The organism is Amycolatopsis rubida (assembly GCF_900115345.1).
Lineage (GTDB): Bacteria > Actinomycetota > Actinomycetes > Mycobacteriales > Pseudonocardiaceae > Amycolatopsis > Amycolatopsis rubida.
In genome coordinates this window covers 1525953-1640321 of record NZ_FOWC01000001.1, presented here as the reverse complement: position 1 = coordinate 1640321, position 114369 = coordinate 1525953, and the positions used below count along the sequence as shown (strand labels likewise).

At 69.3% G+C, this 114369-nt stretch carries 105 protein-coding genes, 1 tRNA gene, 1 pseudogene and 1 riboswitch (2 of these 108 running past the window's edge); of the genes and pseudogenes, 49 read left to right on the top strand and 58 right to left on the bottom strand.

The window, feature by feature from the left end; all coding sequences use genetic code 11:
* The 3 genes in view from BM362_RS08040 to BM362_RS08030 are tightly spaced (at most 11 nt apart) and all read right to left on the bottom strand, a layout consistent with a single transcriptional unit that may run on beyond the window.
* Positions 1-1656 carry the 5' portion of a xanthine dehydrogenase family protein molybdopterin-binding subunit gene (locus BM362_RS08040; protein ID WP_093572591.1) on the bottom strand. It extends 684 nt beyond the left edge of the window, so only the first 1656 of its 2340 coding nucleotides appear in the window; its start codon is at positions 1654-1656; its stop codon lies beyond the left edge, outside the window.
* Positions 1653-2180, bottom strand: a complete 528-nt coding sequence (locus BM362_RS08035; RefSeq protein ID WP_067576778.1) for a (2Fe-2S)-binding protein — start codon at positions 2178-2180, stop codon at positions 1653-1655. Before BM362_RS08035 ends, BM362_RS08040 begins: the two co-directional genes overlap by 4 nt.
* A gap of 11 nt (positions 2181-2191) precedes the next feature.
* The gene (locus tag BM362_RS08030) at positions 2192-3043 is read right to left on the bottom strand and encodes an FAD binding domain-containing protein (RefSeq protein WP_093572590.1); all 852 of its coding nucleotides are present in this window, start codon (positions 3041-3043) and stop codon (positions 2192-2194) included.
* Positions 3044-3257: 214 nt separating this feature from the next.
* Between BM362_RS08030 and BM362_RS08025 the strand changes: the two genes are divergently transcribed.
* Positions 3258-4370 (top strand): TetR/AcrR family transcriptional regulator, encoded by a 1113-nt coding sequence (locus BM362_RS08025; protein ID WP_167545223.1) that lies wholly within the window; start codon positions 3258-3260, stop codon positions 4368-4370.
* Positions 4371-4430: 60 nt separating this feature from the next.
* On the opposite strand, the gene BM362_RS08020 is transcribed toward BM362_RS08025, so the two are convergent.
* Positions 4431-4503 (bottom strand) — tRNA-Thr (locus BM362_RS08020).
* Positions 4504-4712: 209 nt separating this feature from the next.
* Between BM362_RS08020 and BM362_RS08015 the strand changes: the two genes are divergently transcribed.
* From BM362_RS08015 to BM362_RS07990, 6 genes are all read left to right on the top strand, one after another.
* Entirely contained in the window at positions 4713-6218 is a 1506-nt protein-coding gene (locus BM362_RS08015) for a threonine/serine exporter family protein (protein ID WP_067576783.1), read from the top strand.
* Positions 6219-6302: 84 nt separating this feature from the next.
* Positions 6303-7754, top strand: coding sequence for an alpha,alpha-trehalose-phosphate synthase (UDP-forming) (locus tag BM362_RS08010; protein ID WP_067576785.1), 1452 nt, complete (start codon positions 6303-6305; stop codon positions 7752-7754).
* A gap of 41 nt (positions 7755-7795) precedes the next feature.
* On the top strand, positions 7796-10330 hold the full coding sequence (gene otsB / locus BM362_RS08005) for a trehalose-phosphatase (RefSeq protein WP_161269807.1): 2535 nt from the start codon (positions 7796-7798) through the stop codon (positions 10328-10330).
* Positions 10331-10460: 130 nt separating this feature from the next.
* Positions 10461-10994, top strand: a complete 534-nt coding sequence (locus BM362_RS08000; RefSeq protein WP_093572587.1) for a hypothetical protein — start codon at positions 10461-10463, stop codon at positions 10992-10994.
* Positions 10995-11033: 39 nt separating this feature from the next.
* Entirely contained in the window at positions 11034-11639 is a 606-nt protein-coding gene (locus BM362_RS07995) for an RNA polymerase sigma factor (RefSeq protein ID WP_067576789.1), read from the top strand.
* A complete protein-coding gene (locus BM362_RS07990) occupies positions 11636-12754 on the top strand; it encodes a hypothetical protein (protein WP_093572586.1) in 1119 nt (372 codons plus the stop codon). The genes BM362_RS07995 and BM362_RS07990 overlap by 4 nt, the downstream gene beginning before the upstream one ends.
* Here the strand turns inward: BM362_RS07990 and radA are convergent, their stop codons facing one another.
* Together radA and BM362_RS07980 are read right to left on the bottom strand one after the other, a co-directional pair.
* Positions 12755-14116: a DNA repair protein RadA gene (gene radA, locus BM362_RS07985; protein WP_067576795.1), complete on the bottom strand. Its 1362-nt coding sequence runs from the start codon at positions 14114-14116 to the stop codon at positions 12755-12757.
* Between the two features lie 46 nt (positions 14117-14162).
* Positions 14163-14831 carry a copper chaperone PCu(A)C gene (locus BM362_RS07980; protein WP_093572783.1) on the bottom strand — a complete coding sequence of 223 codons (669 nt, stop codon included), beginning with the start codon at positions 14829-14831 and terminating at the stop codon, positions 14163-14165.
* Between the two features lie 274 nt (positions 14832-15105).
* Here BM362_RS07980 and BM362_RS07975 point away from each other — a divergent pair, with 274 nt between their 5' ends.
* The 11 genes from BM362_RS07975 to BM362_RS07925 all read left to right on the top strand — a co-directional run bounded on the left by BM362_RS07975 (position 15106) and on the right by BM362_RS07925 (position 27391).
* The gene (locus BM362_RS07975) at positions 15106-15597 is read left to right on the top strand and encodes a CarD family transcriptional regulator (RefSeq protein WP_009084200.1); all 492 of its coding nucleotides are present in this window, start codon (positions 15106-15108) and stop codon (positions 15595-15597) included.
* A gap of 67 nt (positions 15598-15664) precedes the next feature.
* On the top strand, positions 15665-16309 hold the full coding sequence (locus BM362_RS07970; RefSeq protein WP_067578019.1) for an IspD/TarI family cytidylyltransferase: 645 nt from the start codon (positions 15665-15667) through the stop codon (positions 16307-16309).
* Between the two features lie 5 nt (positions 16310-16314).
* Entirely contained in the window at positions 16315-16779 is a 465-nt protein-coding gene (gene ispF, locus BM362_RS07965; protein ID WP_093572782.1) for a 2-C-methyl-D-erythritol 2,4-cyclodiphosphate synthase, read from the top strand.
* Positions 16780-16980: 201 nt separating this feature from the next.
* The gene (locus BM362_RS07960; protein ID WP_067576796.1) at positions 16981-18978 is read left to right on the top strand and encodes a hypothetical protein; all 1998 of its coding nucleotides are present in this window, start codon (positions 16981-16983) and stop codon (positions 18976-18978) included.
* Positions 18975-20447, top strand: coding sequence for a type 1 periplasmic-binding domain-containing protein (locus BM362_RS07955; RefSeq protein ID WP_093572584.1), 1473 nt, complete (start codon positions 18975-18977; stop codon positions 20445-20447). The genes BM362_RS07960 and BM362_RS07955 overlap by 4 nt, the downstream gene beginning before the upstream one ends.
* A 55-nt stretch (positions 20448-20502) precedes the next feature.
* Positions 20503-21189 carry an HAD family hydrolase gene (locus BM362_RS07950; protein WP_067576798.1) on the top strand — a complete coding sequence of 229 codons (687 nt, stop codon included), beginning with the start codon at positions 20503-20505 and terminating at the stop codon, positions 21187-21189.
* A gap of 44 nt (positions 21190-21233) precedes the next feature.
* Positions 21234-22619 carry a cysteine--tRNA ligase gene (gene cysS, locus BM362_RS07945; RefSeq protein ID WP_067576800.1) on the top strand — a complete coding sequence of 462 codons (1386 nt, stop codon included), beginning with the start codon at positions 21234-21236 and terminating at the stop codon, positions 22617-22619.
* A 30-nt stretch (positions 22620-22649) separates the two neighbouring features.
* On the top strand, positions 22650-23606 hold the full coding sequence (gene rlmB, locus BM362_RS07940; RefSeq protein ID WP_067576802.1) for a 23S rRNA (guanosine(2251)-2'-O)-methyltransferase RlmB: 957 nt from the start codon (positions 22650-22652) through the stop codon (positions 23604-23606).
* Between the two features lie 36 nt (positions 23607-23642).
* Positions 23643-24314: a TetR/AcrR family transcriptional regulator gene (locus tag BM362_RS07935; RefSeq protein ID WP_093572583.1), complete on the top strand. Its 672-nt coding sequence runs from the start codon at positions 23643-23645 to the stop codon at positions 24312-24314.
* 647 nt (positions 24315-24961) lie between these two features.
* A complete protein-coding gene (locus BM362_RS07930; protein WP_093572582.1) occupies positions 24962-26395 on the top strand; it encodes an MBOAT family O-acyltransferase in 1434 nt (477 codons plus the stop codon).
* Between the two features lie 630 nt (positions 26396-27025).
* The gene (locus tag BM362_RS07925) at positions 27026-27391 is read left to right on the top strand and encodes a hypothetical protein (protein ID WP_067576808.1); all 366 of its coding nucleotides are present in this window, start codon (positions 27026-27028) and stop codon (positions 27389-27391) included.
* 781 nt (positions 27392-28172) lie between these two features.
* Here the strand turns inward: BM362_RS07925 and BM362_RS07920 are convergent.
* From BM362_RS07920 to BM362_RS07895, 6 genes are read right to left on the bottom strand one after another with little or no spacing between them, the layout of a single operon-like run.
* Positions 28173-28823 carry a class II aldolase/adducin family protein gene (locus BM362_RS07920; RefSeq protein WP_093572581.1) on the bottom strand — a complete coding sequence of 217 codons (651 nt, stop codon included), beginning with the start codon at positions 28821-28823 and terminating at the stop codon, positions 28173-28175.
* A complete protein-coding gene (locus tag BM362_RS07915; protein ID WP_093572580.1) occupies positions 28824-30272 on the bottom strand; it encodes an FGGY-family carbohydrate kinase in 1449 nt (482 codons plus the stop codon). It lies immediately after the preceding gene.
* Positions 30269-31309 carry a 2-hydroxyacid dehydrogenase gene (locus BM362_RS07910; RefSeq protein WP_067576813.1) on the bottom strand — a complete coding sequence of 347 codons (1041 nt, stop codon included), beginning with the start codon at positions 31307-31309 and terminating at the stop codon, positions 30269-30271. The genes BM362_RS07915 and BM362_RS07910 overlap by 4 nt, the downstream gene beginning before the upstream one ends.
* Positions 31310-31362: 53 nt before the next feature.
* Positions 31363-31818, bottom strand: coding sequence for a ribose-5-phosphate isomerase (locus BM362_RS07905; RefSeq protein ID WP_067576815.1), 456 nt, complete (start codon positions 31816-31818; stop codon positions 31363-31365).
* Positions 31818-33503, bottom strand: a complete 1686-nt coding sequence (locus BM362_RS07900) for a dihydroxyacetone kinase family protein (RefSeq protein WP_093572579.1) — start codon at positions 33501-33503, stop codon at positions 31818-31820. Before BM362_RS07900 ends, BM362_RS07905 begins: the two co-directional genes overlap by 1 nt.
* A gap of 3 nt (positions 33504-33506) precedes the next feature.
* On the bottom strand, positions 33507-34190 hold the full coding sequence (locus tag BM362_RS07895; RefSeq protein ID WP_067576817.1) for an HAD family hydrolase: 684 nt from the start codon (positions 34188-34190) through the stop codon (positions 33507-33509).
* 101 nt (positions 34191-34291) lie between these two features.
* On the opposite strand from BM362_RS07895, the gene BM362_RS07890 reads away from it, so the two are divergent.
* The 4 genes from BM362_RS07890 to BM362_RS07875 all read left to right on the top strand — a co-directional run bounded on the left by BM362_RS07890 (position 34292) and on the right by BM362_RS07875 (position 38549).
* Positions 34292-34903: a histidine phosphatase family protein gene (locus BM362_RS07890; RefSeq protein ID WP_093572578.1), complete on the top strand. Its 612-nt coding sequence runs from the start codon at positions 34292-34294 to the stop codon at positions 34901-34903.
* A gap of 7 nt (positions 34904-34910) precedes the next feature.
* On the top strand, positions 34911-35705 hold the full coding sequence (locus tag BM362_RS07885; protein ID WP_067576820.1) for a DeoR/GlpR family DNA-binding transcription regulator: 795 nt from the start codon (positions 34911-34913) through the stop codon (positions 35703-35705).
* A 76-nt stretch (positions 35706-35781) separates the two neighbouring features.
* Positions 35782-37113: an MFS transporter gene (locus tag BM362_RS07880; protein ID WP_167545222.1), complete on the top strand. Its 1332-nt coding sequence runs from the start codon at positions 35782-35784 to the stop codon at positions 37111-37113.
* The gene (locus BM362_RS07875; RefSeq protein ID WP_093572577.1) at positions 37110-38549 is read left to right on the top strand and encodes an FGGY-family carbohydrate kinase; all 1440 of its coding nucleotides are present in this window, start codon (positions 37110-37112) and stop codon (positions 38547-38549) included. Before BM362_RS07880 ends, BM362_RS07875 begins: the two co-directional genes overlap by 4 nt.
* 421 nt (positions 38550-38970) lie before the next feature.
* Here the strand turns inward: BM362_RS07875 and BM362_RS07870 are convergent, their stop codons facing one another.
* Positions 38971-40776 (bottom strand): coiled-coil domain-containing protein, encoded by a 1806-nt coding sequence (locus tag BM362_RS07870; protein WP_093572576.1) that lies wholly within the window; start codon positions 40774-40776, stop codon positions 38971-38973.
* Between the two features lie 130 nt (positions 40777-40906).
* Between BM362_RS07870 and BM362_RS07865 the strand changes: the two genes are divergently transcribed.
* The 4 genes from BM362_RS07865 (at position 40907) to BM362_RS07850 (ending at position 46087) form a co-directional block, all read left to right on the top strand.
* Entirely contained in the window at positions 40907-42136 is a 1230-nt protein-coding gene (locus tag BM362_RS07865; protein WP_067576828.1) for a DUF445 family protein, read from the top strand.
* A 134-nt stretch (positions 42137-42270) separates the two neighbouring features.
* A complete protein-coding gene (locus BM362_RS07860; RefSeq protein ID WP_093572780.1) occupies positions 42271-43446 on the top strand; it encodes a DUF445 family protein in 1176 nt (391 codons plus the stop codon).
* Positions 43447-43493: 47 nt separating this feature from the next.
* Entirely contained in the window at positions 43494-44717 is a 1224-nt protein-coding gene (locus BM362_RS07855; protein WP_067576830.1) for a DUF445 domain-containing protein, read from the top strand.
* A 53-nt stretch (positions 44718-44770) separates the two neighbouring features.
* On the top strand, positions 44771-46087 hold the full coding sequence (locus tag BM362_RS07850; protein WP_093572575.1) for an alginate O-acetyltransferase AlgX-related protein: 1317 nt from the start codon (positions 44771-44773) through the stop codon (positions 46085-46087).
* Here BM362_RS07850 and BM362_RS48125 read toward each other — a convergent pair.
* The 4 genes from BM362_RS48125 to BM362_RS07830 all read right to left on the bottom strand — a co-directional run bounded on the left by BM362_RS48125 (position 46041) and on the right by BM362_RS07830 (position 49654).
* Positions 46041-46844 carry a winged helix-turn-helix transcriptional regulator gene (locus BM362_RS48125; RefSeq protein WP_208865112.1) on the bottom strand — a complete coding sequence of 268 codons (804 nt, stop codon included), beginning with the start codon at positions 46842-46844 and terminating at the stop codon, positions 46041-46043. The genes BM362_RS07850 and BM362_RS48125 overlap by 47 nt on opposite strands.
* 171 nt (positions 46845-47015) lie before the next feature.
* Complete coding sequence (locus tag BM362_RS07840; RefSeq protein WP_093572574.1) at positions 47016-47900, bottom strand: metal ABC transporter permease; 885 nt, start codon at positions 47898-47900, stop codon at positions 47016-47018.
* A 3-nt stretch (positions 47901-47903) separates the two neighbouring features.
* Positions 47904-48740: a metal ABC transporter ATP-binding protein gene (locus tag BM362_RS07835; RefSeq protein WP_067576838.1), complete on the bottom strand. Its 837-nt coding sequence runs from the start codon at positions 48738-48740 to the stop codon at positions 47904-47906.
* A complete protein-coding gene (locus BM362_RS07830) occupies positions 48740-49654 on the bottom strand; it encodes a metal ABC transporter solute-binding protein, Zn/Mn family (RefSeq protein ID WP_093572573.1) in 915 nt (304 codons plus the stop codon). Before BM362_RS07830 ends, BM362_RS07835 begins: the two co-directional genes overlap by 1 nt.
* Positions 49655-49832: 178 nt before the next feature.
* On the opposite strand from BM362_RS07830, the gene BM362_RS07825 reads away from it, so the two are divergent.
* The 4 genes from BM362_RS07825 (at position 49833) to BM362_RS07810 (ending at position 53490) form a co-directional block, all read left to right on the top strand.
* Complete coding sequence (locus BM362_RS07825) at positions 49833-50933, top strand: LacI family DNA-binding transcriptional regulator (protein WP_067578025.1); 1101 nt, start codon at positions 49833-49835, stop codon at positions 50931-50933.
* Positions 50934-51052: 119 nt separating this feature from the next.
* Entirely contained in the window at positions 51053-51544 is a 492-nt protein-coding gene (locus BM362_RS07820) for a beta-class carbonic anhydrase (protein ID WP_067576842.1), read from the top strand.
* 23 nt (positions 51545-51567) lie between these two features.
* Positions 51568-52443: an HhH-GPD family protein gene (locus tag BM362_RS07815; protein WP_093572572.1), complete on the top strand. Its 876-nt coding sequence runs from the start codon at positions 51568-51570 to the stop codon at positions 52441-52443.
* Between the two features lie 90 nt (positions 52444-52533).
* Positions 52534-53490, top strand: coding sequence for a peptidoglycan recognition protein family protein (locus tag BM362_RS07810; RefSeq protein WP_093572571.1), 957 nt, complete (start codon positions 52534-52536; stop codon positions 53488-53490).
* An 83-nt stretch (positions 53491-53573) separates the two neighbouring features.
* On the opposite strand, the gene BM362_RS07805 is transcribed toward BM362_RS07810, so the two are convergent.
* Complete coding sequence (locus tag BM362_RS07805) at positions 53574-54323, bottom strand: alpha/beta fold hydrolase (protein WP_198545176.1); 750 nt, start codon at positions 54321-54323, stop codon at positions 53574-53576.
* Between the two features lie 57 nt (positions 54324-54380).
* Between BM362_RS07805 and BM362_RS07800 the strand changes: the two genes are divergently transcribed.
* On the top strand, positions 54381-55802 hold the full coding sequence (locus tag BM362_RS07800) for a M1 family metallopeptidase (RefSeq protein WP_093572570.1): 1422 nt from the start codon (positions 54381-54383) through the stop codon (positions 55800-55802).
* Positions 55803-56192: 390 nt separating this feature from the next.
* On the opposite strand, the gene BM362_RS48120 is transcribed toward BM362_RS07800, so the two are convergent.
* Positions 56193-56471, bottom strand: a complete 279-nt coding sequence (locus BM362_RS48120) for a P-loop NTPase family protein (protein ID WP_093572569.1) — start codon at positions 56469-56471, stop codon at positions 56193-56195.
* 215 nt (positions 56472-56686) lie between these two features.
* Here BM362_RS48120 and BM362_RS07785 point away from each other — a divergent pair, with 215 nt between their 5' ends.
* Both BM362_RS07785 and BM362_RS07780 read left to right on the top strand, forming a co-directional pair.
* On the top strand, positions 56687-56995 hold the full coding sequence (locus BM362_RS07785; protein WP_067576852.1) for an antibiotic biosynthesis monooxygenase family protein: 309 nt from the start codon (positions 56687-56689) through the stop codon (positions 56993-56995).
* Positions 56988-57791, top strand: a complete 804-nt coding sequence (locus tag BM362_RS07780) for an SIR2 family NAD-dependent protein deacylase (protein WP_067576854.1) — start codon at positions 56988-56990, stop codon at positions 57789-57791. Before BM362_RS07785 ends, BM362_RS07780 begins: the two co-directional genes overlap by 8 nt.
* On the opposite strand, the gene BM362_RS07775 is transcribed toward BM362_RS07780, so the two are convergent.
* Both BM362_RS07775 and BM362_RS07770 read right to left on the bottom strand, forming a co-directional pair.
* Positions 57778-58212 (bottom strand): GNAT family N-acetyltransferase, encoded by a 435-nt coding sequence (locus BM362_RS07775; RefSeq protein WP_093572568.1) that lies wholly within the window; start codon positions 58210-58212, stop codon positions 57778-57780. The two genes, BM362_RS07780 and BM362_RS07775, sit on opposite strands and share 14 nt — an antisense overlap.
* A complete protein-coding gene (locus BM362_RS07770; RefSeq protein WP_067576858.1) occupies positions 58209-59162 on the bottom strand; it encodes an endonuclease/exonuclease/phosphatase family protein in 954 nt (317 codons plus the stop codon). The genes BM362_RS07775 and BM362_RS07770 overlap by 4 nt, the downstream gene beginning before the upstream one ends.
* Positions 59163-59270: 108 nt before the next feature.
* Between BM362_RS07770 and BM362_RS07765 the strand changes: the two genes are divergently transcribed.
* Both BM362_RS07765 and BM362_RS07760 read left to right on the top strand, forming a co-directional pair.
* Positions 59271-60248 (top strand): ATP-binding cassette domain-containing protein, encoded by a 978-nt coding sequence (locus BM362_RS07765; RefSeq protein ID WP_067576860.1) that lies wholly within the window; start codon positions 59271-59273, stop codon positions 60246-60248.
* Positions 60245-61051, top strand: a complete 807-nt coding sequence (locus BM362_RS07760; RefSeq protein ID WP_067576862.1) for an ABC transporter permease — start codon at positions 60245-60247, stop codon at positions 61049-61051. The genes BM362_RS07765 and BM362_RS07760 overlap by 4 nt, the downstream gene beginning before the upstream one ends.
* 233 nt (positions 61052-61284) lie before the next feature.
* Here BM362_RS07760 and BM362_RS07755 read toward each other — a convergent pair whose 3' ends face one another.
* A complete protein-coding gene (locus BM362_RS07755; protein ID WP_244287063.1) occupies positions 61285-61932 on the bottom strand; it encodes a helix-turn-helix domain-containing protein in 648 nt (215 codons plus the stop codon).
* A 259-nt stretch (positions 61933-62191) separates the two neighbouring features.
* Between BM362_RS07755 and BM362_RS48745 the strand changes: the two genes are divergently transcribed.
* Positions 62192-62413: an SRPBCC family protein gene (locus tag BM362_RS48745; protein ID WP_244287062.1), complete on the top strand. Its 222-nt coding sequence runs from the start codon at positions 62192-62194 to the stop codon at positions 62411-62413.
* On the opposite strand, the gene BM362_RS07745 is transcribed toward BM362_RS48745, so the two are convergent.
* Positions 62402-63421 (bottom strand): amidohydrolase family protein, encoded by a 1020-nt coding sequence (locus tag BM362_RS07745; RefSeq protein WP_067576866.1) that lies wholly within the window; start codon positions 63419-63421, stop codon positions 62402-62404. The two genes, BM362_RS48745 and BM362_RS07745, sit on opposite strands and share 12 nt — an antisense overlap.
* A 164-nt stretch (positions 63422-63585) precedes the next feature.
* Positions 63586-66756, bottom strand: coding sequence for an AfsR/SARP family transcriptional regulator (locus BM362_RS07740; RefSeq protein ID WP_093572567.1), 3171 nt, complete (start codon positions 66754-66756; stop codon positions 63586-63588).
* A gap of 146 nt (positions 66757-66902) precedes the next feature.
* Between BM362_RS07740 and BM362_RS07735 the strand changes: the two genes are divergently transcribed.
* Entirely contained in the window at positions 66903-68351 is a 1449-nt protein-coding gene (locus tag BM362_RS07735; RefSeq protein ID WP_093572566.1) for a M1 family metallopeptidase, read from the top strand.
* The gene (gene pcp / locus BM362_RS07730) at positions 68348-68953 is read left to right on the top strand and encodes a pyroglutamyl-peptidase I (protein WP_067576872.1); all 606 of its coding nucleotides are present in this window, start codon (positions 68348-68350) and stop codon (positions 68951-68953) included. The genes BM362_RS07735 and pcp overlap by 4 nt, the downstream gene beginning before the upstream one ends.
* A 3-nt stretch (positions 68954-68956) precedes the next feature.
* Here the strand turns inward: pcp and BM362_RS07725 are convergent, their stop codons facing one another.
* The 3 genes from BM362_RS07725 to BM362_RS07715 all read right to left on the bottom strand — a co-directional run bounded on the left by BM362_RS07725 (position 68957) and on the right by BM362_RS07715 (position 74616).
* Positions 68957-70729 (bottom strand): Hsp70 family protein, encoded by a 1773-nt coding sequence (locus tag BM362_RS07725; RefSeq protein WP_093572565.1) that lies wholly within the window; start codon positions 70727-70729, stop codon positions 68957-68959.
* Between the two features lie 287 nt (positions 70730-71016).
* Positions 71017-71904: a protein kinase family protein gene (locus tag BM362_RS07720; RefSeq protein WP_244287061.1), complete on the bottom strand. Its 888-nt coding sequence runs from the start codon at positions 71902-71904 to the stop codon at positions 71017-71019.
* 162 nt (positions 71905-72066) lie between these two features.
* Positions 72067-74616, bottom strand: coding sequence for an ATP-dependent Clp protease ATP-binding subunit (locus BM362_RS07715; protein ID WP_067576878.1), 2550 nt, complete (start codon positions 74614-74616; stop codon positions 72067-72069).
* A 365-nt stretch (positions 74617-74981) separates the two neighbouring features.
* Here BM362_RS07715 and BM362_RS07710 point away from each other — a divergent pair, with 365 nt between their 5' ends.
* Positions 74982-75797, top strand: coding sequence for a (2Fe-2S)-binding protein (locus BM362_RS07710; protein WP_067576881.1), 816 nt, complete (start codon positions 74982-74984; stop codon positions 75795-75797).
* Positions 75798-75815: 18 nt separating this feature from the next.
* On the opposite strand, the gene BM362_RS07705 is transcribed toward BM362_RS07710, so the two are convergent.
* Positions 75816-76385, bottom strand: coding sequence for a TIGR03086 family metal-binding protein (locus BM362_RS07705; protein ID WP_093572563.1), 570 nt, complete (start codon positions 76383-76385; stop codon positions 75816-75818).
* Between the two features lie 67 nt (positions 76386-76452).
* Between BM362_RS07705 and BM362_RS07700 the strand changes: the two genes are divergently transcribed.
* Positions 76453-77280, top strand: coding sequence for a helix-turn-helix domain-containing protein (locus BM362_RS07700; RefSeq protein ID WP_067576883.1), 828 nt, complete (start codon positions 76453-76455; stop codon positions 77278-77280).
* A gap of 139 nt (positions 77281-77419) precedes the next feature.
* On the opposite strand, the gene BM362_RS07695 is transcribed toward BM362_RS07700, so the two are convergent.
* Together BM362_RS07695 and lysS are read right to left on the bottom strand one after the other, a co-directional pair.
* Positions 77420-77773, bottom strand: coding sequence for a histone-like nucleoid-structuring protein Lsr2 (locus tag BM362_RS07695; RefSeq protein WP_009084272.1), 354 nt, complete (start codon positions 77771-77773; stop codon positions 77420-77422).
* Positions 77774-77935: 162 nt separating this feature from the next.
* On the bottom strand, positions 77936-79444 hold the full coding sequence (lysS, locus tag BM362_RS07690) for a lysine--tRNA ligase (RefSeq protein ID WP_093572561.1): 1509 nt from the start codon (positions 79442-79444) through the stop codon (positions 77936-77938).
* An 82-nt stretch (positions 79445-79526) separates the two neighbouring features.
* On the opposite strand from lysS, the gene BM362_RS07685 reads away from it, so the two are divergent.
* Positions 79527-80291 carry a class I SAM-dependent methyltransferase gene (locus tag BM362_RS07685; RefSeq protein WP_067576885.1) on the top strand — a complete coding sequence of 255 codons (765 nt, stop codon included), beginning with the start codon at positions 79527-79529 and terminating at the stop codon, positions 80289-80291.
* A 49-nt stretch (positions 80292-80340) separates the two neighbouring features.
* Positions 80341-80403: riboswitch (guanidine-III (ykkC-III) riboswitch) on the top strand.
* A gap of 33 nt (positions 80404-80436) precedes the next feature.
* Positions 80437-80751: a DMT family transporter gene (locus BM362_RS07680; protein WP_067576886.1), complete on the top strand. Its 315-nt coding sequence runs from the start codon at positions 80437-80439 to the stop codon at positions 80749-80751.
* Between the two features lie 3 nt (positions 80752-80754).
* Here the strand turns inward: BM362_RS07680 and BM362_RS07675 are convergent, their stop codons facing one another.
* A complete protein-coding gene (locus tag BM362_RS07675) occupies positions 80755-81609 on the bottom strand; it encodes a sigma-70 family RNA polymerase sigma factor (RefSeq protein WP_093572560.1) in 855 nt (284 codons plus the stop codon).
* A gap of 130 nt (positions 81610-81739) precedes the next feature.
* Between BM362_RS07675 and BM362_RS07670 the strand changes: the two genes are divergently transcribed.
* Positions 81740-82474, top strand: a complete 735-nt coding sequence (locus tag BM362_RS07670) for an SDR family oxidoreductase (RefSeq protein ID WP_093572559.1) — start codon at positions 81740-81742, stop codon at positions 82472-82474.
* Here the strand turns inward: BM362_RS07670 and BM362_RS07665 are convergent.
* From BM362_RS07665 to BM362_RS07635, 7 genes and pseudogenes are all read right to left on the bottom strand, one after another.
* Complete coding sequence (locus BM362_RS07665) at positions 82471-83244, bottom strand: type III pantothenate kinase (protein WP_093572558.1); 774 nt, start codon at positions 83242-83244, stop codon at positions 82471-82473. The two genes, BM362_RS07670 and BM362_RS07665, sit on opposite strands and share 4 nt — an antisense overlap.
* 43 nt (positions 83245-83287) lie before the next feature.
* Positions 83288-83782 carry an aspartate 1-decarboxylase gene (gene panD, locus BM362_RS07660; protein WP_067576895.1) on the bottom strand — a complete coding sequence of 165 codons (495 nt, stop codon included), beginning with the start codon at positions 83780-83782 and terminating at the stop codon, positions 83288-83290.
* A gap of 12 nt (positions 83783-83794) precedes the next feature.
* A complete protein-coding gene (gene panC, locus BM362_RS07655; protein WP_093572557.1) occupies positions 83795-84703 on the bottom strand; it encodes a pantoate--beta-alanine ligase in 909 nt (302 codons plus the stop codon).
* Positions 84700-85608: pseudogene (locus BM362_RS07650) on the bottom strand (Rossmann-like and DUF2520 domain-containing protein); the annotation flags it as partial. The gene panC and the pseudogene BM362_RS07650, both read right to left, overlap by 4 nt.
* A gap of 253 nt (positions 85609-85861) precedes the next feature.
* Positions 85862-86968, bottom strand: coding sequence for a PrsW family intramembrane metalloprotease (locus tag BM362_RS07645; RefSeq protein WP_067578033.1), 1107 nt, complete (start codon positions 86966-86968; stop codon positions 85862-85864).
* Positions 86969-87428: 460 nt separating this feature from the next.
* The gene (locus BM362_RS07640) at positions 87429-89321 is read right to left on the bottom strand and encodes a DUF6779 domain-containing protein (protein WP_067576901.1); all 1893 of its coding nucleotides are present in this window, start codon (positions 89319-89321) and stop codon (positions 87429-87431) included.
* Positions 89322-89390: 69 nt separating this feature from the next.
* Positions 89391-89843: a DUF3180 domain-containing protein gene (locus BM362_RS07635; RefSeq protein WP_067576903.1), complete on the bottom strand. Its 453-nt coding sequence runs from the start codon at positions 89841-89843 to the stop codon at positions 89391-89393.
* 70 nt (positions 89844-89913) lie between these two features.
* Between BM362_RS07635 and BM362_RS07630 the strand changes: the two genes are divergently transcribed.
* The gene (locus tag BM362_RS07630; RefSeq protein WP_167545221.1) at positions 89914-90852 is read left to right on the top strand and encodes a helix-turn-helix domain-containing protein; all 939 of its coding nucleotides are present in this window, start codon (positions 89914-89916) and stop codon (positions 90850-90852) included.
* 32 nt (positions 90853-90884) lie between these two features.
* Here the strand turns inward: BM362_RS07630 and folK are convergent, their stop codons facing one another.
* The 13 genes from folK to dacB all read right to left on the bottom strand — a co-directional run bounded on the left by folK (position 90885) and on the right by dacB (position 105445).
* Complete coding sequence (gene folK, locus BM362_RS07625; protein WP_093572555.1) at positions 90885-91379, bottom strand: 2-amino-4-hydroxy-6-hydroxymethyldihydropteridine diphosphokinase; 495 nt, start codon at positions 91377-91379, stop codon at positions 90885-90887.
* Positions 91376-91735 carry a dihydroneopterin aldolase gene (folB, locus tag BM362_RS07620; RefSeq protein ID WP_067576910.1) on the bottom strand — a complete coding sequence of 120 codons (360 nt, stop codon included), beginning with the start codon at positions 91733-91735 and terminating at the stop codon, positions 91376-91378. The genes folK and folB overlap by 4 nt, the downstream gene beginning before the upstream one ends.
* Positions 91728-92564 carry a dihydropteroate synthase gene (gene folP / locus BM362_RS07615; protein ID WP_067576912.1) on the bottom strand — a complete coding sequence of 279 codons (837 nt, stop codon included), beginning with the start codon at positions 92562-92564 and terminating at the stop codon, positions 91728-91730. The genes folB and folP overlap by 8 nt, the downstream gene beginning before the upstream one ends.
* A complete protein-coding gene (gene folE, locus BM362_RS07610) occupies positions 92561-93175 on the bottom strand; it encodes a GTP cyclohydrolase I FolE (protein WP_067576914.1) in 615 nt (204 codons plus the stop codon). Before folE ends, folP begins: the two co-directional genes overlap by 4 nt.
* Positions 93147-95549, bottom strand: a complete 2403-nt coding sequence (gene ftsH / locus BM362_RS07605) for an ATP-dependent zinc metalloprotease FtsH (RefSeq protein WP_067576916.1) — start codon at positions 95547-95549, stop codon at positions 93147-93149. Before ftsH ends, folE begins: the two co-directional genes overlap by 29 nt.
* 206 nt (positions 95550-95755) lie before the next feature.
* Positions 95756-96577 carry an ESX secretion-associated protein EspG gene (locus tag BM362_RS07600; protein ID WP_067576918.1) on the bottom strand — a complete coding sequence of 274 codons (822 nt, stop codon included), beginning with the start codon at positions 96575-96577 and terminating at the stop codon, positions 95756-95758.
* Between the two features lie 462 nt (positions 96578-97039).
* Complete coding sequence (locus BM362_RS07595; protein ID WP_067576920.1) at positions 97040-97843, bottom strand: ESX secretion-associated protein EspG; 804 nt, start codon at positions 97841-97843, stop codon at positions 97040-97042.
* 79 nt (positions 97844-97922) lie between these two features.
* Positions 97923-99224, bottom strand: a complete 1302-nt coding sequence (locus BM362_RS07590) for a hypothetical protein (protein ID WP_167545251.1) — start codon at positions 99222-99224, stop codon at positions 97923-97925.
* A 137-nt stretch (positions 99225-99361) separates the two neighbouring features.
* Complete coding sequence (locus BM362_RS07585; protein ID WP_067576922.1) at positions 99362-99730, bottom strand: hypothetical protein; 369 nt, start codon at positions 99728-99730, stop codon at positions 99362-99364.
* Between the two features lie 171 nt (positions 99731-99901).
* Positions 99902-100456 (bottom strand): hypoxanthine phosphoribosyltransferase, encoded by a 555-nt coding sequence (hpt, locus tag BM362_RS07580; RefSeq protein WP_037369179.1) that lies wholly within the window; start codon positions 100454-100456, stop codon positions 99902-99904.
* Positions 100457-100459: 3 nt separating this feature from the next.
* Positions 100460-101431 (bottom strand): tRNA lysidine(34) synthetase TilS, encoded by a 972-nt coding sequence (gene tilS / locus BM362_RS07575; RefSeq protein ID WP_067576924.1) that lies wholly within the window; start codon positions 101429-101431, stop codon positions 100460-100462.
* Positions 101428-102444, bottom strand: a complete 1017-nt coding sequence (locus BM362_RS07570) for a zinc-dependent metalloprotease (protein ID WP_067576926.1) — start codon at positions 102442-102444, stop codon at positions 101428-101430. The genes tilS and BM362_RS07570 overlap by 4 nt, the downstream gene beginning before the upstream one ends.
* 109 nt (positions 102445-102553) lie before the next feature.
* A complete protein-coding gene (gene dacB / locus BM362_RS48115; RefSeq protein WP_244287060.1) occupies positions 102554-105445 on the bottom strand; it encodes a D-alanyl-D-alanine carboxypeptidase/D-alanyl-D-alanine endopeptidase in 2892 nt (963 codons plus the stop codon).
* A 172-nt stretch (positions 105446-105617) separates the two neighbouring features.
* Here dacB and BM362_RS07560 point away from each other — a divergent pair, with 172 nt between their 5' ends.
* On the top strand, positions 105618-106136 hold the full coding sequence (locus tag BM362_RS07560; protein ID WP_067576928.1) for an inorganic diphosphatase: 519 nt from the start codon (positions 105618-105620) through the stop codon (positions 106134-106136).
* 57 nt (positions 106137-106193) lie between these two features.
* Here the strand turns inward: BM362_RS07560 and BM362_RS07555 are convergent, their stop codons facing one another.
* Positions 106194-107843 (bottom strand): MDR family MFS transporter, encoded by a 1650-nt coding sequence (locus BM362_RS07555; protein ID WP_067576930.1) that lies wholly within the window; start codon positions 107841-107843, stop codon positions 106194-106196.
* Positions 107844-108047: 204 nt separating this feature from the next.
* Here BM362_RS07555 and BM362_RS07550 point away from each other — a divergent pair, with 204 nt between their 5' ends.
* Positions 108048-108455, top strand: a complete 408-nt coding sequence (locus BM362_RS07550) for a YciI family protein (RefSeq protein WP_067576932.1) — start codon at positions 108048-108050, stop codon at positions 108453-108455.
* Positions 108452-109588, top strand: coding sequence for an RNA polymerase sigma factor (locus BM362_RS07545; protein ID WP_093572553.1), 1137 nt, complete (start codon positions 108452-108454; stop codon positions 109586-109588). Before BM362_RS07550 ends, BM362_RS07545 begins: the two co-directional genes overlap by 4 nt.
* 40 nt (positions 109589-109628) lie before the next feature.
* Here BM362_RS07545 and BM362_RS07540 read toward each other — a convergent pair whose 3' ends face one another.
* The 3 genes from BM362_RS07540 to BM362_RS07530 all read right to left on the bottom strand — a co-directional run bounded on the left by BM362_RS07540 (position 109629) and on the right by BM362_RS07530 (position 112181).
* On the bottom strand, positions 109629-110897 hold the full coding sequence (locus BM362_RS07540; protein WP_093572552.1) for a serine hydroxymethyltransferase: 1269 nt from the start codon (positions 110895-110897) through the stop codon (positions 109629-109631).
* Positions 110898-111055: 158 nt separating this feature from the next.
* Positions 111056-111574 (bottom strand): gamma carbonic anhydrase family protein, encoded by a 519-nt coding sequence (locus BM362_RS07535; protein WP_067576938.1) that lies wholly within the window; start codon positions 111572-111574, stop codon positions 111056-111058.
* Between the two features lie 19 nt (positions 111575-111593).
* A complete protein-coding gene (locus tag BM362_RS07530; protein WP_067576940.1) occupies positions 111594-112181 on the bottom strand; it encodes a TetR/AcrR family transcriptional regulator in 588 nt (195 codons plus the stop codon).
* 122 nt (positions 112182-112303) lie between these two features.
* Here BM362_RS07530 and BM362_RS07525 point away from each other — a divergent pair, with 122 nt between their 5' ends.
* On the top strand, positions 112304-112762 hold the full coding sequence (locus BM362_RS07525) for a GreA/GreB family elongation factor (RefSeq protein WP_037808306.1): 459 nt from the start codon (positions 112304-112306) through the stop codon (positions 112760-112762).
* Positions 112763-112809: 47 nt separating this feature from the next.
* Here the strand turns inward: BM362_RS07525 and BM362_RS07520 are convergent, their stop codons facing one another.
* The 3 genes from BM362_RS07520 to BM362_RS07510 all read right to left on the bottom strand — a co-directional run bounded on the left by BM362_RS07520 (position 112810) and on the right by BM362_RS07510 (position 114115).
* Positions 112810-113256, bottom strand: a complete 447-nt coding sequence (locus BM362_RS07520) for a hypothetical protein (RefSeq protein ID WP_067576942.1) — start codon at positions 113254-113256, stop codon at positions 112810-112812.
* Between the two features lie 102 nt (positions 113257-113358).
* Positions 113359-113694 carry an ArsR/SmtB family transcription factor gene (locus BM362_RS07515; RefSeq protein ID WP_093572551.1) on the bottom strand — a complete coding sequence of 112 codons (336 nt, stop codon included), beginning with the start codon at positions 113692-113694 and terminating at the stop codon, positions 113359-113361.
* Positions 113684-114115, bottom strand: a complete 432-nt coding sequence (locus tag BM362_RS07510) for an SRPBCC domain-containing protein (protein WP_093572550.1) — start codon at positions 114113-114115, stop codon at positions 113684-113686. Before BM362_RS07510 ends, BM362_RS07515 begins: the two co-directional genes overlap by 11 nt.
* An 85-nt stretch (positions 114116-114200) precedes the next feature.
* On the opposite strand from BM362_RS07510, the gene BM362_RS50455 reads away from it, so the two are divergent.
* On the top strand, positions 114201-114369 hold the 5' portion of the coding sequence (locus BM362_RS50455; RefSeq protein ID WP_420867552.1) for a hypothetical protein. It continues 11 nt past the right edge of the window; the window shows 169 of its 180 coding nt (coding positions 1-169); its start codon is at positions 114201-114203; its stop codon lies off the right edge, out of view.

The window sequence follows — 114369 nt, the reverse complement described above, 5'->3', positions numbered from 1 at the left end:
GTTGCCCGCGTTCACCAGCGCACGGCTGGCGATGGTGCCGACCCCGAAGGGCGTCGCTGACGTGTCGCCGCCGACAACGTCGATCACCTGCGGCGACACCCCGATCGCGTCCGCGGCGATCTGCGCCATGCTCGTGCGATGGCCCTGTCCTTGCGAGGGAGTGCCGATCGCCAGCTTGACCCGGCCGCTCGGCGCGACGTCGATCCGCGCGGTCTCGAACGGGCCGAGACCGGTGGCCTCGATATAGAGCGCGAACCCGACGCCGACGCGTTTGCCCTCCGCCGGGCCCGCCTTCTGCCGGGCCCGGACCGCGGGCGGATCGATCCGGGCCACCGCGCGCCGGAGCAGTTCCGGAAAGTCCCCTGAGTCGTAGACCTGCGGCTGCCCGGAGCGGTCGACCAGTCCGGTCCGGTAGGGCATTTCGCCGGGCTGCACCAGATTCCGCGCGCGCAGCTCTTCGGGTTCGATGCCGAGCGCGGCAGCGAGCCGGTCCATCGCCCGTTCCATCGCGAACACCGCTTCCGGACGGCCCGCTCCGCGGTACGGAGTCGTGAACGTGGTGTTCGTGAGCACCCCGGTCACCTCGATCTCGACGTTCGGCACGCGATACGGTCCGATCAGGTGACACAGCGAGTTGTACGGAACCACCAGGCCCGCCATGTTGTACGCGCCGAGGTTGACGGTGATCCGGTCACGTAGTCCGAGGAGCCGCCCGTCCGGGCCGGCCGCCAGCTCGATGCGATGGATCTGCTCGCGAGCGTGCGACGACGCGGTGAGATTCTCGGCGCGGTCCTCGCGCCAGCGCACTGGCCGGCCGAGGCACCGCGCCGCGTGCGGCACGATCAGCTCCTCGACGTACAGGATCCCCTTCTGCCCGAACCCGCCGCCGACATCGACGGCGAGCACCCGCACGGCTTCGGTGCCGAGTCCGAGGGTGCGCGCGATCGAGTCCCGGAGCCGGTGCGGCGTCTGGGTTCCCGACCAAACCGTCAGCTCACCGTGAAACGGATCCACGCGCGCGGCGACGGCACGAGTCTCGATCGGAGAGGCGACGTACCGGTGCGCGCGGAATTCCTCGCTGATCACCTGGCAGGCGTCGCGAAAGGCGGCGTCCGGTTCGCCGACGCGGGTCGCCACGGCGATCGCCGTGTTGTCCGGAAGGTCCTCGTGGACCAACGGCGCACCCGGCTCTCGCGCCTCGTCGGGATCGACCACGACCGGCAGCGAGGCGTACCGCACGTCGATCAACTCGAGCGCGTCCTCGGCCAGGTACCGGTTCTCGGCGAAGACAACGGCGATCGGCTGGCCCACGTAGGCGACTTTTTCGCGGGCGAGCAACGGAGCCGGCGTTATCCGCACCGTCGGATCGACTGTCTCGGCCAGCCCCGGCGGGATGCGCAGTTCTTCACGGTTGAGCAAGGGAGCGAGTTCCGCCAGATCCTCGCCGGTCCAGACCGCGGCCACGCCGGGTGCCGCCAACGCCGCCGAGGCATCGACGGAAACCAGGCGTGCGTGGGCCTCGGGGCTGCGGAGGAAGGCCGCTTCCAACGCGTGCGGCAGGTCGAGGTCGTCGACGTACCTGCCGTGCCCGCGCAGCAGCCGGTCGTCCTCGACCCGCGGAACCGGACGGCCGATCCAGCCGGGTTTTCCCGTCATCGCGCGGGCTCCTCTCCGAACTGTGCGTCGAGCGACCGCTCGACGGCGCGCCGGATGTTGCGGTATCCGGTGCATCGGCACAGATGTCCGCTGAGCGCGTCGGCGACCTCGGCCTCCGTGGGCCTGCATTCGCCCGACGCGAGCGCGGTCGTAGTCATGAGAAGCCCAGGAGTGCAGTAGCCGCACTGCATTCCGTGGCATTCGTGGTAAGCCCGCTGGACGGCCGAGAGCGGCGCGTCTCCCGGCGCGAGGCTTTCCACTGTCCGGATTTCCGCGCCTTCGCACTGCACGGCGAACGTCAAGCACGAACGCACCGGCGCTCCGTCGACGAGCACGGTGCACGATCCGCAGACACCGTGCTCGCACCCGGCGTGCGTGCCGGTCAGGCCCAGTCGGCCGCGGAGGAAATCGGAGAGCAGGAGCCGGGATTCCACCTGGGCAGCAACGCTTTCGCCGTTCACGGTCAGGCCGACGGCGTGCCAGGCGGACGGTTCGGGCAGCGGCGGGGTCACTGGGGTGTTCATCGGCTTCGCTCTCAGGCGGCGGTCACGGTGCGGGTCAGCAAGTGCGCGGCGGCCTCGCGGCGATACTCGGCGCTCGCGTGCACGTCGCCCGGCGGTTCAAGCTCCGCACGGACGACACGGGCGGCCTCGGCCAAGGTGTCGGCGTCGAGCGTCGCGCCAGTCAAAGCAGCTTCGGCCGCTGGCAACCGAACAGGGACCGGACCGGCACCGCAAAACACCACGCGCGCCGCAGCGGCGGCGTCGCCAATACGGTCGAGCAGGACGCAGACGCCAACGGTCGCGAAGTCGCCGTGCCGGCGCGCCAGCTCGTCGAACGCCCAGCCCCGGCCAGCTGGCTGAGCGGGGAAAACGACTTCGGTGAGCAGTTCGTCCTCGGCCAGCGCGGTCTGAAAGGTGGCCACGAAGAACTCGGCAGCGGGCACCGTGCGGGTTCCGGACGGGCCGGCGAGCACGAACCGCGCGTCCAGCGCAACGGCCGCGGCCGGAAGCTCCGCGGCGGGATCGTGGTGGGCCAGGCTGCCGCACACGGTGCCGCGATGGCGGATCTGCGGATGCCCGATGCGGTCGATCGCGGCGGCGAGCAACGGCCACCCGGCGCGCACCGCCGGGTCGGCCGCGACCGCCGCCTGCCGGACCGCGGCACCGATCCGCAATTCCCCCGCGTCGCCGGATACGCAGCGACCGAGGCCAGGGATCCGGGTGATGTCCACCAGCACGTCGGGCCGGGCCAGCCGCATCGACAACATGGGCACGAGCGATTGGCCGCCGGCGAGCACCTTGGCCTCGTGCTCCGCGTCGCCCAGCAGCGCGACGGCCTCGGCGACGGTGGCGGGGGCGGCGTAGTCGAAGGGGCTCGGTTTCATCCCTGTGCTCTCTTCGTCGAATTAGTTTAGCCCTGAGATAGTTACATCAAAGCTTTATGATCGCAAGGACTACCGGAGGCAGATCGTGATCAACTAGCCGCAACCAATCCCGTACAGCTTCCCATACAGGCCACCAAGCTGGGCTTATACTGAGTCCCGGCACTCTCGCCAAAGATGAACGATCGTTCAAACTCAGCTCGTTAGGATGGCGGGCATGAGCGCCGAGGACACACCGCCCGCGGGCCGCCGCAGCCGCACCCAGGCTCCGGAACGCAACCGGCGCGCCGTGCTGGCCGCCGCGAGCCGGCTGTTCGCCGCGCACGGCTACGAGGCGACCTCAATCCGGGAAATCGCCGCCGAAGCAGGTGTGACCGCAGGCTCGGTGATGGCGTACTTCGGCTCCAAGGACGGGTTGTTCCGAGAGATCATCGGGGCCAGCACGGGCATCACCGTCGGCGTCGACATCGCCGCGGCAGCCGCGGACGGCCCGGTGCACCTGTCGCACACGCTGGCCAGTGCATATCTGGAGCGCTGGGACCGCACCCCGGCCGAACACCCATGGGCAGCGTTGATCCGCTCCGCCGTCGCCCACGAAGCGAGCGCTGAGCAACTGCGCGCCATCCTCGACGAACAGGTCACCGCACCACTCGTCGAGTTGCTCGCCGAGACTCCGGATGCCCCGGAGCGGATCGCGCTCGTGCGCAGCGTGCTGTTCGGAGTGGTCATGGAGCGGTATCTGTTCGCGCACGAACCGGCGAGGTCGGTGCCGAGCGAAGCGTTCGCCCCGTACTTCGCCGAAGCGCTGTCCTCGGCACTGGACCGCGCGCACACCCCGGCAGCCGACTCCGCACCGGACGCGTGGCACACCGAACCCTCCGGGCCGGACGTGTCCGCCTTCGCCGTTTTCCGCCGGCTGCACCGGTGTTCCGCCCTGTACCGGGCCGCAGTGAGCCGGACTGTCGAAGAACAAGGCATCACACTGGCGGCCTTCGACGTGCTGACCGAGTTGTGGCGAGCGGGCCCTCCGCACCGCCGCGCCGTTGGCGAGATCGCGGAATCGGTACCGCTCAGCCCCAGCAGCGTCACCCTGCGCGCGGACCAGCTGGAGGAGGCCGGTTTGGTGACCCGCGAACGAGACGGCCTGGACCGCCGGGTCGTCCACCTTCGCCTGACCGAAGCCGGCCAGGACCTCGTCGACCGGGTGTCCCGCGGACCGTTCGCCGGGGACGAGGAATTTCTCCGCATCATGGGCCCCGCGGAACGCGCCGCGTTGGCGAGGTTGCTGGGCCTGCTGGAAACGGCCCTCTCCGCGGCCGATCCGGCCTGACTGGCCGGAGGAATGCCAGCCTGGCGACCACCGCTCGGCCGAAGGGCAACCACCGCACGGAGCCGGCAAGGGGGTTCGAACCCCTGACCTTCTGTTTACAAGACAGATGCTCTACCAACTGAGCTATACCGGCACGCACCCGGCGACGGGCGCGCCGAAAGTATATCGGGCCGCTCCCAGCGCACCCGGACAACCCGCCCTAACCCCCAGGTCAGCACCAAAAACCGGCGCGATCCGACGCCATGCGGCACGATCATGAACGGGTGTGTCGGACACCACTGCAACAGCTGGGGCGGTACGGCCGATGGTCCCCGGGAACGAACGAGGAGGTGGGGATCGATCATGAAGATCAACGAGCGTGCCGGCCAGGGGGCAGCGCGCAGACGGTGGCCGGTTCTCGAACCTCCGCACCCGCGGTCGAATCAGCGCCATCGGCCGAACATGCTGCGCCGTCGCGCTTGGCACATTCTTGAGGCTCCGACGGCGGAACAGCCCGCGGTCGAGTCCGAGGAGGCGATCGGGCCCAAGCCGCCGGACGACGCGACCGTCAACTTCGTCCTGGATCTCACTCTGCGGATCGGCGAAGTACAGATGTCCAGCGGTGCCGGGGCTTCCGACGTCACCGCGACGATTCTCGCGCTCACCTCCGCGCTCGGGCTGCCGCACTGCGAGGTCGACGTCATTTTCACGTCGATCACCGTCACCTGTCACCGCGGCACTGACCTCGCGCCGGTGACCGCGTTGCGAGTGGTCCGTTCGCGCAGTCTCGACTACACCCGGCTGACCGAGACCGAGGCGCTCGTGCGCCGGATCGTCCGCGGGCACACCGGGGCCGAAGAAGCGGTCACCGAGCTGAACCGGATCACCTCCGCGCCGCACCCGTACGCGCGCTGGACCGCGACCGCCGCCTGGGGCGGGCTGGCCGGGTTCATCACGCTGCTGCTCGGCGGTGGCCTCGACATCGCGCTCGTCGCGATGGTCATCTCCGCCGCGGTCGACCGGATCGGCAGGCTGCTCAACAAGGTCAACCTGCCGTTCTTCTTCCAGCAGGTGGTCGGCGGGCTGTTCGCGACGCTGTCGGCGATGGTCATAGTCAGCAGCAACATCCTGACCACCGACCGGCCGACGCTGGTGGTCGCCGCGGCGGTCACCGTGCTGCTGTCGGGGCTGTCCACGGTTTCCGCGGTGCAGGACGGGATCACCGGGTACTACGTCACCGCGTCCGGCCGCACCATGGAAACCGCGTTGATGAGTGCCGGGCTGATCGCGGGCGTCGTGCTCGCGCTGCGACTCGCGGTGATGCTCGAACTGCCGCGCACCCCATTGCCGGATGTTCCCGCGTCGACCGCGCAGCACCTGCCGATCATCGTCGTCGGCGGGGCCGGGGCGGCCGCCTGCTTCGCGCTCGCCTCGTACTCGAAGCTGCGCGCGATGCTCGTCGCCGCCGCGGCAGGCGGGATCGGTGCGCTCGTGTACGGCGCGTTGCTCGTCGCGACGCTCGATGCGGTGAGCGCTTCGGCGATCGCGGCGACGCTCGTCGGGTTCTGCGGCGGCGTGATGGCCCGGCGGCTGAAAGTTACTCCGCTCGTGGTCGCCGTGTCCGGGATCACTCCGCTGCTCCCCGGTCTCTCCACCTATCGTGGTCTATACCAATTAGCGGTTTCGCCAGGCGGGAACATCTCGACCCTGATGACCGCGGTCGCCATCGGGCTGGCCCTCGCGGCGGGCGTTGTACTGGGCGAATACCTCGCCCAGCCGGTCCGCACCGGGCTCGGCAGGCTGGAGCGGAAGCTCTCCGGGCCCCGGCTCGCCGGGCCGATGGAACCGACCGAACGGCGTTTGGAGTAACCAGTTGGTCACCGGCCGGTCACTCCGCGCGCGCTAGGGTTTCTCTTGGGGCCGCGACCCGCCGATGACGAGGGAGCAGCTGGAGTGACTGACGCGATCGCCGAGGAGAACAGCGCACCGTCCGCGGATTTCGTCGTGGTGGCCAACCGGCTGCCCGTCGACCTCGAACGGACCGCGGGCGGGGAACAACGCTGGACCGCCAGTCCCGGCGGACTGGTCTCGGCACTCGAACCGTTCCTCAGGTCCCGCAAGGGCGCGTGGGTCGGCTGGCCGGGCGTGCCGGATGTCGACGTGGACGAGTTCGACGACGACGGGCTCGTCCTGCACCCGGTGACGCTCACCTCGGCCGAGGTGAGCGACTACTACGAGGGCTTCTCCAACGCCACGCTCTGGCCGCTGTATCACGACGTCGTCGCCCGGCCGGTCTTCGACCGGTCGTGGTGGGACAGCTACGTGAAGGTCAACCGCCGCTTCGCCGAGGCCAGCGCCACCGTCGCCGCGCACGGGGCGACCGTGTGGATCCAGGACTACCAGCTGCAGCTGGTGCCCCGGATGCTCCGCGAGCTGCGGCCCGACCTGCGCATCGGCTTCTTCCTGCACATTCCGTTCCCGCCGGTCGAGCTGTTCATGCAGCTCCCGTGGCGCGCGGAGATCGTGCGCGGCCTGATCGGCGCGGACCTGATCGGCTTCCACCGGCCCGGCGGCGCGCAGAACTTCCTGTGGCTGGCCCGGCAGCTGGTCGGCCTCGAACCCACCCGCGGCGCGGTCGGCGTCCGGTCCCGGCCGGGCATGGTGCAGGTCGGCGACCGCACCGTGCGCGTCGGCGCGTTCCCGATCTCGATCGACGCGGCCGGTCTCGACACGCTCGCCCGCAGCAAGGGCGTCGCCGAGCGCGCCAAGCAGATCCGCCGCGACCTCGGCAACCCGAAAGCGGTGCTGCTCGGCGTCGACCGGCTCGACTACACCAAGGGCATCGACCTGCGGCTGCAGGCTCTGCACGAGTTGCTGCACGAGGGCCGCCTCGAACCCGGCGACGTCACCTTCGTACAGCTGGCCACGCCAAGCCGAGAACGCGTCGAGCACTACCAGCGGATGCGCGGCGAGATCGAGCAGATGGTCGGCCGGATCAACGGCGAGTTCGCCCGCGTCGGCCACCCGGTCGTGCACTATTTGCACCAATCCGTGAACCGCACCGAGCTCGCCGCCTTCTTCTCCGCGGCCGACGTCATGGTGGTGACGCCGCTGCGCGACGGGATGAATCTCGTCTGCAAGGAGTACGTCGCGTGCCGCCCCGACCTCGGCGGTGCGCTGGTGCTCAGCGAGTTCGCCGGCGCGGCGGCGGAACTGACCAGCGCTTTCCTCGTCAACCCGCACGATCTGGACGGGGTGAAGAACGCGTTGGAGGCTGCCATTACGCTCGACCCCGCCGAGGGCCGACGCAGGATGCGCGCCATGCGTCGCCAGGTCCTCACCCACGACGTCGACCGGTGGGCGCGCTCGTTCCTCCAGGCGCTGGGTGCCGAACCGGCCGACTGACCCCCTCCCCCGTACCGCGCTGGACCTCCTGAGGAGGAGTGTTGACCGCCGAGGCGTTGCCCGCGGAGCTACGGCGCGCGATCGTGCAGATCGCCCGTACCCCGCGCCTGCTGGTCGCCTGCGACTACGACGGCACGTTGGCCCCCATCACCGCGAACCCGGACGAGGCGCGGCCGCTGCCCGAGTCGGTGGGCGCGTTGAGATCTCTCGCCGGCCTGCACGAAACGACCACCGCCGTGATTTCCGGCCGGGCCCTGCGCGACCTCGCGACGCTGTCGCGGCTGCCTGCCGAGGTGAACCTGGTCGGCAGCCACGGATCCGAGTTCGACATCGGCTTCATCCACGCCCTCGACGAGGACGCGAAGGCGCTGCACCGGCGGCTCGAACACGAGCTGGAACAGCTGGTGCTCGACGTGCCCGGGGTGTCGCTGGAGGTCAAGCCGGCGAGCATCGCGGTGCACGTGCGCCGCGCCGAGCACAACGCGGGCCGGCGCGTCCTCGCGGACGTGCACGAGGGCCCGGCGGAGTGGGAAGGCGTCACGACCACCGACGGCAAGGAAGTCGTCGAGCTGGCGGTCGTGAAGACCGACAAGGGCAACGCGCTGGACACCCTGCGTCACCAGGTCGGGGCCACCGCGGCGGTGTTCCTCGGCGACGACGTCACCGACGAGAAGGCGTTCGCCCGGCTGGCCGGTCCGGACCTCGGCATCAAGGTCGGCGACAGCGAATCGCTCGCCGAATACCACGTGCCCGACACCGTCGACGTCGCGATGGTGCTCGCGTTCCTCCTGGAAGAGCGGCGCAACTGGCTCTACGGCGAGTCCGCTCCGCCGATCGAGCGGCTGTCGCTGCTGGCCAACGAGCGCTCGGTCGCGCTGGTGACGCCGGACGCGAAGCTGACCTGGCTGTGCCACCCCGGTCCAGACGCCCCCGCGGTGTTCGCCGACCTGCTCGGCGGGCCCGGGGCCGGGCATTTCTCGATCAAACCGCACCGCAACGGGCTCCCGCTCGGCCAGCGGTACCTGCCGAACACGATGACGGTCGAAACGCGCTGGTCGCGGCTGCTCGTCACGGACTATCTCGAACCGGAAAGCCCCGGGCACCGCACCGACCTCGTGCGCGTGATCTCCGGTGAAGCGGTGGCGCAGGTCGTGTTCGCGCCGCGGCCGGAATTCGGCGGCGTACCGGTGAAACTGGTCGCCGAGGCCGAGGGCCTGCGCGTGCTGGGCACGTCGGAGCCGTTCGTGCTGCGCTCGCCCGGCGTCGAATGGTCGATCACCTCCGACGGGCTGCAGGACACCGCGACCGCGCTCGTCCAGCCGACGCCGGAGCAGCCGGTGGTGCTCGAATTGCGGTGCGGCACGACGGATCTCTCCGTCCATGAACTGTCCGAAGTGGACCGCCGGGACCGGGCGGGCCGGTACTGGAGCGACTGGGCGGCGAAGCTCAAGCTGCCTGCCGTGCAGACCGAACTGGTGCGCCGTTCCGCACTGACCCTGCGCGGGCTGGTCAACACCGACACCGGCGGCGTGCTGGCCGCCGCGACGTCGTCGCTGCCGGAGGAGATCGGCGGGGTCCGCAACTGGGACTACCGCTACTGCTGGATCCGCGACGCCGCGATGACCGTGCGCGAACTGGTGCACCTCGGTTCGCACGAGGAGGCCGAGGGCTACCTCAAGTGGCTGCACGGCGTACTCGCCACGCTGGCCGGTCCGGAGCGGCTGCACCCGCTGTACACGCTGGCCGGAAGCGTCATCGGCGCGGAGGCGGTCATCGAATCGCTGCCCGGGTACGCCGGTTCGCGGCCAGTGCGCGTCGGCAACCTCGCCAACCACCAGGTGCAGCTCGACGTGTTCGGCCCGGTCGTGGAACTGGTCGCCACGCTGGCGCAGGTCCGCGGCGAACTGCGCGACGAGGACTGGCAGATGGTGCGCGCGATGGCCGAGGCCGTCACGCGGCGCTGGAACGAGCCGGACCACGGCATCTGGGAAGAGCGGCACGTGCCGCGGCACCGGGTGTACTCGCGGGTGATGTGCTGGGTGACCATCGACCGCGCGGTGCGGCTCGGCGACGAGTACGGCCGCGACGTCCCTGGCGCCTGGCCCCAGCTGCGCGACCGGATCAAGGCCGACGTGCTCGAACACGGCTGGAACGAAGAGGTGCAGGCGTTCACCACCGCCTACGACGGCACCGACCTCGACGCGGCGTCGCTGTTCGTGGGCCTGACCGGCCTCATCGACCCGGCGGACGAGCGGTTCCAGAAGACCGTGACGGCGATCGAAGCCGAACTGCGCAGCGGTTCCACGGTGTACCGCTACCGGCGCGACGACGGCCTTCCCGGCGGCGAGGGCGGCTTCCACATCTGCGCGGCCTGGCTGATCGAGGCGTACCTGTGCACCGGGCGGCGCAACGAGGCCGAGGAACTGTTCGCGCAGATCGTCGACGCGGCGGGCCCGACCGGGCTGCTGCCGGAGCAGTTCGACCCGGTCGCGGAGCGCTCGCTCGGCAACCACCCGCAGGCGTACTCGCACATCGGTCTCATCCGGTGCGCGAATCTCCTCGCCGAGAAGGCTTGATCAGGCAAGCCCGTTAGCACGCCTCGGTGACAAGTGCCGTGAAGGCCACCTTGCCGGAATCGCATTCCGTTAAGGTGGCCTTCACGAGCATTTGCACGTTCGTTCGGGTTGCCGACGCGGAGGTGATGCGGTGAAGCAGTACTACGGGCAGCAGTCCGCGGGGTACGCCCCGCTGCCGCCGTTGTTCGCCGCCCGGGTGCGCGTCGCTTCCGTGGTCATCGGGGTTTCGCTGGCGATCGGCACGCTGCTCGTTTTCGGGATCACCGCGCTGGTGAACCGTCCGCTGCACGGGCACAGCCTGCCGCGCGGCCTGCTCGGTCTCACTGCGCTCCTGCTGCCGATGCTGTCCGTGCTCGCCACTGCGGCGATGGTGCTGTCCGCCCGCCGCTGCCTGCAAGGCGATTACCTGGTGATCGCCAGGGCCCGCGGCACGCGCGCGGCGCTGACCGCCTGTTTCACCGTGCTGTCGGTCAGCTGCCTGATCGCGCTCGGAGTGTCCGCGCTGGTGGATCTCTGGGGCAACCACGGCAAGCTCGGCTTGACCGAACTGCTCGCGACCTTCGCGAACTTCGCCATCGGCCTGATCGGCTACAGCGCCGGGCTCTGGTTCGTGCGGCCGTCGGTGAGCACGCTGGAGAAGTTCAGCGACCATCCCATCTGGTGAGGCCGTGAACGCTCGCCCGCGCTGCGGGCAACAGTGGGTATGCAGGTGACCCATGACGGTCCCGAGCCGGTGTCGATCGGCCCGCAGGACCGCCCCGAGCTGGGCGGACCCGATCCCGCCCCGGCCTTCGGGCGGCTGTTCGACGCGCACGCGGCGACCATGCACCGCTACCTCGCGCGCCGCGTCGGCCCGGATACCGCGCACGATCTCGTCGCCGAGACGTTCCTCGTCGCGCTGCGCCGCCGGGAGTCCTACCAACCGGAACTGGGCACCGCGCGCTCGTGGCTGTACGGGATCGCGACGAACCTGCTGCGCCACCACGTCCGCAGCGAGACCCGGGCGCTGCGAGCCACCGCGCGGCTCGCGAATTCAGCCGACCGCGGCTACGGCGGGCACGACACCCGGGTCGCCGAACAGGTGGACGCACAGGCCCGCGCGGCACAGCTGGCAGGCGCGCTCGCGAAGCTGAGCGTCCCCGACCGCGACACGTTGCTGCTGGTCTCGTGGGCCGGGTTGGAACCGGTCGAAGTCGCCGAGGCGCTCGGCATCCCGCCGGGCACCGTGCGTTCGAGACTGCACCGGATCCGCCGATGGCTGCGCACCAACGCAGGCGCATCGACCCGCGAGGAGGCGAAGGACCAGTGAACGACGACACCGTGCGGCAGCTGTGGTCCGATGCCGAACTCGACGGGGCCCTCGCCGCGCTGCACCCGCACGAGACGGCCACCGACCGCACCGAACTCGACCGGGCCCGCGCGAGCATGATGCGGGCCGCCGCGGCAGTGCGCGAGTCAGACGAACCTGAGTTCCCGCAACGGAAAAAACGCTCTGGCGCGTGGCGGTGGCTCGCGGTGGCCGCGGCGGTCGCACTGCTGACCGGCGGCGTGGTCGTGGCAAGGGAACTCGCCAGCGCACCGTCGACGCTGGCACCCGCGGGCCCGGCGAGCACCCCGGAAACGGCCCCGGCTCCCTCGACCCAGCCGGCGATCGGCATGCTGTTCACCCACGTCGTGAACAACTACAGCGGGATCGCGTGGGTGAACGAGCGCAGTGCGTTCATCGTCCGGGAACAAGTGGACTTCTGGATCCCCACCGATCCGTCCGGGACCTGGATCCGCCGCTGGAGCCGGTCCGAGCCGCCGAAGCTGTTCACCGGACCGGCCGCGGACGTCAGCCTGCTTCCCGGAGCGGCGAACGGCGAGGACTACGGGCCGGGCGGGGCTTTCACCGACGACTTCCCGCATCCTGGAGGCTCGGCCGGCGGAGCGCAGCCGGGCTGGTTCCACCCCACCCCGGGCTTCCTCAAGAGCCTGCCGACCGATCCGGCGCTGCTGACCTCGCGCCTTCTCAAGGACCGCGATCTCCCGCAGCCGCCCTCCGGCGAGTACGGACCGGTACCGCAGCTGAAGTACTACGGCCAGGGGAAACGGACCGCCACCAGCATCACCTATCCGTCCGTGACCGGAATGGTCTTGAGCGTCCTCACCTCCGGGCTGGCGCCCACTCAGCTGCGGATCGCCTTGACGGAGGTGCTGGACAACCCGGTGATCGGATTCCACCTGAGAGCGGCCGACCGTGACACCAAGGTGTACGCCGTCTCCGATGGCACGTACGAGACGCTCGTCACCGTCGACCAGCGGGTGCTTCAGGTGAAAAGCGTCCGGGTCATCGTCAAGAACCCCGCCACGGGCTTCTCTCCCGGCACCACAGTCGGCTCGGCCCAGTACACCTACGAGCTCAGCCACCAAGCGGGGAACTGATCATTTCGCGTGGTTCGCCGCGTTGAGCGCGCTCGCCACGTCGGGCACCTCCAGCACCCGGATGCCGTCCGGGAGCTTGCCGGAATCCGGCGGCACCAACGCGTGCGTGAAGCCAAGCCGCGCCGCCTCGGCCAGCCGCCGCCCGACGTTCGGCACCCGCCGGATCTCGCCCGCCAGCCCGACCTCGCCCACCGCGACCAGCCGCGGCGACAGGGCCACGTCGTGCAGCGACGAGGTCAGCGCGAGCACCAGCGCCAGGTCGATGGCGGGCTCGGTGATCTTCATGCCGCCGACCGTCGCGACGTAGACGTCCTTGTCGCCCAGCTTCATCCGGCCGCGTTTCTCCATCACGGCGAGCACCATGGCGACCCGCGCCGAATCGAGGCCGCTCACCGCGCGCCGTGGCTGCGGCATGCCGCTGCTCGACACCAGCGCCTGCACCTCGCCCAGCAGCGGCCGTTTCCCTTCGACCGTGACCGTGACCGCGGTGCCCGGCACCGGCTCCGCCGTCCGGCTCAGGAACAGGCCGGACGGGTCGGGCACGCCGACGATGCCTTCCTCGGTGAGCTCGAAACAGCCGATCTCGTCCGCCGCGCCGAACCGGTTCTTGATGCCGCGCACCATCCGCAGCGTGGAATGTTTATCGCCCTCGAACTGCAGCACCACGTCCACCAGGTGCTCCAGCACGCGCGGACCGGCGACCGAACCGTCCTTCGTGACATGTCCCACGAGCAGGACCGGCAGCCCGCGTTCCTTGGCGAGCGCGACGAGCCCGGCGGTGACCGCGCGAACCTGTGTCACCCCGCCCGGCGAACCTTCGACCTGCGGCGATGCCATGGTCTGGACCGAATCGACGATCAGCACGCCCGGCTTCACCGCGTCGACGTGCCCGAGGATCGCGGACAGATCGCTCTCCGCCGCGAGGAACATCTCGCCGTGCACGTTCCCGGTGCGCTCGGCGCGCAGCCGGACCTGTCCCGCCGATTCCTCGCCGGTGACGTACAGCGAACGCCCTGCCGTGACCGCCCATTGATAGGCGACTTCGAGCAGCAGCGTGGATTTGCCGACCCCGGGTTCACCGGCCAGCAGCGCGACCGCGCCGGGCACAAGCCCGCCGCCGAGCACCCGGTCCAGCTCCGGCACGCCGGTGGCCTTCGCCCTGGCAGCCTCGACGTCGACCTCGGCGATCGGCCGGGCGGGCGCGCTCGGCGCTCCGGCGGCCACCCGCGCGATCGCCGGCTTCGCGGAGCCGCGCTCCTCAAGCGTGCCCCACGCCTGGCATTCCGGGCAGCGACCGACCCACTTCGCCGTTTCGTACCCGCATTCCGCGCACCGGTGGACGGTGCTGGTCTTCTTCACCACCCCGCGAGGCTATCGGCGGACACCGACAGAAATCGCGGCGACGCGGTCAGGAGCCCGCGTGCGCGGGCGCGGCGACCGGCAGCTCGACCACGATCGGGCCGGCGTTCTGGAAGGTGAAGGTGACCTTGATCGTCGCGCCCGGCCACAGCGGCTGCTTGAGGCCCGGCAGCACGACCTTGCCGGTGCCGAGCTGGCTCGCCGCGCCGCCGTTCTCGCCCGCCTGCGGCGCGTTCGACGCCGAGCCGGGGGCCGAGTTCGCCGAGCTGGCCGGGGCGGAGCTGGGCGCTTGGTCCGTCTCGGAGGCGGGCGTGCTGTTCGCCGACTCCGCCTGCGGCGGGGCGCCCTGCTCGACCGCGTCGGCCGGGCCGATCACGAGCGAGTGCCCGGCGACGATGGCCGAGTCCCCGGAGATCTGCGCGGGACCGGAAGCGCCCTCGGAGGTCACCGAGACGAGCTTGTCGTCCTTCTGGCCCTGGTTGATCACGGTGAGCGTGAGCGGGGCGGACGAACCGGCCGCGTAGCCGGGGCCCTGCGCCGGGTACTGCACCGCGGCGTCGCGCAGCACAATCGTCTTCACCTGGGCGTAGGTGCCGTTGACGGCGGGCTGCTGGGTGTCGGTCTGAGTGATCTGACCGGCTCCGCAACCGGCGAGCACGAGTGCGGCGCCGAGCGCCGACACGCCTGCGCCGAGCACGCGGCGATTCTGCAGCCTCACGTCAGAGTCCTTCCCTTTCACGGCCTCGTCCTTCCCGAAGACTAGCCGGGCGGTTCCGTCCGCCCGGAACCGGTGTGCGTTCCCGGCCGATCGACCGTCCACAAAGGATTCCGCAGTACCGGTCGAGGCGCTGTCGGCTCACCTGCATGAGCACGGCGAAAACCGGTTTGTCAAGCCCCGCCCAAGCCGCTGACCTGCGACGACGATCCCGGGCCGCTAGGTGGCCGCCGAACAGCCGTGATAGGATGGAGTCAGCGAAAGGGGCAGAGGACACATGGTTTTCAAGGTCGGAGAGACCGTCGTCTACCCGCACCACGGTGCCGCACTCATCGAAGCCATCGAGACCCGCGTGATCAAGGGCGAGGAAAAGAAGTACCTCGTCCTCAAAGTCGCGCAAGGGGATCTTACGGTTCGCGTGCCCGCCGACAACGCCGAGATCGTCGGCGTACGCGATGTCGTCGGGCAAGAAGGACTGGACAAGGTCTTCGATGTTCTGCGTGCTCCGCACACCGAAGAGCCCACGAACTGGTCTCGTCGGTACAAGGCCAACCTGGAGAAACTCGCCTCCGGCGATGTGAACAAGGTGGCCGAAGTGGTGCGCGACCTCTGGCGGCGAGAAAAGGACCGCGGACTTTCAGCCGGCGAGAAACGCATGCTGGCGAAAGCACGGCAAATCCTGGTCAGCGAGCTCGCGCTCGCGGAGGGCACCGACGAGGGCAAGGCGGAAACGCTCCTTGACGAGGTGCTAGAGACCGCGACGGTCTGACCCCGGGTGCTCCGGTTCGCCGCCGCGGCAACCGGTTCCCTACGATCACGACCTGATGAACCCCCAGGTGCACAGCGTCGCGTTCGTGACTGTCGCGCACCGTCCGGCCGATCCTGAGCTCGCGCTCGCGGCGGTCGGCGGTGCAGCACTACTCACGCACACCGTGCGGGGGCTGCTCGGCACACCGGAGATCGATCTGGTGGTCGCCGCAGCCCCCGAGCGGTGTGCGAAGTCGTTCTCCGAGGCATTGCGCGACCTCGAATGCCGGGTCGTTCCCGGCTCCTCGCTCCGGCAGGTCTTCACCGCCGTCGAGCCGCTTCTTTCCCCGGACGCCGTCGTGCTGGTGCACGACGCGCTGCGGGCGTTCACTCCACAACGGACGGTTCGCCAGGTGCTGACCGCGGTCCGCGACGGCGCGCCCGTCGCGGTGCCGGTGCTGCCGATGTCCGACACGGTGAAAACCACCGACGAATCCGGAATTGTCACCGCCACGGTGGATCGCGACGGTCTTCGCAGTGCGCAAACCCCGGTTGGTTTTTCCCTTTCCGCTTTCCGTTCCGCACTCGCCGATTCCGCTGACCCCGGCCTCGCCGACACCGCGGGCGCGGCCACCGTCCCCGGCGATCCGGACGCGATGCGCGTCGCGAGCGCCTTCGAACTCACCCTCGCCGAAGCGCTCGTCGCCGGCGGGGACCGAGAGGATCCCCTGTGACCGATCTGCGGGTAGGCAATGGCGTCGACGTCCATCCGGTCGAACCGGGTCGCGAATGCTGGCTGGCCGGTCTGCAGTGGCCGGGGGTCGACGGCTGTGCGGGCCACTCGGACGGCGACGTCGCGGCACACGCGCTGTGCGACGCCCTGCTGTCCGCCGCGGGCCTCGGCGATCTCGGCGCGGTCTTCGGGACCGGCGACCCGCGCATGGACGGCGCGCACGGCACCGACATGCTCGTCGAGGTGCGTGCGCTGCTGCGGGCCGCAGGCTGGCAGGTAGCCAACGCGACCGTGCAGGTCATCGGCAACCACCCGAGGATCGGGAAACGGCGCGACGAGGCGCAGCGGGTGCTGAGCGACGCCGTCGGCGGACCCGTGAGCGTTTCCGGGACGACGTCGGACGGGCTCGGGCTCACCGGCCGCGGCGAGGGCGTCGCGGCGGTCGCGACCGCGCTGCTCGTGCGCGGCTGAGCTCAATTCACGCGAGGTGAATCGTAATATTCCATTTCCTCCGATACCTGACCAGCGAGAACAACGCGCACCGAGGAAAATGATCTATGCCGAACGGGCACAGATCTGCGCTAACTTCTGCGCGGGTACCCGCGGCTCATTATAGTTATTCCGCGACGTTTGCGGCGGCAGGGAGCGGGGCCGCCCGGCCAAAGGGGGACGATGCCCGTCGATGCGCATCGATTGTCCGGAGTACGTTCGATCACGGGGAGGCTGGTCGAGGAACTGCTGTCCCGTCCGGGAGGACAGAGCAGACCGCTGCCGATCGCGATCGCGCTCGGCGTGCGCGGCGCGGGGAAGTCGGCGCTGCTGGAGGAATTGCGCACCCGGTGCGAGGACATCCCGCACGCGCTCGTCGATTTCGAGCGGCGCGACTGGGAGCAGATTCAGCCGAGGGAACTGCTGGGCCACTTGGCTTTTGATCTCGGCAGGCAATGGCGGCAATTCGGCCGGATCGCGTTTCCCCGGTTGTGGCTGTGCATGCTGGTGCTCAGCGCGCCGGTGGAACTCGGCGACCGGCGGGCCGCGCTGCGCAAACTCCGGGATCTGATCGCGAAAAACCAGCCGCTGGAACGCAATCGCGACGCGATCGTGGACGTCGTCAAGCTCGTCGGCGGCGTCACGTCGGGCAACAGCCTTCCCGGCTGGAACGAGGCGACCGAACTGCTGCTGCGCGGGCTCAGCTGGTACGACCGGCGGCGGCTGATGGGCAAGGTCAAAGCCATGCCGACCGGGCACGGCAATCACCAGGACTTCCTGATCGAAATCGCCAAGCACGCACACGGCGACGACGAGGACCGGGCCGCGGTCGACGCGATCATCTGCGACGCCTTCCTCGCCGACCTGCGCCGCGCCTACTCCGGCATCTCCGGCACCCGCCGGACGATGAACTGCCTGGTATTGCTGGACAACGCGCACACCAAGGGCGGGCAGGACTTCCTGCGCGCGCTCGCCGAGGCACGCAGGCACACGCCGGACGAGGCCGATCCGCTGGTGGTGATCGCGACGAGCCGGACGTGGAACCCGGACTGGGGCGAAAGCTGGTCGATGGTCACCGCGCATCCGGGCAGCGACCGGGAGGTCCGCCGGAACCCGGAGCACCGGACCAGCGGGCTCGACTGGCCGGTGCCGCGGCTGCCCGCGCACGTGGAAACCGACTGGATCCCCGGCCAGCCGGACAACCGCTGGTCCCCGTGGTACCTGTTGGAACTCGGCACGCTTTCCAGCGGCGACGTCGTCGATGTCGCCGCCGCGCACGACGTGCACCCGACGTCGCGGCTGCCGCGGTTCCTGTCCCGGCTCACCGACGGACACCCCGGCGCGGTGCGGGAGGTGCTGCAGACGCTCGCCGCGCGGTACGAACCGGCCAATCCGAACACGTTGCGGGAAGCCTTGTACACCAAGGTAGTCCTGGACGACGGCAGCGAGTCCACTTTGCTCGCGCAGATGTGCGACTACCTGCTGCAGGACTTTTCCACCGCGAGCCGCCAGGAACTCGTCACCGCGAGCGCCGCGGTCGACGTGGAGATGCTGTTCCACAAGGAAATTCTCGATCTGCGCAATCCGATGGGCGAGGGACCGCTGTTCAAGCAGCTCGCCGATCAGCTGTGGCTGCGCGCGGATCCGGACGACCCGTCGCGCTACGTCCTGCACCCGTGGCTGCGCCGGTTGCTGCTGCGGAAACTGGCGACGCGCGCCGACGATCACCCGTTGAGCTGGGAGAAGGTGCACACCCGCTGCCGCGATTTCTACGAGAAGAACGGCCGGGTCGCCGCCGCCCGCTACCACGACCTGGCGCTGGAGAACGTCGACGCGGTGGTGACGCATCTGTGCAAGCCGCTCAGCGCGCCGCACGCCGAGTTCGACGTGCCGACCGCGGAAGCGTGGCTGGCCGAACTGGACACGATCACCGCCGCGCCCAACCGCCTGGTGGAGAACTCGGATCCCTACACCCAGGTGCAGCAGCGCGTCGGCGAATGGGAAGGCGACCTGGAGACCACCGTGGCGTGGCTGGTCGTTTCGCTGTGGCTGGCGCGCGATCCGCTCGGTGACCCGGGCGGCACCCTCAACGCCACTATCGAGAGCGGATTCCACCATCTGGCCCAAGGGCGGGGACGAGGATCAATGCTGCTGCACGAGCGAGCGGAGCGCTACCGATGACGCAACGGATCAAACCGCCGCGGCCGTCCTGGGCGAAGTGGCTGTGGGGCGGCGGTGCGGTGCTGCTGGTCGTGGTCATCGTCGTCGCCGCGTTCGTCGTCGTCCCGGCGATCAGCGAGGCGAACCGCACGTGTGGTACCGGCGTCGAGAAGCGCGGTGAGAATTCCGAATGTGTCGGCACGACTGACGGCGAATTCGTGTTCTCTCCCGACCTCGCGGATGTGGAAAACAGAATTCATCAGGAAAATACTGAAACCGTCAGCTCCGGGAAGCCGTACGTGACCGTCGCGGTGCTCCTGCCGATGACGCTCACCGACCACGACATTCTCTCCCACGAATGGGTGCGCCATCAGCTCGAAGGGGCGTACATCGCGCAGCACCGGGCCAACAAAACGCAGTCGTGGGGCGACGTGCCGCTGATCCGGCTGCTGCTCGCCAACCCCGGCAGCCAGCTCAAACAGTGGGAGCCGGTGGTCGACGACCTGATCGGCCGGACCGGAGCCGACCGGATCGTGGGCGTCACCGGGATCGGGCTCAGCCTCGACACCGCGCACAGCGCCATCCAGAAGCTGTCCGATCACCGCATTCCGGTCGTCGCCTCGCATCTGGCCGCCGACGAGTTCTCGCAGATCCCCGGGTTCCTGCGGGTGTCCCCGACCAGCTCGACCTACGGCAGCTCGATGGCGGGCTACATGAAGCCGACCGCGCACACCGCGACCGTCGTGCAGGACCAGAACCCCGGCGACCTGTACCCGAAGACCCTGGCCACGGCGTTCACCAAGACCTTCGTCGACGCCACGCACCGGATCGCCGGGCGCACCGAGCCTTACGACTCCAGCCTGCCCTCGATGGTGAGCACGTTCCTGCAGATGATGCCCGACATCTGCGGCGACAACCCGGACGTGGTGTACTTCGCCGGTCGCGAGGATCATCTGCAGTCGTTCGTCGCGCAGCTCGCCCAGCGGCCCTGCGTCGACAAGCACCTGACCGTGCTGACCGGCGACCTCGCGCAGGTCGGCCCGCCCAGCCCGGAGGTGCGCCGCGGCCTCCAGTCGAACGTCACCGTGCTCGCGCCCGGTCTCGCGCACCCGCAGGCCTGGCGCGACCATCCCGGGTCGTTCAACAAAGGGGCCGTCGCGAGCTTCGAAGAGCCGGCGTGCGATGGCTGCTTCACCGCGGTCTTCCCCCGGGAACGCCTGGACGACGGCGTCGCGATCCTGGCGCACGACGCGGTGCTGACGGTGATCTGGGCCGTGCGGCACATCCCGGGAGTGTCGCCGGAGCAGCTCACCGCGCAGGACGTGCTGCAGGCGAAGAACCGGCTGCACGGACAGTCCGCCGTGCCGGGAGCGAGCGGCATGATCTCCTTCGACGACCGCGGCGACCCGGTGAACAAGGCGGTGCCGATCCTGAAGCTCCGGCTGGAGGCGACACCGGAGTTCGTGGAGCTGTACGTCCCGGCTGGCTGAGCCAGGCGCCACAAACGGGCGGCAGCGCACCCGGATTGCCCGATAGGGTTGGCGCGTGGCCATCAACGCGGTGTTGTTCGATTTCTCCGGCACTCTTTTCCGGCTTGAGCAGCAGGACGGCTGGCTCGACGACGTCCGCGACGACGACGGCGAGACGCTCGACGTCGAAGCGCAGACCGAGCTGATGCGGCGGATGACCGCGCCGGTCGAGCAGTCCGTCGAACTCGACGAGGAGCACCTGTACGCCTGGCACAACCGCGACCGCGACCCGGCGCTGCACCGGAAGGTGTACCTGGAGGTGCTGCGGCTGTCCGGCGTGCCCCGGCGCGACCAGGCCGAGGCGCTGTACGCCCAGCTCATCGCCCCGGAGCAGTGGACGCCGTACCCGGACACCGAGGCCGCGCTCAAGGCGGTCGCGAGCAGCGGACGCAAGGCGGGCGTGCTGAGCAACATCGCGTTCGACATCCGGCCCGCGTTCGGCCAGCGCGGCTGGGACGCGCACGTCGCCGAGTTCACCCTGTCCTTCGAGATCGGAGCGGTGAAGCCGGAGCCGGAGATCTTCCAGTCGGCGATCGAGCGGCTCGGTGTGCGCGCCGAGGAGACCCTGATGGTCGGCGACAGCGAGGAGGCCGACGGCGGCGCCCGTGCGCTGGGCTGCCAGTTCGCCCTGGTCGACCCGCTGCCCACGACGCAGCGGCCGGACGCGCTGCTGGGCGCGCTGCGGGAGCACGGCGTGCTCTGACGTCCTGCGACGTCTCCCACAGTGCTCCCGGTACCCTTTACCTCGTGGCTTTGCACCTGTACGACACCGCGACCCGTACCCCTCGGGAGTTCAGTCCCGTCCGCAGCGGAACGGCGTCGATCTACGTGTGCGGTGCCACCGTGCAGGGAGTGCCGCATATCGGGCACGTCCGCGGCATGCTGAATTACGACGTGCTCCGCCGCTGGCTGCTCCACAGTGGACTGGACGTGCTGCTGGTCCGCAACGTCACCGACATCGACGACAAGATCCTCACCAAAGCCGCCGACGCTGGCCGGCCGTGGTGGGAATGGGCGGCGACGCACGAGCGGGCGTTCGAGAAGGCCTACGAGGATCTCGGCTGCCTTCCGCCCTCGGTCACGCCGCGCGCGACCGGGCACGTCACGCAGATGGTCCAGCTGATGGAGCGGCTGATCGAAGCCGGGCACGCGTACGCCGTCGACGGCGACGTGTACTTCTCGGTGAAGTCGTTCCCGGAGTACGGCTCGCTGTCCGGACAGCAGCTCGACGAGGTCCAGCAGGGCGAGACGCCGACCCGCGGCAAGCGGGATTCGCGTGACTTCACCCTGTGGAAGAGCGCGAAGCCGGGCGAGCCGTCGTGGCCGACACCGTGGGGCGACGGGCGACCCGGCTGGCACCTGGAGTGCTCGGCGATGGCGACCAACTACCTCGGCGCCGAGTTCGACATCCACGGCGGCGGCGTCGACCTGGTGTTCCCGCACCACGAGAACGAACGCGCGCAGTCGAACGCGGCAGGCGACGGGTTCGCCCGCTACTGGCTGCACAACGCGTGGGTGACTATGTCCGGCGAGAAGATGTCGAAATCGCTGGGCAACACGGTCTCGATCCCGGCGATGCTGGAGCGCTACCGCGCGCCTGAGCTGCGCTACTACCTGGTGCAGCCGCACTACCGGTCCACTGTCGAGTACTCCGACGGCGCGGTTTCCGAAGCCGCTCAGGGCTACCGGCGGATCGAGTCGTTCCTGCGCCGGGCGGAGTCGGCAGGCGCGGTGGACCTCGGCCCGGTCTCCGCGGAATTCGCCGCGGCGATGGACGACGACCTGGCGACCCCGGCCGCGTTCGCCGTGGTGCACAACACGGTCCGCGACGGTAACGCCGCCCTCGACGGGGGCGACACCACCAAGGCGCTCGAATTGGCAGGCACGGTCCGCGGGATGACCGGCGTGCTCGGTCTCGACCCGCTGTCGCCGGACTGGGCGGACGGCGGTTCGGACACTCCCGTCCGCGACGCGCTGGGCACGCTCGTGGAAGCCCTGCTGGCCGAACGCCAGGAGGCCCGTGCGGCGAAGGACTTCGCCCGCGCGGACGCCGCCCGCGACCGTCTCGTGGCGGCGGGGATCGCGGTGGAAGACACCCCGAACGGTCCGCAATGGACGGTCAGGAACTCCTGACCTCCCCGCGGCAGCAGAGATTGAGGATTCATGGCAGGCAACTCACAGCGCAAAGGTGCCATCCGCAAGACCGGCACCAAGAAGGGCGCCGTCGTCGGTTCGGGCGGGCAGCGGCGCAAGGCGCTCGAGGGCAAGGGCCCGACGCCGAGGGCCGAGGACCGGCCAGGGCACAAGGCGTACCGCGCTGCCAATGCCGCCACTAAGCGGGACCAGGCCCGGCAGAAGAAGGCCGACCGGCCGGAACTGATCGCCGGCCGCAACCCGGTCGTCGAGGCGCTGCGTGCGGACGTGCCGGGCACCGCGCTGTACGTCGCGCTCAACATCGACATCGACGACCGGGTCAACGAGGCCGTCCGGCTGGCGGGCGACAAGGGCATCTCGATCCTGGAGATCCCGCGCGAGGAACTGGACCGCAAGACCAACCGGGCCATGCACCAGGGCCTCGGTCTGCAAGTGCCGCCGTTCGAGTACGCGCACCCGGACGACCTGATGCAGGCCGCGCGCGACTCGGGCAACACCCCGCTGTTCGTCGCGCTCGACGGCGTCACCGACCCGCGCAACCTGGGCGCGGTGATCCGGTCCGCCGCCGCGTTCGGCGCGCAGGGCGTGCTGCTGCCGGAACGCCGCAGCGCCGGAATGACCGCGGTCGCCTGGCGCACGAGCGCCGGTACCGCGGCGAAGCTGCCGATCGCGGTCGCCACGAACCTCACGCGCCAGCTGCGCGCATGGGCTTCGGACGGCCTGATGATCGTCGGTCTCGACGCGGACGGCACGGTCGACATCGACGCACTCGACCTGGCCGCGGACCCGCTGGTCATCGTCCTCGGCTCGGAAGGCCGCGGCCTTTCCCGGCTCGTCCGCGAGACCTGCGACGCGACTGTGTCGATCCCGATGGCGGCAGGCGTGGAATCGCTGAACGCCTCGGTCGCCGCCGGGGTGCTGCTGGCCGAGGTCGCCCGCCGCCGCCGGATCGCCGGACGCGTCTGATTTCGCTGGAATCACCGGACTGTTATCGTCGATAACATGCCCGAGGACACCCGCGCCCGCATCATCACGGCCGCACTGGACCTGCTGGCCAGCGGCGGTCCGGACGCGGTGTCAACCCGTGCGGTGAGTTCGGCGGCAGGCGTCCAGCCGCCGACGATCTACCGGCTGTTCGGAGACAAGGACGGCCTGCTCGACGCCATCACCGTCCAGGGCTACGCGGATTACCTGGAGGCGAAAACGGCCCAGCCTCCCGCCGAGGACCCGTTGGAGGACCTGCGGCGGGGCTGGGACCAGCACCTGGAGTTCGGCCTGGCCAACCCCGCGCTGTACCTGCTGATGACCACCCGGCCCGGCCCTTCGCCCGCGCTGGAGAAGTCCCTGGAGATCCTCGCGACGCGAGTCAGCCGCGTCGCGTCGGCCGGACGGCTACGGGTGCCCGAGCCCCTAGCCGCGGCTCTGATCCACGCCGCCGGTTCGGGGGCGACATTGAGCTTGATCTCGACGCCGCCGGATTCCCGCGACCGTGCGGTGTCGGTCGCGGCCCGGGAAGCGGTGATCGCGGCGATCAGCACGGACCGACCGGTGTCCCGGACACCCGGCCCAGCCGCAGCGGCGACGGCTCTGCGAGCGGTGTTGCCGCAGGTCTCGGGGTTGAGCGAGGCGGAGAAGGCGTTGATGGGCGAGTGGCTGGACCGGATCACCGACTGAGCCGGGGATCACTTCTCTTCTGGCTCGCCCCCACCCCCGCTGTCGTATCGCGCGGCTGCCGCTCGTGCATTTAGCCGACCCGGCCGCGGGCGGGGGTCAGCCCGGCTACGCTCTTCCCGCTCAACCACAACCCCTCCCCTCGCCGCACACGCCCGGCCACCGCTCTCCCCGCTCAACCACAACCCCTCCCCTCGCCGCACACGCCCGGCCACCCGCGGCCGCATTTGCCCGGCCGCGGCCCTTCCGCGGCCCTCGCTTGCCCAGCCACTGCTCTCCCACCGAGCTACCTCAGCCACCGCCGTACTTGCCCGGCCTCCCGCTCAGCCGCCCCGAGCCTCCGCCGCATCGCACGGTCAACGCCTTTCCCCCTCAGCCACGACTCCCCTCGCCGAGGCTGCCGTCCTCCCTCGCAACAGCCCCATCGCACGCCCAGCCCGCACTCTCAGCGGCACCCCGCACCCACGAGATTTCCTCGGCTCCCGGCGGCGGCACAGCTTCACCGCCCGCCCCGCTTCCCCGTCGCGAAGGGCGAAATCCTCCCAAATCCGTCACCCTCGGTGATTCGTGCTGTGATCCGTCGGGCATCGCCCCGCGAAGCCACCCGCTCGGGCTAAGGTCTCCTCCGGAACCGAGGGGGTCCGTCACCGATGTCGTTCGTTTCGCCGCTGTTCTTGTGGTACTTCATGCCCGCGGTGCTGATCGCGGTTCTGGTGTGCCCGCGCAGCTGGCGCAACGGCATCGTCGCGGTCGCGAGCCTGCTGTTCTACACGATCGGTGCCGGTCCATACCTGTTCCTGCTGCTGCTCTGCATGGCGGTGAACTTTCTGGCCGGACCGGCGCTGGAGCCGAGTCCGTGGGACGTCCGCGGCACGCGCCGGAAGCGGATCCTGATCGGCGTCATCACGCTCGACGTCCTCGTGCTCGTCATCTGGAAGTACGCCGGTTTCGCGACGCAGCAGATCGCCGCCGTCGCGCACTGGTTCGGCGGCGACCTTGGCGTCGCGAACATCGTGGTGCCGATCGGCATTTCCTTCTACACCTTCCACCACATCTCGTACGTGGTGGACATCTACCGCGGCGAGCGGCACGCGCTGCGCAACCCGGTGTCGTTCGCCGCGTACATCGCGATGTTCCCGCAGCTGGTGGCGGGTCCCATCGTGCGCTACCGGGAGATCGCCGACCAGTTGCCGCAGCGGCGGTCGCACCGGCTGGACGACATCGCCGCGGGCTTCCCGAGGTTCGCGCTGGGCCTGTGCAAGAAGTCGATCATCGCCGACTCGCTCAGCCCGATGGTCGAAGCCTGCTTCTCGACCCCGGCCAACCAGATGACGTTCACGACGGCCTGGCTCGGCGCGATCGGCTACACCCTGCAGTTATTCTTCGACTTCTCCGGCTACTCGGACATGGCGATCGGCCTCGGCCGCATGCTCGGCTTCCGGCTGCCGGAGAACTTCGCCCGCCCGTACTCGTCGGTGACGATCACGGAGTTCTGGCGCCGCTGGCACATGTCGCTGTCCCGCTGGTTCCGCGACTACGTCTACATCCCGCTGGGCGGCAACCGTTCAGGCGCCGGAAAGACATACCGGAACCTGTCGATCGTCTTCGTGCTGACGGGTTTCTGGCACGGCGCGCAATGGACGTTCCTGATCTGGGGCTGCTACCACGGCGCACTTCTGGTCATCGAACGCCGCTTCCACCTCGGCGACGCTCCTGCCAGCCCAATCGCCCGCATCGGCCGCCGAGTGCTGACCCTGATCCTCGTGGTGTTCGGCTGGGTCTTCTTCCGTTCCGCTGATCTTGGCCACGCGTTGTCGATGATCGGCCACATGCTGATCCCGGATTTCGGCGGCCTCGGCGACGTCGTGGAAAGCGCGTTGACGAACCAGCGGCTGGTGATCCTGCTGCTGGCGCTGATCGTGTTCGTCCTCCCGGCACATCCGGTGACCGGCCCGCTGCTGGAGTCGTCGCGGAGCCGCAGAGCGACCGCGCTGCGCATCGGGGTCATGACAGTGGGATTGGTTTATGCGGCGATCCTGGTGGCTACGGGGACGTTCAGCCCGTTCTTGTACTACCAGTTCTGATCGCGGAACAGCTTCATTCTGGTTGACGTCTCGGACAGGAGAACGTCAGGATTCCCGGATGGGATTGGCGGCCAGTCGCGACGGCGGGAGAGCGGTTTCGCGACCAGCAGCTGTGGGCATGGGATTTCGCCGCTGATGAGGTGCTGGTTCGTTGCCCTCGTTGCGAGCGCTGCGCGAAAGTCGGCGTCGTACCAGGCACGCCGCCGACGGAGAAAATCCTGTTCGCCCCGAGGCGGCTAGTGTGCGGTCGTTACGGCCACGCGCAGGATGCGCGAAACCGCGTTCAACTCGGGCCAACTCCGCCGGGGACCGCGTGTGACCCTTTCCTGCGGCACCCGTTGTGGCTGCAAGCCGACTTCGACGAGCATGTGCTGTGGGCCTACAACAAACGACACCTGGACCACCTCGAAGCCTACGTCGTTGCTCGACTTCGGGAGCAGCAACTTCCTGTTCAGCAACCCCGCATGACTATGCTCGCCAGGCTTCCGGCCTGGCTGAAGGCCACGAAGAACCGCGAACGGATCTTGCGCCGCATCGGCCGGATGCGCGCGACTCTCCGGTCTTCGGCACCCGACGACCGATCCGTCGAGGGTAAGCTTCGCTCATCGCCCTGACGGAAGGCCCGGACCGATGACTGACCCGACCGAGCCACCAGATCTGGCTTCCACCCCGAATGTCATCCCGTACGTCGACCCGCACGACGGTCCTCGGCGATTGCTCACGATCGACATTTCCACGTACGTTTTCCACGCTGGCGCATACATCCCGTTCGCGGGAATCGACGGTCGGCAGTACGTCGTTTCCTGGGGTGCGGTGTCGTTCGAGATTCCCGCTGACCGCAACGTCCACGTCAGCGTGCACCTGCAGAGCAACGGCGGGGCCGGGTACACGCCGTCGCCGTTCGCATCGATTATTTTGTACCCGAATCCGTTGCCGCAACGCCTGGCGACCCAGTTCGCGCGAGGGGGCGTGGGAGCGCTCGTCCCGCTGCCATAAGCCCCCGACGGGCCTGGTCCTGTTATCCCGGCATGCCCGGATCTGCCGAACAACCGCGGGTCCATGCGCCGGTGCTCGCGGGAGTGGTCCAGCTCAGCGAGATCACCGTGCCGCGAACCGAGGCCGCGACCGAGTTACGTGCATGCGCTGCTGACCGTGCCAAGTACGGCAGTGCTGTCCGGCGCAGCACCGCTCGCGACACGCGGTCTCCGCCCTGCCCGCTTCCTCGTGGTGCCTGCGGTTGTGCAAGCGGTAGTGGCGATTGCTTCGTTGTCGCGTTTGCTTTCGCGGCACGTGCTTGCCGTCGTGCAACTCCGGCGGGGATTGCCGCGATCATCGCGGGGCTGCCGACGATCGTGATGCTGCTGCCCCGCTCGCCAAGCCTCTTCCGAGCGCACAACCTGTCGACGGGGGCTACGGTCCAGCGACCTGGGCAGCCCTGGCGCGCCATTCACGCCGCCGGGATACGCCGGGCAAGTTCCGCAAGCGGGTGTGCGACACAGCCTGGCGCGGCATACCTGGGACAGTCCGGGTTTTCGCCGCAGCCCGGTGTTTCCGCGCAGCCCGGGTATCCGCCGCAGCCGGGCGCTCCCGGGCATCCACCGCAACCCTGGTCTTCGACCCAGCCTGGGCACCCGGCGCAATCCGGGACGGTGAATCCCGCGCCGCAGAACGGCTACCGCCTCAAGCGTCCCCACCGCAGCCTAGATACCCGCCACAGCGCGGGTATCCGCCAGGCCAGGGCGGCCAGCAAGGCGAGCCGCCACTCTCCCTGATCAGGTCATCGCTGGCCGTATCCCTTCAGCTTCTCCACTACCAGCTCGATTTCCGCTGGCGGCAACAGAGCCGGAAGACCAGCGGAGCGAGCCAGCAGCCACACCTGGCAGACCCATTCCAATTGCTGAGCCCGGCTGAACGCACTCGCCAACGAGTCGCCATAGGTGATCGTGCCGTGGTTGGCCAGGAGGCAGCCTCGGCGATCGTCCAGGGCTTGCAGCATCGCGTCGGCAAGCTCGGTGGTGCCGTAGGTCGCGTACGGGGCTACTCGCGCCGTGGGACCGATTGCCGCGAGCATGTAGTGGATCGGCGGGACTTCGGTGACCAAAGTGGACACTGCGGTGGCGTGCACCGAATGCGTGTGCACGACCGCGTTCACCGGGGCGGATTCGGGGTCACTGGCCCTGGTGTACACGGCCAGGTGCATCGGGAGTTCACTCGTCGGCTTCAACGCGCCGTCGGCGGTCTTGCCGTCGAGGTCCACCACGGGGATGTCGGCGGGAGTGAGGGCTGCGTAGTCAACACCGGTCGGGGTTACCGCGACCAAGTCGCCAGCCCGCGCCGACACGTTGCCTGACGTGCCGACGACCAAACCGTCCGCGGTCAGGCGGCGGGCGTACTCGCATACTGCGGCACGCTCGTTCTCCAGGATCATTCACAGCCTCCACAGTCCGCGCGCGGCAGACAGGGAAGCCTGGTAGTCGGCGTAACCGCGCTCGTAGTCAGCCACATTCTCGGGCCGGGCCTCGACCATTCGCGAGTTCGCTGCCCAGCGATCCCGATCGTAGGGCGTTCCCAGCGCGTCCGCGGCGGTGAGCACGGCACCGCGCGCGCCGACGCCGGGATCGCTCGGGATCACGACCGGACGGCCGAGCACATCGGCGAAAATCTGTAGCCATTCGGGCGAACGGACTCCTCCGCCGCAGGCGTAGAGCTGTCCCGACAGACCGGCTGCGTCAAAGCAATGCCGTGCGGCGTAAGCGATCGACTCGCACAGCGCCCGGACCAGGTCGGCCCGGCCGGTTTCCAGGCTCAGCCCGGAGAACTGTGCGCGCGCTCCGGCGTCGACGAACGGCGCGCGTTCGCCCGATACTGACAGGAACGGCAATGCGCGCACCCCGCGCGCGCCCGGCCTGCTGCTCGCCAGCAGCGGGTCGATTTCCTCGACGCTGATGCCCAGCAACTCGCAGGCCCAATCGATCCCTGCCGTGCCGACCATCGCGGGCATCGCGTGCAGGTACTCGTGCTCGTCGGGCGTGCACAGGAACATGCCCGCGGGTTCCGCTTCTGGATCGAACGCCGGGTCGGCGGTGAGCACCTGGCAGGCGAGCGTGGTCCCGGCGGTGAGGATGCCGTCGCCCGGTTTCCGTACGCCAGCGCCGATGGCACTGGCCGGCAGGTCGAACGGTCCTGCGGTGACGGGCAATCCGACCGGCAATCCGAGCAATTCGGCACCGCGCCGATCGAGCCGGAACACGGACTTCGCCGGAGCTGGTTTTGCGAACAGCGACCGGCGGTGCCCCAGCCCGCAGGCCTCGATCGCACCGTCGTCGTAGCTGCGCGTGGCCGGGTTCAGGAACGGCAGCGACGCGTCCGAAACATCGACCGTGATCTCGCCGGTGAGCCGTTGCAACACCGCATCGACGCAGTATCCGGCCACCGCGGCACGGTCGAGCACCTCGGGTTCATGAGTGTCCAAATAGGACATTACGGCCGCGGTGCAGCCGGGGAACATGCCGGAACCGGTACGGCGGAAGACTTCCGCCGCCACGCCGTCGACCTGCCATTTCGCGAGCACCGTGTTCGCCCGGCCGTCGAGCCACGAGATGGCCGGGTGCACCGCGGTGCCCGCTTCGTCGCGGAGCCAGAGCCCGTCGCCCTGTCCGGTCAACGCCAACGCGGACACCGGTTCGGGCAGCGCGGCCGCGACCTCGCGCACCACCGTCGCGACAGTGCCGACGACCTGGTCGAGATCCTGCTCGACCCGTCCGCCGGGCAGGTGGTGCACTTCGGACGGCGTGCACGCGCTCGCAATGGAGCTGCCGTCCTCGTCGAACACCACGGCCTTGGTGAGCGACGTCCCGATGTCGACCCCGACAATCACGGCCGTCGCTCCAGCACCTCGGGATTCGCGAGGTTGGCCAGCTGCTCGCCGCGGGCGTACCGGCCGACTTCCGCGGCGACGATCGCGGCCGCTCGCTCGGCGGTCTGCCTGCTCGCGCCGGCGAGATGCGGAGTCGCGATCACGTTGGGCGCGTCGCGCAGCGCCCAGTCCGCCGGCGGCGGTTCGACGTCGTAAACGTCGAGGGCGAGCGCACCGAGCCGACCCGACCGCAGGGCGTCGGGAAGCGGCGCGTAGTCGAGCAGGCCACCGCGAGCGGTGTTCACGAGGACCGCGCCCTCCGGCAGCAGGTCGAGTTTGCTCGCGTTGATGAGGTGCCGGGTCTCCTCGGTGAGCCGCGCGTGCAGGCTCACGACGCGGCTCTGCCGGAGCAGCTCGTCAAGCTCGACAAGCTGTGCGCCATCGGCCGCTACCGCGGCCCGGTCCGCGTAGGGGTCAGCCACCAGGACGTTCGCCCCGAAGGCGACGAGCACCTTGGTGACCCGGGACCCGATCGCGCCGTACCCGACGAGCCCGACCGTGGTGCCGCCCAGCTCCAGTCCGGCCTGGTCGTAGGCGTAGTAGTCACCGCGCCAGGTGCCGGCGAGCAGTTCGGCCGAGGAGGTCGAGATCCGCCGCATCGCGGCGAGGATCATGCCGACCGCGAACTCGGCCGCCGCGCCCGCGTTGCGTCCCGGCGCGTACGTGACGGCGACTCCAGCCTCGGTGGCGGCGGCGAGGTCGACATTCACCGGCCCGCCGCGGCACACCGACACGAGCTTGAGCGCCGGCGCGGCAGCGAAGACCTTCTTGGTGAACGGGGCCATCTGCGTGACCACAGCCTCGGCACCGGCGAGTGCCTCGATCACCTGGTCTTCGGTACCGCTGGCCTCCAGCACGTTGCCGACCGGCCCGAACGGCTCGACCGGCCACGGCAGCGTCAGCTCGGCGACCTCATGGCCGCCGCCGAGTTCCGCGCGAACGGCTCCGGCCAGCAGGCCGGGGCTGACGAAGTGGTCTCCCGCAGCGAGAATGTGCAACTCTGCTCCCTCACTCGCTCTGTGCCGATTGTGCGTCACGACGGACGCCTTGGTCAGTGGGCGTTCTCGTATTCGGTGATGTGCGCGACCTTGGTCGCGCTGGCCGACGCCGGATCGAAGCGGTACCCGACCCATTCGGCCACGATCTTCTTCGCCACTTCAGGGCCGATCGCCCGCGCTCCGAAGGTGATCACCTGGCAGTCGTTCGATTTGATCGACCGCTCGGCGGAGTACGAATCGTGCGCCACCGTCGCCCGCACGCCAGGCACCTTGTTCGCCGAGATCGCCATGCCGATGCCGGTGCCGCACACCAGGACGCCGCGGTCTGCCTCACCGCGAGCGATGGCTTCCGCGGCGGCAAGTCCCAGCAACGGGTACGCCCGATCGTCCGCCGCGTCCGGCACGCCGAGGTCGGTCACCTCGGTGACTCGTTCGTCGGCCTGCAGCAGGTCGCGCAGCTGATTCTTCAGTTCGACCCCGGCGTTGTCCGCCGCCACCACGATGCGCATCAGTCCGCGCTCCTTTCCAGCTCCTCGCCGACAGCCGTGACCAGCAGCGAGAACGACACCGCACCCGGGTCCGAATGACCCTCGCTCCGTTGCACGAGCCGCGCCGCGCGTCCCTTCGCCGGACGCAAGTGCGCGGTCTCCCGCGCGCCTACGACCGCGGCTCCAGCGGCTTTCCGCCAGGCTTGCACTACTTCCGAACCCGCCTGCTCCCGCAGCGTGGCCCGGAACGGCTCGATCGCGTCGAGCATTGTCTTCTCGCCCAGTTCGGCCTTGCCCAGCTCACAGAACGCGCGAACCGCACCGTCGACGGCGTCGGCGAGCATCGCCGTGGTGATGTCCCCGGCTTCGGCACCGGTCAGACCGGCACCGGTCTCCGCCAGCAGCACGCCGTACAACGCACCCGAGGCACCGCCAGCCGCATCGGCGAACGCCGTACCGGCGGCCAGCAGCGCACCGGAAACCGTGTCCGGTTCGCGCCGCGCGGCAGCGACGGCGGCGCGCATCCCGCGGGTCATGCCGAGCCCGTGGTCTCCGTCCGCGGCCACCGCGTCAAGCCTGCCCAGCTCCGCTTCGTTTTCTTCGATGCTGCGCAAAGCCGCAGTGAGAACCCGGTCGACCACGCTGGTCCCCGGAGCCTCCGCGGTCAGCAGTTCGTCCACTGTGGACTCAAGGTCGACCGTGCCCAGCTCGGCGCCGCTGGTGCGGTAGCCCGGGGTGTCGCACGGCGCGGTGTACAGCTCGGCCAATTCGTCGTCCAGCACCAGGATCGACAGCGAAACCCCGGCCATGTCGAGCGAGGTGACGAACTCGCCGACCTCGGAATGCACCGGGCTGAGCCCGGCCTGGGCGAGCCGTTCGTGCACGCGGGTGTAAGTGACGAACATTTCCTCGTATTTGGTGCGGCCGAGCCCGTTCACCAGCACGACCACGCGGCCGTCCCCGTCCGGCAGCTCCGGCAGGAGACCGTCGACCAGTTCGTCCGCCAGCTCCGCCGCGGACAGCCGACCCACCGTGCGCACGCCCGGTTCACCGTGGATTCCGAGGCCCAGCTCCATTTCCTGGTCCGCGACCGTGAACAGCGGCGCGTCCGCCCCGGGCAGCGTGCAACCGCCGAACGCGACGCCGAACGTCCGTGTGCGAGCGTTCGCCTTCGCCGCGACCTCGTACACCGCGTCGAGGCGGTAGCCTCGCTCCGCCGCCGCACCGGCGATCTTGAAGACCAGGAAATCGCCTGCCACGCCGCGACGTCGTTCCGGTTCGGTCGCCGGGCCGCTCGCGATGTCGTCGGTGACCAGGATGGTGCGGCTCGGGATGCCCTCCGCCGCCAGCCTGCGCGCGGCGAGTCCGAAGTGGAGCACGTCGCCCTGGTAATTGCCGAAGCCGAAGAGCACACCAGCACCGTTGTCCGCCGCCCGAGCCGTGCGGTAGACCTGCTCGGCACTCGGGCTCGTGAACACGTCTCCGACGACCGCGCCGTCGGCCAGGCCAGGGCCGACGAGACCCGCGAACGCCGGGTAGTGACCGCATCCACCGCCGATCACGACCGCGACCTTCGAACTCGCCGGAGCCTCGCGGCGGACGACCCCGTAGGCATCCGGCACCTTCTGGACCGTGCGGCCGTACGCGGTGACGAACCCGTCCAGCCACTGCCGCTTGAACGTGTCCGGGGAACCCAAGGTGGTCATGGTTCAGTCCCTCGCAGCCACCGGCTCGCCGGCCAAGTAGGCCAGGAGCTTCAGCCGGACGTCGTCATTGCTCTCGGCCACCGCGCTGGCCAGCTCCAGCGCGTCCGGCTTCGGCGGGTATGTCGGGTTGGGCAGGGCGATCACGGTGAGCCCGGCCGCGGCCGCCGCCCGGATGCCGTTGCTGGAGTCCTCGACCCCGAGGCATTCGCTGCCCGATTTGCCGAGCCGGGCCGCCGCCTCCAGGTAGACGTCCGGGTTCGGCTTGCCCCGCGCGACCTCGGCACTGGACACCGTCGCGGTGAACTCGCCGGCGAGCTGGTGCTTTTCGAGCACCGCGTCGATCACCCGGCGAGCCGCCGACGACGCGAGCGCGACCGGGACCCGCTCGCTGACCTCACGCACCATCGCGCCCGCGCCCGGAAGCAACGGCGCTTCGCCCGCGTCGATCGAGGCGATCATGCCGTCGACCACCGCGCGTTCCACCTCGTCCGCCCGGTCCGGCACCCCGCACCGGCGAGCGAGATAGCCTGCCCATTCGGGCGCGCTCATGCCCTGCACCGAGGCCGTGTCCTCCGCAGTCCACTCGACCTGGTGCCGAGCGGCGAAAGCGACCCAGTTCTCCTCCCAGAGGTGTTCACTTTCCACCAGGACACCGTCGAGGTCGAACACCACCGCGTCGAGAGTCATCCACCAGATCCCTTCAGAGACGAGCCCGTTTCACACGAGCAATGTTAAGTTAACAGCGACAATGAGAAGTTCGCAAGGGTGTTCACACAAGGAGGGCACGAGTGGGCGCACGGCTGCTGCTGGCCAGGCACGGGCAGACCGAATGGCACGCGGAGAACCGCTACGCGGGCACCAGCGAGGTAGCGCTGACCAAGGAGGGGATCCGCCAGGCGGACGCGCTGGCCGCGTACGCCCGCCGGGTGAAACCGGACGCGCTGTTCTGCTCGCCGCAACAACGTGCCCGGCGCACGATCGAACCGGCGGCCGAGGCGCTGGATCTGGTCCCGGAAATCGTCACTGACCTGCGGGAGACCTATTTCGGCATCGCTGAGGGCCGCACCCACGACGAGGTGCGCGAGACCGATCCCGACGCGGTCGAACGTTTCCTCGCCGATCCGATCGCCGGCGCCTTTCCCGACGCCGACGATCCGGCCGGGGCGGCTGAACGCGGGGCTCGCGCGCTCCGGGCGATTGCCGCCGCGACCAGCGGAATCGCGCTGGTCGTCGCGCACAACACGCTGCTGCGGCTCACGCTCTGTCAGCTGCTCGGCATCCCGCTGTGCCGCTACCGCGGCGTGTTCCCCCGCCTGGACAACGCGGCCGTCACCGAACTGGAGGTGAGTGGTGACCGAACTGCCCTGGTGCGCTTCAACCTTCCAGTGGAACCGCGATAATCACGGCATGTCGAGCGAAAAGCCTGCCGCACACCCCCGCGAGAATCGTCAGCAGAAGCTGACCGAGCACGTGTTCCGGCAGGGTTCGGCGACCATCGGCGAGCTCGTCGACCTGCTCGGCGTCAGCATGATGACAGTGCACCGGGACATCGACGAACTGTCCCGGCGCGGCCTGGTCCGGAAGTACCGCGGCGGGGTCTCGGCGATGCCGTCGACGGTGTTCGAGAGCAACGCCGAATACCGGATGAACGCGCACGTCGACGCCAAACGGGTGATCGCGATGCACGCGGTGGAGCAGGTCGAGCCGGGCATGTCGGTGCTGCTCGACGATTCCACCAGCGCCCTCGCGCTGGCCAGGCTCCTGGTCGAGGTGACGCCGCTGACTGTGGCCACGAACTACCTCGCCGCGATCGACGTGCTCAAGAACGTGCACGAACTGCGGCTGATCTGCATCGGCGGCGACTACTCGCCCACCCACGATTCGTTCCTCGGCATGCAGAGCATCGAGTCGATCGAGCGGCTCTCGGTGGACATCGCGTTCGTGTCCACCTCGGCGATGAGCACGTCGATGAGCTTCCACCAGGAACCCGAGATCGTGATGATCAAACGGGCCATGCTGGCCGCGGCACGGCACAAGGTGCTGCTGATGGACCACAGCAAGATGAAGCGCACGGCGCTGCATCGGCTCGCGGCGCTGGACGACTACGACCTGCTGATCGTGGACGAGGGCGCCGATCCGCACTATGTCGACGAGATGCGCAGCCGGGTCGAAGTGCAGGTCGCCGAAGATCCCGAGAACTGATCGACTTAATAACACTCTTGCGTGCGAAGTTCACACAGTCCATGATACGTTGGATCTCGACGTCATGGAGGCGTGTATGAACGAGTCGGCAACAGCGGAGTTGCCCAAGTCGGGCTTCGGGCGCTTGCTCACGAAATGGGGGCTGCCCGCGCCCCTGTTCCTCGGGTATGTCGGACTGCTCCTGTTCATGATCGGCGACGGAGTGGAGTCCGGTTTCATCGCGCCGTACATGGCGGACAACGGCGCGGGCACGGAAATCAAGGCGTCGTACGTGATCACCGTGTACGGCGTCGCGGTGATGCTGGCGTCCTGGCTGTCGGGCGCGCTGTCCGAACTGTGGGGCCCGCGCCGGGTAATGGTCATCGGCCTGGTCATCTGGCTGGTGTTCGACGCGCTGTTCCTGACGATCGGCCTCGCCGGCGGGAACTACACGGCGATGCTGATCTGCTACGGCATCCGCGGATTCGGCTACCCGATGTTCGCGTTCGGGTTCCTGGTGTGGATCACCGCGGTGGCCCCGGTCGCCCGGCTCGGCGCGGCGGTCGGCTGGTTCTACTTCGCCTTTACCGGCGGCCTGCCCACGCTCGGCGCGCTCGTCGCAAGCTTCACCAATCCCCTGTTCGGCCACTACGGCACGCTGTGGGTCGCGGTCGTGCTGCTCGGCGTCGGCGGGCTCGTGGCGGTGTTCGGCGTCCGGCAGCGCACGGGGTACCGCAGGCTCGCGCCACCGGACGTGAAACCGGTGCAGAGCCTGGTTTCCAGCGTCTCGATCGCATGGAAGAAGCCGCGGGTCGGCGTCGGCATGATCGTGCGGGTCATCAATACCGCGCCGGAATTCGGCATGCTCGTGTTCTTCCCGACGATCTTCATCTCCCAGATCGGGTTCGGGGAAAGCCGCTGGCTGCTGCTCGTGTCGGTGATCTACGGGACGAACATCTTCTTCAACCTGATCTTCGGCGTACTGAGCGACCGGATCGGCTGGCGCACCACGATTTTCTGGTTCGGCGCGATCGGCTGCGCGATCTCGATCCTGCTGCTGTACTTCGTGCCGGTCGCGATGGGCTCGCAGTACTACTGGCTCGCGCTGATCGTCGGCGCGCTCTACGGTGCGACGCTCGCCGGGTTCGTGCCGATCTCCGCGCTGCTGCCGTCGCTGGCCCCGGAGCACAAGGGCGGCGCGATGGCTCTGCTGAACCTCGGCGCGGGCGCGGCGGCGTTCGTCGGACCGGCGATCGTGTCGCTGTTCCTCGGGCCGGCCGGTGCCGCCGGAGTCGTCATCATCTTCGCCGCGCTGTACCTGGTGGCCGCGGTGCTGGTGCGCTTCCTGAAGCTGCCTGAGGAAACCGAGAAAGCACTCGCGAACGACGGCAGTTTGCAAGATGTCGAAGAGAGGGTCAGCACGGCGTGAACGAGCAGGTCTCGGTCGGCATCGACGTCGCCACCGCGGGGGTTCGCGCCTTCGCGGTGCGCGGCGGCTCGGTCCTCGCCACCGCATCGGCGTCGCTGCCGGCGCCGGTGCGCGCGGGCGGTGGCCGCAGCGAACAGGATCCGTCGGCATGGTGGCCCGCGGTCGGTTCGGTGCTGAACGGGGTCACTGCCGCGCTGCCTGGACGCGGCACGGAAGTCTCGGCGATGGCGATCGCGGCTACGTCCGGAACGATCGTCGGAGTCGATGCCGCAGGCGAACCGGTGACGCCCGCGTTGATGTACGACGACCGGCGCGGAGCGGATTACAACGCGAAAGCCGTAGAACTCGGGGCCAGACGATGGCGGAAACTGGGCTCGGGCGTCTCGCCGACCGCGGCACTCGGCCGGATCGCCTGGCTGGCCGAGCACACCGAGGCGGTCGCCGTCCGGCACACGCCGGAGATGATCGCGGCGAAACTGACCGGACATCCGGTCGCGGCAGATTGGTCGCACGCGCTCAAAAGCGGGTACGACCCGCTGGCTGAGGAATGGCCGACCGAGGTATTCGCCGGATTGGGCGTGCCGGACGGGATGCTGCCGCCGGTGGTCGCGCCGACGAGCGTGCTCGGCGAGATTTCGGTGCCAGTCGCCGGATTGCCTGCCGGATGTCTCGTGGTGGCGGGCATGACGGACGGATGCGCGGGACAGCTGGCCGCGGGTGCGGTCGAACCGGGGCGGTTCGTAGGGATTCTCGGGACCACGTATGTCCTGAAGGGCGTCACGGAAACGCTGGTGCCGGATCCCACTGGAGTCATGTACAGCCATCGGCATCCAGACGGTTGGTGGTTGCCGGGCGGCGCGGCGAACACCGGTGGCGAGTCCGTTTCGGACAGTCTGCGGCTGGCCGAACTGGACGCCGCCGCCGCTGCTCGCGGTCCGGCCGAGGTAGTGGCGTTCCCGTTGCGGCGCAAGGGAGAACGTTTTCCGTTCGCCCACGGCGACGCAGAGGGCTTCGTCCTTGGCAGCCCAGTCGACGAGGTCGAGCTGCATCGGGCTCGGCTGGAAGGAGTCGCCTTCCTGGAGCGACTCGCCCTGGACCATTTGCGGCGTCTGGGGGTTCCGATCCGTGAACCGCTCCTGGCGGCGGGCGGTGGCAGCAAGAGTCCTTTGTGGACGCAGATCCGGGCGACGGTGAACGGGCTCGGGTTACAACTCGCAGCACAGGCGGAAACGGGATACGGCGCGGCACTCCTCGCGGCGGCGGGGTGCACGTCGGGTGGTCTGCGTGCGGCGTGCAAGGGAATGCCGGTGGGGTCGTTGGTTGAGCCCTCGTCGGGCGAGTCAGCGGCGATGTTGGCTTCGTACCAACGGTTTTGCCGCGAGTTGCGAGATCGCGGCTGGATTGACGACGAACTGTTCACCGTGGCGGCGGGGTGATGCGACTGGGGATCTTGATGTTGCTCGGACCAGGCCTGGATGGGGCGGAACCGTGGTGGCCATGCGCGAACTGCAGGACAGCGGTGCAGGCCAACGGAGCCCCGCGCCCAGAGTCGTGCGGAATCCGATCAGGCTGGCCACCAGCGAGTCCCGCAAGCCGGAAACCCGTACGTCACCAGCGAACTAGCCAAGCCGCCTGCAAGCCAGCAGCCTTGCAGGCCGAAGGTGACTTCCTCAGGTCACTCGCGGCCTGGCTGGGTCAAGGCTTGCGGGGACAGCGGGGCTAGCTGGTTAGGAGCGACGCGCACGGAGGCGGCCGGGACAGCCGCGAGCCGCCACCGCCCAGGGACAAACAGTCACGAGCGACCCGCACGCCGACGACCAGGACAGCCGCCAACCGCCACCGCCCAGGGACAAACAGTCACGAGCGACCCGCACGCGGGCGGCCGGGGCCGCGACCGTTGCCGTTGCTGCGAGGGGTCGGTGGTTCGGAGGATTTGGCCGTTTGCTGCGATCCTGCGGGTGACTGGGTGTCCGGGCGCGGCGTCGGCTGAGGCAAGGCGGGGGCGGACGAGCCCGTTGCCGGAGGGACGTCGGCCGGCGAGGCAGTTGAGGGCTGGGAACGTGCGTCGGCCGACGAAGACGTCGAGGTCTGCGAAGGAGCGGCAGTCCCGGAAGGAGCATCAGTCGGCGACGGGGCGGAGGCTTGCGGACGGGCGGAAGTCGGCGAAGCGGCGTCCTCTTCCTGCGAGCCGAGAAAGCGCAACGCCTCTTGGACGGCCTCGTTGGTCGCGGCGATCCGATCGGCGACCTTGGTGCGCAGGTCCAGGGCCAGGGTGCGCGATTCGGTGGCTTCGGTTTGCTTGTGGAGAGCGTCGGCGAGGGCAGTCTCTGCCTGTGCCTTCTTGATGGCGATCTCCTCCGACGCTCGACGGTCGGCCTCGGCTCGGGCTTGAGCGGCTGCTGCTTCGGCGGCGGCGTCGGTTTCGGCTCGGACGCGGGCGGATTCCTCGTCGGCGGCCTGGCGGGCGGCTTCGGCCGCGGCGTCGGCCTCGGCTCGGGCCTGGGCGGCGGCTTCGGCGGCTTCGGTGCGGGCGCGGAGGGCTTCGGCGTCCTTCTCGTCGCGGATGCGGCGGGCTTCGGCGTCGGCGGCCAGGCGGGCGTGCTGGGATTCGGCGTCTGCCTTGGCGCGGGCTTCGGCGGCTGCCTCGTCGGCCTGGGTACGAGCGGTCAGGGCGACCTGGTCGGCTTCGGCACGGGCCGCTGCGGAAGCCTGGTCTGCCTCGGCGCGGGCGCGGTCGGCGGCTTCGGTGCGGGACGCGATCTCGGCGTCAGCCGCGGCGGTGCGGGACGCGATCTCGGCGTCGGCGGCGGCGGTGCGGGAGGTGATGTCCTCATTGGCCGCCGTAGTACGGGTGGCGATATCGGCGTCGGCGGCCGCGGTGCGCGTGGCGATGTCCTCTTCAGCCGCGGCTAGGCGGGTAGCGATCTCCGAGTCAGCCGCAGCTGTCCGGGTGGCGATGTCCTCATTGGCCGCCGCGGTGCGGGTGGAAATGTCCGCGTCGGCGGCCGCCGTGCGGGTGGCGATGTCCTCGTTGCCCGCCTTGAGCCGCGCTTCCAAGTCCGCCAGGCGGGTCGCGATCTCCTCATCCGCAGCGGCGGTACGGGTGGCGATGTCCGCTTCCGCGGCAGCAATCCGGGACTCCAGATCCGCTTGCCGCGCAGCAAGGTCCTTCTCCGCAGCCGCGACGCGGGCGTCCAGGGCCTCTGAGCGCGCGGCCAAATCGGCGTGGGTCTCCGCGAGCAAACGCTGGCGTTCCGCTTCCGCTTCTTTGGCCGCTTTGTCCGCTGCCCGTTGGGTTTCGTGGGCGTAGCGGTCCGCTTCGGCGCGGGTCGAGGTCGCGTCCGCTTCCGCGGAACGGCGCAGGTCGGCGATTTCCTCCTCGGCCAGCTGCACCATCATCCGCACGCGTTCGGAGATCGCGCCGGCGCCAGCCGGGCTTGAGGTGACGCGGACCAGCGCCGCCTTCGCCTCGGACAGCTCCGACTGGGCTGTCGTCAGGGCCTTGGTGAGCTCGCCAGCGGTGGCCACCGCCTCGTCGCGGCCGTGGGAGGTCGTCTTGAGTTCGCTGGTCAGCTGGGCGATGCGGGTGTCGACCTGGTGCGGGTCGTATCCCTTCCGGGTAACAGCAAAGGCGGGGTGCTGCGGCTTCTCGGGCGCGACCATCGGGTCACCTTAGTGATCGGGGCACCTGCGGCACGTACCGCCAAACGGCTGTATTACGAAACGCGAAACCCGACGTCACGCATGGCATCCTGTCTCCTCGACCTACCGCGCGGGCGAACGGGGCAGACGCATGGACCTTTCCGCCATCGCCGCCGACCTGGCCGCGCACTGGCACGTGTACGCGACCATGCCGTTCATCGCGGCGCTCATCGGCTACCTGACCAAACGCGTCGCGATCGAGATGATGTTCCGGCCGCTCGAGTTCCGCGGCATCCGGCCCTTTCTCGGCTGGCAGGGCGTCATCCCGGCCAACTCCCGGCGGATGGCCACCACCGCGGTCGACCTGCTGACCAAGAATCTCCTCGACCCGCGAGAGGTCTTCGCGCGGCTCGATCCGGAGGAAATGGTCGCGCAGCTGGAAGAACCGCTGCTGAAAGCGGTCGACGAGGTCACCCGCGAAGTGTTCGAGACTTACCAGCCGCGGTTGTGGGAAATGCTGCCCGCTCGTGCGCAGCAACTGCTGGTGGACCGCGTCCGCGCGCAGGCGCCCGTGGTCGTGAAGCGGCTGATGCGGGAAGTGGCGTCGAACGTGGACGAAGTCCTCGACGTCAACGACATGCTGATCAGCGCCATGGTCCGGGACAAATCGCTCACCTGCCGGCTGATCCGGGAGGTCGCCGCGCCCGAGTTCCGGTTCATCGCGCGCAGCGGGATCGGCTTCGGATTCGTCATCGGGCTCGTCCAGCTCATCGCGTGGGCGCTCACGAAACAACCGGTGATCATGCCGATCTTCGGTTTCGTCACGGGGTTCGTCACGGACTGGCTCGCGCTCAAAATGATCTTCTACCCTCGGCAGCCGCGCCGGTTCCTGTTCTTCACCTGGCAGGGCATGTTCCAGAAACGCCGCGCGCAGGTCGCCGCGGACTACGGCGCGTTGATCGCGGAGGAAGTCCTCACCGCGGGGAACGTGCTGGAAGCCGTCCTCACCGGACCGCGTGCGGACAAGCTGTTCGCGCTCGTCACGCGGGAGGTCCAGCGGACCGTCGACGCGCAGGCCGGTCTGGCGAAACCGCTGGTCGCGCTGGCTGTCGGCGGGCGTGAGTACCAGCAGATGAAACAGGCCGCCGCGGAGAAGGCCATCGCGTATCTGCCGGAGACCGTCAAGCACGTCGAGAGTTACGCGACCGACGCGCTCGACGTCCGCAACACCATCGTCGACAAGATGCAGCAACTGACGCCGCTGGAGTTCGAGGGCATTCTCCGGCCGGCGTTCAAACAGGACGAATGGAAGCTGATCGCGGTCGGCGCGGTGATCGGCGGGCTCGTCGGCGAACTGCAGGTCCTGCTCCTCTTGGGATAATCCTGCGGCTCTGCCGTCCGTTGAAGGTGGCGGCGGGGAGGATGCGGATGAGGACGCGGGTTACCGTTCCGGTGAGCGACACGGAGGGGACGCGCGTGCACACTTTCGCCGAGCACTGGCCGGTGTACGTCTCCATGCCGTTCATCGCGGCGCTGATCGGCTACGTCACCAAGCGCGTCGCCATCGAGATGATGTTCCAGCCGCTCGAATTCGTCGGCATCCGGCCCTTCCTCGGCTGGCAGGGCGTGCTGCCCGCGAACGCCGAGCGGATGGCGACGACCGCGACCGAAATGCTCACCACCAACCTCGTCGACCCGCGGGAGATCTTCGCCCGGCTCGACCCGGAGCAGGTCGCGAAGGAGATCGAGCAGCCGCTGCTGCGCGTGGTCGAGGACGTCACCCGCGAGGTGATGGAGACCTACCAGCCGCGGCTGTGGGAAATGCTGCCGTCCGGCGCGCAGCAACTGCTGCTGAAACGCGTGCAGGCCGAGGCGCCGCGGGCGATCACGAAGATCATGCGCGAGATTTCCCAGAACATCGAGGACGTGCTCGACCTCAAGCACATGGTCGTCACGAACCTGGTGCGCGACAAGGCTTTGCTCAACCGGCTGATCCGCGACATCTCCCGGCCGGAAATGCGGTTCATCGCGCGCTCGGGCATCTGGTTCGGGTTCGTTCTCGGCTGTGTGCAGCTGCTGGTCTGGGCGCTGACGAAGTCGCCGATCGTGCTGCCGCTGTTCGGGCTCGGGATCGGCTGGCTGACCGACTGGCTCGCACTCAAAATGATCTTCCTGCCGCGCGAGCCGAAACGGTTCTTCGGCTTCTACAACTGGCAGGGCGTGTTCCAGAAGCGCCGCGACGAGGTGGCCGCCGACTACGGCGACATGATCGCGCGAGAGATCATCACCGTGCCGAATCTGCTGGAAGCCGTGCTGCGCGGGCCGAAATCGGACCGGCTGTTCTCGCTGATCAGCCGCGAGGTGCAGAAGACGATCGACGCGCAGGCGAGCGTCGTCAAGCCGTTCGTCGCGATCGCGGTGGGCACGAAGCGGTTCCAGGAAATGAAGCAGGTCGCCGCCGCGAAAGCCGCCGAGCGGGTGCCGGACACCATCCGGCACGCGGAGACGTATGCGATCAACGCGCTCGACGTCCGCAACACGATCGTGGACCGGATGCGCAGGCTCAGCCCGCTCGAATTCGAGCAGCTGCTGCGGCCCGCCTTCCGGCAGGACGAATGGAAGCTGATCGCGGTCGGCGCGGTGATCGGCGGGCTCGTCGGCGAGCTGCAGGCGTTGCTGCTGCTCGGTTAGGACGCGCACGCGATACGGTTTCCTTCCGGAACGGGGAGGGAGACCCGGTGAACGCGGTGCTGGACGACTTCGCGCGGCACTGGCCGGTGTACGTCTCGATGCCGTTCGTCGCCGCGCTGATCGGCTATGTCACCAAGCGCGTCGCGATCGAGATGATGTTCCGCCCGCTTGAATTCATCGGCATCCGGCCGTTGCTCGGCTGGCAGGGCGTGGTGCCGAAGCACGGCGGCCGGATGGCCGCGATCGCGACCGAACTGCTCACCGCGAACCTGCTCGACATCAAAGAGGTCTTCGCGCGCGTCGACCCGGTGATCATCACCCGCGAACTCGAACAACCGCTGCTGCGCGCGGTCGACGGGATCGCCCGCGACGTGCTCGAACAGCATCATCCGCGGCTGTGGGAGGTCATGCCCACGCTCGCCCAGGAACTGCTGATCAAACAGGTGCAGGCCAGCGCGCCGCAGCTGGTGCGGGAGTTCCTTGACGAGGTCCGCGACAACCTGGACGAGGTGCTCGATGTCCGGCACATGACCGTCGAACGGCTCACCCGCGACCGCGCGCTGCTGGTCCGGCTGATCCGCGAAACGTCCCGGCCGGAGATGACGTTCATCGCGCGCGCCGGGATCGTCTTCGGCTTCGTGCTCGGTCTCGTCCAGGCGCTGGTGTGGGCGCTGACCCGGCAGCCGCTGGTGCTGCCGATCTTCGGCGGCGCGATCGGGCTGTTCACCGACTGGCTGGCGATCAAGATGATCTTCCTGCCGCGCGAGCCGGTGCGGCTGGGCCGGGTCATCCTGCAAGGCAAGTTCCAGCGGCGGCGCGCCGAGGTCGCCCGGCAATACGGCGAGCTGGTGGCCAACGAGGTGCTGACCGTCCCGAATCTGCTCGACGCCCTGCTGCGCGGCCCGAAGTCGGACCGGCTCGTGGCGATGGTCGAACGCGCTGTCGGGCACGCGGTGGACGCGCAGGTCAGCGCCGCGAAACCGGTGGTCGCGCTCGCCGTCGGGGCGCAGCGGCTGCAGGAGATGAAGCACGCCGCGGCACAGCGGGCGCTGGCTGAGCTGCCATTGACCGCGCGCTACGCCGAGGGCTACCTGACCGAGGCGATGGACGTGGCGAAAATGGTGGAGCAGCGGATGCTCGCGCTGACGCCGCTGGAGTTCGAGGGCCTGCTGCGGCCGGCGTTCCGGCAGGACGAGTGGAAGCTGATCGCGGTCGGCGGCGTGATCGGGTTCCTGGTCGGCGAGTTGCAAGTCCTCCTCATGCTCGGCTGACTTTTCGGCGGTTGTTCGCGCCGGGCTCACTCGAACTGACTAACCTCAGTGCCGTGTCCGAGCCACCGCAGCTGCCCGCAGTCCACGAGGCCTATCTGCCCCGCGAGCACGCGCTGCATCGCCCGCGGCACGGCAAACGGCAGCTGACCGCGCTGGTCAGCGCCCTGTTGTTCTTCGTGACGCCGACCCTGCTGTGGGTCGTCGGGGTCCGGCCGAGCGAGATCGAAAACCACAAGCTCGCCGGATTCCCCAGCCTCGGCGAAGGGTTCGGGTTCTTCACCAACCTGCCCCACTGGGCGACGGACCAGCTGTCGTTCCGGGCGGGCGCGATCAACGCGGCGAACGGGATCAGCGAGGGCGTCTTCGGCGAGGCCGCACCGCTCGACCAGGGGTCCGCGTCGAACAACGGCCCGATCCCGGCCCCGCCGCTGCAGCAACCGGGCGCGCCGAACACCGGCCCGACGCTGCCGAGCACCCCGGGTTCCAGCCAGGCCGGATACCGCAAGGTGGTCCAGGGTGCCGACGGCTGGCTGTACTACGGCTACGACTCCGAAGCGAAGTGCACGCCGGCCCAGGACATCGACACCACGATGAAGCGGATCGACGAACTGCGCGCGGCGGTCGAGGCGTCCGGCCGGAAGTTCGTGTTCGTGGTGACACCGGACAAGACGACGATGGTGCCGCAGTTCCTGCCCGCGAGTTACCCGGGCAAGGAGTGTTCGCAGGCCGCCTCGCCGAACGACTGGTACAAGATCACCACCGAAGGCCACTCGCTCGACCTGCGCCCGCAACTCGCCGCCGAAGCGGCCAGGGTCGGCCACCCGATCTACGCCCCCAACGACACGCACTGGCGCGACGAAGGCGGCCTCGTCCTGACCCGCGCACTCGCCGACACGATCAAGCCGGGCACGACGAACAGCTGGCTGAGCGCCCCGGACGGCCAGTACGACGCGGTCGCGGACCTGCCGCTGCTGCTCGGGCAAACCGGCGTCAAGACGAACACCCGCTACAACCTGCGCCCGGACGGCGTCACCGACCGCGCGGGGGAATTCATCGGCAGCATCGATCAGCCGGTGCACCGCTCGGCGCCGCCGATCGTCGGCACGATCGACCAGCCGACGTTGGTCTACGGGGACTCGTTCAGCCTCGCGTCGTCGCGGTATCTGGAGGCGGCGTTCACGAATCTCACGTATTTGGCGTATTCGACGGACAAGACGCCGCAGTCGCAGGCGGTGGACCAGTTCGTGAACTCGCACGTGGTGGTGCTGCAAGCCGTGGAACGGAATGTGGCCGGCGGGTTGGTGCCCTTTACTGACGAGGGCTTTATCGCGGCGGTGAAGAGCGCGTTGGCGCAGCATCCGATCCGGTAGCGGACGGGTGGGCTTGGCGGTGCGCCAGGAGCCCGGCTAGGTGCTGATCGCTCCATTCGCGCTTGGCGTCGATGACCGGCAGGAGACTGCGGCCGAGGCCGGTCGGCTCGTAGGTGACGTGAGGCGGGTTGGCCTGGTGGTCGGTGCGGGTCAGGAGACCGTCGTGGGTCATGTCGCGCGGGGTTTCGGTCAGGACTTTGGCGCTGCTGATCCCCGGGTTTTGCCGGAGGTCGCTGAAGCGCCGCGGGCCGTCAAGCAACGCGACGACGCCATTCCCAGTCCACCTGCCGCCTACGTGGAAGGGGAAGGCAGCCATCGGGCACGCCGGGTCCAGTTTCGTTGAAGTACCAGTTTCCGTAGATACCGTCCAGCCCACGGTGCCGAACAGCGAAACGGTCCGCTCGTGATTTTCGGTGCTGGCGGGCTCGCGGTAGTCGCTGACGCGCTGTGTCGAGGACGCCCAGTGGTCGGAGTGGTTCGCGACCCCGGCAGGCACAAAAAACTGTCCGCCCGGAGAGAGGGGGTCACGATCGTGAATGCCGTGACGCCGTTTACTGCCTCCGCCCGAATCGTTCGACGACTTCAGGCTGCGCGGGGGTCGAGGGTGATCGAAATCGGGCTCGCCGCGACTCTGCGCACCGGCAGCACACGACTCTACGAGGACACCGCGGCATTCCCCGCTTTCTTGCGTCCCTTCGCCGAAGCACGGATGAAGGGCCTGGCAGGAACAAGCCGCGGCGGTGGACTGGCTGGTCATCACGCCGCCGCCCGGGTTGTCGCTCGAAGCACCCGGCGACCGGCAAGTACCGGCTTGCGGGCGAGATGCTCGATCGGCGAACGTCCCATTGTCCTATGCGGACCTCGCGACAGCAGCCCTTGACCTGGTCGAGGCGCCAACTCGGTCTCGCCAGCAGGTGGCCGTGTACCGCTAGCCGACCGGAACCGGGGCCGCTTCCACCGGGCTCGTCCGCACCCCGCGCCGACGGTCGCGCGCCCACGCGATCACCCGGCACACCAGATAGATCAAGAACGAAATCGACGTCACGAACGCGCTCACCGGCAACCCCGGGGCCAGCGAAAGCACGATGCCGCCCAAGGCGGAAACCTCTGCGAACACCACCGACAACACCGTGGCGCGCAATGGGCTAGCGGTCACCCGGGCGGCAGCCGCGGCGGGGGTCACCATCAAAGCGACCACCAGGAGCGATCCGACCACCTGCACGCTCAGCGCCGTCGCAACCCCGACCAGCAGGGAGAACAGCACCGTCAGCGTCTTGACCGGGACCCCGCGTGCCTCGGCCACTGACCGGTCGACACTGGCGAACAGGAGCGGGCGGTAGATCATCGCCAGCACCGCCAGCACCGCCGCGGCGGAGATGACCAAGGCGGTCAGGTTCGTGCTGTCCACGGTGATGATCTGACCGGTCAGGATGCCGAACTTATTCGCTGACCGTCCTTTGTAGAACGACAGCAGCAGGACGCCCATGCCCAGTCCGAAGGACAGGATCACACCGATCACCGAATCGCGGTCGGCGTCGCGGATGCCCAGGATTCCCAGCAGCAGCGCGGCAGCGACGGCACCGGCCAGTGCGCCGTATTCCACGCCGACGCCCAGCAGCAGTGCGCCTGCCGCGCCGGTGAAGGCCAGTTCGGACGTGCCGTGCACCGCGAAAGACATGCGGCGCATCACGATCAGCGGGCCGAGCACGCCGGCCAGCAAACCGAGCACCGCGGCCGCGATCAGGGCGATGCGGACGCTGTCCAGTTCCGCGATCAGCTCCCACGTCTTGGCGAAGTCGAACATGCCGTCCAAGGCTCAGCCCACTGCTTCCTGCTCGTGGTGATGCGGTTCGTCCTCGCACAGCGCACTCTGCGCACCGGCGATGTGGATCTGCCCGCCGACGCGCAGCACCTCGATCTTCGTTCCGTACAGATCCGACAGCGTCTCCGAGGTCATCACCTCGTCCGGCTTGCCGATCCGGAACTGGCCGTTCACCAGGTACAGCACGCGGTCGACGAACTGCAGGACCGGGTTGATCTCGTGCGTCACGAACAGCACCGCGGACCCGGCCTCGCGCCGGCGAGCGTCGATCAACTCGCTGACCGCGCGCTGGTGCGCCAGGTCCAGCGACAGCAGCGGTTCGTCGCACAGCAACACCGTCGGGTCGCCGACCAGCGCCTGTGCCACTCGCAATCGTTGCTGCTCGCCGCCGGAAAGCCGACCGACCGGCTGTTTCGCGTAGCGCGTCCCGCCGACTGATTCGATCACTTCGGCGACCCGGCGCTTCCGCGCGCGCATACCGACCAGTCCCGGACCCCAGCGGTGCCCGTCCAAGCCGAGGCCGACCAGGTCGACGCCGCGCAGCGCGAGCGAATCGTCGATCGCGCGCTGCTGCGGGATGTAGCCGACCTTGCGGTTCGCCCCTCCCGGTCGCCCGCCCGCGATTTCCACCGTGCCCGCCGACAGCGACTGCATGCCCAGCAGCGCCTTGAGGAAGCTGCTCTTGCCGGAACCGTTCGGGCCGAGGACGGCCAGGAATTCGCCCGGCTCGACGTCCAGGTCCAAACCGGACCAGAGGGTACGGTCGCCGAAGGCGAGCCCGGCCCCGCGCACGCGGACCGCGGGGCCGGCTTCCGGAAGCTGGACGGACATCAGCTGTTCAGAGCCCCCGACAGCGAGTCCACATCCTTGGTCATCCAGTCAATGTAGCCCGTGACGTTCGCCGGGAGCGTCTCGGATACATCGACCACCGCGACCCCGGACGCCTTCGCGTCGGCGACTGCCTGCTTGGTCAGCGGGGTGACCGTCTGCACGTTGTTGACCAGCGCCTTCACCTGCTTCTCCTTGATCAGCTTGGTGAACTCGGAGACCGCCGCGGCGGGCACGTCGGTCTCGTTCTCGATCGCGTCGGAGAAGGCCTGCGGGGTGGCGTCGCCGATGTTCGCGGTCTTGAGCAGGTAGTGCGCGACCGGTTCGGTGACGACGACCTTCGTGTCCGGGTGCGCGGCGCCCAGCGCGGAGGCCTTCTTGATCAGGCCGTCGACCTGGCCCTTGAAGGCCTTGGCGTTTTCGTCGAACTTCTGCTTCGACGCGGGCTGGATCTCGCCGAGCGCGGCCGCGACCTGGTCGGCGACCTTCTCGACGCCCGGCAGGTCGTACCAGACGTGCTCGTTCTCCTCGCCCGGCTTGGCGATGTCGTAGGCGACCAGCTTCTTCGCCGAAGCCGCCTCGCCCGACAGCTTGGTGAAGAACTCGTCGTACCCGCCGCCGTTGGCCAGCGTCAGCTGCGCCTTCTTGGCGGCGAGCGCGTCGTCGGCGGTCGATTCGTACGAGTGCGGGTCAGCGGAAGGATCGTGAATGATCGACGTGACCTGCACTTTGTCGCCTCCGACGGCGGACACGACGCTGCCCCAGACGTCGGTGGAGGCGACGACCTTCACCTGGTCGCCCGTTCCCCCTCCCGCGCCGGAACCGGACGAGGACGACGTGCTGGAGCACGCGCCGAGCGCGAACACAGCCAAAGCCGACGCGGCGGCGAGGACGCTCGTGGTACGGCGGGAAGTCATCGGGCACTCCTGGGTCGAACTGCTAATGGAAACCGTTGTCAGATTCACTTTACCCCATCCGAACGGCGAGCCTCACTCCACCGGGTGGCCGAGCGCGCTCTTCATCACCGAACGGATCGAGACGCTCACCACAGGGGTGTCGCTTCTGGAAAACGATCTGAACCGTTACGGTTTGCGGATGGGCCGTCCTATTCGCACCCGGAGGCAGGCGACATTGGCGTCGCTCGCGGCGGAACTCGGGGTGTCCAGGACCACCGTGTCCAACGCCTACAACCGCCCGGATCAGCTGTCCCCCGAACTGCGCCGCAGGGTGCTCGAAACCGCGCGGCGACTCGGCTACCCCGGACCGGACCCGGTCGCGCGCTCGCTGCGCACCCGCAAGGCGGGCGCGGTCGGGCTGCTGCTGACCGAGAACCTTTCCTACGCCTTCCGCGACCCGGCCGCCGTCGGCGTGCTCGAAGGACTCGCGCTGGCCTGCGAGGACGCGGGCGTCGGCCTGCATCTCGTGCCGGCCAGCCCCGGTCGCGAGGACCTCGCCGCGGTGCACCGCGCGGGCGTGGACGGGTTCGTCGTGTACTCCGTGCCGGACGACGACCCGCATCTCGCGGCCGTCCTCGAACGGCCGGTGCCGACGGTGATCATCGACCAGCCCCGGATCGAGGGCGTGGACCGCGTCGGCCCGGACGACGCGGCCGCCGTCACCCAGCTCGCCGACCATCTGGTGGCGCTCGGTCACCGGCAGGTCGGCGTCCTCTGCATGCGGCTCGGCCGCGAGCGCAACGACGACTTCGTGACTTCCGAACGCCAGAGCGGCGCGCACTTCCACGTGCAGCGCACCCGGTTGGAGGCGCTGGCGACGGCGTTCTCCTCGGCAGGCGTCGACTGGGCGACCGTTCCCGTGGTCGAGCGCTTCGACCACACGGTGGACGACGGCGCCTCTGCCGCACGTCAGCTGCTGGACGCGTATCCGCAGGTCACCGCCTTGGTCTGCACATCGGACATTCTCGCGCTCGGTGCGCTGGCCGAGGCCGCGCGACGCGGGCTGCGGGTGCCGCTCGATCTGACGGTGACCGGGTTCGACGGCATCGCCGAGGCTGAGCGTTCGGGACTCACGACGGTGCATCAGCCGGTGCTGGAGAAGGGCAAGGTGGCCGGGCGGCTGCTGCTCAGCGCACCTGAGCGGGTCGGGCCGAAGGTGATCACGCTGCCGACTGAGCTGCGGATCGGCAGGACGTCGGCACCGCCGCGGACGGTCGAGGAGCCCTGGTTCGGCGGCTGAGCGACCCCCAGCCTTTGCCGTGATTTCCCGCCCACCGCATTGTGCCCGCGGCCCCGGCCCGGTTCCATGGGACGGAACCGCCCGCGTCCCGCGGGAAAGCGCAGGCCGAAAGGTGCCCCATGACCTCCATCGACGTGCTGCTCAAGCGTAATCAGGAAATCGGGAACATCGTTCCCGGCGACCGGTCCTCCCCCAAGCCGTCGTTGCAGGTGTCGATCCTGACCTGCATGGATGCCCGGATCCGGGTGTTCGAGATCTTCGGCCTGCTGCAGGGCGAGGCGCACGTGCTGCGCAACGCGGGCGGTGTGGTCACCGACGACATGATCCGTTCGCTCGCGCTCAGCCAGCGCAAGCTCGGCACCCGCGAGGTGCTGATCGTCCAGCACACCGACTGCGGCCTCTCCACGGTCACCGAGGACGAGTTCAAGGACGAGCTGGAGTCCGCGACCGGACTGCGGCCGACCTGGGCGGTCGAGGCGTTCCGCAAGGTCGAGGACAGCGTGCGCACCTCGATGGAGCGCGCCCGGCGCAGCGACTTCCTCCTGCACAACGACAACGTGCGCGGATTCGTCTACGACGTGAAGGCCGGGAGCCTGACCGAGGTCAAGTAAGCGCCGTCGTATTCAATGGCGGGGTGGGCCTAGATACCGATGTTCTGATCGATTGGTTCGCCGACGTCGGCCGGGACCTGCCGTGGCGGGAGCCGGACTGCTCGGCCTGGGGCGTGCTGGTCAGCGAAATCATGCTCCAGCAGACGCCGGTCTCGCGCGTCCAGCCGATCTGGCTGGAGTGGATGGCCCGCTGGCCGGTGCCCTCCGCGCTGGCCGCGGAGACCACCGGCGAGGTCGTGCGCGCGTGGGGCAAGCTCGGCTACCCGCGTCGCGCGCTTCGGCTGCACGCCGCCGCCACCGTCATTGCGCAGGAGCACGGCGACGTCGTGCCGTCCGATGTGGACACGCTGCTCGCGTTGCCCGGCATCGGCGCGTACACGGCGCGCGCGGTGGCCGCGTTCGCGTACGGCAAGCGCGCGCCGGTGGTGGACACGAACGTCCGTCGGGTGGTCGCGCGCGCCGTTCATGGCGCGGGTGATGCGGGCCCGGCGTCGAATACCCGCGACATGGCGGACGTCGAGGCGATGCTTCCCGCCGAGGATGCGCCTGCGGCGAAGCTGTCCGCGGCGCTGATGGAGCTGGGCGCGCTGATCTGCACCGCCCGGTCGCCGAAGTGCGCGGACTGCCCGATTTACGACGAATGCAAGTGGCAGCACAACGGCCGTCCCGAATACGCGGGTCCGGCCAAGCCGGTGCAGAAGTTCGCCGGCACCGACCGGCAGGTGCGCGGGCTGCTGCTGGACGTCCTGCGCGGTGCCGAGGGGCCGGTCGAAAAGGCGCGGCTGGACCTGGTGTGGCACGAATCCGGGCAGCGCGACCGGTGCCTGGATTCGCTGCTCGTGGACGGCCTGCTGGAGCAAACCGGCGACGGGCTGTTCGCGCTTCCCGGGGAACACTGACGCACTACGACGAAAGTCGGCAAAAAGTTGTCCCCTCCCGGGCACCGGGTTAGCTTTCCCCCGTCGCACTTGCAGGCTGAGGAGTTCCGCATGGGGGAAGCAACACGTCGTACCGTCCTGAAGGGCGGCCTCACCGCCACTGCCGTGGGCGCTCTGGGCTTCGCCTCGGCGCGGTCCGCGGCGGCCGCGACCACGCCGACCATTCACTCGACGGCCGAGTGGAACGCCCGGCCCGCGTCGGGCGCGATCGTGGTGGAGAACCACAAGCCGACGTACATCGTCGTGCACCACACCGTCGATCCCGGCAACAACACCGACTACTCGCTGGCGCACGCGCTGCAGATCTCGCGGGACATCCAGAACTTCCACATGGACACCCGCGGCTGGATCGACACCGGCCAGCAGTTCACCAACAGCCGCGGCGGCTTCGTCACCGAGGGGCGCCACCGCAGTCTCGAAATCCTGCGCGGCGAGAAGCAGCACGTGCAGGGCGCGAACGTCGGCAACCACAACAGCGAATGCCTCGGCATCGAGAATGAGGGCCTCTACAGCACGGTCGACGTGCCGGTGGCGCTCTGGAACTCGCTCGTGCAGCTGATCGCCTACATCGCGCACCAATACGGCATCACCCCCGAGTTCATCAAGGGCCACCGCGATTTCAACTCGACCGAGTGCTGCGGCCAGGTGCTCTACGACCGGCTTCCGGAGCTGCGCACGGCGGTCGGCCAGCAGCTCGGCCTGTCCGTCGCCAGGCTCGAAGCACCGGAGTGGCCGCTGCTCAAACCGGGTGACACCGGGCCGCAGGTGATGACCGCGCAACGCTTCCTGCGTGCCGCCGGGTTCGGCGTGCCCACCGACGGCGTGTTCGGCACGGCGACCGCGGCCGCCGTGTCCGCGCTGGCCGCCGAGCACGGGCTTTCCCGCGACAGTTGCACCGCGGCCCGGGCCAGCGACGAATCCGGTTACCTCGGCTCCGACGTCTGGCCGCTGATCGTGCCGCGCGGGCGGTCAGCGGCGGCCTGGCGGAGCGAGCTGAGCAAGGAGTGAAGGGCAGGCACGTGCGCTGGTGAGGGTGGCGCACGGGTCGGGTTCTCGTGAGTGTTTATGCCGGTTCTAACCGGCATAAACACTCACGAGGACAGGAACGCCTCCACCGCGCCGCGATAGGTCTCCGGAGCCTCGGCGTGCGGCAGATGCGCCGCCCCCGCGACGACCACATGCCGCGCACCGGGCACCCGCGCCGCGACCTCGGCTTGCTGACCAGCGGGCATCGCGGTGTGCTCGCCCTCGACCAGCAACAGCGGACAGCGGATACCGTCCACAATGGACCAATAGTCGCGGCGGCCCCATTCGGCGGCGATCTCGTACAGGTTCTCCAGGTCGGCGACCAGGTGATAGCCGTCCTCGCGTTCCTCGACGCATTCGGTGAAGTAGTCGCCCGCTGCGCCGAAGAACTCGCGCACGTGCGCCAGCGATTCGAACGGCACCGGCCAGCTCTCGAAGTAGCCGCGCCAGGTCTCGACGGTGCGTCCGCGCTGGTCCGGCGCGAAATCCTCGCTGACCACCGCACGCACCAGCTCCGGGTGTTTCGCCGCGGTGGCCCACGCGTGCAGTCCACCCATCGAATGCCCGATCAGCACGGACGGACCGACCTCGGCCAGCACGTCCGCGACGTCCTCGGCGAACTGCTCGGTGGTCCACGGGCCCGTGTGCGGCGCACGGCCGTGCCCACGGGCGTCGAGAGCGCGCACCCGGCCGTATCGCTTGAGCCATTGCGCGACCGTCCACCACGTGCGAGCGCGGCCCATCAGCCCGTGCAACAGCAAGATCGACACGCCAGAGCGTTCGTCGCCGCCGAAGTCGATCAGGCCTGGTCGCATTAATCCTCCCGGGTTTTCCCGGCTACATCATCACAAATCTGCCCCTAGGGTGAAGGAATGCGCAGCCGCCAGCCCGCCGTCCTCGCCCTCGCCGGCGTGCTTGCGCTGTCCGCGTGCAGCCCTGCCGAACCCGCCGCACCGCTGCCGCCCATGCATCCGGCACCAGGCGCGAGCAGCGCGGGCGACCCGTATTTCCCGGAAGACGGCAACGGCGGCTACGACGCCCTCGACTACCACGTCGACGTCAGCTACGACCCGCCGAGCGGCCGCCTCGACGGCGACACCACGGTCTCCGCGAAAGCCACCCAAGACCTCAGCCGCTTCGACTTCGACCTGCGCGGGCTGGACGTCGCCTCGGTGGAGATCGACGGGAAACCGGCGAAGTACAGCCGGGAGAAGAACAAACTGGTCGTGGCTCCCGCCGAACCGCTGCGGTCGGGTTCGACGTTCCGGACACGCGTGCGCTATTCGGGTATTCCGGCGAAAACCCCGCACGACGGCGGGTCGGAGAATGGCTGGGCCCGCTCCGAGGACGGCGGCGCGTACCTGGTCGGCGAGCCGCATTCGGCGTCGTTCTGGTATCCGGTCAACGAAACCCCGCGCGACAAAGCGACCTTCACGCTGACCGCGCACGTGCCCACCGGCTGGACGGTCCTGTCCAACGGCCGGGAGCAAGCCACCAGCGCCAAGGACGGCACAACCACCACGACGTGGGCGGATCCGAATCCGGTGGCCAGCTACCTGACCACGATCGCGATCGACAAGTTCACCGTCCAGCGGTCCACGCTCCCGGACGGCACGCCGATCGTTTCCGGCTACGCGCCCGGCGCCGAAGCCCGCGAGGCCACCGGCGACCGGCTGCCGGAGGTGATTTCGTTCCTGGAGAGCAAGTTCGGCACATACCCGCAGAGCGCGGCCGGCGGGATCTACCTCGACGAGGACATCCACTTCTCCCTGGAAACGCAAACCCGTCCCACTTATGCGAAATGGGCGGAAATCCTGACTTTGGTGCACGAGAACGCGCACCAGTGGTTCGGCGATTCGGTGTCGCTCAACTCGTGGGCGGACATCTGCCTGAACGAATGCTTCGCGTCGTACGCGCAGTGGATGTGGGGCGAACGCGAGGGCCAGAACCTGGACGACCGTTACCGCGCGGCCGTCGAGATCACCAAGGGCAGCACGGATTTCTGGGGCCAGAAGCTCGTCGACATGGGGCCGGAGCACCTGTTCGAAGGCGCGTACGACAAAGGCATCCTCGCGGTGCACGCGCTGCGCCGGGAGCTGGGCGAGCCGGGGTTCGAGAAGGTGCTGCACGAATGGGTGGGCCAGCATCGCAACAGCAACGCCACGTGGGCGGACTTCGAGAAACTCGTGTCGAAGGTCGCCGGACGCGATCTGAGCGGATTCCTCGACGACTGGTTCCACGGGTCGAAACTGCCGTCGGACACCGATCTCTACCCAGGCGCGTTGCGGCCGTGACTGCCGAGCAACGACCTGGTCAGGCTGCTGCGAGAGTCGTTCATCTCGGTTAGGGCCGCGCCCAGTTCGGGGTCGCCCACCCGCACTGGTTCGTCGGGCCGAAGCGCCAGCCCGGCGAAGCAGTTCCTTCATGAACGACGCCGTGACGCCTTCCGTCACCTCGACCACGGGCTCAGGTCTGCCGTCAGCTCCAGCTCACGCGAGTACAGCCGGAGCAGCGCTTCGCGTCCGGCAGCGGCACCTCCACCGCCAAGTCGACCGGGCCGGGCCGGTCGGCCAGCGCTTTCTCCAAGCTGCTCGCCCGATTGGCGGTAAGCAGGAAGGTGACATCCGCAGGTCCAGCCCCGTTCCTACCCGACGTAACCCGAACGCGGGGTCGCGTCCGCGTAATCAAACACAGCCCGTCAGGTACCGCACGGTGTGCGTTTTCCCGGTGCCGGGCGGACCGTGCAGCAGCGGGCCGCGCTTCAGATGCTGACCCGCCTCGGCCAGCGCCGGTTCGGCGATGCCGCAAGTGTGCCGTTCGACCGCTTCGACGACGCCCTCCGGCAGCACCACGTCTTCCTTGCCCAGCTCCGGCCGCGGTTCGTCGTTGCAGTGCTCACTCAGGCCGGTCCGGCAGTTCACCTGTCCGTACTGCGGGACCGAGCCGCGCACGCCGACCAGCACCGGGGCACCGTCCGGTGCGACCCTTCGTACCCGCGCAGACCGCCGGCAATGCCGAACCAGTCGGTGCCTACCGGGCCCAAACGCGGGATCGCGGCGGCGCAATCAAACACAGCTGCAGGTCGCGGGCCAATTCGGTGCCAAAAACCTCGTCGTCCCCCGTGTGAGCAGAGTGGCACGAACCGCGAAACCAGGCCAGCTGTCAGTACGCTGGGGGCATGGCAGTGGTCAAGATCAACGCAATCGAGGTCCCCGAAGGCGCCGGCCCGGAGCTGGAGAAGCGCTTCGCCGCGCGGCTGCACTCCGTCGACAACCAGGAGGGGTTCCTCGGCTTCGAGCTGCTCCGCCCGATCGCGGGCGAGACGCGCTACTTCGTGTACACGAAGTGGGAAACCGAGGAGCACTACCAGGCCTGGGCGGGCGGTCCGGCGCGCGAGGCGCACGCGGGCGAGCGCAAGAACCCGGTGTCGACCGGTGCGAACCTGCTGGAATTCGAGGTCGTGCAGGCATCGAAGCCGGGTGAGTGACGAACTCGCCCGCGCCGCCGAGCTGATCCGCGGCGCCGGCGCACTGCTCGTGTGCGCCGGTGCCGGGATGGGCGTCGACTCCGGTCTGCCCGATTTCCGTGGCGGGGAAGGTTTTTGGCGGGCGTATCCGCCGTACGCCGGGCTCGGGCTCCGGTTCGAGGAGCTGGCCGACCCGCAGCATTTCGCCTCGGACCCGGAACTGGCCTGGGGGTTCTACGGGCACCGGCTCGAGCTGTACCGGAAGACGGTGCCGCACCGCGGGTTCGGGCTGCTGCTCGAATGCGGGCTCGCGAAACCTGGCGGCGTGCGGGTCTTCACGTCCAATGTGGACGGACAGTTCCAGGCGGCGGGATTCCCGCACGTCGCCGAGGCACACGGGTCGATCCACCACCTGCAGTGCCTGGCCGGGTGCTCGCGGGAGATCTGGTCGGCCGAGGACATCGCGGTCGAGCTGGACGAGGCGACCATGCGCGCCCGGCCGCCGCTGCCGTCGTGTCCGCGGTGCGGCAGCCTGGCCCGGCCCAACATCCTGATGTTCGGGGATTTCGACTGGGTTTCCGACCGCAGTCAGCAACAGCTGGACGAGCTGGCGACTTGGCGGCGCGCGCACCGCGCCGCGGTGGTGGTCGAAATCGGTGCCGGACAAGCGGTTCCGACCGTCCGGCGGTATTCCGAACTCGCCAGCGCGGCGACGGGTGCGCTGGTCCGGATCAACCCGCGCGAACCGCAGATCCGCCACGGTCGCGGGGTTTCGATCCCCGCTGGCGCACTGGAGACGCTGGTCAAGCTCGGGTGAGTTCCAGCAACGGGAACGGACGACCGTCCGAATCGGTTTCCTGCCTGCCGACCACCTCGAACCCGTGGTGCAGATAGAAACCGACCGCCCTCGGGTTCTGCTCGTTCACGTCCAGAGTGAGCCCCGGGAACCGGTCCAGCGCCGCACGCAGCAACGCCGACCCGACCCCGCGACCGCGGAAATCGTCGTGCACGAACAGCATTTCCAGCTTTTCCTCGGCGATCCCGGAGAAACCCGCCAGGATTCCGTCGACCTCCGCCACGGTCACGTCCACTTGCGGGAAGTAGACCGGGACGCGCGTGGCGTAGTACTCGACGTCCGCCGGTGCCAGGAAATGGTGCGTCGCCTCGACGGCACTGCGCCAGATCTCCAGCAGCCGCGGGTACTCGGCTTCCCCGCGGCTCGGCCGCAAGGTCGTCATGGCAGTTGCACCTCCGCGTAAACCGCCCGGTGATCGCTTCCGGGCACATCGAACACTTGATAGTCCCGGATCGCGACCCGGCGGTCCACCAGCACGTGGTCCAGCGGCACGAGCGGAACCGCCGACGTCGACCAGGTCGGGACGAGACCGTCGCCGCGCGCCTCCGCCGCGTCGACGTATCCGCGGGACAGCACCGTCCGCAGTGCGGCATGGTCGAGAGTCGCGTTGAAATCGCCTGCCACGACACGCAGGCCGTGCTCGCCGATCGCGCGCGACAGGTCCCGCGTCTCCCGCTCCCACTGGTAGTACCCGGAGTCCGGCGAACGCGGATGCGCGGCCACGATCTCCACCGTCGTCCCACCGCCGAGATCGGCCGCCGCACCGGGCTGTTTCTGGGCCGAATCGCCGGTGTAGTCCTCTTCGGTGAGCGGATAGCGCGACACGATGCCGGAACCGTCCACCCCGGACGCCGGGTGCATGACCCGGTACGGCAGCGTCTGGAACAGCCCGGCTTTCTCCAGCCCGGACATCGCGGCGGGCGTCATCTCCACCAGGTTCAGCACGTCGATCCGCTGCTCCCGGACCAGCCGCACGAGTGCCGCCGGATCGGCCTGGCCCAGGTAAAGGTTCGCTGCCAGCACGCGCACCGTCTTGCCGTGCGCCACGGGCTGGTCGTCGGACGTCACCCGCGGCGCGACGTACACCGCCAGCAGCGCGGACAGCGCGAGCGCGACACCGCCGACCCACCAGCGCCGCAGCACCAGCGCGAGCCCGGCGAGCAGCACGCCGTAGATGACGACGTACGGGGTCAGCGCCAGCAGCGCGGTCAGGTACCAGCTGCTGCCGTCCCAGCCGATCGTGCGCAGCACAGCCACCGCCAGCAGCGGCAGTCCGACCAGCACGAGCAGGCCCGTGACCAGCCGGGTCCGCGTCCGCGCCGCCATCACCATGATCCCGAGTATGCCGGGCAGGCACTGACAGGTCCGTGTCAGCGCCGTGTGCGCGGCTTGCCAGCGCCTCCGTCCACTGTGTGCTGGAGCGACACAGGAGGAGGCATCATGTCGCACGCGATCCAGGCCGAGGGCCTGGTCAAGCATTTCGGGGAGACGAAGGCGCTGGACGGGGTGGACCTCGAGGTCCCGTTCGGGAAGGTGGTCGGGGTGCTCGGGCCGAACGGCGCGGGCAAGACAACCGCGGTCCGCATCCTGGCGACCCTGCTGAGACCGGACGCGGGACACGCCACGGTCGGGGGTTACGACGTGGTCCGCGACCCGGTCCGGGTACGCGGGCTGATCGGGCTCACCGGGCAGTACGCGTCGGTGGACGAGGACCTGAGCGGCACCGAGAACCTGGTGCTGATCGGGAAGCTGCTGAACCTGTCCCGGGCCGACGCGCGGGCGCGGGCGGCGGAACTGCTGGAGCGGTTCGAGCTGACCGACGCGGCCAAGCGGCCGATCCGGACGTATTCCGGCGGCATGCGGCGCAGGCTCGACCTGGCGGCGAGCCTCGTCGGCCGCCCCGCCGTGCTGTACCTGGACGAGCCGACCACCGGACTCGACCCGCACGCGCGCAACGAGGTGTGGACGGTGGTCCGCAGCCTCGTCGCCGAAGGCGCGACCGTGCTGCTCACCACGCAGTACCTGGAGGAGGCCGACCAGCTGGCCGACCGGATCACCGTGTTCGACCACGGCCACGTGGTCGCCGACGGCCGTGCCGACGAGCTGAAGCGGCGGGTCGGCGGGCAGACGCTGCAGGTGCGGCCGACGTCGCTGCGCGACCTCGACGAGGTCGACCGCATCCTGGCCGAACTCACCGGCGTCCGCCCGGTCCGCGACGACGCGACCGGACTGCTGACCGCACCGGTGTCCGACCCGGTGCTGCTGTCCACGCTGGTGCGCCGGCTCGACACGGCGGGCATCACCTCCGACGAACTGGCGCTGCGGCTGCCCAGCCTCGACGAGGTGTTCCTCGCGCTGACCGGGCATGGCGCCGAAGAGCCGAAGCCGGAGCGCGAACTCGAAGGGAGCCGGTCGTGACCACCGCAACCGCCGTGGCGGCCCCGCCCCGGCACATCAGCCCGGTCCAGGGCGCGAAGCACGCGTTTTCGCTTGCCTGGCGGGGAATCCTGAAGATCCGCAAGAATCCGGAACAGCTGGCCGACGTCACGCTGATGCCGATCATCTTCCTGCTGATGTTCACCTACCTGTTCGGCAACGCGCTGAGCGGTTCGATCGAGAACTATCTGCAGGCGCTCGTGCCGGGCCTGATCGTGATGAACATCCTGCAGGCCTCGCTGACCGTCGGCACGGCGCTCAACACCGACATCACGAAGGGCGTCTTCGACCGCTTCCGAGCCATGCCGATCGCCCGTTCCGCGCCCTTGGTGGGCGCGGTGCTGGCGGACCTCGTGCGGTACGTGGTGTGCCTGACGGTGCTGCTGATCGTGGCGACCGTGATGGGCTTCCGGGTGCAGACCGGTCCCGGGGAGTTCGTCCTCGCGGTCCTGCTGGCGATCGCGTTCGGCCTGTGCTTCTGCTGGGGTTCGGTGTTCGTCGGGATGCTGATGAAATCCCCTGGCGCGGCGCAGGGCCTGATGTTCGTCTTCATCATGCCGCTGACGTTCGGCAGCAACGTGTTCCTCCCGACTGCCACGATGCCGGGCTGGCTCAAGGCATGGGCGGACATCAGCCCGGTGAGCCTGATGTCCGACGTGATGCGCGGCCTGCTCAACGGTGGCGTCGCGTACGGCGGCTCCCTGCTGGGCGCACTGGCGTGGATGGCCGGTGCGGTCGTGGTGTTCTTCCCGCTCGCGACGTGGGCCTACCGCAAGCGGGTCTGAGGGCGTCCGGCACGGGGGTGTGGGCGCTGTGGTGAGTGTCTGTGTCCGGGTTCCACAGCTGGGCACAGACACTCACCTTGTTGTCGCTTGAGTTTCCCGCCTTGTTGCCGGATTCGATGCCGATGAGCGGGCGAGCAGTGCGGTCGGGGTGTGTCCGAGGTGTGCGCACAGTTCGGCAGAGGTGGGCCTGATCGGCGAACCGGAGGTCGGCGGCAAGGATGGCCAAGCTGGGTTCACCTGCCTCCAGCCGGTCCAGCACGCGCACGGTTGCGGTACCGGGTCAGCGACACTCCCAGCTCGCGGGTGAAGGCGCGGCTGAGCCGGTAAGGAGAGAAGCCCAGCAGGGCAGCGAGGGGAATCAGGCCGGCCGCGGCTGGATGATCGTCGCCGATCGCGGCGCGGGCTTGAGCTGTCAATGCCCGGTCGCCTGCCCGTCCGCCGTCCGGGGCGACTGTGGCCACGACCTGCCGGACCACCACGGCTACCAGGCCGAGCAGCCCTTCGGTCGCCGCGTACTCGGGGTCCGCGGCGCGAGCAGCCGGCGATGGGCGAGGTCGAGCGTGCCGCGATGAGCGGTCCAACAGCGGTGCGTCGCCGGCCACGGTGCGCCAGAGCGCGGGGGTCAGGGTGATCGAGGTGCACCGGTCGCCGCCAGCGGGATGGGCGAAGTGCTCCTCTTCGCCGGACATCCCGAGGTAACCGACGTGGTCGAGGTCCGCGCAAACACCGCGGGCCCGGCGACGGAACCCGCCGCAGCGCACGAGCACGAGCCGCACGTCCTCGCGCGGCGGCTCAGCCGACCAGCCGCGGTGATCGTCTCGGCAGTCCACCGCCCCGACTGCGAACTCCGGGCGAGTGGCGAGGTCGACGGAGGAAAGCACCCCGGAGGCTACGCGGCGGGTCCGACAGTTCCGGCAAGAATCTTCAAGACCCGCAGGTCGGTGCCGGACAGACTGCTGCGCCGGTACACCCATCGGCACAGCACGAAAAACGAAGCAGGAGACATGGCGTCCATCCGCGAAGAAACAGTGATCGAGTCCAGCGCCGACGACGTGTGGGAGGTGATCGGCGACTTCGCCGCGGGTCCCCGGCGGATGGTGCCGGGAACGGCGGGTCGATGTTGACCACGACACCCGCCGGGTGGTCTACGCGGTCGTCGGCGGCGACGTCCGGCCCGAACACGACAACGCCTCCATGCAGGTCCTGGCCGACAGCGAACAGCGGTGCCGGCTGTTGTGGACCCGCGACGTGCTCCCCGACGACCTGGCCGCGCCGATGAGCAAAACGATGCCGGCCGGCATGGCGGTGATCAAGCGGGCCCTCGATCACCTCCGCGATCCGCCGCCGGGGTCACGCGGGTGAGGTTCCCGTGAGATGGCCGGTCAACCGCTCCCAGTTGCCCGATCCGATGGCGGTCTTCTCTTCGTCGGTAAAGGGCGCGTTCTCCAGAAACGACCGCGCGGCACCACCGCTTGTGTCCAGGTAAGGAAAACCGCCCGGCCGGGTGCCGAAGGTGTAGGGATAGTCGGTCGAGTACAGCATCCGCTCGGTCCCGACGACCTCCGCCGTCCAGCGCAGATATCGTTCGCTGACCGTCCCGCTGCCCGCGATCCAGAAGTTCTGCCGGAAGTAGTCGGCCAGCGGCTGCCGAAGCCCGGCCATTTCTCGCAGGATGCCGACGTGGTCCAGGTAGAACAAGACCACCTCGCCCCAGTGTCCGGCGATCACCTGCAGTCCGGGGTGCCGGTCGAAAACGCCGGAGAAGATCATCCGCAGGTATTGCACGCCCAGGTCGTAGTACCAGCCGAGCCCGGCGGTCGCCAGTGCCGCGCCGACGCCGTTGGGCAAGCCCGAGTAGTACGCGTCCTGCACCGCCCGCACCGGGGCTTGGGGATGGAAGTGCAGCGGGGCGCGAAGTCGTGCGGCGGTTTCGTAGAGGTCGTCGAACTCCGGGGCGTCGGCCAGTTTGCCGCCGGTGCGGCCGTACAGCATCGCGCCGCGGAAACCCAGGCTGATCGCGCGTTCCAGTTCCTCGACGGCGGCTTCGGGCGAGGACGTCGGGAGCGTGGCGAAGGCCTGGAATCGCGTCGGATTGGCGGCGACTGTCTCGGCGAGGGCGTCATTGGCCTCGCGCGCGACGGGCACGGCGTCAGCGGCCGGAAGGTTCTGCACGCCAGGGGTCGGCAGGGACAGCACCGCGACGTCGATGCCCTGTTCGTCCATGTCGGCGAGACGTCCGTCGCCGACATCGCGCAGGCGCCGGGTGACCGGGTGGTCGTCGGGATAGCCGTGCGGCTGGAGCCCCGCCTTCGCCCACGCCGCGCGCAGGACGGGCAGGACCACGTGTTCTTCCAGGGCGACGATACGCATGACAGCTCCTCCGTGTTTCCAGTGATACCCAATGGAGCGTATCACCGGAAACATCAGCGGAAGCAGGATTTAGTTATCGTCGATAACAGCCAGCTAGGTTGCGCGGTGTGCGGCGGATTCGCGGTCCGGCAGCGAGGCCGCGCACCACCGCTGCTGAGAAAACCTCACTCAACCGAACGTTCCGCCCGGACGGCCTCGATCGCCTCCGCCCGGTCCAGCTGCGAGGTTTCGGCCACGAGCGCCTCGTACCGTTCCGCGCCCAGCTCCCCGGTCAGGTTCTCGATGAGCTCCCGGACCTCCGGGCTCCCCAGATCGAACCGGCCGCGCACCACCGCGCTCAGCGCCAGCAGCCGCGCGGACGGCTCCAGCCGTCCCTGCTGGTACCGGATCCGCGCCAGCAGCTCGACCACGCCCGCCAGATCCGGCATGTCGAACCGCCCGGCCGCCTGTTCGATCACCGCGAACACCGCGGGTTCCGCATCGTCTGGACGGCCTTCGGCCAGCAGCAACCCGGCTTCGACGGCACCGAGCCATTCCGCCTCGAAACCTTCCGGCGTCGGCCAGTCCGCGCGCGCGGACTTCATTTCCCGGAACACCTCGCGCGCCTCGGCGACGTTGTGCTCGCGGATCAGCAACTCAGCGCGGCCGAGCAACACGATGAGGCGCAACCCGTTGTTGCCGCCGGAAGCCGCGTAGCGTTCCGCGGCTTCCATGTCCCGCCAGGCACCCTCTTGGTCACCAGCCCGCGAGCGCTCCACCGCCAGCCGCCACCACTGCTGCACGATGTCGTCCCTTGAGCGCAGCTCCATCACCAGCCGCAGGCCCTCGGTGTATCCGGCGATCGCCGCCTCGTGGTCACCGGACTGCGACAGCGCCGCGGCTCGGAAACCATGCGTCATGCCGAGGCCCCAGCGGTCGCCGACCTCGGCAAAGCCTTGGTGTGCGAGCTCTCGCGCCCGGTCCGCACCCTCGAGGTCGCCCATGTCGCCGAGGACGAAGCTCTCCGCCCAGCGCCCGGCGGCGCGGCTCCAGACGTCGTCCCGTTCGACGGCCCGGCGGATCTCGCGCTTCGCCAGTTCGCGTTCGCCGTTGAGATAAGCCACTATCGGCAGCCCCACCCACAACCACGGATTCCGTTCCGCCGCACCGGTCCTTATGCATTCTTCGACCAGTTCGGGGACGTCCGACTCCTCGTGCGGACCGGACATGGCCAGCATCAGCACCTGGCTCAACCGCAGGCTCGCCGCCACGTCCGGCGGCAGCTGGACGCCCAGTTCCAGCACCTCGTCGACGAACAGCGCGGCCCGCTCGTTCTGGCCGACGATGTTGAGATACCAGAACAATCCGAACAGCAGCCGGGCCGCCGATTCCGCGGATCCGGATTCGATCGCCGCCCGCAGCGCGGAGGTGAAGTTGTCGCTGTCGTGCTCGTAGACGTCGATCGCCTGGAGCTGGCCCCGCCCGCGCAGCAAGGGTTCGTTGCGGTACGCCAGTTCCGCGTAATAGGCGACCATCGCGGTCCGCATCCGCTCCCGCTCGCCGGATTCGACGAGCCGCTCGGTCGCGTAGGCGCGCAAGGTCTCCAGCAGGCGGTAGCGCAGGCCCACTACGTCCACAATGGACTTCTCCACCAGCGAACCCAGGACGTACACGATCTCTTCCGCCGGCAGTTCCTCGTCCGCGCAGACGTTTTCCACCGCCTCCTCGGAAAAACTCGCCGCGAACACCGCGAGCCTGCGGGCGAGCCGGACCTCCGCGTCGCTGAGCAGATCCCAGCTCCACTCCACCACCGCGCGCAGGGTGCGCTGGCGCGGCAACGCCGTCCGGCTGCCGGAGGTGAGCAAGCGGAACCGGTCGTCGAGGCGTTCGGCGATCTGTTCGGCGGTCATCGACCGCAGCCGCGCGGCGGCCAGTTCGAGCGCCAGCGGCATTCCGTCGAGCCGTTGGCAGATCTGCCGTACCGCGTCCACTGTGGACTCGTCGAGCCGGAACCCCGGCCGTACCGCCGTCGCGCGGTCCAGGAACAAGCGGACGGAATCGAGGGTGCCGATGTCCGAGGGCGGCGCGGCTTCGTCCGGCACCGGAAGCGGGCCGAGCGGGCACAACGCCTCCCCGGTGATCGCCAACGGCTCACGGCTCGTGGCGAGCACGCGCAACTCCGGCAGCCGGCGCAGCAAATTCTCGGCCAGCTCCGCGGCGGTGTCCACGAGGTGTTCGCAGTTGTCCAGCACCAGCAACGCTTCCGTGCCCCCGAGTGCCTCCACCGCGTGCTCGAACGGATCGACCTGCCGACGCCGCGCGTCGGTCTCCGTCGTCCGGAGGTCGCGAACCTCCAACGCGTTCAGCAGCGCGGCCAACACGTCCTCGGCATCCCGCACACCGGCCAGCGGCACGAACCACACCAGGCCGCGCGAGTGCGCCGGATGCCGTGAAGCCGCTTCCGTCGCGAGCCGCGTCTTGCCAGCCCCGCCTGGGCCGACGAGCGTGACCAGCCGGGATCCTTCGAGCAGCTCGGCTAGCAGCTTCAGCTCGTCGGTACGGCCGATGAAGCTGGTCAGCCGCTGCGGCAACCGGTCGACCACCGCCGCGACCGGCGTGTACTCGCCGCGCAGGGCACGCAGATGCACTTCCTGCAGCTCCGCCGACGGGTCAACGCCCAATTCGTCGGCCAGCGTCGTTCGGATCGCGGAGTACGCGGCGAGCGCGTCGGCCTGCCTCCCGGCAGCGGAAAGCGCACGGATTCGCAAGCCAGCCAACCGTTCCCGCAGCGGATGCGCCTGCGCGGTCGCGGTGAGTTCCGCGAGCACGTCCGCATGCCGCCCCAGCCGCAGCTCGGCTTCGAACCAGTCCTCAGCGGTCTCCGTGCGCCGCTCCTCCAGCAGCGTCGCGGGCGCGGCGGCGAACGGCGCGTCCAGCACGTCCGCGAGCGCCGATCCGCGCCACAACGCCAGCGCGGCAGCAAGCGATTCGGCGGCAGTGCCGTCCCGGCCAGCGGCAAGTTCGCGACGCCCCTCGGCGGACAGCTGCTCGAACCGGTGCAGATCCACCGCTTCCGGCGGCACCGCGAGCCGGTAACCGCCGTTGACCGACTCTAGCTCGGCTCCCGCGGGCCGCAGCACGCGACGCAGCCGCGAGACGAGCGACTGGAGTGCGTTGGCCGCGTCAGCCGGGGGCTCAGCGCCCCACAGACCGTCGATCAGCGCCTCGGCGGGGACCGCACGACCGGCGTCGAGCGCGAGCCGGGAAAGGAGCATACGGAGGCGGGCTCCGCCGATATCGATCGGCGTGCCGTCCTCCCCCTCCGCTCGCAGCGGGCCAAGCAGCGCGACGCGCATGAGGTCCAGCTTTCCAGACAAGGTCCAGCTCGTGTCGGGGCCCGACGTAAGTGTGGACTTTCGGGACAAACTGCCGCCAAAGCGGTTACTGCCCGCCTTCCCGGCGCTACGTTGCGGAGGATTCACCCGCAGACACAGGAGCGCCCATGAGAGCACTGCACCGCTGGCGTCGCCCGGCAGTGACCGTCGCAGCCACCCTCACCGCATTGACGCTCGGCACTGGGATCGCGTCGGCCGGACCGGGCGGCTGGGACAAGCCAACGCCCGGTTCGGACGGCGCCGGAGACAGCTACTACCCGCAAGACGGCAACGGCGGGTACGAAGTCTCCGACTACGACCTCAGGATCAACTACGCTCCCGGCACCCACCAGCTCGCCGGCGTCCAGACGGTCCACGCGAAGGCGACCCAGTCGCTCAGCTCGTTCGATCTCGACCTCCGGGGCCTCACCGTCGACGCGGTCCGGGTCAACGGCGTGCCCGCGAAGTTCACCCGCACCGGCGACCACGAACTCGTGATCACGCCGAGGTCACCGCTGCGGAAGGGCCTTCTGTTCACCACGGAGGTCACCTACCACGGCGTCCCGGTCGCGATCGACGACCCGAACCTCGGCAAGAACGGCTGGCAGTTCACCAAGTCCGGCGGCGCGTTCGCGGCGGGCGAGCCGAAGTCGGCCACCACCTGGTACCCGGTCAACGACACCCCGCGCAACAAGGCGAAGTTCCGGCTGTCGATCACCGTCCCGAGCGAGTGGGGCGTGATCGCCAACGGCCGCGAGGTCGGCAAGTACCGGACGCGTACGGGCACCACGCACGTCTGGGCCGAGGACACCCCGACCGCGTCGTACATGACCACGGTCGCGATCGACAAGTGGACCTTCAACAAGCGCAAGCGCACGGACGGCACCCCGATCGTCAGCGCGTACGCGCCGGGCACCACCGACGCCACGAAGCAGGCCGACGCGCGACTGCCGGAGGTCCTCGACTTCCTCGAATCGAAGTTCGGCAAGTATCCGGTGGACGCCGCGGGCGGCATCTACCTGACCGAGCCGATCGGGTTCTCGCTTGAGACGATGAGCAGGCCGATCTACTCCGGCCGCGCGGGCAACATCGACACGATCGTGCACGAGAACGCGCACCAGTGGTACGGCGACACCGTGGCCGTCGACCACTGGAAGGACGTCTGCCTCAACGAATGCTTCGCCTCCTACGCGACCTGGCTGTGGGCGCAGGCGAAGGACGGCGAAGACCTCGACGCCACCTATCTCAACCAGGTCGCGTCGGCCAGCGATTCGTTCTGGGCGGGCAAGCTGTACGACATGGGCCCCGGCCACGAGTTCACCTACGTGTACTCCAAGGGCCCGGTCATGCTGCACGCGCTCAGCAAGTACATGGGACAGAGCGCCTTCGACAAGGTGCTCAAGACCTGGAACACCCTGCACCACGACGGAAACGCGAACATGCAGGAGTTCCAGAAGTACTGTGAGAAGGTGTCCGGCATGGACTTGCAGGGCTTCTTCGACGCGTGGATCTACGGCAACGGCAAGCCGTCCGACGAGTACCTCTACCCGGGCGAGCTGAAGCCGGCCGCCGGATGACGGTTCTGCTGACGGGGTTCGCGCCCTTCGACGGAGCGGCGGCGAACCCCTCTTGGCAGGCAGCTTCGCTGGCAGCGGTGCGGCGGACGGACACGGTGGCGGTAGAGCTGCCGTGCGAGTTCGACGCGTCGCTGCCGGCGCTGCGGGCCGCGATCCTGGCGCACCGGCCGGCGGTGGTCGTGTGCGCCGGGCTGGCCGGCGGACGCGAGCACGTCACACCGGAGCGAGTGGCGATCAACCTGATCGACGCCCGGATCCCGGACAACGCCGGTGCACAGCCGGTCGACGTGCCGGTGGTCGAGGGCGGGCCGTCCGCGTACTTCACCACGCTGCCGGTGAAAGCGGCGGTCGCGGCGATCGAGTCGGCGGGTCTGCCCGCGGCCGTGTCGTACACCGCCGGGACGTACGTGTGCAATCAGGTCTTCTACGGCCTGATGCACCTGATCGCGACAGAGTTCCCCGGACTGCGCGGCGGTTTCGTGCATGTGCCGGAGGAAGCGCGGATGCCGCTGGACTCGATCGCGCGAGCGCTCGACATCGTGGCGGACACCGCGCTGACCGTGCACGAGGACGTGGCCACTTCGGCAGGCACCCTGCACTGAGCCCTATTCGCCAGGCTGGACAGTCTGCTCGAAGAACTGCACCAGATCCCGCGGCCGCCGGCTCGTGTGCGACGGACTGGTGTCCATCACCGTGCCGACCACGGGGATGCCGTCGGCCTGGTAGATCAGCAGCCCGAGCTTCGGCCCGACCCCGGCGACATAACGGCCGGCCAGCCCGATGCGGGTGCGCCAAGTGTCGGTCTCGACGCGGCCGGCCATGTCCTTGCGCGCCCCGGGCTCGACCTGGGCGAGGGTGAGTCCTTCGTGGAACGCGACGGTGGTCTTGTCCGGGAAGCGGCACAGCGCGCTGCGTACCGCGCCCAGGGCTTTCGCCAACTCCGGGTCGTCGGAGCAGGTGGCACGGGTTTGGATGGTCGGACCGGCCAGGCGACGGATGCACTTCGTGAGGCCGTTTTCGCCGGGGAGCGCTGGGGGTGAGCCAGCGCAAGTGTTCGGCGGGGTGGCTGGTTGATTCGCCGCGGGTTTGTCGTCGCCGCGAGTGCCGAGGACGGCGGTCACGATTCCGGCAATGACGAGCGCGGTCAGGGCGATCGCGCCGATGACGAACGGTCTGCGGGACTTCTTCGTTTGCTGCTGCGGCCAGCCCGGCGGAGGCATTGGTGCTGGCGGTCGCTGGTTCAGACCAGGTTGCTGCTGGGCTGGGCTGGGCTGTTGCTGGACAGGTGGCCAGGACGCCGGTGCTGGCATTGGCGTTGCTGCTGCCGGACGCACGTCCACATGATGCAAGCCGAACGCGACCGCCGTCTCCGGCTGGTCCTCGGTAGTCGGGACCACGCCGAGCGTCGACCCGACCAGTGCGGCCAGCAACGGCATCCGGCTGGGCCCGCCGACCAGATACACGCCGCCGAGCCGATCCGGCGCAAGCCCGGCCCGCGAGATCGTCGCGGCGAGCATTTCCGCACTGCGCAACAGATTCGGCCGGACCAACGCCTCCAGCTCGGCGCGGGTGAGCAGAACGTCGCCGAACGGATCCGGCATCGGCACCTCAGTGCGCGCGTGCCGGGAAAGACTTTCCTTGGCGTCACGGACGTCTTGGAGCAGTACCCGCCGCAACCGCCGGTCACTGGTCGTCTGCGGGCGGAGAAGCCGTTGCCACTGTGCCGGATCCGCGTGCGACACCGACCGTCCAATATGGACCAGCAGGGCTTGGTCGATGTCCAGGCTGCCGAGATCGGGCAACCCGTCCTCCGCCAGAACCGCGGTACCCGCGCCGACGACCGCACAGTCAACCGTGCCCGCACCGAGGTCGTACACCGCGATCGGCCCGCTGGGCGCGCCCGTTTCGCGCAGGGTCGCGTAATGCGCCGCCGCCGCGACCGGCTCCGGCACCAACCGCGCCTGGCTGAACCCGGCCTTGCCCGCCGCCGCCCGGAGCGTCCGCTGCCGCTGTGCACCCCATCCGGCCGGATGAGACAACCGCACCTCGTCCGGAACCCCGGAAAGCTGCCGCTCGGCCTCCTCGCCCATCCGCCGCAACACAGCAGCGAAGGCGTCGACGACCGGCACCGCCCGATCGCCGAGCAACAGCTCGCCCTCGTCGATCCGCCGCTTGGGATTAGGCTCGAACCGGCTGGGATCCAGCCGAGCCCGCCGCTCCGCGTCCTGCCCGACGACGAGCCGCCCGTCCTCCTCCGCGTACACCGCGGAAGACATGGTGACCGACCCGTCGACCTCGATAGCCCGCGGCCCGCGCCCGAAGGCCGCCAAGACGCCGACCGTGCTGGAAGTACCGAAGTCGATCGACAGGACGTCCACGCAGTTCCCCTCCCCAAAACCCCGCCGCATCGTCTCACGGGCGCAGGTGACAGATACAACTGAAACCTGGTTGCCAACAGAAGTGCCGCTGAGGCGCACTTGAGCACGTCAAGAGACCATGACGCCGACCACCGATGCGCGAGACTCGTTGTTCGCGACCCCCGCGCGCAGCAAGAGGCACACGCCGCTGCGGAACTGATCGCCGAAGCGGGCGGCCAGGTCACGCTCGACGGCACCGAACTCGGCGGCGAGATCCGCGAACTGGGGCGGCCTGAGCTGGTCGCGCGCTACCCGGTGAAAACCTCCGCCGGAAAAGGAGCCTCCCGGTCCGCCAAAAGCCGCCCGTAAAAATCGTTCATCTCCACCGCCACCGCAGCATGGCGAGCCACCACCTCAGCGATCGGCGAGGGCAGCTCAAGCTCCCCGGCAGCCGCGCGACGAACCGCGGCCAGGCGGCTTTCGCGGTCCCAGGTCCCGCACACCTCGGTCACCAGCCAGTTCACCAGATACATCGACCCATAGGCCCGGTCATGCCCCGCATTCAGCTCCGCGAACGCTTGCTCCTCCGCAGTCAGATCGAACCGGCGTGCGAACGACAGGCCGAAATCAGTCAGCACGAACCGGTCGCCGTCGGTCAGGAAGTTCTCGAAGTGGTTGTCGAAGTGCAGAACTTCCTGCGCACGAAGAAACGAAAGCGTGTCGGCAACCTGCGACGCAAGGCGCTCAACCTGATCCAGATTGCCAGGCAGCCACCGGTGCACATTGGCCGGAAAATACTCGCAGAACAAAACAACGCTCGACGACGCGTCCCGCAATTCCGTGAGCCGCCTGCGGACCGCAGCGGAACCTCCCCAGTACTCGACGTCCTCTTCCAACGGGCGGTCTGGCACCCGGCCCGAGGGGACTGGCAGGATCCGCCAGTGGTGCAGCAGAGGGAAGTTCTCGCACGCACCGCTGAGAACCCAGCCGTTCGCCATGATGTGCAGCGCCAGTTCCCGCCACGCCGAGCCCTCCGGCGAACCCAGGCCGTAATGGCAAAAGGCAGGCAGGCCATAGAGATTGGCCGTGGAATGCGGGTGCTGCCGCTCCAGCGCGGTGAGCGGCACCCGCTTCGCGAAGACCAGAACCCCGTCGACGTCCAGCCGGGCACCGGTGCCGCCGATGCCCTCGGACACCACGTCGGCGGATTCCAGCCGCTCAATGAGCTGACGGTCGCTCAGCAGCGAAAGCGCGATGCTCGCCGTGGCGTGGCGCGAGATTCTCGAAGACCCCATAACCCGACAATAGAGAAAAGGGCGGCCCCCAAACCTGGGAGCCGCCCTTTTTCTTTTCTTAGCTCACTCGTTCTCGGCTTCGCCGTTCTCGGCGGCGCCGATGCTCACCGGCGGAGCGTCCGGAACCGAAGACGGACGCTTCTCCCCGCGGAAGGTGAAGTGCGCCTCGTCGTCGCGGTCCTCGGTGTTGCCGCTCCAGCCGTCGACGTCGACCACGATGATCTGACCCGCTTCGACCTCGCCGAAGAGGATCTTCTCCGACAGCTGGTCCTCGATCTCGCGCTGGATCGTGCGACGCAGCGGCCGGGCGCCGAGCACCGGGTCGAAGCCGCGCTTGGCCAGCAGCGCCTTCGCCTTTTCGGTGAGCTCGATCTCCATGTCCTTGGCCTTGAGCTGCGTCTCGACCCGGCCGATCATCAGATCCACCATCTGGATGATCTGTTCCTGGTTGAGCTGGTGGAAGACGATGATGTCGTCGATCCGGTTCAGGAACTCCGGGCGGAAATGCTTCTTCATTTCCTCGTTGACCTTCTGCTTCATCTTCTCGTAGCGGTTCGTCGAATCCGCTCCGGAGGAGAAGCCGAGGCTCACGGACTTCGAAATGTCCGAGGTGCCCAGGTTCGAGGTGAAGATCAGCACGGTGTTCTTGAAGTCGACCGTGCGGCCCTGGCCGTCGGTGAGCCGGCCGTCTTCGAGCACCTGCAGGAGCGTGTTGTAGATCTCCTGGTGCGCCTTCTCGATCTCGTCGAAAAGCACCACCGAGAACGGCTTGCGCCGCACCTTCTCGGTCAGCTGCCCGCCCTCTTCGTAGCCGACGTAGCCCGGAGGGGCGCCGAAGAGCCGCGAAGCGGTGTAGCGGTCGTGGAACTCGCCCATGTCGATCTGGATGAGCGCGTCGTCCTCGCCGAACAGGAACGCCGCCAGCGCCTTCGACAGCTCGGTCTTACCGACACCGGACGGGCCGGCGAAGATGAACGAACCGGACGGGCGCTTCGGGTCCTTCAGACCCGCACGCGTACGGCGGATCGCCTGGGACACGGCCTTGACCGCGTCCTCCTGGCCGATGATGCGCTTGTGGAGCTCGTCCTCCATGCGCAGCAGCCGGGTGGTCTCCTCCTCGGTGAGCTTGAACACCGGGATGCCGGTCCAGTTGGCCAGCACCTCCGCGATCTGCTCGTCGTCCACCTCGGCGACGACGTCGAGGTCGCCGTCCTTCCACTGCTTCTCCCGCTCGCCCTTCTGGCCGAGGAGCTGCTTCTCCTCGTCGCGAAGGCGCGCGGCCCGCTCGAAGTCCTGCGCGTCGATCGCGGACTCCTTGTCCCGGCGCACGTCGGCGATCTTCTCGTCGAACTCGCGCAGGTCCGGCGGCGCGGTCATCCGGCGGATGCGCATCCGGGCCCCGGCCTCGTCGATCAGGTCGATCGCCTTGTCCGGCAGGAACCGGTCGTTGATGTAGCGGTCGGCCAGCGTCGCGGCCGCGACCAGCGCCGAATCGGTGATCGACACGCGGTGGTGCGCCTCGTACCGGTCGCGCAGGCCCTTCAGGATCTCGATCGTGTGCTCAAGCGACGGCTCGCCCACCTGGATCGGCTGGAAGCGGCGTTCCAGCGCGGCGTCCTTCTCGATGTACTTGCGGTACTCCTCGAGCGTGGTCGCGCCGATCGTCTGCAGCTCGCCGCGGGCCAGCATCGGCTTCAGGATCGACGCCGCGTCGATCGCGCCCTCGGCCGCGCCCGCCCCGACGAGCGTGTGCAGCTCGTCGATGAACAGGATGATGTCGCCGCGGGTCTTGATCTCCTTGAGCACCTTCTTCAGGCGCTCTTCGAAGTCGCCGCGGTAGCGCGAACCGGCGACCAGCGAGCCGAGGTCGAGGGTGTAGAGCTGCTTGTCCTTGAGCGTCTCGGGCACCTCGCCCTTGACGATGCTCTGCGCCAGCCCCTCGACGACGGCGGTCTTGCCGACGCCCGGCTCGCCGATGAGCACCGGGTTGTTCTTGGTCCGGCGGGACAGCACCTGCATGACCCGCTCGATCTCCTTGCCGCGCCCGATGACCGGGTCGAGCTTGCCCTCGCGGGCGAGCACGGTCATGTTGCGGCCGAACTGGTCGAGCACCAGCGAGGAGGACGGCGTGCCCTCGCCGCGGCCGGAGCCGCTCTCGGCGGACTTCTCGCCGGTCTGGTAGCCCGACAGGAGCTGCAGCACCTGCTGACGGACCCGGTTGAGGTCCGCGCCCAGCTTCACGAGCACCTGGGCGGCGACGCCCTCGCCCTCGCGGATCAGGCCGAGCAGGATGTGCTCCGTGCCGATGTAGTTGTGGCCGAGCTGCAGCGCTTCGCGCAGCGACAGCTCCAGCACCTTCTTCGCCCGCGGCGTGAACGGGATGTGCCCGCTCGGCGCCTGCTGGCCCTGGCCGATGATCTCCTCGACCTGCTGGCGCACGCCCTCGAGGGCGATGCCCAGCGACTCCAGCGCCTTGGCGGCGACACCCTCACCCTCGTGGATCAGACCCAGGAGGATGTGCTCGGTGCCGATGTAGTTGTGGTTGAGCATCCGGGCCTCTTCTTGGGCCAGGACGACCACCCGCCTCGCGCGGTCGGTGAACCTCTCAAACATGCGCACTCCCTCGACTGCTGCGTCGGCGGCCCGTAACCTCCGCGGATCGCGTCCGCGGCGGACAGCACCGTGAGACCACTCTAGTAGCCAAGCGGTCGCGCTTGCGTACCACTACGGCTTCCGGCGGCCCGTTCGCACCCGGACGGCGACCCGGTCGGTCACCGCTCTTCATCCGGTTGCGCTGCACCTTTACTCCCTCTCGAACGTACGGGACCGGATCAGGATTCCGCCCCGGCACCCCTGTCCGCTCAGCGCGAACACCCCGCGCGTCCGGGTGGTCCCACCCCTTGGCCACCCGATTGGCGCAATCCGGCACCGTATGTAAGGTTAGGCACACCTAATGTACGAAGAACGGGGGTGGACCGATGAACCCGCAGCGCTCGCGCGACGACGCCCGCGAGATCGACGACGGTCTCAAGTCCTCCCTGCTGCGCATCAGCGCCCGGTACGAGCTGCGCCGCGACGCCCCCGAGGACTGGTTTCGCTGCGCTGACCTCCTCGAACGGCCCGAGCTGTTCGTCGAGTGGCGGTCCCGGCTGACCGACTGGCTCCTTGACCAGCACGGCGCGGCACCCTCGCGCACGGCGGCCAGCTACGTGATGTCTTGGTACCTGTACGTCCCCGCGTATGTGGGCGCGCTGCTGCTGCATCACGAGCGCCGGGTGCCGTCGCTGAAGCCCGAGCAGCTCGCGTTCGGCCTCGGCCCCGACCGACCACATCCCGAGGGCATGGCCGTGCTCAGCGACACCTTCTACTGCCTGCCCACCGACCCAGGCAGCGTCCGCCCGGAGGCCACCGTGGTACGCGACGAGCGCGCGCTGGCCGCAGTGCTGCGCGCGCAGTTCGTCGGCCACGCTGCCCGCTTCGTCCGCGCTTACGCCCCCGGCACCCGACTCGGCCGCCGCATGCTCTGGGCGGCCGCCACAGACGCGCTGGACGGCGCTCTGTGGCGGGTTGGCCGACAAGGCGGGACAGCCGAGGCCGAGGGCGCTGGCGTCGCGGATGCCGCACTGGTGCTCGACGCGCAGTACCGTCCGCTGACCTCGGCATCCACCTTGCGGATGGCGGTCAACGACGAGGGCCACCGGGTTTGGGAGCGACGCCGGGAGAGCTGTTGCTTCTCCTATCTCCTACCCGGTGAAGCGGAATGCGAAAGCTGTCCGCGCACCTGCCCCCGATGATCACCATCGAGTGAAATTTCAGGCGTACGGGTCCCTACCCGTCGCGCCCAGCGCCCGATGCAGCACCGGCGCGGTTTTCGGCACCGCGACCGCCGGGCCGAAAACACCGCGAGCGCGGGCTCCCTCGCCCATCTCGGCCGCGAACGCGAGTACCGCCTCGGCGGCTTCGTCGGCGCAGTTCAGCTCAGTGCCGCTGGCTCGCGCGAGATCCCAGGCGTGCACGACGAGTTCGCCGAGCACCAGGTCCCCGACGACCGCGGCGGGCAGCTCGGAGCTGCCGAAGGTGATGGTGCCGGTCCACGCCTCCGGCGGAGCGAGCGCGGCGAGCACGTCGTCGGTCATCGCTTCCAATGCCTTCGGCCAGTCATCCCCGACGAGGGACGCTTCGGCCTCGCTCGGCGCGGGCGGTTCGTAAGGCTCGTGCCGGATCGCGGCGGCAAGCCACGGGCCCCAGTAGAGAAGGTGGTTGAGAAGGCCGCGAACGTCGTATTCGGCGCATGCGGTGGGCGCGGTCAGCGACGGGGCGGCCGCCGCGACGCGCCGCAGTTCGGCGGCGGCCGGCGCGAGCAGCCCGGAGTGGTTCGACATGCGCCCGAGCCAACCACGGAGCGCGGCGGCCGTCTTGAAAATACGCGACACACTACTGTTTTCAGTCATGCGGCGGATCCCGAGCGGCATCCTGAACGAGCGGACGGCTCGCACCAAGTTCACGCTGACCCGGTACCCGCCCGCCCCGGAACTGCGCGATTTCGTGGAACACCACTGGGTCCTGCGCTGGGACCTGACCGAAACCCACGAACAGCACGTGCTGCCGAATCTGTCGGTGCACGTGACGTTCTTCCCCGGCGCGCGCGGGGTTTACGGTCCGGCGCACCGGCTTTTCACGCACCGGCTCAGCGGACGCGTGCACGGGATCGGGGCCAGGATCCGGCCCGGATGCTTTCGCCCGTTCCTCGACGCCCCGGTGCGCACGCTCGCCGATCGCTCGGCTGAGGTGACCGAGGTCTTCGGACCGGCCGCCGCGATCGCGGACGAATCCATCCGGAATGCGCGGACCGACGCGGAAATGATCACTGCAATCGACAACTTGCTGATCGCACGCCGCCGTCCCATTCCGCGCGCGACCCGGGCAGCCGCCGACGCGGTGGAAACAATCGCCGCGGATCCAGGGATCACCAGGGTCGCGGAACTGGCGGCGGCACTCGGCCTGACCATCCGGGCAGTGCAGCGGTTGTTCGCCGAGCACGTCGGAACAACGCCGAAGTGGGCGATCCGGATTTACCGCCTCAACGAAGCCGCGCGGTTGCTCGCCGCACCGACCCCGCCGGATTACGCAGATCTGGCGACTCGGCTGGGCTATAGCGACCAACCTCACTTCATCCGCGATTTCGCCGCAGTGACCGGAGCCCCTCCCGCGGAGTACGCCCGTTCCGCTCGCCGGCTGATGTCGGGCACGCCGGACGGCGCAAAGCCGGAAAACTAATGCGGAACGCCAAACGGCCGCCGGGAATGTTCCCGGCGGCCGTTTGGCGTGCGGTCTGCGAAGACTCGGTCTCCGCGACGGTGCGTTCTCCCGGTTCGCTAACCGGAGGACCGCAACCGCGAGTTCCGGAAATGCCCGGTCAGTTCTTCTTGTGGTAAGCCTCGACGACCTCCGACGGGATGCGCCCGCGGTCGGAAACCTGGAAACCGTTCTTGCGGGCCCACGCGCGAATCGCCTGGTTCTGCTCGCGGTCGACCGCGGCCGGGCGGGCCGGGGACTTGCCGCCGGCGACCGGACGCAGCGGCGCGCGCTTGCGGCCGCCCGCACGGCGAGCGTGCTCGACATACTGCGCGAGCGCGTCGCGCAGCTCCTCGGCGTTTTCGCCCGACAGGTCGATCTGGTAGCTCACACCGTCCAAACCGAACTCAACGGTCTCTTCCGCCTCACTGCCGTCGAGGTCGTCGACCAGAGAGACCAGCACCTTCTGTGCCATCTGATTCCTCCTGCGGGGCTTACCCGAATGATCTGGCTACATGATCTGGTTTCGGGGCAAGCCCCGAGCTACAGAAGTCTTTGACACCCATATTAATACCCGCTTGCCCCGCCGTAGGCAAATCCGCATTGAGAAAATCCGACCGTGCGGCGGGGCGGCGAGCTATTCAGGCCGGACGAGCGGGAAGAGGATCGTCTCCCGGATACCGAGGCCGGTCAGAGCCATGAGCAGCCGGTCGATCCCCATTCCGACCCCGCCGCTCGGCGGCATTCCGTACTCGAGCGCACGGAGGAAATCCTCGTCGAGACGCATCGCCTCGCTATCCCCGGCAGCGGCGAGCCGCGCCTGTTCGGTGAGCCGCTGCCGTTCCACGACCGGATCCACCAGCTCGGAGTATCCGGTGGCGAGTTCGAATCCGCGCACGTACAGGTCCCACTTCTCGGCCACGCCCGCACGGCTGCGGTGCTGCCGGGTGAGCGGAGACGTCTCAAGCGGGAAATCCCGGACAAATGTGGGGGCGTGCAGTCCGTCGCCGACGAGATGTTCCCACAGTTCCTCGACGAGTTTGCCGTGCGCTAGCTTGGGATCCACCTCGATCTCGCGCGCCGCGGCGATCTTGTGCAGTGCTTCGGCCGGAGTATCCGGCGTCACTTCCTCGCCGAGTGCGTCCGAGAGCGACTCGTACATGCCGAGTGTCGTCCATTCGCCGGAAAGGTCGTACTCGGTTCCGTCGGCAAGAGTGACGACCTGGGTGCCGAGCACGTTCTCCGCGGCCTCCTGGACGAGTTCGCGGGTCATCACGGCATTCGTGTCGTAAGTGGCGTACGCCTCGTAGTACTCCAGCATCGCGAACTCCGGCGAGTGCGAGGAGTCGCTGCCCTCGTTGCGGAAGTTCCGGTTGATCTCGAAAACCTTCTCGATCCCGCCGACCACGCAGCGCTTGAGGTACAGCTCCGGCGCGATGCGCAGGAACAGATCGAGGTCGAAGGCATTGGAATGCGTGACGAACGGCCGGGCCGCGGCGCCGCCGTGCAGCGTCTGCAGCATCGGCGTCTCGACCTCGGTGAATCCCCGCCGGTGGAACGACTCGCGCAGCGAGCGCATCACGCCGGAGCGGGTGCGCACCACGTCGCGCGCCTTCGGCCGCATAATCAGATCGACATAACGCTGCCGGATTCGCGTTTCCTCGGCCAGCTCCTTGAACGCCACCGGCAGCGGACGCAGCGACTTCGCCGCGATCTGCCAGCTGTCGGCCAGCACGGAAAGCTCGCCGCGCTTCGAGGTGATCACCTCGCCGTGCACGAATACGTGGTCGCCGAGATCGACATCGGACTTCCACGCGGCGAGCGACTCGGGCCCGACCTGCGCGAGACTCAGCATCGCCTGCAGTTCTGTGCCGTCGCCCTCACGAAGAGTGGCGAAACACAGTTTGCCCGTATTGCGGAGAAACATGACGCGACCGGTGACGCCGACCGACTGGCCGGTGCTGGTGTCGGCTTCGAGACCGGAATGTTCGGCACGGATCCGCGCGAGAGTGTGCGTACGCGGAACCTCTACCGGGTAAGGATCGGCGCCCTCCGCGATTATCCGGTCGCGCTTGTCCCGGCGCACCCGCATCTGTTCGGGCAGGTCGTCATCGGGCAGTGCGTCGGACGCGGGGAATTCGGTCATGGCCATAGAGTACGAAGCCGCTGGTGAACCGCGTCAACCGGATTCCCCTACCGGGGCACGCACGGTATTAGGGTGGTTACTCGTGAGCGATCCCAGCACTGATGCGGAACTGCGCGCCCGGCGGGCTTCTTCGTTCGGCGACGAGGCGAGCGCCTATGCCCGGCACCGGCCGGACTATCCGCTGGCAGCACTCGAATGGGGTATGTCCGGAGCAAACCGGCCGGTACGCGACGTGCTGGACCTCGCGGCGGGCACCGGAAAACTCACCGAGGGACTGGCCAGCCTCGGCCGCTCGGTGACCGCGGTGGAACCCGATCCGGGCATGCTCGCCGAACTGTCCCGGCTGCTGCCGGACGTCCCCGCGCTGCCCGGCAAGGCCGAGGACATCCCGCTGCCGGACGAATCGGTGGACGCGGTGTTCGTCGGACAGGCCCTGCACTGGTTCGATTTGGCACCGGCGTTCGCGCAGATCCGCCGGGTCCTGCGGCCGGGAGGGGCCGTGGTGGCGCTGTGGAATCACGACGACGAATCCGTGCCCTGGGTGCTCGAATTCGCCCGGCTGGTCCGCACCGGCATCAGCCGCGGGTTCGCCGATTCGGAGCAACCGCTGCGCGCGGACGGCTTCGGTCCGTTCGAACAGGACCGGTTCGCCCACACGCACCGCCGCTCGATCGATTCGCTGCTGGCGACCGTGGCCACGCATTCGCATCTGCTCGTCGCTTCCGAGCAGGACCGCGAGCGAACGCTCGCGCAAGCCAGGGCGTACCTGGAATCTGTTCCGGAGACCGGAACAGGCGAATTCGACTATCCACTGGTCACGACGGTTCTGCGGGCTCGGCGGGGCTGAGCGGCGACCGAAATCACCACCTCGCCGCGGCACCGGAGTGCTAATTTCGGAAGTGGCGGTGCTCCCGCCCCGGACGAGCGCGTCGTACCCGGTGACGACAAGACGGCGCAGTGAACGCATCCGTCACTGCGAAAGGTTCTTGATCATGGCTTGGCTCGTTCTCGTTGTTTCCGGATTTCTCGAAACCGTGTGGGCCGCGGCGCTCGGTGCCTCGAAAGGCTTCAGCAAACTCTGGCCGAGCGTGCTGTTCGGCGGCGCGCTGCTGCTCAGCATGTCCGGTCTCGCGTATTCATTGCGCGAAATTCCGCTCGGCACCGGATACGCGGTGTGGGTCGGCATCGGCGCGGTGGGGACCGCGGTGTACGGGATCGTCGCGATGAACGATCCGCTCACCGTCGGCCGGATCACCTGTCTCGTGCTGATTGTCGCCGGGGTCGTCGGGCTGAAACTGTTCCACTGATCTTCATCCGAGCGCGATCTCCAGCCCGCGCAGCCGCTCCGGCGCGGAAATCACGTCGATCCCGGTAATCCGGTCGCCGTCGAAAGCGAACTTGAGGACCACGGCAAGCCGGCCGCGCGGGGCGAGCACCAGGCCGGGAACGCCGTCGACCACCGCGACCTGCGTGCTGCGCGCGGCTTCCGAAACGAGCAGCGCGCCCTTGCTGACCGCTCGGACACCGCGTAGCACCACTGGTGCCGCGCCGGTGTCCGAGTGCAGCACGACGTCTGGGTCGAGCACCTTCAACAGTCCCGCGAAGTCTCCCTCGCGAGCCGCGGCCAGATACGCCTCGACGACCCCGCGCCGCTTGCTCGCGTCCGCCGGCCCGGCTTCTCCGCCACGCACCCGGCGGCGGGCCCGGCTGGCCAGCTGCCGGACCGCCGCCGGACCGCGGTCCAGGATCTGCGCGATGTCCTCGAAGGGCACGGCGAACATGTCGTGCAGCACGAACGCGATCCGCTCGGCCGGGCCGAGGACGTCGAGCACCACCAGCATCGCCAGTCCGACGGAATCGGCCAGCTGGGCTTCTTCGGCGAGATCCGCGCCGCCGTCGCCGCGGTCGAACGGGAACGCGTCCAGCGAATCCTCTCGGCGGCGTTCGCGCGTGCGCAACAGGTTCAGGCAGACCCGCGCCACCACTGTGGTGAGCCAGGCGGGCAGATTCCGCACTTCGGAAATGTCGGCGCTGTCGACGCGCAGCCAGGCTTCCTGGACCGCGTCGTCAGCCTCGGCAAGCGAACCGAGCATCCGGTAGGCGACTCCCCGCAGCCGCGGCCGCTGTTCCTCGAAGTGGGCCGCGAGCAGGTTCTTCTCGTCCACCTGTCACCTCTTCCCGCCCTCAACGGAGCAGCCAAGGCCGCGCTGTCACATTCCTGTCACGGGCGGGTTCCTCCCAGCAGGACACCCCCAGTGCCCAAACCCAGCGGCACTCTACCCGGAAGGAATTGTCATGACGACGATCGTGGTCACCGGTGGCACCGGAACCCTCGGCAAACTGGTCGTTCCCGCCCTCGGCGACGCGAAGGTGCGCATCCTCAGCCGCACCGCGAGCGGTCCTGACCGGTTCGCTTGCGACCTGATGACTGGCGAAGGCCTCGCTCCCGCGCTCGACGGCGCCGACGTGGTCGTGCACCTGGCGGGCGGCCCGAAGGGCGACGACGTGGCGACGGCGAATCTGGTCCGTGCCGCCGAACGCGCCGGAGCCTGCCACCTGGTTTTCATTTCGGTAATCGCCGCGGACGCGGTGCCGCTCGGCTATTTCCGCCGCAAGCACGAGGCCGAAAAGCTCGTCGCCGCCTCGGAAGTGCCCTCGACCACCCTGCGGGCGGCACAGTTCCACGGCTTCTGCCTCAATGCCGTGCGGGCAGCGGCGAAACTGCCGATCGTGCCGGTGCCCGCGATCAATGTCCAGCCGGTCGACGCCCGGGAAGTGGCCGGGCGGATCGCCCGGCTGGCGCTCGGCGACCCGGCCGGGCGGGTGCGGGATCTGGCCGGGCCCACGGTGTACGGCATGGGCGAGCTGGTCGACAAATATGTGCGGGCCCGCGGGCTGCGGCGGCTGAAAATGCCGATGCGCGTTCCCGGCGCGGCCGGAAAGGTCTATCGCGCGGACGGCAACCTCAACCTCGACGCGGACACCGGCACCCGCACTTTCGAGGACTACCTCGCCGAGCTGTTCGGCTAACGCACATTCCGTTCGTACACCAGCCGCAGGCCGAGCAGCGTCAGGTCCGGCACGTGCTCCTTGATCGTCTCGGATTCGCCCAGCACCAGCGGGGCGAGCCCGCCGGTGGCGATCACCGTGACCGGTTCTGAGCTGTCGTGCTGCAATTCGCGCACGATCCGTCGCACGAGTCCGTCGACCTGCCCCGCGAACCCGTACAGAATGCCGGACTGCAGGCATTCGACGGTGTTCTTGCCGATCACCGAACGCGGCGGGACGAGTTCCACCTTTCGCAGCGCGGCCGCGCGGGCGGCGAGCGCGTCCACCGAGATCTCGATGCCCGGGGCGAACGCCCCGCCGAGGAATTCGCCCCGGGCCGAGATCGCGTCGACATTGGTAGACGTGCCGAAATCGACCACCACGCACGCGGTGGCGTGCAAATGGTGCGCGGCGAGGGTGTTCACGAGCCGGTCCGCGCCGACTTCCTTCGGATTGTCCACCAGCAGCGCGACGCCGGTGCGCACGCCGGGCTCGACCACGACCTTCGGCACCCGCGCGTAATAGCGGCCGAGCATCACCCGCAATTCCCGCAGCACCGCGGGAACCGTGGACAGCGCGCTGATTCCGGTGACCGCGTCGGCGTGCGGGCCGAGCAGCCCGCGCACGGTGAGCGCGAGTTCGTCCGCGGTCATCCGCGCGTCGGTGCGCATCCGCCAGTCACCGGCCAATTCGGCACCCTGGTAGAGGCCGAGCACGATATTGGTGTTGCCGACGTCGACAGTGAGCAGCAACGAGGTCTTCCTTACTGCGGCTCGCGACCGCCGCCGGTACAGGTCAGTTTTCGGCGTGCAGCAACGCGTCGAGACGGCGCGCGTCCGCGGTTTCGGCCACCGGGAAGGTCATCGTGTCCTCTTCGGGCAGCGTGACCGTGCCGCTCAGCAGGCCCGATCCGTCCGGTGCGTGCGCCGGGTCGTCCCCGCGCTCGACGATCCGGTTGTAATCGTCCACGAAGATCACTCGCGGCCGGTACCCGCGGGCCTCCGCGTCGTCCATCTGCCCGTAGGCGATCAGGATGACGAGGTCGCCAGGGTGCACCAGATGCGCGGCGGCTCCGTTGATGCCGAGCACGCCGCTGCCGCGCTCGCCGGTGATGACATAGGTTTCCAGCCGCGCGCCGTTCGTGACATCCACAATGGACACCTGCTCGCCCTCAAGCAGGTCGGCGGCCTCCATCAGGTCCTCGTCGACCGTGACCGAGCCCACGTAGTGCAGGTCGGCCTGGGTCACCGTGGCCCGGTGGATCTTCGATTTCAGCATCGTGCGATACATCGTGGACTCTCCCTATTCCCCTGCGTCCGGATCCCCGCTCGGATGTTCCACGGCTTTTCCGAGCAGCACTCCCGCGTTGTCGATCAGCCGGGTACTCCCCACCCGGGCAGCGACCAGCAACCGCGCCTCTCCGTCGACGGGCGCCGGCCCCAAATCGGTTCCCCTCAATTCCAGGTAATCCACTTCCACCTGGGGACGGGCCGCGAGCGTCCTCCGCGCCAGGTCCAGCACGGCCTCCGCCCCGTCCCGCCCGACGTGCGCCCCGGCCGACAAGGCGGCCGACAGCACCACGGCGTCTTCCCGTTGTTCCGGCGTCAGGTAGACGTTGCGCGAGGACAGCGCGAGGCCGTCCCGCTCCCGGACCGTCGGCACCCCGATGACGTGGGTGCCGATGTTGAGGTCCGCCACCATCCGCTTGATCAGCACCAGCTGCTGGTAGTCCTTCTCCCCGAAGAACGCGTAATCCGGGCGCAGCAGATTGAACAGCTTCGCGACGACCGTCAGCACCCCGGCGAAATGCCCGGGCCGGACGGCCCCCTCAAGCTCGTCGCCGAGCGGGCCGGGGTTCACGGTGACCATCGCGTTGTCCGCGTACAGGTCCGAAGCCTTCGGCGTGAAGGCCAGTTCGACGCCTGCTTCGGACAAGGTCGCCAAGTCGGCTTCGAGCTGGCGCGGGTACGCCTCGAAGTCCTCGCCCTCGCCGAACTGCAACGGGTTCACAAAGATCGACGCGGCGACGACGGTGTTCGGCAGCCGCTTCGCGCGACGCAGCAGCTCGCGGTGGCCGTCGTGCAGCGCGCCCATAGTGGGCACGAGCGCGACCTTCCGGCCAACGCTGCGCAGGCCCCAGCTCACCTTGCTGATGTGCTCGGGCGGCTGGAACGTGTTGAGCGTTCCGCGCTGGAATTTCGGTGTCGTCACGGGGTCTGTCCTTCGGCGGGATCGGCGAGAAGATCGGTCAGTTCGGCCGCGGCCGCGGGATCGAGCAGGCCTGCGACGCGAGACCGTTCGGCCGTGCGCCGGGCCAGCGCCCGGTAGGCCGGGACGATCCGCGGCGCCCGGTCCGTGAGCACGTCGAGGTGCTTGCGGACGGTGCCGAGATCACCACGCGGGACCGGTCCGGTGAGGGCGCGGTCCCCGTGGCGAAGGACATTGTCCAATGCCGCCGAAAGCAGCGGTGCGACGAGTCGTTCCGGATGCTCGATTCCGGCCCCGCGCAAGGTTTCGGTGCAGTCGGCGACCAGCGTCATCAGGTGATTCGCACCGTGCGCCAGCGCCGCGTGATACAGCGCCCGCGCGGATTCGGGGACTCGCACCGGCTCGGCGCCCATCTCGACGGCGAGCGCCTCCCCGACGTTCCACGCCGCGTCGTCCTCCGGTGCCGCGGTGACGCCGATGCTTGCCGCGACAAGACGTTCCAGGTCTTCCTCGCGGCCGGTGAAGGTGAGCACCGGATGCAGCGCGAGCGGCAGCGCACCGGCCTCCGCGACCGGGGCCAGCACGTCGATGCCGTGCGCACCCGAGGTGTGCACCACAATCTGGCCCGCCCGTACCGAATTCGTAGCGACCAGGCCACGGACGGTGCCGGCGAGCGCGTCGTCCGGCAACGCGAGCAAGACGAGATCAGCTCTCCGCACGACCTCGTCGGGCGGCAGCAAGGGGACATCCGGCAGCAACCGTTCCGCGCGGTTCAGCGAAGCCGCGGACAGCCCCGAAGCGGCGACTACGGTGTGGCCTGCCCTGGCCAATGCCGCACCGAGGACACTGCCCACCCGGCCGGCGGAAACGACGCCCACGGCAAGGCGGGCCGGTCGGTTCATGGCGTGCGCCTGTGGACGCTCATGGCTCGAAACTCCTCATGTTCGTTCCAGTCCCGCTCTTTCGTCGCGGGTACCAGACGACGGCGCGAGAGTAGCCCCGCCCCAGCCGGATCGAGGTGCCCGGGTGACCAGCTTCACCCGGGGCGTCCCATCGCGCCCGTACCTTATTGGCGTTCGGCTTCTCCCGGTCACCGTGTCCGCGAATCCCCCGGCGGAACGCCACTTTTGGCACGGTCGAGCTACCCCGGACGGGGAATGTTCACCGACTGTCGCGGTTGTTCGCCAATCGCACGGCATCCGCGCGCGCGTCCCGCAGTGCCTGCAGCAACTCTTCCTGCCGCTGCCGGTCCTGCTCGGTGCGCAACCGCGTACGCCGCAGGAATGCGAGCTCGGTCACGCTCGTCTGATACCGGCCCACCGCCCGCGCGGCCGCCGGCCCGGACTGCTTGCGCGCCTGCTTCCGCCATTGCCGCCGCCTAGGCAAACTGGCGAGCAACTCGATCTCCGACGGCGCGATCCACCGCGCGGCCGCCATCTTCGGCAACGCAGCGGCGACGATCCGCTGTTCTCGCCGTCGCTGCAACACGATCACGTAGATCGCGGCGATCAGCAGCGGCAAAATCACCAGGAAGTACAAGGTGAGGAAGGACTTTCCGCCGTTGAGCGTGGCCGCCGCGTTCCAAAGCGCGTGCAGGAACACCCCGGCCAGATACCCGGCCAGCGGCGCGAGGATCCGAATCCACCGCTGTGCGTACCGCGCCGCGATCCCGAGCCCGATTCCGGTCATAGCGGTGAACAGCGGATGCGTGAACGGCGAAAGCACGCCACGCACGAAGAAAGCGGCAAGCACGCCGGAGCTGGTGCCGTTGCCGAAGCCGTGGTCAGCGAAGGCGCGGCCGAAGTAATAGATGTTCTCGGTGAAGGCGAACCCAGCGGCCGCGAAGCCCGCGTAGACGACGCCGTCGACGATCCCGTCGAACTCCTCGTTGCGCCGCCAGAAGATCAACAGGACAAAAACGCCCTTCGCGGCCTCCTCGACCAGCGGCGCGGAGACGAGCGCACTGACCTTACTGCCATTGCCGCCGCCGAGAAGCAGGTCACCGAACGCCTCGGCCCCAGTGTTGATCAGCAGCGCGGTGACGGTGGCGATGCAAGCGCCCCAAGCGAAAGCGATCAAGAGCAGCTTCGCCGGCTCCGGTTCCCACCGATCAACCCAGAGCAACCCAGCGACCACCACGCCGACCGGCACCAACGCGGCGACCACCCCGATCGCGACCGCCAGCCACCCAACGCGCGCGGTCGCGAGCCCGAAGAGAAAGAGCCCGCACAACGCCACGACGATCAACCCGAGCACCGGAAGGAGCACGGTGATGTGCCGCGAACGAGAGCCCGTGGACGCAGAACCCCGCGGCGTGGCAGAAAGGGTGCCGTTCACGAGCGGTCACCATACGCAGGCCCCCCAAGGGACGCCGGTTGGACGCACCGGGTTCAGCCCTCCGCGCGACGCCCTGTGCCCCTCCTCCCCCCAGAAGTTCGTGAGGGCCCACCCTCACGAACTCTGATTCCCTGAGGGTTCCCCTCACGACCCCGCGCCCCACCGCTGCCCGCTGCCGCCGGATGCGCCCCACTCAACCGCGGCCAGCGCACCCAAACCCACCAGGCAGCCACACCCCCCGCTCCCCGATACGAAGCCAAAACGCGGATGGCGGGTGCTTGTCAAGGCATCTTTCCCACCTTGACAAGCACCCGCCATCCGTCGTCGCACTCAACTTCGGGGTGCCCACGCACCCACCGGGGCGCAATGTCGCCGCCAGGCGTCGAGCCGATCAATCCTCCGCCCGACGCCGCCGCCGAGGACTCCCCTCGGTCTTCCCGTTAGCCGCGAGCAATTCAGTCACCGACCGTCCAGACGCGTGATGTCCAGCCGAGGCCGCCTCTTCAGCAGGAGCCTCCCAAGCAGGCGGTTCGCCCTCCGGCCGCCTCCTCCGCCCGCCAGACGAAGCCGGAGCGGCCTCCGCCTCAGGCCGCCGACGCCGCCCCCCAGTCCCGCTGCTCGCCGAACTGCGAACCGACTCCGGCAATGTCGGATTAACCGCATCGGCCCCAGGAGCACCATGCCGCCCAGTAGGGGTGTCCTCCGCCAACGGCGACAAATCCGACCGAGAGAACTGCTCCAGCCGAGAGGGAGCCCGAGTCCGCGACTCAACCGCGGTTTCCTTCTCCGGCACCGGTTTCTCCGCCTTCTTCGGGGCCGGTTCGGCATGCCTAGCCGGTTCAGCAGGCCGGGAAACCGCAGTCTGCTCGTCAGGTTCCGGCCGCTCCTCCGCCCGCTGAGGAGCGGGCCGCGCCGCCAGCCGAGGCACCGGCCGCTCCTCCTTGACCGGCTCCGGTTTGTTCACCGGCGCGACAGTCCGAGTCGGCTGCGCTTCGGGCCGCCGAGGCGGCTCCGGCACGTCGTTCCGCGGCCGAGCGGCCCGCGGAGACGGCTTGTTCCGGCTGACCGGACCACGAGGCTCCCGAACCCGCTCAGCCTCACGAGGCAACGGCTCAGTCACATTGCGCACCCGGGCACTGTCCTGCTCAAACGGCTCCGGAATGACGTGCGACCCAGAGTCACCCGCCGAACGGCGCTCAGCTTCATACGGCTCCGGTGCCCGATCACCGCGCGGCTTCGGCGCAGCCCCGCGAGGCCCACGCTCGGCCTGCGGCTCCGGCGCACCACCGCGGACGGGCCGTCCAGCATGCGGTTCCGGTGCCCCGTTCCGCGGCTCACGCGCAGCGAAAGCATCCGCCACACTGGCCCGCCCCTCATGCGGTCCCGAGTCGCCGCGGGGCACGAACGCCTCCGCCAGGTTGACCCGAGGGTCGCGACCACCGCGCGGAGCGGGGCTGTCCGCTTCGACCTCGTCCTCGAACGGCTCCGGCTCGGCAGGCGGTTCCGGACGCTTCGGCTTGAGGCGCGGCATCTGCTGAGTGCGCAGCTGAGTCGAACGGCCGCCATTCGGTCCGGAACCGTTCAACCCAGCGCTGATCGAGCCGTTCGCGCCGGAAGTCCCGTTGGCGCCGTTGGTCTTCGCGGTCCCGTTCGCAGGCGTCCGGCGACGCTCGGCGGGAGCCGCGTCGAGCACCCGGTCCATGAATTCGGTCGGGCGCTCCGGAACGTCGACCACCGGCTTCTGCGGAGCGAGCAACTGAGCCGGTTTCTTGCCATTGCCGTTCTGGGTTTCCGAACCGGCCGAAACGAGCCGCTGCTCGTCGTTCAGCGCGCGCATCCGGGTCGCCTGCGCGGTGAGCGCGACGCGTTCGAGCAGCACCTCGCCGCCGAACAGCGATTGCAGGCTCTCGCGGAGCGCAGCCACTTCGGCACGCAGCGCATCCAGTTCTTCGCGCGATTGCGCCTGCGCGGCCTCGCGCGTTTCCGTCTCGAGTTCGAGTTCGTACTCCCGCCGGGCCGCGATCTCGCGTTCCAGCTCGAGTTCGTATACCGCCTGCGCCTCGGCGACCGCGTCCTCGCTGTGCACCGCGTTCTTGCGGGCCCGGACAGCCAGGAAGGCGCCGATCAGGGCAGCCCAGAGCGCCGCGACGATGCCGAGCCGGAGGTACCGGAGGTCGTCGCTGAGCACCAATGCGAGGGTGGCGCCGACGGCGAGGAGCAATCCGACGACAAGCCACGGCCTGCCAGGGCGGCGGCCATGCGAGTCGTCACCCACGCCAGTCATGCCTGACACCGTACCTTCCGGTGATCCGAATGAGACCTAGTCGGTACTTCGAGCGGCGGCATCGAAGCGTTAACCGGTCGTTCCCCTACGCTCCTCCGGCGGCGTCCGGCAGCAGTGCTCGAGCCACAAACCGGCAGCTACCAGCAGCGCCGACGACACCGCTCCGACGACCGCCGACCTGCTGTCGGAGACCGCCGCGACGAGTTCGTCACGTCGCGGGAAAACGTAAACGAACGCGGCCAGCCAGCCGCCGCCGAGGAACGCCCCGGCCAGCGAAGACGCTTTCGCCAGCGCCACCGCCCTCGCGATCCCGACCGCGTCGCCGTGCACCCGGCCCGACTTGATCCGCGACCGGATCGAGAGAGCCAAACCCGCCTCGGCGATCGCGAGCACCGCGAAGGTCACCCCGGCGAGCAACGGCAGCTGCGGCAGATCGCCGTAAGCGGCCTGGAACAGCACGTAGACCACGGCGAGGCCGAGGACCGCGGCCACGACCAGGTCCCGGGACCGCGTGAAGTGCATGACCCCACCGTACCGAGCCCGTTCTGGCAGGCTTGACTCTCCAGCGACTGGAGACTCCACGATGCCTGACATGCCTGCCACCACGGTCTTCACGATCGGCGAACTGTCCCGGCGCACCGGGCTGCCGGTGAAGACCATCCGGTTCTACTCCGACGAGGGCCTGCTCCCGCCCACGCAGCGGACCGGTGCCGGCTACCGGCTGTACGACGCGCACGCGCTCGCCCGGCTGGAGCTGGTGCGGACGCTGCGCGAGCTGGGCATCGGCCTGCCCGACGTGTCCCGCGCACTGGCGCGCGAGACGACGGTGCGCGACCTGGCGACGAGCCACGTCGACGCGCTCGACGAGCAGATCCGGCGGTTGCGGCTGCGCCGCGCGGTATTGCGCGCGGTGCTGAAACGGGATTCCGAGCTGGAGGAAGTGAAACTGATGAATCGCATCGCCCAAATGCCAGACGAGCAACGCCGCCGTTTGGTGGACGAGTTCTGGGCCGAAATGATGGAAGGACTCGATGTCGATCCCGCGTTCTACGCGCGAATGCAGTCGGCGAAACCGGATCTTCCGGATGATCCGACGCCGGAACAGCTGGAGGCCTGGATCGAGTTCGCCGAACTCGTCCAGGACCCGGGCTTCCGGCAGTCCATCCGCACGATGAGCGAGCGGCATTCGACCGCGCGGGAAGCGGGCGAGTACGAGCAGCCGTCGAAGGCTCAACAGGAAAACTGGGCTGCCTGGATGACTGACGCCCGGTCCGCGCTCGACGCGGGCCACGCGCCGGACTCCCCGGCCGGACGGGCGCTGGCGGACGCGATCGTGATCGCCTCGGCCCGGCCGGACCAGGACCCGGCCGATCCGGCGGTCCGCGACCAGATGGCCGACGGAATCGCCGTCGGCGCGGATCCGCGCGCCGAGCGGTACTGGCAGCTGCTCGCGACGATCAACGGGTGGCCCGCGATTCCGAGCCGCCAGGAAGAGGTGCGGTTCCTGCTGGCGGCATTGCGGGCGTCGTGAGTGGTGATCCCGGCTAGAACCGGGATCACCACTCACAACAGGGTCAGGCCCGGCCGCAGGACGACGCCCGCCCGGTCGGCTTCCGGCAGCCGGGCGAGCAGATCGGCGGCCCGGCCGTACCCGGGAACCTCGGCGTCCGGGTCGATCTCGAGCCACGGGATCAGCACGCTCGCCCGGTCCGGGGTCCCGGGATGCGGCAGCAGCAGCTCCGGATCATCGGACGTCACATCCTGCACTGTCACTATGTCGACATCCAGCGTGCGCGGGCCCCAGCGCAGTTCGCGTACCCGGCCCGCCGCCTGTTCGGCCGCCTGCCCGGCGCGCAGCCACGCCCAGTGGTCGCGCGCCGGGTCGTCGACGATGCACAGCGCGTTCAGGAAGTCCGGCTGGTCCTCGACGCCCCAGGCTTTCGTTTCGTACACCCCGGACACCGCGACGAGCGCCGGGCGCACCGCGTCCACCGCGCTGCGCAGGTAACCGAGCCGGTCGCCGAGGTTGGAGCCCAGCGACAGGACCGCGCGGCTCACCGCTCCCGCCGGATGGTGACCGCGACGTCGTCGAAGGTCAGCGGAATCGGCGCGGACGGCTTGTGCACGGTGACCTCGACCGCGCTCAGCCGGTCGTCGCGCATGACCTCGTCGGCGATCTTGCCTGCGACGCTCTCGATCAGGTCGAAGGGCTCCCCGGCGACGATTCCCGCCGCCAGTTCGGCCAGCTCGCCGTAGTGCAGCGTCTTGGTCAGGTCGTCCGACGCCGTGGCGGGCCCGAGGTCGAGCCACGCGACGATGTCGATGCCGAATTCCTGTCCGTCGCGCTTTTCGTGGTCGAAGACCCCGTGCCGGCCGAACACGCGCAGTCCCGTGAGCGTGATGCGGTCAGCCATCGGCTCGTCCTTGCTGCCAGGCCGCGGCCACCGCCACGGCGTCCAGTGAAGCCCCCACCTCGTGCACCCGCACGCCCCAAGCACCCGCCGCCGCGGCCAGCGCCGAGATCGACGCGGTGGCGACCTCGCGGCCGTCCGGCGGCCTCGGCACGCCGTCCTTCCCGGACAGCAACCGGCCGAGGAAGCGTTTGCGCGAAGCACCCACCAAGACCGGGAAACCCAAGTCCAGCAACGAATCCAGCCCGTGCAGCAACGCCCAGTCGTGCTCGGCGTGCTTCGCGAACCCGAGGCCGGGGTCGAGCACGATCTCCCGGTCCGAAACCCCGGCCGCGATCGCCTCGTCGACCCGCTGCGACAGCTCATCGCGCACTTCGGCGACGACATCGGTGTACGTGGCGAGCGCGTTCATGTCCTTGCTGTGCCCGCGCCAGTGCATCAGCACCCACGGCACCTTGGTTTCCGCCGCGACTCGTCCCATCGCCGGATCGGCGAGCCCGCCGGAGACGTCGTTGATCACCTGCGCACCCGCCGCCACCGCGGCTTCCGCCACCGCGGCCCGAGTGGTGTCGACCGACAACGCAACGCCCTCGGAAGCCAGCTGCCGGATCACCGGCAAGACGCGCGCGGCCTCGGTCTCCGCGTCGACCCGCGAGGCACCTGGGCGCGTCGATTCGCCGCCGACGTCGATCAGGTCCGCGCCACGCGCCCACATCTCGCGCGCGTGCTCCAGCGCCTGGTCGAGATCGAGGTAACGGCCGCCGTCGGAGAACGAATCCGGCGTCACGTTCAGCACGCCCAGCACGGCGCACCGCCCCGGCCGGGGGATCATCGGCGCCCCCGGATCAGCTCGATCGCCTCGGCCCGCGACGTCGCCGACGACCGCAGCATCCCGCGCACCGCCGACGTGGTGGTCCGCGAACCCGGCTTGCGGATCCCGCGCACCGACATGCACAAATGCTCGGCCTCGACGACCACGATCACCCCGCGCGGCTCCAGCCGCCGCACCAGCGCGTCGGCGATCTGCGAGGTGAGCCGCTCCTGCACCTGCGGGCGGCGAGCGTAGAGGTCGACCAGCCGGGCGATCTTCGACAGCCCGGTGACCTTGCCCTCGCCGTTCGGGATGTAGCCGACGTGGGCCACTCCGTGGAAGGCCAGCAGGTGGTGCTCGCAGGTGGAGTACATCGGGATGTCCGTGACGAGCACGAGTTCCTCGTGCGATTCGTCGAACGTCCGCGCCAGCACCTCGTCCGGATCGGTGTAGAGGCCGGCGAACATTTCCCGGTAAGCGCGAGCGACCCGGGCCGGGGTGTCCTGGAGACCGTCCCGATCCGGGTCCTCGCCGCAGGCGAGCAGCAGCTCGCGAACGGCGCGCTCCGCCCGGTCTTGATCGAAGACCGGGCGGATGCCGTCTTTACTGCTTGTCTGGTCCGTCGACGTCACGCCGATGCTGCCCCTCGTCCGGCTGCTGGCCGTTCGCGCCGTCGGCGAACCAGCCCTGCTCACGCGGACGGTCTTCGGCGGGGCGCCACGGCTGCTGGCCGCCCGGGGACGTCGCCGGGGTCCAGCCCGGAGGCGCCCCGTAGTTCGGCGGTCCGCTCTGCGCACCGCCCGGGCCACCGGGCTGGTAGCCGCCGCCTGCCGGACCGCCCGGCTGCTGCGGACCACCATACGGCTGGCCCCAGCGGCCGGTGCCGTTCGGCCCGCCCGGACGGCCGCCGTTGGACGGCGGGGCGTACGGGTTCGCGTTCGGGTCCGGAGCCTGGTACGGCGGGCCGCCAGGCAGCTCGCCCGCACCCGGTGCGGTGCCGACCGGGGTCGGAGCGGGCTGCAGGGCGGGCTTTTCCTTCTCCGGAGAAGGCGGCGGCCACGGCTCGCCGCGCTCCATCGCCAGCTCGCCCGGGGTCTTGATCGGCGGCTTGTCCGACGGCGTGCGCTCGCCGAACTCGTTGAAGACGGTGATGTGCGGGCGCTTCTCGACCGTGGCGAAGATCCGCTCAAGGTCCTTGCGCTGCAGCGTTTCCTTCTCCAGCAGCTCCATGACCAGGTTGTCGAGCACGTCGCGGTAGGTGTTCAGCACGTGCCACGCCTCGGTGTGCGCGGTCTCGATGAGCTTGCGCACCTCCTCGTCGATCTCGTGCGCCACTTCGAGCGAGTAGTCGGCCTGCCTGCCCGCGGACCGGCCGAGGAACGGGTCGCCCTGCTCCTGGCCGTACTTCACCGCGCCCAGCCGCGCGCTCATGCCGTACTCGGTGACCATCGCGCGGGCGATCTTCGTCGCCTGCTCGATGTCCGAGGACGCACCGGTGGTGGGCTCGTGGAACACGAGCTCCTCGGCCGTGCGGCCGCCCATCGCGAACACCAGCCTGCCGATCATCTCCGACCGGGTCATCAGCTGCTTGTCGTCCTCGGGCACCAGCAGCGCGTGTCCGCCGGTGCGGCCGCGCGGCAGGATCGTCAGCTTGTACACCGGTTCGATGTCCGGCATCGCCCACGCGGCGAGCGCGTGCCCGCCCTCGTGGTAAGCGGTGATCTTCTTCTCCTTCTCGGAGATGATCCGGCTCTTGCGCGCGGGACCGCCGACCACCCGGTCGACCGATTCCTCGAGCGCGACGTCGGTGATCACGTGCCCGTTCTCGCGGGCGGTGAGCAGCGCGGCCTCGTTCAGCACGTTGGCCAGGTCCGCACCGGACATGCCGACCGTGCGCTTGGCCAGCCCGGTCAGGTCGGTGCCCTGCGCGATCGGCTTGCCCTTGGCGTGCACCTCGAGGATCGCCTTGCGGCCGAGCAGGTCCGGCGCGGACACCGGGATCTGCCGGTCGAACCGGCCCGGGCGCAGCAGCGCCGGGTCGAGGATGTCCGGCCGGTTGGTGGCCGCGATCAGGATGATCCCGCCGCGGGCGTCGAAGCCGTCCATCTCGACCAGCAGCTGGTTCAGCGTCTGCTCGCGCTCGTCGTGCCCGCCGCCGAGGCCGGCGCCGCGCTGGCGGCCGACCGCGTCGATCTCGTCCACGAAGATGATGCACGGCGCGTTCTGCTTCGCCTGCTCGAACAGGTCGCGGACTCGCGACGCACCGACACCGACGAACATCTCGACGAAGTCCGAACCGGAGATCGTGTAGAACGGCACGCCCGCCTCGCCCGCGACGGCGCGCGCGAGCAGCGTCTTACCAGTGCCGGGCGGCCCGTAGAGCAGAACGCCCTTCGGGATCTTCGCGCCGAGCGCCTGGTAGCGCGCCGGGTTCTGCAGGAAGTCCTTGATCTCGTACAGCTCTTCGACCGCTTCGTCAGCGCCCGCGACGTCGCCGAAGGTCGTCTTCGGCATGTCCTTGTTGAGCTGCTTCGCCTTCGACTTGCCGAAGTTCAGGACTCGGTTCCCGCCGCCCTGGGCGTTGTTCATCATCCACATCAGCAGGCCGAGCACCAGCGCCAGCGGGATCGCGAAGATCAGGATCTGGGTCAGCAGGCTCTGCTGGGTGACCTTGGTGGTGAACTTGACGGGCTGGCCGTCGTTCTTGGCGTTGATCAGCTTGTCGTAGATCTCCTGCGTGGCGTTCGCGGGGAACTGCGCGATGATCTGGTCAGTCTGCTGGCCCTCGACGTCGATCTTCTGCGTGAGCTGCAGTTTGAGCTGCTGCTCCTTGTCTTCGAGGCTGGCTTCCTTGATGTGGTTCTGGGCGACCTGGCCCATCGCCGTCGAGATAGGAGCCTGGGTGTAGCCACGATCGCTGTCGAAGATCGTGTTGTAGGCCAGCAACGCCAGCAACCCCGCGACGATCCACAGCAGTGGGTTCCTGAGCACGCTCTTCCGGTTCATACGACTCGGCCCTTGCGGCCTCGACCCTCCCTGGTTGGGCGGCTCCTGTGATACCCGCCATCGCGATCTTGACAACCCGTGGGCACCGCTGGGCACCCGTCCCACCAGGGTACCGTCCGGGCGGGCGGGGAAGCCTGGCGAGCCTCTCGCAGGTCAACGGCCAATCCCGCGCGAGGGTTCCCGGTCCGGGACGACACGTCACCCAGCTATCGGCCCTCGACCGCCACTGAAGCCACCATTTCACCCAGCCTGCTCCGCAGCGTCGCCGGGTCCGCCGGGGCTACGGTGACCCATTCGCGGCCGTCCGAACCCGCCCTCGACAAGCTCAAATACCGTCCGGTGGCGGTGTCGAACCAGCCAAGCACCCGGGACCGCTGCCGGTGTCCCAGCTGGGACCGGCTGTTCGCTGCGAGCTGACCGCCGCGCAGCCGCGGCTGGCCCGCGATGAGCCCGTAGGTCTCGCGCGGATCGAGCGTGGCGCGCTCGCTGAGCGACTGGCGCTTCGCCCGCCGACCGCCCTTTTCCTCGGGCTGGCCGCCACCCGCGGCGACCGGAACCCGGATCGGCTGGGTGTGCAGCGCCTCGTCCAGCGGAAGCGTGACCGACGCCTCACTGCCGCGCGGACCGCCGGGCAGCAGTTCGACGATCGTGGACACCAGCCCGTCCGGCGGGATCGCGCGCAGCCAGATGCCGTCGGCGTCCTGGATCGCGACCACGCCGGTGCGCTCGTCACCCGCGGCGAGCAACGCGACCGGATGCGCCTCGAACTGCGGGATGTGCAGCGCGTCAATGGAGTGCGGGGCGCGCGCGAGCAGCGTCAGCCAGTCCTCGACGTCGGGTTCGACCCGGCCGCGCGCGTCGCGGACACCGCGGGCCTTCAGCTCGATGTCGACCCGGTGCCGCAGCGACACGCGCTCGTCCTCGGTCGCGCCGTGCGAGCGCACGCGCAGCGGGTAGGGCAGCTCGCCCAGCTCCACCGACTCCCACAGGAAGTCGAATGCCAGCGGCGAGAAGAACTCTTGGTGCATCCGGTGCTGCTCACCCTCCGGTCAACGATCTCCGGCCCCAGCGTAGCGCCGGATCGGCAGTCTTCAAGCGCCCCAATGCCACTTTGGGTGCGTCGCACGCACCCAAAGTGGTATTCGGTGCGCTCAACGCACCCAAAGTGGCGTTCGCTCCGTCCCACCCGGCAAGACGCGGCGGTTGTTGCACACGCACCCCATGTGGCGCTCGGTGCGCGAGATGCGCCCAATGCCGCATTGGGGCGGTTTCGGCCGAGCGGGAGCCGGGCTGGCCACAGCAAGCCCACGGGTCAGCGCGGGCCAGAGCGGGTCAGGGCTGGTCAGCGCAGGCCAGCGCGGGCCAGAGCGGGCCAGAGCAGATCAGCGCGGGCCAGAGCGGGCCAGAGCGGATCAGCGCGGGCCAGAGCGGGCCAGAGCGGGTCAGCGCAAGCCCGCGGGCCAGGGCTGGTCAGAGCGGATCAGAGCTGGTCAGAACGCGCCCGCGTTGGACTGGTCGGCCACCCCGGCGAGCATTTCGCCGAGCCGGTGGCGCAGCGTCGCCGGGTCGGCGGGCGCGATGGTGATCCAGTCGCGGCCGTCGTGGCCCTGGCTCGCCTGCGTGAAGTACCGGCCGGTTTCGGTGTCGAACCAGCTCAGCACCGTCGACCGGCTGCGGCCGCCGAGGCGGTTGCGGGCGTTCGCGCCGATCTGGCCGCCGCGCAGGCGTTGCTGGGCGTGCAGCCGGGCGAGTGCCTTGCGGTCCTCGTCCACGCTCGCACGGCCGGAGGCGTCGACCTGGTTGCCGCGCCGCTGCATGAAGTCGACTCCGGAAGCGCCGACCAGCTGCTCCAACGGCACGGTGATCGACTTCTCGGTACCGCGCGGAGCGCCCGGCAGGAGCGAAATGATCGCGGTGGCCAGGCCGTCCGGCGCGCACGGGTGCAGGTGCAGGCCGCGCTGGTCATGGACGGCGAACAGCCCGTCGCCGTTCGCGCTGCCCGCGACCGCGAGCAGCGGTTCGCCGTTCGGGTCGAGCAGCTGGACAGTGTCGAGGCTGACGTCCGGCGAGGCGAGGATGCCGAAGTAGTCCTCGACGTGCGGAGCGGGCCTGCCGCGGCCGTCGGCGAGCCCCCGGTCAGCCAGTGCGCCGAGCGTGCGCGTGCGCAGCGCCGAGCGCTCGTCCATCGTCGCGCCGTGCGAACGGATCCGCAGCGGATACGGCAGCTCGCCCAAACCGGCCGACTCCCACAGGAAGTCCACCTCGATCGGCGCGAGCAGCTCCGCGTTCGGCATCGACCAACCCCCTACCCCACGTGTTTGCGAACGCTCGCGGGCGCGTGACCGGTCCGGTCACGCGCCCGCGAGCACTGCGTCAGTTGTCGTCGTCCGACCACGCGCCGATGACCGGCGGCGGGGTGGCCTGGTTGGCCCCGAACGCGTCGTCCGGGTCCGGTTCGATGAGGAACGAAGCGTGCGTGTGCTCCTCGTCCTGTTCGCCCGCGCCGTGCGCGCCCGCTCCGCCCATGCCGCCCATCGGGCTCATGCCGCCCTGCGACTGGCCGATGGTGCCGCTCGCCGGGACGACGCCCTGCTGCTGCGGAGCCGCCGACGCGGCGCTCTGCCCGCTCTGGTGCTCGGACGCCGCGGAGGTCTTGCCTTCCTCCTCCTTGCGCGAACCGCTGCGGTTGCCCTCGCCGAGCTTGCCGCCGGCGAACCCGGCTCCCGCGCCGATGGCGCCGAGGCCGAGCGCGGAACCGAGGCCGCTGCCGCCCGTGCTCGCGGGCGTGGCAGCGACCGGGGCCGCGCCAACGCCGGAACCGGCACCAACGCCGGCACCCGCGGCGAGCCCGCCGCCGCCTTCGAAACCGGAAGTGCCGTACTTGCCCGAGTCGGCCGAGACGTGCGCCGGAGCGCCGTGCCCGGCGACCCCCGCGCCGCCTGCCCCGCCGTGCGCGCCGACCGTGCCGAAGCTGGCCGGCGAACCGAGCGCGCCGGGACCGTCGGTGTGGCCGATGTTGTTGACGTTGTTGAACGAGTTGCCGTTGAAGTGCGTCGCGGTCGGCTTCATGCCGAGCGAGTCCGGGCCGAAGCTCGGGGTCGAGCCGTCGACCTCGCTCATCGCCTGGGTGTAGGCGTTGAAGAACGCGACCTGCTGCGCCTTGACGTCGTTCGCGGCGTCCGCCTGCGCCTTCTGGTCCGCGGCCAGCGCGGCCGGGCCGCCCGCGAGCGCGGCCGTCATGGCCTGCTTCGGGTCGTAGTCGCGCGGGGCGGGCATCTTCTTGACCTCGGCGGCCGCGGCGGCCTGGCGGGCGAGCCGGTCGGACATCGTGTGCGCGGCGTCGGAGGCCTGCGTGCCCGAGTTGGCGATCGCCACCAGCGCGCCCTGCGCGCTGGCGGCGCCGTGGCCGACCCAGGCGTTGCCCAGTTCGGTGATCGCGTTGTACAGGTCGTCCGACGCCTGCTTCAGCTCGGTGCCGTGCTTGGCCCAGTGCTGTCCGCTGGCCTCGGCGGTGCCCGGGTCGTTGTCCGTGGTCGCGCCGACGTAGAGCTGGTGGCTTTCCTGCGCCTGCCAGTTCGGCGGGTTGCCGATGGCGCGGTCGCCGCCCATCTCGAAACCGCCGGAGCTGCTGCGCGCCGACGCGACGATGTCGTTGGCCGCCGGGTTCGAGCCCATCGCGACGGCGGAGCCGGGCGCGGGGACCGAGGACGAGCTGCCGTAGCCGGAGGTGTTGTAGCCCGATCCGTCCGGGACGGAGCCCGGGGCCGAGGTGTTGGTGTTCGGTGCCATGACTGCGTGATCCCCCTAGGACGTCAGGCCTTGTTGCGGAACGGGTCGCCGGCGGACTGGTCGATCTCGTGGTAGCGGGCCATCGCCGCGACGATGCCTTCCTCCGCGGCCTGGTACTGGCCGAGCAGGTTCTGCAGCGCGGACGAGTAGGAGTCGCCGCCGCCGTCGGCGCGCTGCACGAACTTGGTCGCCATCGCCTTGCCGACCGGGTTCGCGCCGAGCTTCGGCGGCTGCGCGAGCGTGCCCGCGCTGTTCAGGAGAGCTTCGACCGCGTCCCGCCCGGTCCGGATCTTCTTCAGCACGGTCTGCGCGGCGTCCGGGTCGATTCCGACCTGGCCGTTGACCGCGGCGTTCTTGAACGCCGCGGCATCCGCCGAGCTGTTGTTGCCCATCTGCCCTCTCTCCGTTCCCCCGCGCGAGGACCAACCCGTCGGCTGGTGTCACTCGTCCGCATGGCAATAGGTCTTCGCATAGGTTAACGCACCTGGTCGAGCCCTATGACGCGATTTCGGGCTTCCTGGTTCCGCACCCGGAATGAGTACCGCGAACCGTGACTATCCGGACTATCCAGACGTGTAGACGTGCGGATCGAGCGTCCCGATGTAGGGCAGGTCGCGGTAGCGCTCGGCGTAGTCGAGGCCGTAGCCGACGACGAACTCGTTGGGGATGTCGAAGCCGATGTACTTGACCGGCACCTCGACCTTCACGGCTTCCGGCTTGCGCAGCAGCGAGACGACCTCGAGCGAGGCCGGGTTCCGGCTCGCCAGGTTCTTCAGCAGCCAGGACAGGGTGAGCCCGGAGTCGACGATGTCCTCGACGATCAGCACGTCGCGCCCGGCGATGTCGCGGTCGAGGTCCTTCAAGATCCGCACCACCCCCGACGACGAGGTCGAAGACCCGTAGGACGACACGGCCATGAACTCCAGCTGCGTCGGCACCGGAAGCGCCCGCGCGAAGTCGGTCATGAACATGACGGCGCCCTTGAGGACGCCGACCAGGAGGAGGTCGCCCTGGCCGTTTTCCGGGTGGTCCGCGGCGATTTTCGCCGCCAGCTCCGCGATCTTGTCCTTGATCTGCTGCTCGGTGATGAGCACGGAGGCGATCTCGCCCTCGTACACGAGTCATTCCCCTCGGGTGGTGGGTTCGGGTCCGGCAAGCGAGAGCCTGCCACGCCGCCGTCGAGCCTCCAAGTTGCCTGGCAGCCACACCCCGCCCTGACCCCGCCAGCGGGCCACGAGCGCGTCGACCGAACGCAGGTGCGCGTCGGTCAGCTCGCGGACCCCGGAGTCCAGCAGCCACCTGCGGAGAACCCGTCTGCGCAGCGCAGCGGGCTCGGCTGCGAGCACGCCTACGTCGAGGTCGTCTTCGCGGGCCGCGCGCTCGTGGACACGCATGGCGAGTGTGTCCAACGCCTCGGTGTCCTCGCGCAGCTGTGCGGCCGTACGGGCTAAAGCTGGAGCGACTCCACCCGACAGCACGTCCTCCAGGAGCGGCAGTGCTTCCGTACGCAGCCGTACGCGGGTGAAGCGTGGATCAGCGTTGTGCGGGTCTTGCCAGGGCTCCAGGCCGAGCTCTGTACACGCCGCCACGGTTTGCGCGCGCGTGATGCCGAGCAGCGGACGACCCCACGGCGGATCGTGCGGACGCATGCCAGCCAGCGACCGTGGTCCGGAACCGCGGCCTAGACCGAGCAGCACCGTCTCAGCTTGGTCGTCTTGGGTGTGGCCGAGCAGTACGAGCCCTTCGCCGTTTGGCAACGCTTCGCGCAGCGCGTGGTACCTCGCGGCGCGCGCGGCTGCTTCGGGACCGCCTTTGCCCACGACGTGTACGGCATGCACTTCGACGACGTCGATGCCAAGGCTCTTCACAACCGTCGCCGCTTCGGCGGCAACAACCGCTGAATCCGCCTGAAGGCCATGGTCGACGACGAGCGCCCGCGTACGGACGTCTCGATGCCGGAGGACGTATGCCGTCGCTTCAGCGAGCGCTAGGGAGTCCGCGCCGCCCGACACCGCGACGCACACCTCGCCGGGGACAGCGACTGCCGCAAGGAAATCGCGAACCGCTGTCCGGACCGTGGCGAGCGCGCTCACCCGTGCAGGCGCCGCACCCAGGCCGCGGGGTCGGCGATCTCGGCGCGGGTCGGCAACGTGTTCGGCGAGCGCCAAACCTTGTTGAACCCGTCCATCCCGACCGCGTCGACCACGTGCCGCGTGAACTTCGCGCCCTCCTCGTACTGGCGGATCTTCGCGTCGAGACCGAGCACCGCACGCAACAGCCGGTCGAAAAGCCCGCCGCCCTGGCGCCGCGCGGTAAATCGCGCCCGGATCTGCTCGACGCTCGGGACGACCTGCGGGCCCACCGCGTCCATCACGTAGTCCGCGTGGCCCTCCAGCAGCGTGGACAACGCCAGCAGCCGATCGAAAACCGAGCGCTCCTTCGGCGACTGCAGCAGCTCCGCGATACCGCCGCCCTTGCCGCGGTTGCGCAGCGCGTCGGGCAGCCTGCCGACCAGTTCGGCCAGACCGTCGGCGGAGCTTTCCGCGAGCCCGGACACCAGCCGTTCGACCTCGTCGGCGAAGTAGTCGCGCAGCCACGGCACCGCGGTGAACTGCAGCCGGTGCGTGCATTCGTGCAGGCACACCCACAGCCGGAAATCGTGCGAGGGGACCTTCAGCGCGCGCTCGGCGGACACCACGTTCGGCGCGACGAGCAGCAGTTCTCCCTTGTTCTCGGGGCCGCCGAACGGGTCGTACTGCCCGAGCACACGAGACGCCAGGAACGCGAGCAGCAGCCCGGTCTGCACGCCGGCGCCGGACGCCAGGAGCGGGCCGAGCGGACCGCCTTGGGCCGCGGGCAGCGCACGCCCGGTGAGCACGCCGAGACCGGACGCCGCGGACCGGACCCAGCCCGGCCGGTCGACCACGGTGCCGGGCAGCAGCGGCAGGTCCCGGCCGAGACCGGTCAGCTCACGGACGTGCCCTTCCGCCTCGGCGGTCAGCTCCCGCAGGTCGACCACCGCGCGGTCCGCTTCTCCGCGCGCGACCTGCGGGCCGCCGCGCACCAGCAGCGCGCCGGTGGCGGCTGCCCGGTCCCAGTCGACCATGGGCCGCCGTTGGGTCTCGGTTTCCTGGCTCACCCCTCCGACGCTACCTTCCGGCCCGCGATTGTGGGCAGCTCAGCCGAACGGGTTCAGCGAGTCGGCTCAGTGCGGGCTACTTGCAGCCGCAGCCCCGCAATGCTGTCGCCAGCACGTCGAGCGCCGCCTGCCCGGAGTTCTTCTCCGAACCGTTGGACATGAACGCGAAGGCGAGCACGCGGTTGTCGCTGTCGAGCACATACCCCGCGAGGGTGTTGACGCCGGTGAGCGTGCCGGTCTTGGCGCGCACCCAGCCCTTACCCCCTTGGGTTTCTCCCGAGTGGTAGCGGCCGTGCAGGGTGCCTTCCGGGCTGCCCGCGACCGGAAGGCCGGCCAGCAGCGGACGCAGCTTCGGCGTGTTCGGGTCCTTCCCGTCCGGACCGGCCGCCGCGGCGAGCACCTGTGCCAGCAGCCTGGCGGGCACCTTGTTCTGATTGGACAGTCCACTCGTGTCGAACAGCTGGAGGCCGTTGACGTCGAAACCGTGGTCTGCCAGCACCTTCTTCACCGCGGCGGAGGCGCCGGCGAACGACGCTTCCCCGCCGGTGGCCATGGCGACCTGGCGGCCGAGCGAGTCGGCGAGCACGTTGTCGGAGATCTGCAGGAGCGCGTACGCGAGGTCCGGCAGCGGAGCCGACTGGACTTCGCCGAGCACCTTCGCCCCGTCCGGAGCCTTCGCGGCGCCGGCCGGGCTCGCACCGAGCTTGTCCGCGACGAGCTGGGTGAGCGTGGTTCCCGGGTTGCCCGAGCGCATGGTTTCGTCGACCTTCGGATTACCTCGGCCGCCGTCGGTCATGGCCGGGACGATCGGCGCGCCGTACAGCGACGGCGCGTCGCCCGGCTCCCAGCCCGGCGCGGTGTTCGGACCGCTGAAGGCGCTCGCGTCGAGCTGGACCTTCTTGACGTCGCCGCCGGCCTTCTTGACCTGGTTGACGAGGTCGTCGACGTGCGCCGCGCCGGGGTAGAGCGGCGAGTCGGTGCCGACCGGCAGCGCGGTCAGCGACGGGTCGCCGCCGCCGACGATGACAACCGTGCCCGGCTGCGCGCCCTGGACGATCTTGGTGGAGATCCGCTTCGTCGGCTCCATCGCGAGCAGCGCCGCGGAGACGGTGAGGATCTTCGTGGTCGACGCCGGGGTCAGCGGGGTGTTCGACGCGTGGTCCCACAGCACGGTGCCGTTCGCCGGGTCGATCACGCTTCCGCTGAGCTGCGAGAGCGCGGCCGCCCCTGCCGGACCGGAGAGCTTCGAGGCGACGCCGTTCGCGGACGGTCCCTGACCGGACGTGTCCGGGCCGTGCAGCGCGAGACTGGCGTCGGAGGGGTCCGGTTCGCTGCCCTTCGGCGCGTTCGGCGCCCACGGCAACCCGAGCCGGTTGGACACGGCGGGCACGGCCGACGCGCCACCCGCGGCAGCCAGCAGAAGCAGCACGACGAGCGCCAGGACCAGCGCCTTCCGGCGAGGCTTCTTCCCCTCGGGACGAGGCGCGTCGCCCTGCGGCGGGATCGGCCCGGTGCCGGACGGCGGTTCGGGTGGCTCCGCAGCGCGCGCCGCGATCTGCTCCGGGCCTGGGCGCTCAGCGAAACCTTCCGCAGGACGAGGAATGCCGACAGTCGCTTCGGACGGCCCCTGCTGCGCTTCGCCGGGGAAGCCTTCGGGCGGACGCGGGATGCCGACGGTCGCCTCTGCCGGGAACTGGCCACCGGTCGGGTCGATCCGCATCGGCCGCGCCTGGCCGCCCGCCGGCGGGACGGTGCCGGGTGCTGGTTCGGGCAAGGCGGGACGGACCGGGATCTCGATCTGCTGCGCCCACGACTCGGAGCCGGATTCGTTCCGGTTCGGCTCGTTCCCGGGACGACCGGACTGACCGGCGTTGGAGCGACCCCAGCTCTCCGGCGCTTCGTTCCCCGGCCAGCCGGGCTGAGCCGGGTTGAGCCGCGCGGCGGCGGACCCGGGTGCCGGTTCGCCCCGCAAGCCCGTCCGGTTCTCCCGCGGCTGCTCCCCGGGCTGAGCCTGCCCAGCGGGGCGGGCGGCCCCGGGCTCGCCCCGGAACTCAGGTGCTCCTTCTCCGCCACGACCGGACTGGTTCTGGCCAGGCGCGGCGGTACCGGAGTCGTTCCGGAAGGCGGTCCAGCCCTCCTTGGGCGGCTCCTGCCCCTGCTCGTCCCGCGTGACGACCGGCCGGAACGCCGCCCAGCCCTGGTTGTTTTCGCCCGTTCCCGGCGTTTCGTCCCGGAACGCCGCGAACTGCCCCGGCTTTCCGGACTCAGCGGGCTCGGCGGACTCAGCGGGCTCGGCGGACTCAGCGGGCTCGGCGGACTGGCCGGACTGGAACGGCTTCCACCCCTGCCCCTCGTCCGAAGCTCCAGCACCAGCAGGCTCGAACAGCGAGTTCCCCGGCTTCCGCGCGGCCTGCCATGCGGGCGACGACTGTTGCGACCCATCCTGACCAGGCGAAAAACTCGGCTGCGCCCAGACCGTCTGCTCCGCGGACGGCCTCGGCTGCTGCTGCGACACCTGGAAAGTCTTCTCCGCGGATCCCTCCTCGACCGTTGACGACCGCACCGTCGCCTCGGCGTCCGGACGGGCCGCGTTGTCGCCCGGCCCCGGCACCCCGGCGGTGAACCGGGTCGGCCCCTCCACCGGCACCCACGGCGCCCGCGGTTTCGGTTCCTCGGCCCGAGCGGGCGCCGAAGCGCCGCTCATCCGGTCCGCGAGGTTCGACCGAGGCGGTTCCGGCGGCGCGGCGGGAGCGTCCGAGGGCGCGTTGAGCCCGGGCACTTCCTCCGGTTCGACTTTGGGCCGGAACCACGATCCCGGCCCGTCTCCCGGTGTGACGTTCGGCACGGAAAGCTGCGCGGTGGCTCCCGCGTCGCGCTTGGGCAGGGGGAGGCGGGAGGTCGCCCGGTCCGCCTCGGACGAGGTGTCCTCGTCGCCCGTGGGCCACCTCGGCTGGTCGTTTTCCGGCACCCACCACTCCTTCTCACCCGCCCCCGGAGGGGCCAAGGTCACATGCCGTCTGGCCGACATCGGCGCGACCGGCCGACGGGGCGTAGTCCACACTAGTGACGTCAACGAGGTCATGAGGTTGCCGCCCACGAGCGCGTGGGACACCGAGATTCGAGAAGCAGCGAGGACGGCCGTGGAATTCGACGTCACGATCGAAATCCCCAAGGGGGAGCGCAACAAGTACGAGGTCGACCACAAGACCGGTCGGATCAAGCTCGACCGGACCCTGTTCACCGCGACCCAGTACCCGGCCGACTACGGCTTCATCGACGACACGCTCGGCCAGGACGGCGACCCGCTCGACGTGCTCGTGCTCGTCCAGGAGCCGACGTTCCCCGGCTGCCTGATCCGCTGCCGCGCGATCGGCATGTTCCGGATGACCGACGAGAAGGGACCGGACGACAAGGTCCTCGCCGTCCCGACGAACGACCCGCGCCTTGAGCACCTGCGCGACATCCACCACCTGAACGAGTTCCACAAGCTCGAGATCCAGCACTTCTTCGAGGTCTACAAGGACCTCGAACCGGGCAAGAGCGTCGAGGGCTCGTCCTGGGTGGGCCGCGCCGATGCCGAGGCCGAGATCTCGCGCTCCTACGAGCGCGAGAAGGACCGTCTCGCCAAGGAAGAGATCACCGGCGAAGCGCACCGCTGAGCCACGCGAAAGGGGCCGTCCACCTGCCTGGTGGACGGCCCCTTTTTTGCTGCCTTCTCAGCCCGCGAGGGCCAGCTCACTCGCCTCCTGCTCGGCGCGCTGCTCCATCGCCGACTTGTCCGAGAGCGGCTTCTCCCGCAGCAGCCAGACCAGCGCGAACCCGACGGTCAGCACCGCGCCGCCGATCAGGAACACCGTGCTCATCGAGCTGGAGAACCCTTCCAGGACCGGCCGGGCGAGCACCGGGTCGAGCGTCGACAGGAACGAGGTGTCGTTCACGTCAAGGCCGCCGCTCGCCATCTGCCGGGCGAACTCCGGGTGCTGCGCCAGCGCCGCGGTGTAGGCCGGGGAGGCCATCGCCGAGCGGACCGCCGCCGCGATCCGGTCGCCGACCGTGCTGAACAGGATCGACAGGAACACCGCGGTGCCCGCCGTCCCGCCGATCTGCCGGAAGAACGTGACCGACGAGGTCGCGACGCCGATGTCGCGGGGCGAGACGTCGTTCGTGGCGGCCAGGGTCAGCGTCTGCATGGTCGAGCCGAGGCCCAGTCCGAGCACGAACGCGATGGCCATGACCACGCCGAGCGCGGTGTCCACGCCGATCATCGAGAACGAGTACACCGCCGCGGCCATCAGGCCGAGTCCGGCGACCGCGAAGCCCTTGTACCGGCCGGTGCGGGCGATGATCCGGCCGCTGCCGAGGCTCGCGACCATGATCCCGAGGGTCAGCGGCAGCATCTGCAGCCCGGCCTGGGTGGGCGTCGCGCCCTTGACGATCTGCAGGTAGAGCGGCAGCGACATCATCGCGCCGAACATCCCGATGCCCTGGATCACGGTGACCATCGTCGACACCCGGAACACCCCGTTGCGGAACAGCCGCAGCGGCAGCAGGGCGGCGTCGCCCATCCGGCGTTCCTGGAGGATGAACAGGACCACGCCGAGCGCACCGACCAGGTACATCGCCAGCGACGCGGGCGAACCCCAGCCCCATTCGCGGCCCTGCTCGGCGACGAGCAGCAGCGGCACGAGGCCGACCGTCAGCGCGCCGGCTCCGAGGAAGTCGACCTTCTGGTCCACGCGGGTGTGCGGGAGGTTCAGCACCTTGCTCACGACGACCAGCGCGGCGAGCGCGATCGGGACGTTCACCATGAACACCCAGCGCCAGCCGGTGAGGCCGGCGAACGAGTCGAGTCCGGCGAAGAACCCGCCGACGACCGGGCCTGCGACGCTCGAAACGCCGAAAACGGCCATGAAGTAGCCCTGGTAGCGGCTGCGTTCCCGCGGCGAGGTGATGTCGGTGATGATCGCGAGCGCGAGCGACATCAGACCGCCGGCGCCGAGGCCCTGGAACGCGCGGAACGCGGCCAGTTCGTACATCGATCCGGCCATCGCGCTCGCCAGCGAACCGGCGAGGAACAGCGAGATCGCGGTCAGGTACATCGGCTTGCGGCCGAAGAGGTCGGACAGCTTGCCATACAGCGGCGTGGAAAGCGTCGCGGTGATCAGGTAGGCGGTGGTGGCCCAGGCCTGGAGGCTCTGTCCGTGCAGTTCGTCGGCGATGGTCTTCATCGCCGAGGACACGATGGTCTGGTCGAGGGCCGCCAGGAACATGCCGAGCATCAGTCCGGACAGAACCGTGAGGATCTGCCGGTGTGAAAGCCGTCCGTTCGTGGTGGCGCCCCCTTCCGCAGTGGCGGTGTCGCTCATGGTGGTCTCCCTCAGTGCCGTACTAGTTGCTTGCATCTCTCAACTACTTGCTCGCCACAACTGTTCCCGAAAAGCTTGCATTCATCAACCAAATATCGTGTGACGCTAGTCTCTCGCCGGGCGATGTCGAGAACGCGCGACCGGCTCCGTCCCTGGCGCGAACGTGGCGACAACGAGCCGCCACCAGCACGGAGGAGAACCACAATGGCCAAGTACCTGCTGCTCAAGCACTACCGCGGCGCGCCGGCTTCGGTGAACAACGCCCCGATGGACCAGTGGACGCCCGAAGAGGTCACCGCCCACATCCAGTACATGCGCGACTTCGCGGACCGGCTCGTGGAGACCGGCGAGTTCGTCAGCGAGCAGGCGCTGTCCCCGGAAGGCACGTGGGTCCGCTTCGACGGCGAGGGCCGCCCGCCGGTCACCGACGGCCCGTTCGCCGAGACCAAGGACGTCATCGCGGGCTGGATGCTCATCGACGTCGACAGCTACGAGCGCGCGCTCGAACTGGCCGGCGAGCTGTCCGCGGCTCCCGGCGCGGGCGGCAAGCCGATCCACGAGTGGCTCGAACTGCGCCCCTGCTACGGCGTGACGCCCTCGGTCACCGAATGAACGAGGAACTGCTGCGGGAACTCGTGCCCGCGGTGATCGGCATCCTCGTCCGGCGCGGAGCGGACTTCGCCTCGGCCGAGGATGCCGTGCAGGAAGCGCTGATCCGCGCGCTCGACGCGTGGCGGGACGATCCGCCGCGCGACCCCAAGGCGTGGCTCATCGCGGCCGCGTGGCGCCGGTTCCTCGACGCCACGCGGTCGGAATCCTCGCGCCGGGGCCGGGAAGTGGCGATGGACGCCGAGCCACAGCCCGGTCCGGCGTCCGCGGTGGACGATTCGCTCCAGCTCTACTTCCTGTGCGCACACCCGTCGTTGACGCCGTCGTCGGCCGTCGCGCTCACGCTGCGCGCGGTCGGCGGGTTGACCACGAAGCAGATCGCGCAGGCGTATCTGGTGCCGGAAGCGACGATGGCGCAACGGATCAGCCGCGCCAAACGAACCGTGTCCGACGTGCGGTTCGACGCGCCCGGCGACGTCGCGACCGTGCTGCGCGTGCTGTACCTGGTGTTCAACGAGGGCTACTCCGGCGAACTCGACCTCGCCGCCGAAGCCATCCGGCTGACCAGGCAGCTCGCGGCGGGATTCGACCATCCGGAGGTGGCCGGTCTGCTCGCCTTGATGCTGCTGCACCACGCCCGCCGGGCCGCGCGGACGAAGCCGGACGGCAGTCTCGTGCCGCTCGCCGAACAGGACCGCGGCGTTTGGGACACCCGGCTGATCGCCGAGGGCGTCGACCTTCTCCAGTCGGCGCTGGCCCGCGACCAGCTGGGCGAATACCAGGCCCAAGCCGCGATCGCCGCGCTGCACGCAGACGCTCTCGCGGCAGCGGAAACCGATTGGGTGCAGATCGTCGAGTGGTACGACGAGCTGCTCGCGCTGACCGACAGCCCGATCGTCCGGCTCAACCGGGCGGTCGCGGTCGGCGAGGCGGACGGAGCCCGGGCTGGGTTGAAGGCGCTGGCGGAGCTGGACGACAAGCTGCCGCGGCATCGTGCGGTGGCGGCTTATCTGCACGAGCGGGACGGGGATCTGGCGACCGCCGCGCGGCTGTATCGGGAGGCGGCGGAGAAGGCGGGCAATGTGGCTGAGCGGGATCACTTGGTCAAGCAGGCGGCGCGGCTTAACAGCTCGTGAGTGGCGATCACGGTTCTCACCGTGATCGCCACTCACGACCTCACTCGCTGTACCCCGGAATCGGGAACGCCCGCAGAAACTCGGAAATCTCCGCCGCGATCGCATCCAGCGCGCCGTCCTGCTGTGCGGCCGCGGCGGTCACGGTCCGGTCGATCCAGTCCGCGACCTGCACCTGGTGCTCCGGCTTGAGCCCGCGCGTGGTGATCGCCGAGGTGCCCAGCCGGATGCCGGACGGGTCGAACGGCTTGCGCGGGTCGAACGGCACGGTGTTGTAGTTCAGCTCGATGCCCGCGCGGTCCAGCGCCTGCGCCGCGGGCTTGCCGGGCACCGCCTTGTTGGTCAGGTCAATCAAGAGCAGGTGGTTGTCCGTGCCGCCGGAGATGAGGTCGTAACCGCGCTCGACCAGCGCTTCGGCCAACGCCTTGGCGTTCGCGACGATCGTGTGCGCGTACTCGGAGAACGAGGGCTGCTGCGCCTCCCCCAACGCGACCGCGATGGCGGCCGTCGTGTGGTTGTGCGGACCGCCCTGCAGACCGGGGAACACCGCCTTGTCGACGGCCTTGGCGTGCTCGGCGTCGGAGAGGATCATCGCGCCGCGCGGACCGCGCAGCGTCTTGTGCGTGGTCGTGGTGATGACCTGCGCGTGGCCGGCCGGCGACGGGTGCGCGCCGCCCGCGATCAGGCCGGCGATGTGCGCGATGTCGGCCACCAGCACGGCGTCGACCTCGCGGGCGATCTCCGCGAACGCCGGGAAGTCGATGGTGCGCGGGATGGCCGTGCCGCCCGCGAAGATCAGCTTCGGCCGGTGCTGGCGGGCGAGGTCGCGGACCTGATCGAGGTCGACGCGGCCGGTTTCCTTCCGGACGCCATAGCGGACCGGCGTGAACCACTTGCCGGTCGCGGACACGCTCCAGCCATGGGTGAGGTGGCCGCCGTCCGGCAGCGCCATGCCGAGCACGGTGTCGCCCGGCTTGACGAACGCCAGGTACACCGCGAGGTTGGCCGGCGAGCCGGAGTACGGCTGGACGTTCGCGTGGTCGGTGCCGAAGACGGCCTTCGCGCGCTCGATCGCCACCTGTTCGACCTGGTCGATGAACTGCTGGCCCTCGTAGTAGCGCTTGCCGGCGTAGCCCTCGGAGTACTTGTTGGTGAGCACGCTGCCGGTGGCTTCGAGCACCGCTTGCGAAACGTAGTTCTCGGACGCGATCAGGCGGATCTTGTCGTGCTGGCGTTTCGCTTCGTCCTCGACGAGACCGGCGATCCGCGGATCCGCCGCGGACAGTGCGGACAGGGCGGGCTGGTGTGTCATGGCGTACTCCGGCTCTGCAGTGGCCCTCACCCAGGCGCGCGGTGCCGGCCTCGTCGTCGCTCCCCGGTGGTGCTCCACCTCTTGAATGGCGCCAGTCGCTGCTGCGGGACGGAGTTTAGTGCACTCCGCCAGGGGCGTCCGGTCCGCGGGAAACGGGCTCAGACCTGCTCTAGGCCGCTGCGATGCCGCCGCGCGAGTTCCTGGTAGACCGCCGCGTTGTGGTCGACCCACACGCGCGCGGAATCGGTGAGTTCCACGAACTTCTTCGCCGGGCTGCCCATCGCGATCATCTCCGCTGGGACCTCGGTGCCGGGCGTGACCGTCGACCCCGCGGCGACGAACGCGCGCGGTCCGATCACCGCGCGGTCGAGGACCGTGGATCCGTTGCCGATCAACGCCTGTTCGCCGACCGTGCAGTCGTGCACGAGGCACTGGTGCCCGACGGTGACGTTGCGGCCGACCTCGGTCATCTCGGGTCCGGAGTGGATCACCGAGTTGTCCTGGATGTTCGCGCCCTCGCGGATGACGATCGGACCGAAGTCCGCGCGGATCACCGCGCCGTACCACACCGAAGCGTCCTTCTCGACGGTCACGTTGCCGATCAGGGTGGCGGTGGGAGCGATCCAAGCGTCCGGGTGAACCTGCGGGCTGACGCCGTCCAAGGAGAACAAAGGCATGCCGGGAGCCTAAGCGGCGTCAGCGGTATCCGGCGAAGCAGAGCGCCTCGATGTCGCCGCGGAGGCTCGCGGACGACCGCGGCCGGACGCGTTGCTGCACCACCGCGCCGAGCAGATAGCTCAGCAGCGAGCGGGCGCGGGCACGCGGATCGTCGACGTCGAGCGGGCCGAGGAGTTCGACGAGCAGTTCGGTGATCGAGGTGAGCATCGCGTCGATCGCCTGCGGATGCTGCGCGCGGCCCGCCGCGATCCAGTACTCGAACCAGAGGAACGCGCCGCGCGGGTGATCGGCGAATTCGGCGAGGTAGGCCTCGGTCACCGCGAAAAGCCGTTTGCGCGGGTCGGAGTGCTTGTCCGCGACCTTGCGCAGCTCCGCCGCGAAAATGTTGATGTGCGCGGCCATCGCCCGGTCGATGAGCACGTCGATGTCGGCGAAGTAGTAGTGGATCGCGCTCTTGGTGAGCGGTCCGGCCTCGGCGATCGCGCGTACCGTGCAGCCGGCGAGCCCTTCGCGGGCGAGGACCTGGCGCGCCGCTTCGACGATCAGTTCCTGCTTCTGCAACTGGTTGGGCGACAGCTGGGTGCTGCGACCGGGTAGGGCGCTCACGGTGATCCTCGTTACGTTCGTCAGGACAGCAGCCCTGAATCCTAGGCCAGTCGTCCCAACGTCTTCCGGCGGGTGAAAAACCGGATTGGCCACCCCGGTCCGCGCAGCGGACAATGCCCGGCATGGTGATCTCAGGGGACAAGGGGCTCAGCGAGGCGGCGCGCCGTCAGCTGGAGAAGGAAATCGCGGATCTGCGCGCGCAACGCGAGGCGCTATCGCCGCAGCCGGGCGAGCAGGAACGCACGGGGGACGCCGCCGACCAGGCGGACGTGATCGACCGCGCCGAGGCAGCGGCGCGGCTGGACCGGCAGATCGCCGACGTCACCGCGAAGCTGGAGCACGGCGCGTACGACAGCTCGTTGCTTCCCGACGGCACGCGGGTTTCGCTGCGTTTTTCCGACGGTGACGAGGAAGAGTTCACCGTGGTGACCCTTCCCGGCGAGGACGCCGACGCGATCACCTCGGACAGCCCGCTCGGCCTCGCGCTGGCCAACGCGAAGGCAGGCGAGGAAATCAGCTACCGCACCCCGCGCGGGCAAGCCACCGCGACGGTGCTGAAGCTGACCCCGCCCGCCAACTGACCTCATAGGACAGGCAGTGGCCGCCCCGGTTTCCAGGGCGGCCACTGTTATTTGTCCGCGTTGGCCACCGTTTCGGCCTGATAGGCGAACACGCCGTCAGTCTCGACCGCGACGTGCCAGCCGCCGCAGTCCTTGTCCATCCGTTTGTGCTCGCCCGCCGGCCACCAGTCCGCGGTGAGCGTCGGAGCTTTCGCCTCGGCCTTCCCCGGCTGGCACAGCGCGGGCAGGCCCGACGGACCTGGCTGATAGCGCAGAATCCGTTCCGAACCGGTGGTGCGGATCAGTTCGGTGACCGACTTCGCGTCGTCGGGCACCCACGACGGAAGCCGGGCGTCCGAGTTGGCTTTGCCCTGCTTTCCGTTGTCGTAGGAAACCGCCTTCACGTGGCCGTTCGACTTCTCCTCGACCGAGGCACCGAGTCCGCACGCCGCGACCGTGGCCAAAGCCGCGATCCCGGTCGCGGCCAGTACCGCCTTGTTCCGCACGCTGTTCATGGCTTCCAGTCAACCGGGACCCGCCTGTCCCGCCCTCGTTCTTCCGGCCCTTTGCGGCTGGCCAGTCGGCTGACTCCGTCCCTCAGACGAGTGAAATCGCGGTCATTCTTCGCGGTCGAGATGGGCCCGCAGCGCGGCGAGCGGTCCGTCCCAGTCCCGCGCGAGCGCGGCGAGGAACTGCTGCGCGACGCGCATCGGCGCGGAATCGAGCCGGTACCGCACGCGGCGGCGCTCACCGGGTTCAGCGACGACCAACCCGGCGTCGGACAGCAGGCCGAGGTGCTTGGCGACCGCCTGCCGGGTGATCGGAAGGCGCGCCGCCAGGTCCGTCGCCGTCGCCGGACCGCGCGCGGCCAGCTCGGCGAGGATCGCACGCCGGGTCGGATCGGCGAGCGCGGCGAAAACCTGCTCGGCGACCGCTTCGGAGTCAGCTGCCATCGAGACTGGCCGCCAGCTCGTCCAGTTCGCGGGCCCAGCCTTCGAGGTGCGAACGGTAGGTCGCCGGGTACTGGCCGTCCGGCAGCTGCGCGAACCCGGATTCGACGACGGTGAGCCGGGTTCCGCCGTCGCGCGCGTGCAGGGTGAACTCGACGTACGTGCGTCGCGGGTCGTCCTCCGGCATCCCGTCGACCTGCCAGGTGAACCCGAACACCGCTGGCTCCTCGACACGCGCGACCCGGATTTCGGCACTGCGGTCGCCGATCCACGCGACGCGTCCGAGCCCGCCCGGACGCAGGTCGATCTCGGCCTCGTCGCCGAACCAGGCGCTCAGGCCGTCCGCCGTGGTCAGCGCCGTGCACACCGTCGCGGGCGGCTGCGCCAGCTCGACCGTCCGCTCGATGCGGTCGGGAAACCCCATTTCGTGCTCCTTCCGGGCCGGGCCTAGGCAACCACACTCCATTGACGCAACCAGGCAGTTGCATTACTTGGCGAAAGGAAGTCCGATGAACTCCTTCACCACCGAGCTGACCGTCGACCGCACCCCCGAGGAGGTCTTCGCCGCGGTCACCGACGTCCGAAGCTGGTTCAGCAAGACAATCACCGGTGCCGCGTCGCCTGGCATGTCGAGGACGCGTACGTCGCCTTCGTCGACCAGCACGACGAATGGACCGA

Bases quoted from the DNA above. Each gene is read 5' to 3' on its own strand.
- BM362_RS08035 (WP_067576778.1), bottom strand. From the start codon at position 2,180: ATGAACACCCCAGTGACCCCGCCGCTGCCCGAACCGTCCGCCTGGCAC.
- BM362_RS08030 (WP_093572590.1), bottom strand. From the start codon at position 3,043: ATGAAACCGAGCCCCTTCGACTACGCCGCCCCCGCCACCGTCGCCGAG.
- BM362_RS08025 (WP_167545223.1), top strand. From the start codon at position 3,258: ATGAGCGCCGAGGACACACCGCCCGCGGGCCGCCGCAGCCGCACCCAG.
- BM362_RS08015 (WP_067576783.1), top strand. From the start codon at position 4,713: ATGAAGATCAACGAGCGTGCCGGCCAGGGGGCAGCGCGCAGACGGTGG.
- BM362_RS07995 (WP_067576789.1), top strand. From the start codon at position 11,034: ATGCAGGTGACCCATGACGGTCCCGAGCCGGTGTCGATCGGCCCGCAG.
- BM362_RS07975 (WP_009084200.1), top strand. From the start codon at position 15,106: ATGGTTTTCAAGGTCGGAGAGACCGTCGTCTACCCGCACCACGGTGCC.
- BM362_RS07960 (WP_067576796.1), top strand. From the start codon at position 16,981: ATGCCCGTCGATGCGCATCGATTGTCCGGAGTACGTTCGATCACGGGG.
- BM362_RS07955 (WP_093572584.1), top strand. From the start codon at position 18,975: ATGACGCAACGGATCAAACCGCCGCGGCCGTCCTGGGCGAAGTGGCTG.
- rlmB (WP_067576802.1), top strand. From the start codon at position 22,650: ATGGCAGGCAACTCACAGCGCAAAGGTGCCATCCGCAAGACCGGCACC.
- BM362_RS07935 (WP_093572583.1), top strand. From the start codon at position 23,643: ATGCCCGAGGACACCCGCGCCCGCATCATCACGGCCGCACTGGACCTG.
- BM362_RS07930 (WP_093572582.1), top strand. From the start codon at position 24,962: ATGTCGTTCGTTTCGCCGCTGTTCTTGTGGTACTTCATGCCCGCGGTG.
- BM362_RS07925 (WP_067576808.1), top strand. From the start codon at position 27,026: ATGACTGACCCGACCGAGCCACCAGATCTGGCTTCCACCCCGAATGTC.
- BM362_RS07920 (WP_093572581.1), bottom strand. From the start codon at position 28,823: ATGATCCTGGAGAACGAGCGTGCCGCAGTATGCGAGTACGCCCGCCGC.
- BM362_RS07905 (WP_067576815.1), bottom strand. From the start codon at position 31,818: ATGCGCATCGTGGTGGCGGCGGACAACGCCGGGGTCGAACTGAAGAAT.
- BM362_RS07900 (WP_093572579.1), bottom strand. From the start codon at position 33,503: ATGACCACCTTGGGTTCCCCGGACACGTTCAAGCGGCAGTGGCTGGAC.
- BM362_RS07895 (WP_067576817.1), bottom strand. From the start codon at position 34,190: ATGACTCTCGACGCGGTGGTGTTCGACCTCGACGGTGTCCTGGTGGAA.
- BM362_RS07885 (WP_067576820.1), top strand. From the start codon at position 34,911: ATGTCGAGCGAAAAGCCTGCCGCACACCCCCGCGAGAATCGTCAGCAG.
- BM362_RS07880 (WP_167545222.1), top strand. From the start codon at position 35,782: ATGAACGAGTCGGCAACAGCGGAGTTGCCCAAGTCGGGCTTCGGGCGC.
- BM362_RS07870 (WP_093572576.1), bottom strand. From the start codon at position 40,776: ATGGTCGCGCCCGAGAAGCCGCAGCACCCCGCCTTTGCTGTTACCCGG.
- BM362_RS07865 (WP_067576828.1), top strand. From the start codon at position 40,907: ATGGACCTTTCCGCCATCGCCGCCGACCTGGCCGCGCACTGGCACGTG.
- BM362_RS07860 (WP_093572780.1), top strand. From the start codon at position 42,271: ATGCCGTTCATCGCGGCGCTGATCGGCTACGTCACCAAGCGCGTCGCC.
- BM362_RS48125 (WP_208865112.1), bottom strand. From the start codon at position 46,844: ATGACCAGCCAGTCCACCGCCGCGGCTTGTTCCTGCCAGGCCCTTCAT.
- BM362_RS07835 (WP_067576838.1), bottom strand. From the start codon at position 48,740: ATGTCCGTCCAGCTTCCGGAAGCCGGCCCCGCGGTCCGCGTGCGCGGG.
- BM362_RS07830 (WP_093572573.1), bottom strand. From the start codon at position 49,654: ATGACTTCCCGCCGTACCACGAGCGTCCTCGCCGCCGCGTCGGCTTTG.
- BM362_RS07825 (WP_067578025.1), top strand. From the start codon at position 49,833: ATGGGCCGTCCTATTCGCACCCGGAGGCAGGCGACATTGGCGTCGCTC.
- BM362_RS07820 (WP_067576842.1), top strand. From the start codon at position 51,053: ATGACCTCCATCGACGTGCTGCTCAAGCGTAATCAGGAAATCGGGAAC.
- BM362_RS07810 (WP_093572571.1), top strand. From the start codon at position 52,534: ATGGGGGAAGCAACACGTCGTACCGTCCTGAAGGGCGGCCTCACCGCC.
- BM362_RS07805 (WP_198545176.1), bottom strand. From the start codon at position 54,323: ATGCGACCAGGCCTGATCGACTTCGGCGGCGACGAACGCTCTGGCGTG.
- BM362_RS07800 (WP_093572570.1), top strand. From the start codon at position 54,381: ATGCGCAGCCGCCAGCCCGCCGTCCTCGCCCTCGCCGGCGTGCTTGCG.
- BM362_RS07785 (WP_067576852.1), top strand. From the start codon at position 56,687: ATGGCAGTGGTCAAGATCAACGCAATCGAGGTCCCCGAAGGCGCCGGC.
- BM362_RS07775 (WP_093572568.1), bottom strand. From the start codon at position 58,212: ATGACGACCTTGCGGCCGAGCCGCGGGGAAGCCGAGTACCCGCGGCTG.
- BM362_RS07770 (WP_067576858.1), bottom strand. From the start codon at position 59,162: ATGGTGATGGCGGCGCGGACGCGGACCCGGCTGGTCACGGGCCTGCTC.
- BM362_RS07765 (WP_067576860.1), top strand. From the start codon at position 59,271: ATGTCGCACGCGATCCAGGCCGAGGGCCTGGTCAAGCATTTCGGGGAG.
- BM362_RS07745 (WP_067576866.1), bottom strand. From the start codon at position 63,421: ATGCGTATCGTCGCCCTGGAAGAACACGTGGTCCTGCCCGTCCTGCGC.
- BM362_RS07740 (WP_093572567.1), bottom strand. From the start codon at position 66,756: ATGCGCGTCGCGCTGCTTGGCCCGCTGCGAGCGGAGGGGGAGGACGGC.
- BM362_RS07735 (WP_093572566.1), top strand. From the start codon at position 66,903: ATGAGAGCACTGCACCGCTGGCGTCGCCCGGCAGTGACCGTCGCAGCC.
- pcp (WP_067576872.1), top strand. From the start codon at position 68,348: ATGACGGTTCTGCTGACGGGGTTCGCGCCCTTCGACGGAGCGGCGGCG.
- BM362_RS07715 (WP_067576878.1), bottom strand. From the start codon at position 74,616: ATGTTTGAGAGGTTCACCGACCGCGCGAGGCGGGTGGTCGTCCTGGCC.
- BM362_RS07710 (WP_067576881.1), top strand. From the start codon at position 74,982: ATGAACCCGCAGCGCTCGCGCGACGACGCCCGCGAGATCGACGACGGT.
- BM362_RS07705 (WP_093572563.1), bottom strand. From the start codon at position 76,385: ATGTCGAACCACTCCGGGCTGCTCGCGCCGGCCGCCGCCGAACTGCGG.
- BM362_RS07700 (WP_067576883.1), top strand. From the start codon at position 76,453: ATGCGGCGGATCCCGAGCGGCATCCTGAACGAGCGGACGGCTCGCACC.
- BM362_RS07695 (WP_009084272.1), bottom strand. From the start codon at position 77,773: ATGGCACAGAAGGTGCTGGTCTCTCTGGTCGACGACCTCGACGGCAGT.
- lysS (WP_093572561.1), bottom strand. From the start codon at position 79,444: ATGACCGAATTCCCCGCGTCCGACGCACTGCCCGATGACGACCTGCCC.
- BM362_RS07680 (WP_067576886.1), top strand. From the start codon at position 80,437: ATGGCTTGGCTCGTTCTCGTTGTTTCCGGATTTCTCGAAACCGTGTGG.
- BM362_RS07670 (WP_093572559.1), top strand. From the start codon at position 81,740: ATGACGACGATCGTGGTCACCGGTGGCACCGGAACCCTCGGCAAACTG.
- panD (WP_067576895.1), bottom strand. From the start codon at position 83,782: ATGTATCGCACGATGCTGAAATCGAAGATCCACCGGGCCACGGTGACC.
- BM362_RS07640 (WP_067576901.1), bottom strand. From the start codon at position 89,321: ATGACTGGCGTGGGTGACGACTCGCATGGCCGCCGCCCTGGCAGGCCG.
- BM362_RS07635 (WP_067576903.1), bottom strand. From the start codon at position 89,843: ATGCACTTCACGCGGTCCCGGGACCTGGTCGTGGCCGCGGTCCTCGGC.
- BM362_RS07630 (WP_167545221.1), top strand. From the start codon at position 89,914: ATGCCTGCCACCACGGTCTTCACGATCGGCGAACTGTCCCGGCGCACC.
- folB (WP_067576910.1), bottom strand. From the start codon at position 91,735: ATGGCTGACCGCATCACGCTCACGGGACTGCGCGTGTTCGGCCGGCAC.
- folP (WP_067576912.1), bottom strand. From the start codon at position 92,564: ATGATCCCCCGGCCGGGGCGGTGCGCCGTGCTGGGCGTGCTGAACGTG.
- ftsH (WP_067576916.1), bottom strand. From the start codon at position 95,549: ATGAACCGGAAGAGCGTGCTCAGGAACCCACTGCTGTGGATCGTCGCG.
- BM362_RS07600 (WP_067576918.1), bottom strand. From the start codon at position 96,577: ATGCACCAAGAGTTCTTCTCGCCGCTGGCATTCGACTTCCTGTGGGAG.
- BM362_RS07595 (WP_067576920.1), bottom strand. From the start codon at position 97,843: ATGCCGAACGCGGAGCTGCTCGCGCCGATCGAGGTGGACTTCCTGTGG.
- BM362_RS07590 (WP_167545251.1), bottom strand. From the start codon at position 99,224: ATGGGCTCGAACCCGGCGGCCAACGACATCGTCGCGTCGGCGCGCAGC.
- BM362_RS07585 (WP_067576922.1), bottom strand. From the start codon at position 99,730: ATGGGCAACAACAGCTCGGCGGATGCCGCGGCGTTCAAGAACGCCGCG.
- BM362_RS07570 (WP_067576926.1), bottom strand. From the start codon at position 102,444: ATGGTCGACTGGGACCGGGCAGCCGCCACCGGCGCGCTGCTGGTGCGC.
- BM362_RS07555 (WP_067576930.1), bottom strand. From the start codon at position 107,843: ATGAGCGACACCGCCACTGCGGAAGGGGGCGCCACCACGAACGGACGG.
- BM362_RS07550 (WP_067576932.1), top strand. From the start codon at position 108,048: ATGGCCAAGTACCTGCTGCTCAAGCACTACCGCGGCGCGCCGGCTTCG.
- BM362_RS07545 (WP_093572553.1), top strand. From the start codon at position 108,452: ATGAACGAGGAACTGCTGCGGGAACTCGTGCCCGCGGTGATCGGCATC.
- BM362_RS07540 (WP_093572552.1), bottom strand. From the start codon at position 110,897: ATGACACACCAGCCCGCCCTGTCCGCACTGTCCGCGGCGGATCCGCGG.
- BM362_RS07535 (WP_067576938.1), bottom strand. From the start codon at position 111,574: ATGCCTTTGTTCTCCTTGGACGGCGTCAGCCCGCAGGTTCACCCGGAC.
- BM362_RS07525 (WP_037808306.1), top strand. From the start codon at position 112,304: ATGGTGATCTCAGGGGACAAGGGGCTCAGCGAGGCGGCGCGCCGTCAG.
- BM362_RS07520 (WP_067576942.1), bottom strand. From the start codon at position 113,256: ATGAACAGCGTGCGGAACAAGGCGGTACTGGCCGCGACCGGGATCGCG.
- BM362_RS07515 (WP_093572551.1), bottom strand. From the start codon at position 113,694: ATGGCAGCTGACTCCGAAGCGGTCGCCGAGCAGGTTTTCGCCGCGCTC.
- BM362_RS07510 (WP_093572550.1), bottom strand. From the start codon at position 114,115: ATGGGGTTTCCCGACCGCATCGAGCGGACGGTCGAGCTGGCGCAGCCG.